This is a genomic window from Patescibacteria group bacterium, from assembly GCA_028716665.1.
GTDB lineage: Bacteria > Patescibacteriota > Patescibacteriia > UBA2591 > JAQUPP01 > JAQUPP01.
The window spans coordinates 519,043-634,385 of sequence record JAQUPP010000001.1 but is presented as its reverse complement, the minus strand read 5'-3'; the positions used below and the strand labels follow the sequence as shown (position 1 = coordinate 634,385).

Here is a 115,343-nt window from a genome sequence, read left to right as displayed (position 1 = left end):
TGATGCCGTCTTCACCACTTTAAGTGTACCGGGCGAAACCACTCCGACTCCGGAAACTACGCCTGAAACTCCTGTCACTCCGGAAACACCGGTTCAACCCGAAAAACCGACTCCAATTCCTGTTACTCCTGTCACCGCCATAGATCAGAACTTTGTTACAGCCATGGAAGCAGCCAGAAAAATATCCACCCAAGTCACCGGACCGGTTCTTGAAACAACCTTCCAGAATTTCTTGAACACATTGAAAGACATCACGCCCGGCTTGGCGCTTGAAGCCGCTCCTGAGATTGAGATCTCAGCCACAGACGCAACCATCAAATGGAAAACAAACAAACGATCAAATTCTCAAATCGCTTTTGCCAAAGTTGTTGATTACGACGACACCAAATCAGAACCATATTCTCAAGTCGTTGGCCAACCTGACGAAAAAGAATTGACGCACAATGTCAGAATCATCAACCTGACTCCTTCCACCGATTACTATTTCCAAATTCGCTCCAAGAGCATTATCGGTTCAGAAGCAAAATCAAAAAGATATACTTTCACCACGGCTTCGCAATTGCCCGAAGTGACTAATTTCTCCATCAAAAATATTTCTGAGAGAGCAGCCACTTTTGTTTGGCAAACAAATATCCCGACTGATTCGCAAGTGAAATTCATCCCTTATCGCAACAATGAACTGGCGGTGGGCGAAGCCCAGACTGTCACCAAATCAGATTTCAATGTCGCTCACGAAATCGCAGTCAAGAATCTTGAACCGGGCACGACTTTCAATGTCTCTCTTGAAGGAAAAGATTTGGAAGGCAACAACTATTCTTTCCTGATTCCTAATTTCACCACGACCAAAGACAAAAATGCGCCAGTCATTTCGCAAATCAGAACCTCGGTTGCTTTGTCATCAAGAGGCGATGAAGTCCAAACCATTATCACTTGGAACACCGACGAACCTTCAACTTCGCAGGTTGAATACCAGGTTGGCTTTGCCAATGACGCGCCGATTGTCCAGATGACCAAAGACATCAGCCTGAGACAAGAGCACTTGGTGGTTATTACTTCGTTCAAACCGGGCGCGATTTACAGATTCAGAGTCATCTCCGATGATTCTTCGGGCAACAAAACTCAATCAACGACCAATACTTTGCTGACCCCTCAAAAAAGATTGACCGTGACCGAGCTCATCTTCAAGAACTTCCAACAGACGTTCGGATGGATGAAGAATGTCGGGGTTAAATTCTAAAATAATTAGTTATCCACATGGAAAATTTATTAAAATAATGTTATTATAATAATATAAGTTCATGAAATTAAATTTATGATTGATTCCAAATATGTTATCCTTGTTATTGAGGATGAACCGGCGATTCGTGACGCAATTATTATTAAATTAAATCGCAAAGGATTTGTCGTGCTTGAAGCAAAAAATGGTCAGGAAGGACTTGATATCGCATTACAAAAACATCCGGATTTAATTTTGCTTGATATTATTATGCCGATAATGGATGGTTTTACCGTAATTGAAAAATTAAAAAAAGATGAATGGGGAAAAAACGCACCTATACTTTTATTGACGAATTTAAGTGATTCGGAAACTATATCTGAATCAATGAAGGTAAATCGTTCTGATTTTCTCATAAAGAGTGACTGGACGCTTGAAGAGGTGGTAAAAAAAATAAATCAAAAATTAAATATTATATAAAATAGGATAATTTTTTAAATAATAAAATATGGAGCCAATTATTGAAGTAGAAAATCTAACGGTTGTCTATAACTTGGGCAAGACGAATGAATTTACTGCTTTAGCCAATAATAGTTTATCTATTTATAAAGGAGAATATATTATAATATTTGGTCCTTCAGGTTGCGGTAAGTCAACTCTTTTATACAGCATGGCCGGCCTTCAAAAACCAACGAATGGAAAAATCAAAGTAGCCAACAGAATACTTTCGGAATTATCTCCCAAAGAATTGGTTAAATTCCATCAGGATATAACCGGAATGATCTTTCAGGCTTATTATTTAATTCCTTCTTTATCCGTTTTAGATAATGTTTGTTTATCTTTGATTTTTAAAAATATTAAAGTAAAAGAAAGATCTCAAAGAGCGAAAGAACTTCTGAAACAATTTGGCATTGAACAATGTACTTATCGTTTGCCTTTAAGCTTATCTGGTGGTCAACAACAAAGAGTGGCCATTGTCAGAGCTTTAATGACTGATCCGCCGATAATTTTTGCTGATGAACCGGTTGGTAATCTTGATTCAAAATCCGCGGAAGTTACCATGGAATTATTGGACGAATTAAATAAAAAATATAATAAAACCATTATTTTGGTTACTCATGATCCAAGTTATCTTTCCAAGGCTGATAGAATTTTTCATATGAGAGACGGGCGTATTGAAAGGGTGGCCGTGAATGAATCAGGCAAAAAAATAGCGCCTATATCGAAAGAGTCACCGGTCTCGGATATTTTATCTTCTTTGGCTCAGAAATATCCGACATCTTCAGAGATTGAATTAAAGAGCAAGGCTTTGGTAAATTGGTTAATTACTTATTTAGATGAACCGAGAATATCCAGAATAGAAGAAATAATTAAGAAAAGAATAAGAGGCGAATATACGGAAGAGTCATTGCATGAGAATTTAAATATGCCGTTTGAAAAAGGCGGAGCCGGACTTTATGCTCAAAGAGCCACTGAATTTACCAAAAAAATAGAATTTATTTTAATGGAAGCGGGTAATTTGCATAAAACAATTAAACCGACCGTTTCTATGACCGAAGACGACATGAAAGCCGTGGAAATAAGAAAAATGTTTTTGGATCGATATCAAGGAGAACTTACATTGGATCAAATTAACAGATTGGACAGATTTATCAGGCTTAGAATAGAAAGTATGATTAACAGAACGCAATTCTTAAAATATCTTGATTTGCCGTTTAAAGCCGGGGGAGTCGGATTAAATCACAGAACCGCTCATAACTTCACAAATTTACTTGAAATTATTTTAATTAATATTTAATAAATTATCCTATGAGATTTGCTGACCTCTTATCTTTATCTTCAAGAAATTATCGGACAAAACTGGGCCGGACATTGATCACTATTGCAGGTATTGGTGTAGGTGTGGGAACAATTGTTTTGCTTGTTTCTTTCGGTTATGGTCTTCAAAATTTATTAATGGCGCAAATTTCAACTTCCGAAAGCTTGCGCACTATTGATATTTATTCTCCTGACGCGGAAAATATTTTTTTGGATAATACATTAATTGATAAAATGTCCAAATTGGAGAATGTCACTGAAGTCAGTCCTATTGCTAATTTTATGGGACAAGCCGCGCTTTCCGATTTGAATGCCAATGTTACAATTTATGGCATTAAACCATTATTTTTCACATTGGAAGGCATTAAACCACCGGTGGGACAATTGCCTCAAAACAGCAAAGAAGTGATTTGTTCTACTGCTTTTGTTAAACTTTTTAATTTAACGCCCGAGCAGATAATTAATAAGACCGTAGATGTAAATATTTTTCAAGAAACAACAGGTGCTGATCAGGAATTACCGGCGGTTGCGGAATATTCGGAAAAAGGTTTTAAAATAGTCGGTGTGATTGAAGATGAAACGGTCCCCACTGTTTATATTTTTTTAGATGATATCAAAGACGTACCTATAGTAAATTATCAGCAATTAAAAGTCATGGTCAGTAAAACAGATTTTGTGGAAACAGTTAGACAGCAAGCGGTTGATTTTGGTTATCTCACTTCTTCTTTAAGCGATACGGTGAGCGAAGCCAATAAGATTTTTAAAACCATTCAAATCATGTTGGCAATTTTCGGTATGGCCGCTTTACTTGTAGCTGCCATTGGTATGTTTAATACAATGACTATCACTTTATTGGAGCGAACCAATGAAATCGGAGTAATGAAAGCTATTGGCGCTTCGAATAAGGAAATTTCCGCTCTTTTCTTGCTTGAAGCGACTATTATGGGTTTTTTGGGAAGTATAGCCGGTTTATTAATGGGTTGGCTGAGCGGAAAAATTTTGAATTTTGTTCTTCATATAATGGCTATGGCTTACAGCGCTCAGAGTGTTAATGTTTTCTATATTCCAGTTTGGTTTATGCTTACAGTAATTATTTCAACTACGATTGTCGGTTTCTCAACCGCCATATATCCGGCCCAAAGAGCAGGAAAATACGATCCTTTAGAAGCCTTAAGATACAAATAAGTTTTTTATACTTTACAGAGTAGCGGGTTTTAATCTACTACTCTGTGGATAACTGTTTTGACAAATTTAATAATTATAGTTATATTTAATATATTGCTGCAGACAGTAGGTGCCCCTTTGGGGCTTAATCAAACCTACCGAGGTAATAATTCGATCCGTTCAAAACGGATAGAGTCAATCTGCAGTAAAATGCAGATTTTTAATTAATTTTATGGCGACCCGCGCTCCAAATCCGAAGGAAGTTTGCAGAAAATAATTAATTTAATTCACGAAAACGCCTTCGGCTTATCCTAGACTTTAGATTAATTTTATCTAGAGATTTGAGGCAGGGTGCTCATAATTGTAGCGAAATTTATTTCGTTACACTCATAAATTTAGACAATTATGGCAAAAACTCGTCAACAAAAAGAATTATCTCTTAAACAACTTCAAGAAGCGATGTCAGAAATGAAATCTTTGATTTTTATCAATTATTGCGGCTTGAAAATTAAAGACATCGTTGAATTAAGAAATTTGTTAAAGAGCAATAAATTCAAATATTTGGTTACTAAAAAAACTCTTTTAAAATTAGCTTTAAAAAAGTTTGGATTGGAAGATATTAACCTTGATCAAGTTCAAGGCGGAACAGGTTTAATTTTTGGTTATGATGATGAAGTAGGTCCTGCCAAAATAATAACCGCTTTCAGCAAGAAGAATAAGCAATTAAGCATTCAGGGCGGAATTTACAATAAAGAGCTTATTAGTATGGATCAGATTAAAATTCTAGCCACATTGCCCTCCAGAAATCAATTACTCTCTCAATTATTGGGCACTATTAAAGCCCCGATATCAAATTTAGTTTATGTATTAAATGGTAATACAAGAAATTTCGTTTATCTTTTAAGCGTTATTAAGAAATAAATAATTAACTTTAATTTTTAAAATTATGACAGAAGAAATTATTGAAGTTCCGGCTAAATTTAAAGATTTAGTTGAGACCATCGAAAAAATGAATTTGGTTGAATTGTCCGAATTAGTAAAAGTTTTAGAAAAGAAATTCGGCGTTTCGTCTCAAGCTCCTGTTGCCGTAGCCGCTGGAGCGGTTGCCGCTGATGCAGGCGAAGAGAAAGAAGAACAAACCACTTTCAATGTTGAAATTACCGATGCAGGTAGCAATAAAATCAGTGTTATCAAAGCTATCCGGGAAATTACTTCACTTGGTTTGAAAGAAGCCAAGGACATGGTTGATGCTGCGCCTAAAGTTATAAAAGAAGGAGTAAATAAGGAAGAAGCCGCAACTATGAAGAAAAAATTGGAAGAAGCCGGAGCAAAGGTAACTTTGAAATAAAGAGTTTTGTTAATAAAAACAATCCGCTAAATAACGGATTGTTTTTATTATTATTACAAAACCTTTACCCCCTCCTTTATCCCAACGATAAACTTTCGATAATTGTCAGGCAAAAGGCGAAGCCGCTTCGCTTACGGAATATCGTAAAACAACGAACTTCTGATGGAGTAAAGGAGGGGGTTCTCTATTTTGTAGCCAAAAAATCTGCGCCTTTCAGGCTTGATTATTTGGACAAAAGAGAAAATTCGTAAATTTTTGTTCCGGAAAGTATAAATGCTTTATCTTCTGTCTTGCTGATAATAAAGTCTTTTAAGTCGTCAAATTTATCGCTTGTAAATTGTTTTACCAGTTTGCCGTCCTTGGAAAGAATAATTAAGCGTTCAGTTGCGCCATCCAAAAGATATAAGTATTTTGTGTCAGCATTGGTGAAAATTTTTGTTCTTTCATTTTCCATGGAAAGCGTGGGTTTGATTTCATCCAGATTGAATTCAACTTGTTTATTTTTATAAAATTTTAATATTTGACCGGTTTTTTTCGCGACATAAATTGAACTGTCAATCGTCATAGCCAGGGCGTCGGAAAGCGCGATATTTTGATCTTGAATCCAAGATTCTTCTTTGGCAAAACCATCAAGAGTTTTGGAATATTTATAAATTTGATTTGATTCCGGATCAAGGGTATACAGTTTATTGTTAAATACTCCCAAGTCTTGAATTTTTGATGAATGATTCATCTCCAATTTTGAGGGAGAAAGTTTTTTATCAATGGTGTTAAACGTGGCTATGGTTTGACTCTTGTCCCAGCCGATCAAAACATCGTTATCCAAAGGAATAAATTTTTTCAAAAGACCCGTGTTTACTGAAGTATTATTGACCAATTGGGTCTCTTTTTTATTATAATCAAACGAATAAATATAATTATTTGAAGAATTAAGAATATAAAAATTATTTCCCAGATTGGTCAGACTGTCGGCTTGAATATCTTTATTTGTTTGAGTTAAATCGGTTAAAAGCAGGGGATTGTCCACAACCGTCAATTGATATAAAGAATTAAGTTTTTCTACATATTTATTGCGATAAGAATTATAAATATCTTTTTGTTCCTGAGTTTTCTGCGGCAATTTTTTTATCAATTCGTTCATTTCATCCAATATTTTACCGATCGTTTCTTTGTTTTTATAAACTTCAGCCACAGCCAAGTCAGATTCTTTTGTTTTTAATGCTTCAATTGTTTGATTTTGCTGTTTAACTTTGCTAACGGTAATTTCTTTTTTGCCGATAGTGAATAAGCTTCCGACAAAAAGTACTGCGAGAATAACCAAAACACCGATTAAAGCTTTTCTCTTGAATGATTCAGGATTAATTTTCCAAGCAATAGTTGGAAATTTTACCCCGCATCTTTTGGTGATGGTATTTTTAAGATGCGAAGCATTATCGTCGAAAGGTGCGGGGTTAATTTGGGTTTTTGCCGGTTTAACTATTGGTTTTGGTTTAATCTCAGCTAAAACTTCTTCTTCATCAATTAAAATTTTTTCTTCTTCTTGAGGAGTAATAATTTCTTCTTCATCTATTTCTTTTTCCGTTTCTATTTCTCCTTCTATATCCGGAGAGGGGATTTCGACAGCAATAATAGGAGTGGACTCTTTAATCACGGGCTCAAGTTTTTTTATTTCTTTCTTTGTTTTTACAATTTTTTCTTTTATTTCTTCTTCTTTAACTTCAACTGTTTCAGTAACAGGTGTCTCTTCGCGGGTGGAAACCATCAAATTTTGCAAACTGACTTTTTTCGATTCCGCGCCAAGCAATTGTTCCAATTTTAAAGAAATTTTTGCCAAGGGATTGCCTTCAATAATTTCTGTAATTTTTTCCAAAGAAAAATAATCAAAAAAAGCAGCACTGGCAAAAAATAAAACATTGTCATTATCCAATGAACCGCTGATTACATTCAAGAATTTTTTTGTCTGATTTCTGTTTTTTTCTCCCACTAATTCTGTTGTTTTTCCGTCTTTAATTAAATAAGTTTTAATGTCTCCAATTTGAGAAAAGTGGACATCTTTGTCTTTAATGATGACAATATCAATATCCATATCGGTTAAATATTCTTCAAAAAGTTTAGGGTTGCGCGCTTTTTCACGGTTTAAAAAATTATTAACCTTTCCTAAAAGGTCTTCAAAATCTTTTTCAACATTAACCGTCAATTTTAGCGGATCATAATAAGTATCACTTAAAAAATCTATGATTTTTTGAGCCCAATTGGAAATTTCGGCCGTTCGAGCGGTTTGTTCTTTTATTGTGTATTCTTTAGATAAAGAAAGATGAAGATTGATCATTGCGCCCAATTGTCCGAATTTATTTAAAAATCTGGCCTCAGGTTCGGCCAAATAAACGCGACTGTAAATATTGGTTTTTTTCGGATTGGAAAGACAAAAATAAGTTGTTTTTGGTTGAATATTCATCATATTTTTAAAATTATTATATAACTACAATATATATTGATATAATTCCATTATTATAACATAAAATAAAAAAAGGGGAAGTTGTAATGTCACAATTTCAGGTTAATAACGTCTTATATTAGTATAGAGCTTATTTTCAAATTATGAACAATTGCCGTCACAACAATTATTTTGATTTAAAAATTTCCGTTCCTTGCGGGACCGTTTTCGCTATGGGCGAAATTTTTTTTCAAGATAAGTTTTGGCAATAATGAAACTGTTTAAAATTAATCATTATCTTTAAAACTCCTTGAAAAAAATCAAGGAGTTTTATTTTTCTGAAATTTATGAATTTAAAATTTAATTTATTAACGAGTGTAAAAGCATGGTACTTTAAAAAGGGGGATGAAATGTCACAAAAAATAATCAATTTTTATTTATTGGTGGAAGTTCTCAGTTCCTTAGGACAAGCGGTAACAAGCGCGACTTACGTAACTTTTCTTTTGTCGCATCATCTTAATCTGCTTCAAGTCAATTTGATTAATACCGCTTTTATGGTAACTCTGGCGATTTTTGAAATACCAACCGGCATCGTGGCTGATATTTTTGGACGAAAGAAAAGTTTTATCATTTCTTGTTTTATCGTCGGTTTTGGATTTTTAGTTTATTTTACGGCCGCTAATTTCTGGAGTTTCATTACGGCTGAAATTATTTTGGCAATCGGAATTACTTTTTCTTCCGGAGCACTGGAAGCTTGGTTGGTTGATTCCTTAAATCACATTGGGTTCACGGGTAAGTTGGAAAAAGTTTTTTCCAAGGTATTCAGTTTCAGGATCGGGGCTAAAATAATCGCGGTTCTTGTCGGCGCTTTAATGGCTAATAAGAATTTAACTTGGCCTTGGTTGGCGGCGGCATTAGTTTATTTAATTTTAGGATTAATAGCCATTGTCTGGATGAAAGAAAATTATTGGATCAAACAGAAAATAACTTTCGAACGATTAAAAAATCAAATTGGCGCGATTTCTGCTTCCGGTTTTAATTGCGTAGTAAAAAGTAAAAATGTTTTATTGGTGATCGTATTGTCGGCAATTTGTTCTTTTGTTTATCAGGGTCCCAATATGCAATGGCAGCCGTACTTTGTCCATTTTTCCGCCAATAAATTATTTTTAGGCTGGATCATGGCGGGTATTTATTTGGCTTCTTTAATTGGCGTGTTATTATCTCCCTGGTTAATTAAATTATTAGGCAATGAACAACGAGTGATTTATTTTTCTTGCGTTGTTATCGGATTGGGATTAATGTTGACGGCGTCAAATGGTTTTCTTTTTTCCGCTCTATTTTTCTTTTTTGTTCATGAATTAGGAAGGGGAACAGAGCAAACAATCCATGCAACATTGCTTAATAAATTGATTGTCAGTAAAGAACGAGCGACTATTCTTTCTTTTAAAGAAATGATTAAGAATTTAGGCAGTGTTTCGGGATTATTAATCAGCGGTTGTTTGGCAATGCGGTTTTCTATTGATCAGGGATGGATAATTTCAGGCTTAATATTGGGGGTTTTAAGCGGATTGATTATTTTATTGTACAAAAAATAAAATAATAAAAGGCTTTGTTTAATTGACAAAGCCTTTTTAAATAAAAATTAATTTAAGCGATAAAGTTATTAACAAATAAGAGTAAAATTATATTGATTTATCGGCATTTTTGCTATATAATTAAAATATAATTGCTTATATATTTGAATAGGCGATGATGAATCTCAAAAAAGAAAATTTGAGACAAATTTTAATTTACCTTTATAAACAGGGGAATATTTTATTATCTAAATTTTTAAAAGAATTTAGATTTTTTTGTTTGATTCATATAAAAAGAGATAAATCTTGCAAAAAAATTTGTTCGGGTTGGTATATAAAATCAATCGCCGAACCTACACTGATAAAAATAAAACCCCGACGCCAAAGAGTCGGGGCTCCGACTGAAGCGTCGGAGAATTTAGATTGGAAAGAAAAATATTTTGATTTGCAAAAACAATTTCGCCGATCGTTGATGAAATTAAATATCAATCGAACAATCGCGATTATTTTTTGCATTGCTTTGATTGTTACAAACAGCGTGCAATATTTTCCTCATTTTTCAAAAGCAGCAACTTATGATTGGACAGTAACTTCTCAATCTGATTGGAACGCGGGTACAAAAACAGATGTTGATATTGCAACAACTCCGGGTGATTTAAAATTAGCTGACTCTGCGTTTAGTAATGCTTTCAGTGGTGATTGGTCGTCTTTAACTGGCGCCTCGGGAGCAATTAATAACGGTGGAGCGGCAGTTCGTGTTGGCAATTATATTTATGCTTTGCGCGGAGGAACCACAACTGATTTTTATCGTTATGATATTTCAGGAAATTCTTGGAGCGCGATGACGGATTCTCCGTCTATTTCTAACTGGGCTCCAATATTAGGAAGCTGGCAATATCAATGGCCATTAACAATCAATAATACGGGCGGAGCTTTGTCTGATTACCAATTTAAAATTGATGATTTAGATACTCAGGCTTTGGTTTTAGCCGGAAAAATGGAAGATGATTGCGCGGATATTAGATTTATAGATTCTGACGGAACCACTGCTCTTAATTATTGGATAGAATCGGGCACTTGCAATACCGCCACCACTGATATTTGGGTTAAGGTTCCTTCAATTTCGGCAAGTTCAACAAAAACAATTTATTTATATTATGGAAATGCCGAAGCGGAAAATGCCGCTAGTGGTGATGATACTTTTGTATTTTTTGATGATTTTGAAGACGGAGTATTAAAATCCGGATGGACATTTACAAATAATGGAAATGGCGCAAATACATATTCCGAAATAACTAATTCGGGAAAAATGACACTTACTACAGCATCAAGTGATATGTACGGGGGCACTTATAATTTTTCTCAGTTACGACTGACAACCATTCCAGACGGGGATTTCGAGGCTATTTTAGAAATTAATGCCGCAGGAGTCGCTAATTATGAAATATGGGGTATGGGAGGTTCCACGGATGGTAACAATTTTTTTAGAGTAGGTAAGGGGTATCATAGTGGTTATGGAAACAAGACGATTCATTTTGGCAAAATGCTTTCAGGTTCACCTACAGAGGCAGGTGTTTCACATTCAGCAGATTTTGCGTATCTAAAAATCAGGCGGGTTGGCACAACATACACATCATACTGGACGGATGATCTGTCGTCATGGACACAAATTGGCAGTTCACAAACTTTTACTCCTGCAACATTTGGACTCTTTGGAATCAAGACCACTGCAGGTTCAATGAGTTAGACTTTTGATAATTTTCGTATTCGCAAATACACTTCCACTGAACCAACGGCCCGTTTCGGTACAGAGATTGACGCTGGTGTCGGAGGATCTTTGACTTATGACGGAACATATATTTATGCTTTGCGCGGAAATAGTACCACGGATTTTTATCGTTACGATATTTCAGGAAATTCTTGGAGCGCGATGACATCCATTACTGCTGCAGTCGGAGCCGGAGGATCTTTGACTTATGACGGAACATATATTTACGCTTTGCGCGGAGGAATCACAACTGATTTTTATCGTTATGATATTTCAGGAAATTCTTGGAGCGCGATGACGGATTTTCCGTCTATTTCCGGTTGGGCTTCCACTTTAGGAAGCTGGCAATATCAATGGCCATTAACAATCAATAATACGGGCGGAGCTTTGTCTGATTACCAATTTAAAATTGATGATTTAGATACTCAGGCTTTGGTTTTAGCCGGAAAAATGGAAGATGATTGCGCGGATATGAGATTCACTGATACCGATGGAACAGTGCTCAATTATTGGATAGAACCCGGGACTTGCAACACGGCCACCACTGATATTTGGGTTAAGGTTCCTTCAATTTCGGCAAGTTCGACAAAAATAATTTATTTATATTATGGAAATTCTTCCGCTGATTTAGTTTCAAGTACGACCAACACATTTATCAGAGAACTCAGTGGAACAGTAGGAACTTGGAATTTTGATGAAGGTGCGGGATTAGTCGCTAATGATACTTCCGGAGGTGGAAATACCGGAACGGTTTCCGCCGGCGCTGCTTGGACATCAAGCGGAAAATTCGGCAATGCCATAGATTTTACCGCCGCGAACAGTTCTGTTAATCTTGGCAAGATCCCCGCAGGACTTACAAAAACAACCAGTCACACGGCTTCATTATGGGTTAAAGGAAATGAAGCAAATTCTCATTTAAAATTTCCTTTATCAATAGGATTAAGCACGCTTGTAGTCGGAACAAGTGATAATAAAATGCTGGTTACAAGATACAGTGCTGATCCGGCTTGTGGAGGAGAGGGTGGACACGATTCAATATCATCAGGCACTTATAATTGGTCAACCTGGCATCATTTGGTATTTACATATAATGGCGATAATACTTATGACAAAATATATGTGGACGGTTCTGATGTTACTGTGCAGACAACAGGTTGGTGTATTAGCAACGCAAATGACACAGTTTTCGGTTATGATTTAGTGTTGGCCAGTTTAAAATGGAATGGCTTGATTGATGATATTGAGATTTATAATACGGCATTAACTGCTCCGGAAATTACAGATTTATACAATAATCATGGTTATGCCACGACAAATTATCCGGGAAAAGTTTTGGTCCGAAAATACACTGCCACTGTACCGACTGTCAGTTATGGCACGGAAATTACAGGAGGCGCTGATGCCGGTGGATCTTTAATTAGAGTAGGCATATATATTTACGCTTTGCGCGGAAATAGTACCACAGATTTTTATCGTTATAATATTTCAGGAAATTCTTGGAGTGCAATGACTTCCATTACCGGTACGGTTGGTATTGGGGGATCTATGGCTAGTGATGGAATAAATATTTACGCTTTGCGCGGAGGGAGTTCAACTGATTCTTATTATTATAATATTTTAGGAAATTCTTGGAGCGCAATGACTTCCATTACCGGTACGGTTGGTGCAGGAGGATCTTTAGTTTATGATGGAGCTTCTATTTACGCTTTGCGAGGAGGAAATACTACTGATTTTTATAAATATCCTTTTATTTTTATTGGCAATATCACTAATCTCAAAAAGGACGCCGGCGGCGACGCAGGTTGGAACACGATTTCTTGGAATTCAACTGTGCCTTCCGGCACTTTGGTTAAATTCAGAACTCGCACTGCTGCCACTGAAGGCGGTTTGTCCGCGGCAACATGGTCTGATTGGTACACTTCTTCTCCGGCTGATATCACTTCGGGAATCAATCGTTGGTGCGAAGTGGAAACATATTTGCAAAGCACGGTTAATGGCACAAGTCCAACAATTAATGATTTTACCGTAAATTATTCAATCAATGGTCCGCCTGAACTTCAAAGTTTGACTGCTTCTCAAGGATCAGACGGTTTGGTAAATATCTCATATCAAGTCCGCGACACTGACACCAATGATGGCGAAGAAGCCCATCAAGGCAAAACAACAATTTCATTTCAATATTGGGACGGTTCGCAATGGCAAGAGGCGACCACTACTGTTGGCGAAGGAGTGAAAAATGTAGCCACTTCTCCGGCCACTGATTGGACGACTTACACCGGCACTTGGGATCCCAAAACAGATTACAACAATCATTACACTGCCAATGGAATGAAAATCAAAGTCACGGCCGATGATCTTGAATTGGTTTACAACACCGCCACTTTGGAATCTTCAACATTTGAATTGGATACCGTGAATCCGGCTTCGCCGTCAATCAAAGTCAATGCTTCAGCGCAGTATGACGCAAATGAAGCCGCTTTAACTTTGTCCGTAACCGACAGCACGATGCAGTCAGGAGTTAAAGGTTATATGATGATTTCTTTGGACAGCGGATTTTCCGGCGCCAGCTACCAGACCTACAATACTGCTTCAACTATTACCTTGGCAGAAGATCCTGATATTGTTTATGTCAAATTCAAAGATGACAAAGGAAATGTTTCCGCCACTGCTTCGGTCACCACGCCTCAAACTCCGGAATGTATTATGAGTCAAGATACTTCAAATGTCAGAATTGTCCCGAATGAATATCGTCTTTTTGTTGCCTGGGAAGTGGTTGAAGTTCCACCTCAAGGAACATTTGATCATTATTCCATTCAACGTTCAACTACCAATGATGATGATGATTTCATCGAAGTCACCACCATTGCTGATCGAGAAACAAATTATTACACAGATACCACTCCGGATTACAATGTTCTTTATTATTACAAAGTTTTTGCTTACGATTCTTTAAATAATATTTCTTATCGTTCCAATGCTGTTACCGGCAAAGCAAACGGCATTCAAGATTCCGGCGAAGGAGGAGGAGGCACTGATGTTACGGCGCCGAGCATTTCCAATGTTACTTCCACTGATGTTTATACTTCTCAAACAACCATAACTTGGACTACTGACGAATTTGCCGATTCAACTGTTGGTTATGGAAATACAACTTCTTCTTTGACTTATATTAATGTACCGACGATGTCCGAGAATCATTCAGTGACTTTGACCAATCTTTTGCCAAATACTGAATATTATTTTTCGGTAAAATCAGAAGATCCGAGCACTAATGAAACCACTGATGATAATTCCGGAAATTATTATACTTTTTCGACTCTCCCAGGCCCGATAATTTCCAATGTTTCGGTTTCTCAGGTCAGCAACAATACAGCCAGAATTACTTGGCTGACAGACACTTCTTCGAATTCTTACGTGGTATATTCAACTCATTCCGATTTATCCGGTTCCGTGACTTATGGTTCCGTGACCAGAATTAGTTCGCCGAATTCACAAAATTATTACGAACACTCAGTTGATTTATCCGGTCTTACTTCCGGCACCCGTTATTATTATTATGTTCAATCTTATGATATTTCCGAAAATGTGGGCGTTGACAACAATGAAGGCGATTATTATTTCTTCAATACCACTTATGATTTTACTCCGCCGGAAATTACTCTTGTTTCTGCGGCCAATACCGCCTATACATCAACTATTACTTGGTTGACTGACGAATTGTCCACCAGCCAAGTTGAATACGGTACGACTATTGCTTACGGAACTTTAAGTCCATCCTCGGTAACCACAACCGATCTTACCATTGATCACGTTGTCCGTCTTTCGGATTTGATTGAGGGTACGACTTATCATTACCGAGTCCGTTCTCAAGATGCCAATGGCAATGAATCAATTTCCAATGATTACAGTTTTATTCCGGCCAGAGAAGGTGACTATACCAAGCCGATCATTTCCAGTGTTCAAGTCCCGGCCGGTTCTCTTTTCACCACTCAAGCGACAATCACTTGGACCACCAATGAGTTAAGCGATTCAACCGTGGAATATTCAGCTACGCAGGGAGTTTATTCTTTAAGCAAAAATTCCACTTCAATGGTTATCAGCCACTCTTTGGTCATCACTGATCTCACTCCGGGCACTATTTATTATTTCCGAGTCAAGTCAACTGATTTTTCAACCAATACTCAAACTGATAATAATGGCGGAGTCGGTTATTCTTTAACTACTAAATTAGGTTCAATTATTTCAAATGTTTATGTGGCCAGTGTGGTTAATGAAACAGCAACCATCAAATGGTCTACTAATTCAAATTCAGATTCCAAAGTTGTTTATTCAAGTTCGGCTAATCTTTCAAATCCTCAAACCAAGACAGACGCGGTTTTAACCACCACTCATTCGGTGGATTTGGTAAGTCTTTATCCTAACGTTATCTATTATTTTTACGTGGAATCAACGGATGCTCTGGACAATGTCAGCCGTTCCGACAACCAAGGCGTCTATTATTATTTCACCACTGCTGATGATCAATCCGCGCCCGTAATCAGCAGCATTTCTTCGGCCGCCACTGCTTACACGGCCACCATTACTTGGAAAACCGACGAATTGGCAACCAGCCAAATGGAATACGGATCTACCACTGATTATGGAACAATCACAGATATTGATTCCGGATTAACAATTCAACATGTTATTCATCTGACTGACTTGACCAATGATCAAACTTATCATTTCAGAGTCAAGTCCAAAGACGCGAACAACAACGAATCAACCTCAATTGATTACAGTTTTGTCACCACTCAAGAAGCAGAGCCGGTAGATGCTACTGCTCCGGTTATTTCAGAGGTTAATTCTTATACCACGGAAACAATCGGCACGATCACTTGGAAAACGGATGACTCTGCCACTTCTCAAATTGAATATGGTTCAACCACTGCTTACGGAACTTCGACCACTTTGAATTCAACTTTAACCGTTGAACATGTGGTTCGTTTGACTGATTTGACCTCTAATCAACTTTATCATTATCGAATCAAATCAAAAAATTTAGCCGACCTTGAAACCATCAGTCAAGATTATACTCTCACACCTCAATATGTTTCTCAGGAGGTCAGAGTGATTAATGCCGGCGGCGGCAGTACAACAATTAAAGATGAGATTCCTCCTATTGTCAGTAATATTAAAGTTTCTGATATTAAAGAAACCAGCGCTGTTATTGCTTGGACAACCGATGAAAAAGCCACCAGTTTGATTGACTATGGTTTAACCGCTGCTTATACCAATACCGCGCATGACGGTTTGTCAACTTTAGCTACGACTCATCAAGTCACTCTTTCTAATTTGACAAAAGGCGCTGTTTATCATTATCAAGTTTTGTCTCAAGATTCTTCTTCTAATTTAAGACGAAGTTCCGATGCTATTTTTACCACTTTGGGTGGAATAATTCCGGTTACTCCGACACCAGAAAATCAAAATCCTTCAACTCCAACTTCTTCGGAAGGAGAGGGAGAATCAACAGTAATAACACCCGTTAATAGCGTGGATCAGAATTTTATTACCGCCATGGAAGAAGCCAAAAGTCTTTCTTCTCAAGTAACCGCTCCGGTTTTGGAAAGCGCTTTTCAAGATATTTTGGATACTTTAAAAGATATTACTCCCGGACCGGTCATTGAAAAAAATCCTGTCATTGAAGTTTCCGCGACCGAAGCCATAATCAGATGGGAAACCAATAAGCGTTCCAATTCAATGATTGCTTTTGTTAAAGCTTCTGATTTTGATAAAAATAAATCAGAACCGTATTCGCAAGTTGTCGGTCAATCAAATGAACATCAATTGACGCATGGCGTTAGAATTATTAATTTGACTCCGTCCACTGAATACTATTTCCAAACTCGTTCCAAAGGATTGATCGGTTCTGAAACAAAATCCAAACAATATAATTTTAAAACAGCTTCGCAAGTGCCGGAGGTAATCACTTTTTCCATTAAAGATGTTTCCGCGCGAGCCGCCACTTTTGATTGGCAAACCAATATTCCTACCAACTCTCAAGTTAAATATATCCCGTATCGCAATAATAAAATATCTTCAGGCGAAGCGCAGACCGTCAATAAATCAGAATTTAACACTACTCACGAAATTATGATTAAAAATTTCGCGCCCGGCACTACTTACAATATTTCACTTGAAGGAAAAGATTCGGAAGGAAATAATTATTCTTTCCTGATCCCGAATTTTACGACTGTTAAAGATAATACTTCGCCAATCATTTTTCAAATCAGAACCTCGGTTGCTTTATCATCAAGGGGCGATGAAGTCCAAACCATTATCACCTGGAATACTGATGAACCCGCAAATTCTCAATTTGAATACCAGGTCGGCTTTGCCAATGACGCTCCAATTATCCAAATGGCCAAAGATATCACTTTAAAACAGGATCATTTAATAGTTGTTACATCTTTTAAACCCGGATCCATCTACAGATTCAGAGTCATTTCTGAAGATTCTTCGGGCAATAGAGCTCAATCAATAACCAATACTTTATTGACCCCTCAAAAGAGAATGACCGTGACCGAGCTCATCTTTAAGAACTTCCAACAGACTTTCGGATGGATGAAAGGTATGGGTAAATAAACTTTAAAATAATGGTTATTATATTGATTTATTAATGTTTTTTCTATATAATATTAAATACAAGGGTATTAATTGAATAAGCGGCAAATGAACCTCAAAAAAGAAAATTTGAGACAAATTTTAATTTACCTTTATAAACAGGGAAGTATTTTATTATCTAAATTTTTAAAAGAATTTAGATTTTTTTATTTAATTCATATAAAAAAAGATAAATCTTGCAAAAAAATTTATTCGGGTTGGTATATAAAATCAATCGTCTCAACCGAGCCGATAAAAATAAAATCCCGACGCCGAAGGGTCGGGGCTCCGACTGAAGCGTCGGAGAATTTAGATTGGAAAGAAAAATATTTTGATTTGCAAAAACAATTTATTGCTTTACAAAAGCGATTTTTTATTTTAGAAAAACAATTCCGCCAATCATTGGTAAAATTGGGCATCAGCCGAATTATTGCCGTAACATTATGTATTGGTTTGATTGTTACAAACAGCGTTCAATATTTTCCTCATTTTTCCAAAGCGGCAACTTATAATTGGACAGTAACTTCCAAGGCTAATTGGGAAGCAGGGACGATAACAAAATTAGACACAACTACTTCAGAGGGCGATATTAAATTATCAGACGCAGCGTTTAGCAGTGTCTGGTCATCTTTAACTGCCATAACCGGTGCAACTGGTGCCGGCGGTTCATCAGTTAGAGTCGGCAATTATATTTACGCTTTGCGCGGCGGAAGCAGCACGGATTTTTATCGTTACGATATTTCCGGAAATTCTTGGAGTGCAATGACTTCTGTTACAGCCGCAATTGGCGCAGGAGGAGCCTTAACTTATGACGGAACATATATTTATGCCTTAAGAGGCGGAAGCACAACAGATTTTTATCGTTACGATATTTCCGGAAATTCTTGGAGTGCAATGACTTCTGTTCTTGGTACAGTTGGAACCGGCGGTTCATTAACTTATGACGGAACATATATTTATGCCTTGCGCGGCGGCGGCACTGCTGATTTTTATAGATATGATATCAGTGAAAATTTTTGGACAGGAAGCGCGGGTTTTTATTACAAAACAACTCTTCAATCAAATCCGGCTCAAAATCTCGCTCCGCTTTTGGACAGTATTGCCATTAATTATAATAGCGGCAGTTCTGTTTCTGATAGTTTTACCGATGAAACCAAAGTGGCCAGTAAATCAAATACTGTTATTGACGCGGGAAATGGCCAAATAAAACTTGATACATCGGCAGTAACTATTGATTATATGGAATATTCTTCCAATTCACTTGCTCAAGCGGCGTATGTAACAAATGCCACTTATGGCAATACCGGTGGAACGATAACTACAAATGGAAATTATACTGTTCATAAATTTACTTCATCAGGAACATTTACTTCTACAAAAGCTGCTAATGTAGCAACTCTTGTAGTTGCCGGCGGTGGTGGAGGTGGTCAAGGAATGTCTGGCGGCGGTGGAGGAGGAGGTTTAATTTATGACGCAAATTTTGCAATTACCGCGCAAGCATATCCTATTACAGTTGGCGCTGGCGGTGTCAAAGGACCTACGGGTGGCAATAGCGCTGGTGGAAATGGCGAAAATTCTGTTTTTAGTACAAAAACTGCAATAGGCGGTGGAGGCGGCGGCGGAGCTAGCACGTGGGGACTTCCTAAAAGTGGTGGTTCAGGTGGAGGCGGACAAGAAGGTAACTATCAATTAGTTCCCGGTGGAGCAGGCACTTCTGGTCAAGGAAATAATGGAGGAGGTTCTTCTGATCTTTATTATGCAAACCCTTTTACCGGCGGCGGTGGCGGCGGAGCTGGAGCTGTAGGAAGCACATCAAGGAGTGAAGGAGGAACATCCGGCGGAGGAGTTGGACTTGCATATGACATAGTATTAAGCGGAACTAATGTTTATTATGCTGGCGGCGGTGGAGGCGGCGGATATGGAACTGCTTATTCAAATAATCCTGGTCTTGGTGGCAATGGCGGAGGTGGAAACGGAACTTGTAATGATACTGTCGCTCAATCAGGAACGCCAAATACCGGCGGCGGTGGTGGAGGCGGTGCTTATAGTGGTGGTGCTGCCGGTGCCGGAGGTTCAGGAATAGTGGTAATAAGATGTTTAACTTCAGATTTTCTTTCTTTACAGTCATCTTCTGAATCTACAATTAAATCTCAGGGAACCTACGCGTTAAAAGGATCAGCGGCGATAACAGGCAGTTTAAATAAAACTCTTACTCGCACAATTTCGCCGACAATAGATTTAACCGATAAATCATTAATTTATTTTGATATTCGTTCTACAAGAACAGGAAGCAATATAAAAATAAGCATGCATGATTCTGGCGGAACGACTACGGAAATTACGCCCAATATTACTTCGGCAAATGTTTTTCAAACAGTTTCTTGGGATATATCAGCCGTGTCTAATGCCAATAAAGACGCGATAGACAGTATGGTGATTACCATAGTTAATGCCGACGCGGATAATACTTTCTATATAGACAACATGTATTCTCCATATTATTATTCTTCCGGCACTTTAACTTCAACTAATCTTTTATCTGGCTTAAAGGGCAGTGTTGATTCTTTTGATTACAACGCTTCTTCAATTCCGGCTGATTCTGTTCTTAAACTTCAATTTTCTCCGGACAATACCAATTGGTATAATTCTTCCGGCACATTAAATGATTATAATACTTTATCTTCTGGTTCAAATTCCATAAGTCTTTCTTCGCTTGGCTGGGAAGTTTTAGCCCAACCTTCTGCCGTGATTGGCGCGGGCGGAGCAATGGTAAGAGCAGGAAATTATATTTACGCTTTGCGCGGCGGAAGCAGCACGGATTTTTATCGTTACGATATTTCCGGAAATTCTTGGAGTGCTATGACTTCCATTACCGGTGCGGTTGGAGCCGGCGGTTCGTTAATTTATGACGGAACAAATATTTATGCTTTGCGCGGAGGAAATACTTCTAATTTTTACAAATATAATATTTCCGGCAATTCTTGGTCAACCTTATCTTCAACAAGCGTGGCAATTAATGACGGCGGTGCTTTAGCTTATGATGGAACAAATATTTATGCTTTACATGGAGGTACAACTGATTTTTATTATTATCCTCTTCTTTATTTCGGCAACATTACTAATCTTAAAAAAGATGCCGGCGGTGATGCCGGTTGGAATACAATTTCTTGGAACGCGACTGTTCCTTCCGGTACTTTGGTTAAATTCAGAACTCGTACTGCTGCCACTGAAGGCGGTTTATCCGGAGCTTCATGGTCAGATTGGTACACTTCTTCTCCGGCCGATATTACTTCAGGAATTAATCGCTGGTGCGAAGCAGAAGCATATTTAGAAAGTACGATTGACGGCACAAGTCCGACAATTAACGATTTTACTGTCAGTTATTCAATAAATGCTTCTCCTGAACTTCAAACTTTAACTGCTTCGCAAGGCGCGGATGGCTTGGTAAATATTTCATATCAAGTCCGCGATACTGATACCAATGATGGTGAAGAAGCCCATCAGGGCAAAGCAACAATTTCTTTTCAATATTGGGATGGAGATGAATGGCAAGAAGCAACGACTACAACCGGTGAAGGAGTAAAAAATGTGGCTACTTCTCCGGCTACTGATTGGACGACTTACACCGGCACTTGGGATCCAAAAACAGATTACAATAATCAATACACTGCCAATGGAATGAAAATTAAAGTTACAGCCAATGATCTTGAATTGGTTTACAACACCGCCACTTTGGAATCTTCAACTTTTGAATTAGACACAATAAATCCGGCCAGCCCAAGTATTAAAGTTAATGCTTCAACACAATACGGTTCTAACGCGGCAACTTTAACCTTGTCTGCCACCGACAGCACGATGCAATCCGGCGTCAAGGGCTCTATGATGATTTCTTTGGACAGCGGATTTTCCGGCGCAAGTTATCAAACATACAACACTGCTTCAACAATCACCTTGGCTGATAATCCGGATACTGTTTATGTTAAATTTAAAGACGCCAAAGGAAATGTTTCCGCCACTGCGTCAGTAATTACTCCGGCAACTCCGGCATGCATTATGACCCAAGACACTTCAAATGTCAGAATTACGCCCAATGAATATCGGCTTTTTATTGCCTGGGAAGTAATAGATGATCCGCCTCAAGGAATATTTGATCATTATTCCATTTTGCGTTCAAATACTACTAATGACGCTGATTTTACGGAAGTCGGCACGGTTAATGTTAAGACAACCAATTATTATACGGACACTACGCCGGATTATAATGTTCTCCATTATTATAAAATTATCGCTTATGATTCTTTAAATAATATTTCTTATCGTTCCAATGCCATTACCGGCAAGGCAAATGGCATTCAAGATTCCGGTGAAGGCGGGGGAGGCACTGATATTACGGCGCCGACTGTTTCCAATGTTACTTCTACTGATGTTTATACTTCTCAAGCAACTATAACTTGGACAACGGATGAATTTTCGGATTCAACGGTCGGTTATTCCACGTCTGAAGTTTTAGAAACTTTTACTTATGTCAATCTTCCGACCATGGGAACATCGCATTCTCTTACCATAAATGGTTTAACGCAAGACACTCCATATTATTTTTTGGTAAAATCAGAAGATCCAAGCAATAATGAAACCGTTGATAATCATTCCAATGCTTATTATACTTTTACGACACTTCCCGGTCCAACTTTGACAAATGTTTCTGTTTCTCAAATTAATAATAGTACGGCAAAAATTACTTGGCTCACGGATACTTCTTCAAATTCTTATGTTGTTTATTCCACCAGCTCAGATTTATCCGGTTCTTTAACGCATGGCACGGAAACCAGAGTTCTTACTCCGAACAGCGAAGATTATTATGAACATTCAGTGGAAATTTCTTCTTTAACGCCCGGCACTCGCTATTATTTTTATGTTAAATCTTATGATATTTCTATCAATCTCGGCATTAATGACAATGCCTCTGATTATTATTTTTTTAATACCACCTATGACTTGACTCCGCCGATTATTAATGAAGTTTCCGCGTCTACCACGGCCTACACTTCCACTATTACTTGGGAAACTGACGAATTGGCCACCAGCCAGGTTGAATACGGTTTGACGGATGGTTACGGAACTTTAAGTCCGTCCTCGGTAACAACAACCGACCTTACCATTGATCACGTTATCAAATTAAGCAGTTTGACTGTCGGTTCCACTTATCATTTCAGAGTTTATTCAAAAGACGCGAATAATAATGAAAGCGTTTCCGCGGATTATACATTTACTCCAACCCGCGAAGGAGATTTAACCGGTCCGACTATTTCAACTCCTGAAGTGCCAAGCGCTTCTATTTTTACAAATCAAGCGACTATTACTTGGACCACTGACGAATTGTCCGATTCCACCGTGGAATATTCGGCCACTCCGGGAGTTTATTCTTTAAGTAAAAATTCCACTTCAATGGTAACAAGTCATTCGGTTGTTCTAACCGGATTATCTAAAAATACTCCTTATTATTTCAGGGTTAAATCAAAAGACGCGGCCGAAAATGAAACAACTAAGTCCAATGATTATTCGTTTATAACTAAAGCCGGATCGATTATTTCCAATGTTATTATTTCTTCCGTCGTAAATGAAAAAGTTACCGTCAGATGGCTTACTGATACAGCTTCTGATTCCAAAGTGGTTTATTCCACTACTTCAAATTTAAGCAATCCTCAGCAAGAAACAGATGAAACTTTAAACACTGTTCATGTTATAAATTTAACCGGTCTTTATCCGAATGTAATTTATTATTTTTATGTTGAGTCAACAGATGTTTCAGAAAATACAGCTAAAGATAATAATCAAGGCAGTTATTATTATTTTACTACCGCCGATGATCAAGTTGATCCGGTAATTTCTTTAGTTAATTCATCCGCCACCGCTTACACTTCCACTATTACTTGGGAAACAGATGAATTATCAACCAGCCAATTGGAATATGGAACTACCACCGATTATGGCACGGAAACCGATCTTGATTCTCAATTAACCATTCAACACGTTATTCACTTAACAGATTTGACCACTGACAGAACTTACCATTTCAGGGTAAAATCTAAAGACGCAAATGATAATGAAAGTGTTTCCGGCGATTATAATTTTATCACCACTCAAGAAGCAGAGCCGGTAGATGCTACCGCTCCGGTTATTTCCGAGGTCAATTCTTACGCCACGGAAACAATCGGCACAATCACCTGGACAACCGATGATTTGGCCACTTCTCAAATTGAATATGGCTCAACCACTGCTTACGGAACTTCAACCACTTTGAACTCAACTTTAACCGTCGAACATGTGGTTCGTTTGACCGACTTGATCAGTGAACAGGTTTATCATTATCGAATCAAATCAAAAAATTCAGCTGATCTTGAAACCGTCAGCCAAGATTATACTCTCACGCCTCAATATGTTTCTCAGGAAGTAAGAGTGATTAATGCCGGAGGAGGAGGCAGTTCTGCAACATTAATAGATAAAACAACCCCTATAATCAGCAATATTTTAACTTCTAATATTACTGAAAATAGTGCCACAATCAGCTGGGTCACTAATGAAAATGCAAATAGTTTAATAGATTATGGTTTAACCTCAACCTATACTGACACTCAGCATGCCGGTTTATCATCTTTTGTAACTTCTCATCAAGCTATTCTTTCTGGTTTAACTAAAGCCACTGTCTATCATTATCAAGTCTTGTCCCAAGACGCTTCCGGCAATCTCGCTCAAGGCGCTGATTTGATTTTTACAACTTTGGGAAGTTCGGTAATTCCTCCTGTTCCGGAAATAACAGAAAATGAAGAAATTACAGAACCGGAAGCGGAAAAAACTCCGGAAGAAAAAGCGCAAGAGATAAAAAAGATTGAAGAACAAACAGTTTCTCAAGAAACATTTACGACGGCAATGGAAATGATTAAAAAAGTTTCCAGTACTATTTCTTTGTCTGTTGCCGAAAATGGTTTTACAGAACTCGCTAATATTTTTAAAGGATTTATTCCCGGTCCGATATTAGAGGGTTCTCCAGGCATTGAAATATCAGCCACTGAAGCAAGAGTTAAATGGACGACTGATAGAAAGGCAAATAGTGTGGTCGCTATCACCAAGGTTGCTGATTTTGATAAAACCAAATCAGAACCGTATTCGCAAGTGGTTGGTCAATCAAGCGAATATGAATTAGCGCATAATGTCAACATTATTAATTTGGTTCCTTCTACTGATTACTATTTCCAAATTCGATCAAAGAGCATTATCGGTTCTGAAACAAGATCTAAACAATATACTTTCACCACTGCTTCGCAATTGCCCGAAGTGACAAATTTCTCAATTAAAAACATCTCTGAACGAGCGGCCACTTTTGTTTGGCAGACAAATATCCCGACTGATTCGCAAGTGAAATACATTCCGTATCGCAACAACAAATTATCTCCAAATGAAGTTCAAGTAGTTAGCAAATCTGATTCCAGTATTACTCATGAGATTACAGTCAAAAATCTTGAACCGGGCACGACCTTTAATGTCTCTCTTGAAGGAAAAGATTTACAAGGCAATAACTATTCTTTCCTGATTCCAAACTTCACCACCACCAAAGACAAAAACGCGCCAATCATTTCGCAAATCAGAACCTCAATCGCTTTGTCATCAAGAGGCGACGAAGTCCAAACTATCATTACCTGGAATACCAATGAAGTATCAACTTCGCAAGTTGAATATCAAGTCGGCTTTGCTAATGACACTCCAATTATCCAAATGGCTAAAGATATCAGTTTAAGACAAGAACATCTAATGGTTATCACTTCCTTTAAACCGGGCTCAATTTACAGGTTCAGAGTCATCTCTGAAGATTCTTCGGGCAACAAAACTCAATCAACGACCAATACTTTACTGACTCCGCAGAGAAGATTGACTGTAACCGAACTTATCTTCAAGAACTTCCAACAGACTTTCGGATGGATGAAAGGATTGGGTAAATAAATTAATTTAATAAAATTTTAATTTATAATTTATGAAGAAAATTTATATTATACTGATTATCATAGTGGCCGCGGCGATGATTTTCAGTGTCTCGTTTTTTAAAGCGCCGGCCAAAAATGATTCTCAAAATAAAAAAGTTGATAACATTAAAATAGACTCTTCTAATCAAACTAATAATTCTAAAATAAAAAATATGAACCACATTGTAACCATTAAAACAAATATGGGCGAAATTCGTTTCGCCACTTATGATGCCGATGCGCCAAGAGCGGTTAGTAATTTTCTTACTCTTGCCAAAAAAGGATTTTATGACAAAGTTATTTTTCATCGGGTTATAGACGGATTTATGATTCAAGGAGGGGATCCTGACGGAACAGGAATGGGCGGACCGGGATATCAATTTGCCGATGAGCTTGATCCTCAAACCGATTCCTATAAACAAGGTTATAAAAAAGGCGTGGTCGCCATGGCCAATGCCGGACCTGACACCAATGGCAGTCAATTTTTTATTATGGTTGCCGATTATCCTTTACCAAACCAATACACTATTTTCGGGAAAGTGATTTCCGGACAAGAAGTGGTTGACGCAATTGCCAAAGTGAAAAAAGATTCAAATGATCGTCCGCTTTCTCCTGTCATAATGGAAACAGTAACAATATCTGAATGAAATACTATGTTTACATCCTTGAATGCGCTGATAAATCCTTATATTCTGGTTCAACCAATAATCTTGAAAAACGCTTAAAACAGCATAATAATTCCAAGTGCGGCGCTCATTATACAAAATTGCGACGTCCGGTAATCTTAAAATATTCGGAAACTTACGAAAATTTGAAAGAGGCAAGAAAACGTGAAGCCGAAATAAAAAGTTGGGATAGAAATAAAAAAATAGCATTAATTAAAGATAATTAAATTTATTTTTTAAGGACGGAAAAATGATTGATTTTAAAAATAAGCGTTAAAAGGGGATAGAAGTGGGTTCTTTCCTCTTTTCTTTTTGTGATATTTTTGATATACTAAAAGTAGATTTATCATACTATAAAGTTAATTTATGAATATTGTTCCGAATAAACTTAAAATAGGGGATACGATCAGAATTGTCGCCCCATCATCATCGCTCGGTTTGATTTCACAGGGCGTTCGCGATATTGCCAATCAAAAATTTAAAGAGCTTGGTTTGAGTCTCAGTTTCAGCAAAAACGTTGAAGAAAAAGATGAATTTATTTCTTCGTCCATCAAATCGCGCGTTGAAGATTTGCACAAAGCCTTTGCCGATAAAAATGTAAAAGGAATTTTCACGGTAATCGGAGGATTCAATTGCAATCAACTTTTACCTTATCTTGATTGGAATTTGATTAAGAAAAATCCAAAAATTTTTATCGGTTTTTCCGACACTACCGCCCTGCAAAATGCTATTTTGACAAAAACCGGTCTTGTCACTTATTACGGTCCGGCCTATTCCACTTTTGGTCAAAAATTACACTTTGATTATACGTTGGATTGTTTTAAAAAATGTCTCATGGATAATCAATCAATTATCCTTAAACCATCGCCAAAATGGACAGATGACGCGTGGTATCTTGATCAAGACAAGCGCGTATTGATAGAAAATAGCGGTTATTGGAATATTTCCAATGGCGAAGCCGAAGGAACAATAATCGGCGGCAATTTATGCACTTTGAATTTATTGCAGGGAACATCTTATTTTCCTTTGAAAAAAAATGTTATTCTTTTTATTGAAGATGACAGCGAATCAGACTATGTTCATTTTGATCGTGATTTTGAATCACTCCTTCAAATGTTCGGGATAAAAAATATTCGCGGTATTATTTTTGGCCGTTTTCAGAATGAAAGCGATATGACTTTGGCTAAAATGCAACGGTTGATTAAAATTCGTCCTCAACTCTTCAAAATACCGATTGTTGCCAATGTTGATTTTGGCCACACCAGTCCGATTATTACTTTTCCTATTGGCGGAACAGCGAGCCTTGCAGTTAAAAATAAATTAATTAAAATCACTATTTTAAAACATTAAAAAAATAAAATTATGGAAAAAACAAACACCGCTTATAACACGCCAAAAGATGTTTTCTTGCATCTTTTTAACATCATTATTTTTTATTTAAGCATTGTGAATTTCATTCTGCTTATAACCGAATATATCAGCGTTATTTTCCCCGACGCTCTCAGTTTTTATTATAACGGCATAACAAGAGCGATTCAAAGTTCCACTTCAATATTGATAATATCCATTCCAGTCTTTATATTAACTTCTTGGATGCTGGGAAAAGACCTCAAAAACAACCCTGAAAAAAGAGAAATGAAATTGAGAAAATGGCTGCTTTATTTCACCCTTTTTATTTCCGCCTTAACTATTATTATAGATCTTATTGTTTTTATCAATAATTTTTTAAGCGGCGAATTAACCATTCAATTCTTTTTGAAAATTTTAACCGTGCTTTTGGTCGCGGTGGCCGTTTTCGGTTATTACATTTGGGATTTAAAAAGAAAAGATCCGGAAACTTCCAAGTTGCCAAAAATACTTGCTTGGGTTATTTCCGGCGTTGTTTTGATCAGTATTATTTGGGGATTTTTTATTCTTGGAACACCGGCTATCCAAAGAGACAGACGACTTGACGAGCAAAGAGTCAGCAATCTTCAGGAAATTCAAGAAAGAATTGTCAATTATTGGACGCAAAAAGAAAAATTACCGCAAAATCTTGGCGAGCTGGAAGACAGTATTTCCGGATTTATCGTTCCTCAAGATCCGGAAACCGTTGTTTCATACGAATATAATGTGACTGGTCCTCTTTCTTTTGAATTATGCGCCACATTTAACGCTTCAAGTAAAAATCCCAAATCAATTTCTCCTGCCAAATTAAGATCTTCTCCTGCATTAAATCAATTTGGTTCTCTTCAACAAAATTGGGATCACGAAACGGGAAAAACTTGTTTTACAAGAACAATTGACCCGGAATTGTATAAAGCTAAATTAAAATAAAATGAATCAAGCTCAAGCGTTTTCAATACTTAAGGCCGGGGCAAACGTGTATTTGACCGGCGAACCCGGATCAGGAAAAACATATTTGGTAAATAAATATGTGGCGTATTTGCGCGAAAATGGCATTGAACCGGCGATTACCGCATCCACTGGCATTGCCGCAACGCATATCGGCGGCATGACAATTCATTCCTGGTGCGGAATTGGAATTAAAACCAAATTGGACAGGCATGATTTGGATAAAATCGCTTCAACCAAATATATTGAAAAACGCATTAATCAAACCAAAGTTCTTATTATTGATGAAGTATCAATGCTTCCGCCCGAAACGATTACCATGATTGATTTGGTTTGCCGCGAAGTCAAGCAAAATTCCGAACCGTTCGGCGGCATAATAGTGATTTTTGTCGGCGATTTTTTCCAGCTCCCGCCGATTATTAAAATAAAAAATGAAAATAATTCCCAAACTTCTCTGCTTGGAAAATCATCCGCTCATTTCGCTTATGATTCTCCGTCATGGGAAAGAGCAAATTTAGCCGTTTGTTATCTTGATGAACAATTTCGCCAGGAAGACGATAATTTTCTTTCCATACTTTCTTCAATCAGGCGCAACTCATTTAAAAATAATCATTTATGCCATCTTGAAGCGCGAAAAATTGAATATCATCTGGCGCCGAACAATATACCCAAACTTTTTACGCACAATATTGAAGTAGATCGCATCAATAATGAAATGTTGGCTAATATTAAAGGCGAATCAAAAGTTTTTAATATGATTTCGCAGGGCCATGATATTTTTACCGCTTCTCTTAAAAAAGGCTGTCTTTCGCCGGAAACGCTTTATTTAAAAATCGGCGCAACGGTAATGTTTACAAAAAATAATCCCAACAAAGGATTTGTAAACGGCACGCTCGGCCTTATTGAAGAATTCAACCAAATCGGCAATCCGATCGTTAAAACGAGAAACGGAATGAAAATTAAGGTTGAACCAATGGATTGGACAATAGATGAAAATGGCAGCGTGCGCGGCCGAATTACGCAAATACCGCTTCGTCTTGCTTGGGCGATTACCGTGCACAAAAGCCAGGGAATGACTTTGGACGAAGCAGTTATGGATCTTTCTGATGTTTTTGAATTTGGACAAGGCTATGTCGCGCTTTCTCGGGTAAGAAAACTTTCCGGACTTTATTTGCTCGGTTGGAATGAACGCGCTTTTCAAGTGCATCCGGAAATTCTTGTTAAAGATGAATTATTCCGGTCATTATCAGAACAGATTGAAAAAGAATTTGCCAAAATTCCACCCGCTGAACTTGAAAAAATATATCAAAATTTCATCACTGTTTGCGGAGGAGAGCCAAAATCCGGCAAAAAGAAAAATTTATACACATACGGTAAAAATAAAAAAAATGGCAATACGCGCGATAAAACTCTCGTCTTATGGAATCAAGGACAAACTATTTCGCAAATTGCCAAAACGCGCGGAGTAAAGGAAGAAACAATTCTGAGCCATATTGAAAAACTTGTTTTAAGTGATAAGATTAATACAGCAGATCTGTCTCGTCTTGTCACGCCTTCTCTTTCTTGCGCTCTTGCTGAAATTTATGCCGCATTTTACGAACTTGATACCAATTCACTTCTGCCTGTTTTTAAAAAATTCAATGGGGCATATTCATATACAGAATTAAGAATAGCCAGAATGATGTTAAAAGAATAATAAAAATACATTTTTTATATTTTAAACAATTTAACAAAAAAAATATGGAAAAATATTTAGTGCCAATTATCAGTACAATCAGCATAATGATTAATTTTATGTTTTATATGAAAGTTCCCTGGTATGTTATATTAACAGTATTGTCATCTATAATAATTTTAACAATAATATTATTTTCTCTGAAAAAATGGGGAATTAAATAATATGAATACTTTTAAAAAACAATACACACAAGCTTGGATTATTGATGTCAGTATGGGTTACGGACATCAAAGAACGGCCAATCCCTTGAAACATCTTGCGCCTGATGGACAAGTGATCAGCGCCAATAATTATCCGGGAATTCCCAATTCCGATAAAAATGTTTGGGAGGCAAGCAGAAAATTTTATGAATTTATTTCCGGTTTTAAAAGAGTCCCTTTAATAGGCGATTTATGTTTTTTTATTTTTGACCAATTTCAAAAAATCGCCGATTTTTATCCCAGAAGAAATCTTTCACAGCCGAATTTATTTCTCAAACAAACTCTCGGTACGATTAAAAAGGGATGGGGAAAACATTTAATTGAAAAATTAAAACAAAATCCGATTCCCATTATTACCACTTTTTTTGTTCCGGCTTACATGGCGGAATTTTATGATTATCCGGGAGACATTTATTGCGTGGTTTGTGACGCCGATATCGCCAGAGCTTGGGCTCCTTTCAATCCTCGAAGAAGCAAAATTAAATATTTCGCGCCTACCAGCCGGGTAGCCAGCCGATTGCAGCTTTACGGAGTCAGAAAAGAAAATATATTTTTAACCGGTTATCCTTTGCCGAATGAAAATATCGGTTCGGAAAAAATGGAAATTTTAAAATCAGACCTTTGTCAAAGAATTGATAATCTTGATCCAAAAGGCCTTTATCACCAACGTTATGAAACATTAATCAGTCAATATTTGGATAATTGTCCGGAAAAATCAGAACATCCTTTAACTCTGATGTTCGCTGTCGGCGGTGCCGGCGCTCAGAAAGAAATAGCCATTAACGTGGTTAAAAGTTTAAAAGAAAAAATCAACAGAGAAGAAATTAAAATTATTTTGGTCGCGGGCATTAAAAATTGGGTTAAAAATTTCTTTATCGGAGAATTAAAAAATTTAGATTTTGAAAATGATCCCGCTAGGAGCGGGATCGAAATTATTTACGCAAAAAACATGAAAGAATACTTTGAAAAATTTAATGCCGCCTTGAGAGTAACGGATATTTTATGGACTAAGCCAAGTGAATTGTCCTTTTATTCCGGACTTGGTTTGCCGATTATCATTGCCCCTTCGGTCGGTTCGCAAGAAAATTTTAATCGCGATTGGCTTATTCAACATCACGCCGCTATTATTCAAAATGACCCAAAATACACCAATGAATGGCTTTTTGACTTTTTAAAAACAGGTTCTTTGGCGGACGCGGCTATGCACGGTTTTGTTGAAGCCAGAAATCTTGGAGTTTTTAATATAGAAAAAGTGCTTAACGGAGAAGAAATGAAATAGTTTTGTCTGAATTTTGGAGTCTGTAAGACGAACAAAATTTAGCAACAAAACTTTCACCCGCCCAGATTTTTCAAAGAAAAACTTGGGCGGGTACTCAAATTTTTAGTAAAATTTTTCGCGTTATAAATAACTTAAAAATTTTAAAAAATTTGGTATGTGGTTAATTATCGTTTTGATCGCTCAATTTCTTAATGCCATAGTTTTTTTATTTGACAAATATCTGCTGGGCAGCGGTCGAATAGACAAACCGGCATTATACGCTTTTTATGTCGGCATGTTGGGTGTAATCGGCGTGGTTCTAATTCCGTTTGGCGGATTAAGTTTTCCGGGGATGAATGGACTGCTGATTGATTTTTTAACCGGTGGTATTTATATTTTGGCCTGTTGGGTTTTTTATCAGGCATTAAAAGTGAATGAAGCATCAAGAGTAGTGCCGGTAGTCGGCAGTTTCAGCGCTGTTTTTGTTTTAATTTTAAGCACGATATTTTTGGGCGAAACTTTAACCCCGAAATTTACATCCGCATTTCTATTATTATTGGCAGGCAGTATTTTGATCAGTCTTCGTTTGACCAAGAAACGAGAAAAATTTGATTGTAAATTTTTACTTGCTATTTTGGCAAGTTTAATTTTTTCAATATTTTATATTTTGACAAAATATATTTATCTCCATCAGCCGTTTATCAGCGGATTTATTTGGTCTCGATTTGGCGGAGTGATTTTTGCTTTATTCTTATTATTTATTCCTTCAGTCGCCAAGTCTGTCTTTAAAAAATCAAAAGAAAAAAATCCTGCCAAGAGCGGGAAATTGACATCAATACTTTTTCTTTCAAATCAATTGATGGGCGGAACAAATTTTATTCTTATTAATTGGGCTATTTCCATGGCCAGTGTCGCGTTGGTGAATGCCATGCAAGGCGTTCAATACGCGTTTATATTTTTAATCAGCTTATTTTTGGTCAGATATCCGCGCATTCTAGTTGAAGAAGTCAATAAATCGGTGATTATTCAAAAAATTATCGCCATTTTATTGATCGGAGCGGGTATTTTCCTGATTAATTTCTAAAATGTCATCCATTAAAAGAAAAATATTATTTATTATTTTGATAATCGCTGTTTTAGTAATAGCTGTTTTTTTAGCAATCAAAATTTGCGATAAGAGAATCAGCCAAATGCCTGAAGGTAAATTCGGCGTAACTTTTTCCATAGGCAGGGCGGAATATTTAGGACTTGATTGGCACAATACTTATTCATCTATTCTTGATGAGTTACAAGTAAAATATTTACGACTGGGCGCTTATTGGCCTGATATAATGCCGAAAAAAGATGTTTATAATTTTTCCGACCTTGATTGGATGGTTGATGAAGCCGGAAATCATCAGGCAAAAATTATTTTAGCCATTGGCTGGCGTTTACCGGGTTGGCCAGAATGCCATACTCCAAATTGGGCGACTGATTTAAGCGAGCAAGAACGACAAGAACAAATTTCAAATTTAATCAAAGAGACAGTTAATCGCTATAAATCAGATCCTCAAATTTCGGCTTGGCAAGTTGAAAATGAACCCTTTTTAAGGACTTTTGGCATTTGCCCGCCGATTGATCGCGATTTTTTCAGACAAGAATTGGCTTTGGTAAAATCTCTTGATAATCGACCGATTATTGTTACCGAGAGCGGAGAACTTTCCACTTGGCTGGGCGGAGGACATTATGGAGATGCTTTAGGCATTACGATGTATCGGGTGGTTTGGAATAAATACGTAAAATATTTTTATTATCCTTTTCCCGAAGCTTCTTATTATTTGAAAGGCGAGATAGTAAAACTTTTAACCGGCGTAAAAAAAATCATTGTCGCGGAATTGCAAGCCGAACCATGGACTCCCAGCGGATCGCTTCTGACAATGTCTCTTGACGAACAACTTAAAATCGTCAACTTGGATTATATGAAAAATGTGGTAATTTATGCCCGCCGTACCGGTTTCAGTGAATATTATCTTTGGGGAGTGGAGTGGTGGTACTGGTTGAAAAATCAAGGCCATCCGGAAATTTTTAATTTTGTTCAAGAATTATTCAAATCACAATTATAACAACCTTGACCCCGCACCTTTCGGCGATATGCTCCGCATTTGAAAAATACCATCGCCGAAAGGTGCGAGGTTGACAAAAATCAAAAATTTGCTATTATTAAAACATATAGAAGTTGTTTAACAAAAAAATAAAAAGGGGGAAAGAAATGACAGTCAAAGAAAGATGGAGGCGAAACACAATAATGACTTATGCAATCATTATTGCAGGGATAATTTGTATATTTTTTATTGCCGGAATTTTTTCCGGATGCTCAAATTCCAATGAAAACAAAACCTTCAATACGGCGCAAGAAATTGCGGTTGTTAATCCGTATACTATAGAAAAAATAGATGAAAATATAATTATTCTGCGCTTGACATCTGAATGGGACGTGAGTATTGAAAATTGGAAAAAGGGCATTAAAGAAGTCGCCACGAAGTATCAAATACTTAGTATGGCACCCATAGCAACAGAAGCAGGATATGTTGAAAGTACATATAGTCCAACAATCGCTATTATAATGGTTGTTAAGCCGAAAAACGAAAAAAATGAATTTTAAAAAACTAAAAAGGGAGAATTTATATTTTCTCCCTTTTTTCTTTTTGTTTAATTGCTTTATAATGAATTATTTGCTATAATCATATCATTAATTATAATTTAATTTTAATATGTCTTTAAGAGTCGGAATAGTCGGACTGCCAAATGTCGGCAAATCAACTTTATTTCAGGCGATTACCAGAAAACAAGTGGATCATTCCAACTATCCTTTCTGCACCATTGATCCAAATATCGGCGTCGTGGCCGTGCCTGATGAAAGAGTGGATAAATTAGCCGAATTAACCAAATCAGCTAAAAAAATTTACACTACCGTAGAGTTTGTTGATATTGCCGGATTGGTTAAGGGAGCGTCAAAGGGTGAAGGTTTGGGAAATAAATTTTTAACCAATATCAGAGAAGTTGATTCAATAGTTTATGTTTTGCGCGGATTTAAAAATGAAAAAATTATCAATACCCAGCAAAATATTGACATTGTCAGAGATAAAGAAGTTCTGGACACGGAATTGGCTCTTAAGGATTTGGAAACTATGGAGAAAAGAAAACAAGCTTTGAATAGAGATGTTAGGGCCGGAAAAAAAGAAGCGATCAAAGAAATGGACGTTGTAAAAAAAGCGTATGATTTGTTGGAAAAAGGGGAGATATTGAGTGAAAAAATTTGGGAAGAAGAAGAGAAAAAAATATTGCAAAATTATCAATTGTTAACCATGAAGCCTCGATTATTTTTATTGAACGGCACAGAAACGGAAATTGATTCGGCAACAATGGAAATCTTCAAAAAAAATAATTGGTCATATTTGATTATTGATATTTTAACCGAGTTTGATGCTGCGGATTTAAAACCGGAAGAAAGAAAAGATTTTGACCTGCCTACGGATTTAAAAATAAACGATTTAGTTAAAGAATCTTATAAACTGCTTGATCTAATCACTTTTTTAACCACCGGGCCTGACGAAACTCGCGCCTGGACGTTAAAAAAAGGAGGAACAGCGCCGCAGGCCGGCGGAGTCATTCATAGCGATTTTGAGACGCATTTTATCAAAGCAGATGTCATTAATTGGCTTGATTTATTGAATGTGGGCGGATTTGGCGAAGCGCTCAAAAAGGGACTAATTCGCACTGAGGGTAAGGATTATATTATTCAAGACGGAGACGTAATTGAAATTAAAAGTAATGCTTAAATTTTATGATTAGGCAGGGACTCAATGAAAATCAAGTTTTAGAATCGCGACAAAAATTCGGTGAAAATATTTTGCCAACCAAGGAAAATAATTCTTGGTTTATTATTTTATTGTCGCAATTCAAAAGCCCTTTGATTTATATTTTGGTTGCCACGGCAATCATTTCTTTAATTTTAAAAGAATATATTAACGCCGGATTAATGGCTTTGGTGGTAACTTTTAATTTGTTAATGGGATTCTTTCAGGAATATAACGCTCAAAAAACTTTAATCGCTTTAAAAAATCTTTTAAAACCAGAGACAATTGTCATCAGAGACGGTATTAATAAAAAAATAGAAGCAAAAGATATCGTTGTCGGCGATTTGGTTGTCTTGGGACCCGGAGATAAAATTCCGGCCGATGGCGAATTAATTGAAGACGTTAATTTTTTGGTCAAAGAGGCGATTTTAACAGGCGAAGAAGAGGCAATTTTAAAATCCAGCATTGATAAAAATAATCTGGTTTTTATGGGTACGGTTGTTATTTATGGCAGAGGAATTATGAAAGTAACTAAAATCGGCACTCAGACAGAAATCGGTAAGATTGGCCAAAGCTTGGCTGAAATTAAAGAAGAAAAAACACCATTGCAAATTAAATTGGAAAAATTCGCCACAAAATTGGTTTATTTAATAATTGTTATTTGTTCTATTATTTTTTTAGTCGGCATTTTGCGCCATCAAAACATATTGCAAATGTTAAAAATGTCGATAATTTTGGCTGTTGCAGCCATTCCAGAGGGATTGCCGGTAGCAATTATGGTCATCTTGTCCCTCGGAATGAAAAAAGTTTTAAAACGGAAAGGATTGGTTAAAAAATTATTAGCCATGGAAACACTCGGCGTAACTTCTGTGATTTGCACTGACAAAACAGGCACTTTGACTGAAGGAGTCATGAAAGTTGTCAAAACCGATTTCATGGATCAGGAAAAAGCTCTTTTGGGGTTAACCCTGGCCAACAATCAAAGATCTAATTTGGAAACGGCGATTTGGGATTATATCAGAAAAAAACACTTTAATCCTCAAGATATTTTTAATTCCATGGCCAGAACTTTTGAAGAACCGTTTGATAATGAAAAAAAATACATGTTAAGCATTAATCAAATAGATGGTAATGAAGCCGCTTCTATTATCGGCGCGCCGGAAATTATTTTACAGATGTGCGACATTGAGGCTGATAAAAAACAAGATATTTTGGAAAAAATAAGCTGCTGGGCGGAAGAAGGATTAAAAGTTTTAGGAGTTATTTCTAAAAATCAAGGAGATTTGAAAGATAAAAATAATTTTACTTGGCTGGGTCTGATAGGAATTCAAGATCCGATCAGAAAAGGAGTTAAAGAAGCAATTAGAGTGGCCATGGAAGCCGGAATTAAAGTCAAAATAGTAACCGGTGATTATCGTAAGACAGCGGAAAAAATCGCTCGCAGTTTAGGATTTAATATTACTGAAAAAAACATCATGGAAGGAAGTACTCTGGAAATTATCAGCGAAGACGAATTAAAAGAAAAAATCGACGATATTATCATATTTAGTCGGGTAACACCCCGTCAAAAACTGAAAATAGTTAAAGTTTTACAGGAAAAAGGAGAAGTGGTGGCAATGACCGGCGACGGAATCAATGACGCCACGGCTCTTAAAAAAGCTGATATCGGCATAGCCGTGAATAATGCGACTGACGTTGCCAAAGAAGCGGCTGATTTAATTTTATTAAATAATAATTTTAAAACCATTATTGCCGCCTGCAAAGAAGGCAGATTAATTTTTTCCAACATTAAAAAAGTAGTAGCTTATGTTCTTTCAAATTCTTTTGCCGAAATAGTTTTAATTTTCGGCGCTATTTTGATGGGATTACCAACCCCTTTGACCATTATTCAAATTTTATGGGCTCATTTGATATGCGACGGGCCGCCTGACATAGTTTTAGGATTTGAAACAAGAAATAAAGCCCTGCACGAAGAAGATCCTAAAATCTTAAGAAGGGAAGAAATTTTGGACAAGCCGATTATCGCCCTGATCATTTTAATCAGTTTAACTGTCGGACTTTCCTCACTTTTTATATTTACGTATTTCTTAAAACAAACCGGCCAGATAAATTTAGCCAGAACCATAACTTTTGCCACCGTAGCAACAGTGGATTTGATTTATATTTTTGCTTTTAAAGATTTAAAAAATTCATTATTCAAAACCAAAAATTTATTTGATAATAAACGCTTAATATGGGCGGTAATTTACGGATTATTATTAGTAGTTGCGGCTATTTATATCCCCGTCTTGAATAAAGTTCTGGAAACAATGCCTTTAAAACCATTTTATTGGTTTATTGTTATCGGCGTGGCCCTAATTACTGTTTTCTGGGTAGAACTGATAAAATATATCAAAAATGGACGTAATTCCAATAATCAAATGCCTGTGGAAAACAATAACTAACAATTATCCAGGGATAAGATATAATTAATTCAGTTATCTAAATTAATTTAAAAAATAATAAATATATGAAAGCATTTAAAATTTATATTCGCGGATTCGGTGTTAAGCAACAATTAATTTGGGTAGGGGCGATTTTATTAATTGCAGGTATTGTTCTGGCGGTTATTGGTTTTAACGGAGTGTACTCTTTAAAACAAGCCATTATCAACATGGATCCATATCTGGAGGCTCAACAAAATATCAATCAAGTTTTCATCGGATGCGGAATAACCGGAATACTTTTGGGAATTATAATGATGCTGGCCGGTGGATTTTCAGCGGATAATATTGAACCGAAAAAATAAATTTTTTATATAATAAAAATACCTTTGATAAAATGTATCAAAGGTATTTTTATTTTTGATGATATTTTACACTAATCACAAAAAGAAGTATAATAATATTATAAATTATTCTAAAAAAATATTGATATGTTAATCAAGGTAAAAGTTTTTCCTAGTTCAAAAAAGGAAAACATTCTTCAAAAAAATAAAGACAGTTTTGAAATTAAAACCAAAGAAAAGCCTGAGCAAGGACGAGCCACTAAGCGCGTAATAACAATGCTGTCCATGCATTTTAATTTACCCGAATCTAAAATCAGATTAATCAGAGGGGCCAAAACAAGAAATAAAATTTTTGATATTATCGACGTAATATGACCGAAAAAATAATTAAAATTGCCTGGTTTGGCAAGCATGTTGGCGAAGAGCCGCCGTTGGTCGGAAATAAAAATCAAGGAGCCGGCGGAATTTTTTTTAGCGGTTGCAACCTACGTTGCGTTTTTTGTCAAAATTTTCAAATTTCTCAGCAAAGATTGATTGAAAAAAAATATTCTATTGAAGAACTGGCTGATATTATGTTAAGTCTGCAGAAACAAAAAGCAGTCAATATTGATCTGGTAACACCAACTATTTGGCTGCCATACATAAAAAAAGCAATCATCGCGGCTAAAAAGAGGGGACTAATCATACCAATTGTATGGAATTCCAACGCCTATGAAAAAGTGGAGACGCTTAAACAAATGGAAAAATTGGTGGATATTTATTTGCCTGATTTTAAATATGGAGATGATGAAATAGCTCTTAAATATTCGGGAATTAAAAATTACACAACCACCGCCACAAACGCCATTAAAGAAATGTTAAGACAGGTCGGTCATTTAAAAACAAAAAATAACATTGCCTATAAAGGAATTATTTTACGACACTTAGTTTTACCAAATAATACCAAAAACAGTTTGCAAGTTCTAGAACAAACAGCCTTAATCGATAAAAACATTCATTTAAGCCTTATGAATCAATATTATCCACTATATAAAGCTGCTGACTTCAAAGAAATCAACCAATGCGTTGATAATGAAGAATTTAATAAGGTCTGCAAATATGCTTTAAATCTGGGCTTTAAGAATGGTTGGGTCCAAGAGAAGGATAGTTCTAGGGTTTTAATCCCTAATTTTGCCCTTAAAAAGCCTTTTTAGGCTCACCGAAACCCCTTGTTTTATCTTTAAAACATGCTATAATTAAGTCATGTTTAAAGAAGGGCTTGAACAAACGCAAGAAGAAAAAAATCTAGAAAAACTTTTATATCAGAGAATAGATCAATTTAATATTGATCCTAATCAACAAAACTCTTTAAAAGAATATTTAAATTGGATTAAAAGAAAAGATACTGCCACATACAATCATTCATTAAGAGTTGGTTTAACCGGCGCCCTGGTGGCCGAATCATTAAAAATAGACCCTAAACCATTTTTCTACGCCGGCTTATTACATGACTTGGGTAAAGTGGCAATAGACGAAGAAATTTTACAAAAAACCGAGAAATTCACCGAGCAGGATATGGAAACGATGAAATCTCATCCTCTTTACGGTTATTTCTTGTTAAAAGATGATTTTCCTTTTTCGGCGGAAATTTTATTGCGTCATCATTATTTTGGCGAAAAAAAATATCCTCAAAATTTACCCGAATTAAATTTTACCGCCAGTCCAGAAACAATAAAAATAATTGAAAAATACGCCAAAATCTTGTCGATTATCGATTTCTATGATGCGGCCTCGACCAGAACAGATAGAAATTCGGACATAACTAAAAAATTAAAACCCGCTGAAATTCATCAACTTTTAATAAAGACTTATTCGGATGAAGATGAAAAAGAGATAATTAATCATCTGTATCAACAAGGGGTTTTTGACGAATAAGGCCCTTTCTAATATCTTATATCTGTGCTATAATATAATCAAATTAATCAATTAAATTTTAAAACTATGCAAGGTTATTGTGTAAAATGTAAAGCCAAAGACAGTGAAATGAAAGACGTTAAAGAAGTTGTCATGAATGGCAAGGGTGACGTAAAGCGCAGAGCTGCCACCGGCACTTGCGCAAAATGCGGAACCAAGATGTATAAAATCTTAGGCAAGGATGCTCCTAAAGTTGTCTAGTTGAACAGAATATCTTAACAAGAAGGTAATTTTAAAAAATTACCTTCTTGTTTTTTTACAAAAATAGGATAAAATTTACTATATTATGTTTACGCGGAAGAAACCAACCAGATACGAAAAAAAACAAAATTTTAGACCTGAGGTCAAAGCTGTACGCGCCTCAAGGAAAGATTTTATAAAGAAAAGAACAACGAAATTAAAATTGATGATTTTAATCATTTCGGCATTTGTTTTAATTTTGGGCGGCGGCTATATTTTATTATTCAGTCCGATTTTTAAAATTAAAAATATTACAATCACCAAAATTAATGACTATAATTTAACCTCTGAAGCGGAATTAAAAGATTTGATTAATTCTGTAGTAAAGAGACCATTTGGTTCCAACTTGATTCTTTTTAACAATAATTGTTTGTCCAAAATACTCAGTGTGGATTCCCGTATCCGTTCATTTAAAATTAACAAAAAAATGACCAATACATTGGAATTAAACATAGAAGAATATCAACCGGTTGCTCGTTTGGAAATTTTAGGCTATGAAGGGGAGTATTATTTCAATTCTAACGGCCAAGTGATCATAATAAAATCAGAATCCACTCAATATTTTACGACACTAAATAATAATGAAGAGAAAAATAATGATTTGATAATTTTTTATGATCAAGGTTCAGCCAACTTCCATAATCAGACCTATATAAACTTCATTAAAGGCATTCTAGACCTAATTAGAGGCAATATTTTAAGGCAAAACAACATAACAGCCACTATTGTTAAAATTAACGAAAAAGGGAGTATTTTGGAGGCAGAAATCACCACATTGGAAGGATGGAAGATATTGGTCAATTCTGAGACGGATTTCAAGAAACAAGAGGAGAGTCTTAATTTAGTTTTAAAAGATCAATTAAAAGATAGGCAAGCGTTAGACCACATTGACCTGCGCTTCAGAGATTTATGGTATTTAAATAAACAAATACCATAGAATATAATAAAAAACCACTTTTGGGGCACTATCTCCAAAAGTGGTTTAAGATAAGGGTAGCGACGTAAAAGGAATATTGTGCGACGTGGTATATAGAGGAAAAACGCTATTCCCTCTCATTTTTGACCACTAACCCACTGATCAATAAAATACTGATAAGTTTGAATTTTTACAATAAATAATCTTCCGGATTGACAGGAATACCATTTTTTCTTATTTCAAAATGCAAATGCGGACCGGTAGAAAAATTTCCTGCGCCGCTGGTTCCCGGTAGTCCCCCGCTTTTTCCTATAACCGTACCCCTTCTGACATATTCGTCTTCTCTTACAAAAATTTGACTTACATGCCCGTAAACAGTGGAAAAGGTGTCATTATTGATAATCATAATATAACTGTAACCCATTCCGCCATTTTTTGCTTTTGCCACATAACCCGAGGCTGCCGCTCTGATATTTATACCCTGAGAGGCGCGAATATCAATAGCCGGATGCTCTCCAATCCATTTTCTATAAGGATAATCAGGATCATGAAAGGAACAAGTTATACCATTATTCGGCACCGGCCAGGAAAAAACAATTGAACCCTCTTGCTCCATGATTTGATCTTTTTTTTCTTTCTCTTCTGCTAATTTTGTCCTGATGCTTGTTTCCAAATTTGAAATTTCATTTTCCGTTCTTCGCTGTTCGGCGACAGCATCGGCCAATAAACTTTGAAATTTCCATTCCGCGCCTTGTGTTTTTTCCAAAATATTTTCATTGGCATTTTTCTCAGTTGTTAACTGAGATTTTTTATCCAATAAATCATTCTGCAGATTGGTTATGTTCTGCAAATTGGTGCGTAAATCTTTTTCTTGCAGTTCCATCCCTTCTTTGATTAATTTGATTTGTTCAAGAGAATGAGACAGGCTTCCTTGAAAAGTGTTTAAATAGCGCACGTGACTCAAAATATCAGAGATGGAATCGCTTAAAACAATAATTGTCAAAAGATTTTTATTGTCATATCGATTAATCAATCTTAAAATTTGCTGTAAATTTTCTTTCTGATCCTGAATTTCTTTTTGCTTTTCCAAAATTTTAAATTGAATATTTTTAATTGATAAATCTGTGGTCGTTATCTCTGTTTCTTTTTCTTCTATCTCCACTTTTGTTTTTGAGACTTGATTTTTTAAAATACTTAATTGATTTTTAAGATTAACCGCCTCTTTTCTCTTGATTTCTATATTTTTTTCATAAACTTTCTTTTGCTCTTCCAACTTTTTAAGATAACTCTGGTGAGAGTCAATCTCTTTCTGAATTTGGTCAATCTCTTGAGTATAATCCTGAGCGGCCGTTATCGGCGTTTTTACAAAATTAAATAAAAAAATAAAACTTGCCAAAATAAAAATAGTCAAAAATTGTTTTATATTTTTTTTCATTGTTTCAATTTTTCAATAGCCTGATTAACCCTGTTTATAGTTTTTTCTTTGCCTAAAACTTCGGCTATCGCTTCGGGCGGAGGTGAAGATTTAAGGCCGCTTAAAGCCGCTCTTAAAGGCCAAAGTGTCTCTCCTACTCCGATTTTCTCCTTTAATGGTAATAAATTGTCCATTATATTTTTAGCAGTAAATTGATCGCTTGAAATTTTTTCCAAAATAACTCCGGTTTGACTTAAACTGTCTTTAATTTGCTGATTATCCATTTTTTTCCATTGCAACAGTTCCGGTTCATATTCCAAAGTATCTAAAAAGAAAAATTTGGTTAAATCTCCTATCTCGTTCAACCGTTTAAGCCGTTCCTGCTCAAGCGCGACAATTTTTTTAATCCAGTCAAAATTTGATGACTTTATCAAGCCTGTTTGCTCCAAATATGGCATGCATTTTTTTGTCAGCTCGTCCGTATCCATTTGCCGTATATAACATCCATTCAGCCAATCCAATTTTTCCACATTAAAAACAGCTCCGGCTTTTTGAATTTTTTCCAAAGAAAACGTTTTAATCAATTCTTCAAGACTGAAAATTTCCTGTTCGGTCCCGGGATTCCAACCCAAGAAAGCGATAAAATTCAAAATAGCTTCTTTTAAATATCCTTTTGATAGATAATCTTCCACTGTAACATCTCCCTGCCGCTTGGATAATTTGGAATGATCCGGATTAAGCAATAATGGCAAATGAGCAAATTGAGGCAATGGCCAATTAAAATATTGATAAAGCAAAATATGTTTTGGCACTGAAGGAATCCATTCTTCTCCCCTAATAATATGAGTGATTTCCATTTTGTAATCATCAATGACCACGGCTAAATGATAAGTCGGGAAACCGTCTGATTTCAATAAAACTTGATCGTCAATATCTTTTAAATCAAATTTTATTTCACCTCTGATCAAATCCGTAAAAGCAATCGTCCCCTCTTCCGGAACTTTTAACCTAATAACATAAGGTTGTCCCGAACTAAGCCGAAGAGCTATTTCATCTTTGGTTAATTTTCTGCATCTTTCGTCATATCTGGGCGGAAGTTTTTGCGCCATTTGGTCTTGTTTCATTTTATCCAATTCTTCCGAAGTGCAAAAACAATAATATGCCTTGTCTTCTTCCACTAATTTTTTCGCCAAATTTTGATAAATTTCCAGCCGTTCAGATTGAATATACGGTCCGCAATTTCCTTTTTGAACTATTTTATTATTTTCAATAAAAGGTCCTTCATCCCAATCCAGACCCATGGTTTGCAGCATTTTTAGTAAATTTTCCACCGCATTTTCCACATATCTTTGACGATCGGTGTCTTCAACGCGCAAAATAAATTTGCCGTTGTTCTTTTTGGCAAAAAGCCAACTATAAAGACAGGTCCGCAAGCCGCCGACATGCAAAAATCCTGTTGGTGATGGAGCAAAACGAGTTCTGATCATATTAAAACATTAATTACTCTACTAATTTAATTCGTCCGCCTCAAGCGGACTTGTCCACTAATCATACAAATAAATAATAGTTTTTAGTTCATAGTTTATTGGTTATAGTTATTCAGTCGTCAGTTAGAAACCGGAAACCAATAAACCAAAACTAAGAACCATTAACTAATAACTATGAATTTTACTTTGTACTTTCTATCCTTTGCCAAATATGAGCAAAGGTTTTTTTTCTTATTTTTATTTGCCAAAAAATGGCCAACCAAAGATAAATTCTCGCCAAATAAAGTAAAATTGTCCAAAAAAATTCTTTTATGGTCTTTGGAAAAATGAAAAATAGTTTAATGCCACTCTGCACTTCTTGCCAAAAATTTCTCATTTTTTTTATTCTAGATTCCAAATTCCAAATTCCAAATTCTTGTACATAGCCGCCGGTTGAACGAACTTTCTGTTTTAACCAATCTTTAAAATTATCAGGATATTTAATATAAACCTTGGCTTGCGGCGCGTAAACTACTTGATAACCCTGATTTCTGGCCATCTGAGTCATAACCGCATCTTCAGCCAGCATATTCTCGGGAATTTGATCAATAATTTTTTTTAAAATGGCAAAAAGATAACCCGAACAAGGAAAATTTCTATTTTTTAATCTCATTTGATGAGCGGCAAAAGTCAGAAAATGAGACCAATAACCGAATAAATTATTGCGAGAACTGGTTGAAATCGGTTGACCGCTGACCGCGCCGACTTTATTATTTTCAAAAGGAGTTATTAAATATTCCAAATCTTCTTTCTTTATTTTAACATCACCGTCGCTTAAAATTAAAATCTCTCCCCTTGCTTGTTGAAAGACCAAATTTAAAGCAGCCGGCTTACCTTTTCCTTTGTCTTTTAAATATTTTATAACAGGAAATCTTATTTGAAATTCTTTTGCTATTTTTTCAGATTCTTCGTCAGGACCGACAATTAAAATTTCGTCATCCGCTTTTAATAAATTGGAATCCAAAAATGACTGAATGGCTTGCGGCAAACTCTTCGGCTCTTTATTGGTGGTGATAATAATAGAAATCATTATATGTATAGTATATCATTATTTAGACTATTTATTAAGTGGATAAATACTGATTTAGTTTAAAAAGAAAAGGCCCAATTTAATAAATTGAGCCTTTTTTGTTTCTATGTATTACGTTTAATGCCACACTCAAGATAGTGAGCATTAACTCGCATTTTTTATCCGGTAATGAATCGTCCAGATGTCGTGTAAGTTTGATTCCTAACTCGTCGGTGTTTTGTGAGGATAGCTTAAGTGATTCTCTGATCGCCTCTATTTGTTTTTTATCTCCACCGTGAATATCTACCGAAATGGCATCCATTTTACTTTCAACTCGCCATTTGAATTCCATTAGAACATAAACCATCAGAGCTGCTCTCTGTTCAAATTCAGTTATGCTGTTAAAAAAATTAATCAGTTTATTCCCCTCTTCTTTTGACAATAAAGCAGAGTTCTGGAATAATCCCCTGATAATCTTCATATCTTCATGATGTTTTTCAACTAAATCATGAGTAGCCATACGAGAAATTCTCTCTTTATCCTCTGTATTTTTGTTATCCATATTACTCACCTCCTTTTTATTTTTTGAATCAAAGAACTTTATATAATAAAAACATAACACAAATTCAGCCTTTTGTCAATACCAATAAAAAAAGGCTTAATTTGATTAAAAAATTAAGCCTTTCTGTTTTAATAAACCGTAACTAATTCTCTTGTGTTTTTATCTATATACTCATTGTCGCCGCAAGAATCGTATTTCTGTTCTTCCCAATTACCACCAAAAAAATCACTTAAAATATTCCTTATTTCTTGATACTCCCTTGGGTCTAATTTTTCCTTATAGGCCGCAACATCCAGGTATTGAAGTTTATGTTCAATATCTGAGGGGTCAGAGAGAGATACTACTAATACGAACGAAATAAAATAGGAACTATGACCAGGTATATGGCCTCGGTTAATATCAAATCTCACAAAGCATCTTTTTTTATTACTACCACTCTCCACCCTAACTGTATATGGTGATTCTGGGGTTGAACCATATTGTTTACTATCATATTCATCCGGACAACGTTCAAATGGTTGACTCATTTCATTGAGTCTTTTTTCCAATACGGGAGCCAATTTCTTGGCCAAATCAAGCGCCAAAAAATTAACTTTTGCCTGTTTATCTTTTTTCCACCACATCTTTACCTCCCTTTTTATTGAAATATTTTATCCCAATTTTAAAATAACTGATTTAATCATAGCGATTTATTAAAATTTGTCAATATTTAAACAATCAAGCTTAATAAATATCCAATAATGGAAAATAAGGCAATGGGCGGAAGAGCGGGAATCGGTTGACGATTTGATTGTCGGTTAAAAATCCAAAAGCTTGTCAAAAGTCCGATTAAAGCAAAGATAGCGACGATCAAAACATCCATAATCCCCCTTCCTGCCAAAGACGCGCACAAAAGCAATGGAAAAATAATATCGCCGCCGCCTAAAATTAAAAAATTTCCACCAGGTTCCACTTTTTTTAAATTTTCCATCCAATCTTTTCCGCCCAAGGCCGATCCGCCTTGGGCGGAAAAATTTGACGGAATAATAAAACCCAAAATAGCTTGACTCCTGATCATTTCTCTGGCCATTTTAACCATATGCTTGGTCTTATAAACAGCAATAAAATCGTAAACGGAAAAAATCAATAACAGCACAATTACTTCCATTGGTTTAAATCCCAAACCCATTATGGCGCCAATACTTGATATTGCCAAAATCACTGACAAATCATGAATTAAAACCGTCGGCTTGATTAACCAAACTAAAATCAAAGCAATTATTAAAATCAAGGCGAAAATACTCGGCATCCATAAATTCAATAAAATAAATCCACCCGAAAATACAGCTAAAATAAAAATAGTTTTAAATATTATGTCTTTTATTTTAGCTGCTTTTGCGCCTAATATTGAAATGATAAAAACAAATAAAGTGACTGAAAAGAATTGTCCCATAAAGTGCCAAATATTAAGCGGTGGAATACCGGCAGCGCCCGGTGTAAAAAATGAACGTAATCTGAAAACAGCCGATATCCCCAATCCTAGGGTCAAAATAAACAAAATGGTCTCCCAAAAATAAATAGATTTTTTGTTGAAATTCATCATTTAAACATCTTAACATAGAATTCAACCCTTGACCATAAGTTATAAATATAATAAAATATAGTATTCTATGTCTTTTATAAAAAAAATTGCTGTTTTATTGATTCTTGTTTTAGTCAGTCTTAATTGGCCGTTAATATGTCGGGCCGAAGTTTTTTTTAATCCAAATTCCATCATTTCCGATTATGACTTAACTAATTATCAAAGCATGACTTTGGAAGAAATTCAAAAATTCTTGGAAAATGCAGGCGGAACGCTCGATACATATCAATGTACGGACATAGATGGCAAAAAAAAATTAGCTTCGGAAATAATTTATCGAGCCGCCCAAGAATACAAAGTTAATCCTCAAATTATCATTACCGTGCTCCAAAAAGAACAAACTCTTGTTTCCCAGCCCCCAAAAAAATCTTCACAATACGATTGGGCGACCGGATTCGGATGTTACGATTATCGCAAACCGGTTCAACGTTTTTCCGGTTTTGCCACGCAAGTTGATCGCGCCACCTGGCGACTGCGTTATTTCATAGAGCATCCATGGGAATTCTTTTATCGCGCCGGACAAACATATAGAATAAGCTATCAAAAAGTAAGTCCGCAAAATTCAGCCACGGCCGCCCTTTATAATTACACGCCTTATGTTACCGGCAATAAATTATTTTGGTCGATTTGGCAAAAATGGTTTGTTAAAAAAACGGAATCTAAATTTGCCGATGGGACACTTTTAAAAGCTGAGGGAGACAATGGTATTTGGCTTATTCAAAACAACCAGCGACGGCCATTTTATTCAAAGACGGTTTTCTTGCTTAATCACAGTTTTAAGAATGTAAGAGAAGTGAGCCTTGAAGAACTTAAAAATTTTGAAATCGGTGAGCCGATGACTTTCCCGAATTACTCGCTTGTCAAAGCTTCCACCGGAGAAATTTTTATGTTAATTGACGGCGTCAAACGTTCCATTTCAGAAAAAATATTCAAAGCTATCGGGTTTAATCCGGAAGAAATTATTAAAGTTGAACCGAATGATTTATTAACTTATAAAGAAGGAAGACCGATACTTACTCCTTATCCTTCAGGCGCCCTGCTTCAAGATAAGGCCTCTAAAAGCGTCTATTATGTCGAAGAAGACATAAAGTACCCTATTGTTGATCAGTCTATTTTAAACGTTAATTTCCCTTATTCTCATATTGTTAAGAGTGAACCAAAATACTTAACCGAATTTAAAAATGGCGAACCGGTTAAATTCAGAGACGGAACCTTGGTGAAAACCGCCAATGAACCGAATGTTTATTTAATAACTCAAGGACAACGCCTGCCTATCCCTTCTGAAGAAATTTTTGACGCCTTGGGTTATCAATGGAGCGCCATCCTGACTGTTCCGGAGACCGTATTATATATGTACACTCTGGGTGAATCGTTAAAAATTTAAAATGTAAAAATCAAAGTGCAAAATGACAGAGCAAAATTCAAAATTAGAAAAACTTCAAAATTTTCAAAAATATTTTAAATTTTTAATTCCTAAAAAGCTAATAAGCTAACTTCCTAAAAAGCTAATACTATGATTTCTTTTGCCGCTATTATTCCTCATCATCCCATTCTCATCCCGTCTATTGGCCAAGAAAAACTTGAAATGGCCAAACAGACCGTTGAAGCAATGGAAAAATTAAAAAATAAATTGGTTAAAATAAAACCGGATATAATTATTGTTATTTCTCCGCACGGTTTGATTTTCGCCGATGCTTTTTGTTTAAACTTGGCTGAAAAATATTCCAGCAGCCTTGAATTATTCGGAGACTTAACCACCAAGATGGAATTCAAGAGCGACTCAAAATTAACATACAGAATCAGAGAACGTTTTGAAACCGCCAATCCCCCGCCCTTTTTAACAATGATCAGCGAACAAAATTTGGATTATGGCGTTACAGTACCGTTATATTATTTAACTCAAAAAACACCCGCGACCAATGATTCTATTTCAAATTTTTCTCTTATTCCAATCAGTGTTTCCGAATTGGATTATCAAAAACATTTTGAATTCGGACAAGGATTGAAAGAAGAAATCATGCAAAGTGATAAAAAAATCGCCGTCATCGCTTCCGGAGATTTATCTCATGCCTTGAGTCAAACGGAGAATCCCGTTGAAAACGAATTTGATAAAAAATTAATCAAGTTTCTCAAACAAAAAAATATTGATAAAATCATAAATTTTGATCCTAATTTAGTTCAAGAAGCTAAAGAATGCGGTCTGCGTCCGATTATCGTTCTTTTGGGAGTTTTGGACAATTTAAATTACAAACCGGAGATACTTTCTTACGAAGCGCCATTTGGCGTCGGCACTCTGGTGGCTCATTTCAAAATTTCTTAAAACGTGTTATAATAATTTAATTAATAATTTTAATTTATAAAAATATGCCTACTTATCTTTGGATTATCGTCGTCATAGTAATTTGGTTTGTTTGGTGGATTATTTCCACTTATAACGGCTTAATTACTTGGCACAATCGCGTAAATGAATCCTGGTCTGATATCGACGTTCAACTTAAACGAAGATACGACCTTATTCCGAATTTGGTTAATGCCGTCAAAGGATACGCGGCTCATGAAAAAGAAACATTTGAAAATGTCACTCAAGCCAGAACTCAAGCCATGGGAGCGCAAACAATGTCGCAAAAAGCGGAAGCGGAAGATGGTTTGACCGGCGCTTTAAAAACTTTATTCGCCGTGGCTGAAAATTATCCTCAGTTAAGAGCTTCGGAAAATTTTCAAAAACTGCAAGATGAACTGACTGATACGGAAAATAAAATTCAAGCTTCCCGTAGATTTTACAATAGCAATGCCAGAGATTTCAATGTCAAATGCGAAGTGTTTCCGTCCAATTTAATTGCCGGAAAACTCGGTTTTAAAACAGTGGAATTTTTTGAACTTAAAGAAGAAGCGGCTCGCACTGCGCCGAAAGTTGAATTCTAAATTATATTCGGATAATTTAAAAAGCCCTCTCGATTATTGAGAGGGCTTTTTTATTTAATCCAAATGGTCTACTACTTTCGCGCCCAATACTTTTTCTATATAAACCAGCGCCCATTTTTGCACTTCATCGCCCGGATGCCAAGGTAAATCGCCGGTTTCCACACAATCCTTTGATACAATAATTTTATTATAACCGTATCTCACAAGGTCAATTATTGTGTGCAAAACACAAACGTCAGTCCAAGCTCCCATAATTACTATTTCCATATTCTCCGGAACCGGAGCGTTAAACGGATGATACGCCTGTAGATGATCCAATAAACCTGTTTCAAAAAGCGCGCTGTGACTTTTTTTAGTATAAACCGAGCTATAACTATTTTCCGCGCACCAACGCAATTCTTGAATAATTTGAGCTTCCTTGCTTCCCTTTTGACAATGAACACCGAATATTTTGTTTTCCAGATCATTCTTACCATGCGCATCTCCGACAAAAATGGTTTCTTGATTATGTCTTCTCTCTTCGGTCCATTCCTTTTTTAAATACTCATCAATGTGCGGAATAATTATTCTGGTTCTCGGACTGAAAAGCGGACCTTCTTCAAGAAAACCAATAATCCCATCCACTATCAAATTTATCCTGATAATCTTTCCTTTCATTTTAATCACCTCCCTTTTTCTTTTTTTGGATTTTTTATTTTTTAAAGACGGAAAAAATTATTAATACACACAGGTTTCGTTAAAGTCGTTGGTATAACTGAGAATACGTTTAACTCTTTCGATTTCTTTGAGATCTCCGGTAGCTTTGGCGATATTATCACTCAATTTAATTACCGGGTGACCGCAAGAATACGTTGGCTTTGAAACCAAGGAAAGCGCCTCAAAACCGCAATCATTTGTCAGATTCGTACCCCAACCGAACAAAACATTGAAGCAATTCCGAAAATATCCTGATAATTTCAACATCATTGTAATGTCCAATCCGTCACTGAAAATAACTGTTTTAGTGGTGGGGTTAATGGTTTTTTTAAGATAAAAATCAAATACTTTCTCGCCCCATCTAAAAGGATCACCTGAATCTTGACGTAATCCATTCCAATTTTGAGCCTGTTCTAATGTAAAATTTTCAAGAAAGAAATCGCTGCCATAAGTATCAGACAAAGCAATTGATAATCCCTTACCGTATGTTTCCCACCATATTTCCATAACCCTGTTATGCGACTCGCGGACAGGATCTTTACTGTCATAGAAAACTCCGTAAAGAATCATGTCTTTTTCATGAGCATAAGTGCCTTTTGAGGCTAAACCGTATTTTTTGGCAAGGTAAACATTTGATACTCCCAAAAACTGTTCCGGCGATAATTCATTTTTTAATTTCCTTGCAGCATAATCATGCCAATCTCTGCTGAATCTGCGCCGAGTGCCGAAATCTATAAATTTAATTTCCGGATGTTTTTGAATAATTCTAATTTTCTCATCCAATCGCCTTTCTCCTTCTCTCCAAACTTCTTCCATGGACATGCCGGATCGTTTTACTAAAACCCGATTATACAACTCTGTAACGATGCATAATTTTATGGTTTCCCAAAAAATTCGTTCACTCCAATTACCTTCCACTTCAATTTCAAATTTCGGTTGAGTGCGAAAAGAAATACCGTCCAACCTTACGCCGTTTAAGAAATTTAAAAAACCTTCTTCGAAAATTTTCAAACCGCGCAGATAATCAATTTCTTCAGGAAGATATTTGAGCGTTTTAACATGGTCAAACTCCGACTTTAAAACTTCAAGGGAAATATAATCGGATAAATTCACACGAGCGGTGCGATTTATAAAACTATACTGTACCGGAACTTCAGGATAATATTTCCAAGATACTTGGGCCATGGTCAATTTGTAATAATCCAGGTCCAACAATGAATTAATAATATGTTCCATCTTTTCCTCCTTTTCCGCTATTTAGCGGATATTGTAAAGAGCTGCAAAATTATTATTATAATATCAAAAAAATTGCTATTTGTCAACCAGGTAGTGAAATTTTGACAGGGCCTTTAATTTTTTATTTAATTTCTTTATTTATATATACTTATCAATTTATTAGCTTAAAAATTTATTAATTACCTCTTACCGCCCTTAAAAAAAATAAGTCAAAATTCTACTACCTGGTCAATCCTTGAATTTTATTAATTTTGTGGTCATTAATGATTTTGAAATAACCACTTTATCGCCTTCATTAAGACGATAGTCTCTCTGTCCGTCGGCCACAACATAAGGCAAATGCTGACCGCTCCGCAAGGTTATCACTTCAAATGAAGCGCTGGTTGGCGCGACAAATGCTCTTGTATTGGGCGAAAAATAATCAGATTCAAAGAACGCGTTGCAGGCAACCACGCTGAAAGAATCATTGAAAAGCACCGGCCCGCCGGCATAAAGATTATAAGCAGTTGAACCTATTTGAGTGGAAAAAATTATACCATCGCCAACGACATTGGCTAATTTCCTTTGATTACCATGAATAATTTTAAGTTTTAACCAAACCACCCGATTGATTCCACCGACCACTATATCGTTAAGCGCGTCTATTTCTTTGATAATTTTATTTTTTCTGGTGATCCGCGCTTTAATTCGCGTATAAGAATCAACGGAAAAATTTCCTTGATGAAGCTCTTCCATTTTTTTTAATAATTGTTCTTTTGAAATGCGGCAGAGATAACCCTTGCAGCCAAAATTAACGCCTACTAAGGGAACTTTCTGAATCGCCACTTTATTAGCCGTATGAAGTATTGATCCGTCTCCGCCAAGAACCATAATCCAGTCTAATCCCTTTTTTAAAACTGATGAATTTATTTTATTAAAAACCTGATAATTCCGTTCTTTGAAATATTTTTCTATTTCTTTTGCCGTTTGACGCACGCCGGGCTTGGTTGTTTTAATGAAAACGCATATTTTTTTCATACTCTTGGTAATAAGGAGTGAGGCAAAATCTATAATTATCGCCTCGTTTAAATTTTTTAATTAATTTTAATTGCTGCGAATTAAGTTTTTTTGCATCTTTTTTATTTAAATAAGCCAAAAGCAAGGCATCACTTGGTTTTAAATTCAATTCAAACTGCTTATTAATTTCATTAACGATTTTTTTCTGAACGGGTTTATATTTTTTAGAAAAATATCGACAATTGAATTTTACCATTATTCTCCGTATAATCAACAGCGATAAAATATTTTTAAACCACTTGTTTCCATATAATGACGGAATGGATATTCGACTGAAAGCAAATCCCAAACGATAGTAAAATAATCCGTACGGTTTACTAAAAGACACAAGAACAGCGATAATGTTCGGATGACTGATATCAAAATGGTGCAAATCGGTCATGCCGAGATAAGTTAAATCATAAATAATTTTATGACCGGCCTGACAGATATTATTTATAAATTCATCGGATAAAATATTGCCGTCGCAGGCCGAAGGATTGGAAATAAACCAATAACCCTTTCTAATTTTTGTCGGATCTGTATTTTTATCAACCTCAATCGTTTTAATGTTGCGCGTCTCGGCTACGGCCTGATAACCTTCATAGTCCCCTTTTAAAACATATATTTGTTTAATCCCCTTACTCTGTAGCATGGTTAAAATCTCGCGTATTCCTTCTTCCGCGCCGCCGATCGGATATTTAAAAGCAAAATCTTTAAGACGCGGTATTGCCTCGGATTGAAATTTTAAAAATTGATCAATAATCGGAAAATGAAAATCGTCCAAACCGGGATCTATGGATTTAAGAAATATCTGATGAGGATAATTTTTGGTTAAATCAGTTATTATTTTTCTGATTTCGGGAAAATAATAACTGTAAACAGTGGTAATGGCGTTAAATTTTTTCATATTTATTAAATTAAGTTAGCCCCCGGATATTGCCAGTCATATCTTAAATGACCGTCCGGAAAAAATATTAATTGTCTAAGTTCCTCTGAAGATGGATCTAAAGTTAGAGCATTGGTTAAACAAATATTTTGACCGTCTAAATCATAAACAGTAGCCCCGTGAACCAGCTTCATCACTTCAACGGCATTATTCTTAAGATAATTTCTAAGTTGGGTTTCATTTATCTGATGTTTGGCAACCCATTGAGAAATTTCCTTATTTTCACTTTTAATCGGTTTTTCCAGCGACCTTGTGGATATTTGTTCCACTTTGTTTTCTTTGGCGAAATTAACTAATTTTTTAACTTCTGTTGGGCTGTCTATAAAATTTTTTAACATCGTACAGGAAAATCTTACTGAAAGTCCTGCTGAATGAATAATTTTTATTAAATCAACCAATTTCATATAAGAACCTTCTGGCTGATAAATTATTTTATTTTTTTCATCTTTATAATGAACTATGGAAATAGCAATAGTTGTTAAACCAAGCTGATACCATTCTTTCAGATATTTTTTGTATAAATTTCTTTTTTGGAAAATGAGGATGCCGTTAGTTTGAAGCTCTATAAAAGGAAATTTGTAAGGTTTAAGGTGTTTCAAAAAAGCTGTAATTTCTTTTGGAAATAAAAGCGGTTCTCCTTTGCCGGTAAGCAAAATGGTGGAAACCTCGTTATTTTGAGCAAATTGACAGCCAATATTGAAATTTCTCCAATTTATTTTTGATTTTTTAGAATCAACTCCTTGCGCCGGCGTCATTTTGGAAACACAATAAGGACAACGAGCATTGCATTTACGATTTCCTATTAAAACGCTGTAAGTTTGAATTCGCATATTTATTTTTTAAATTATTTAGAATTAACAAATAATTTATTTATGGATTGATTGGCCAATTTAAGTCTCTCTTCCCAGTTTCCTTTAATTATAATGTACGGTCTTTTTTGTTTTTTTAATTCTTCTTGCCACCATTTCAAGTATTTCTTGCGTTCGTTTATTTTTGGTATCGGCCTTTGAGGATCCTTTACCCATGGAACATCAATATCGAGCAATAAATAAAGGTCATAAATTCTATTTTCAGCTTCTTTCTTGATCCATTGAGGACATTTTTTAAAATAAAAATTTGACCAAAAAACAGTTGTATTCAAATCCGTGTCGCAAAAAAGTATTTTATTCGCTCTTTTAACTTGAGAATCTTCCGTTGCTATTTGTCCGCGAGCAATATTGAAAATATCTTTATAACGAACCTCCCCTTCTTTATAACCGGCATGCTTGACATATTCATCCAATAATTGACGGGCATATTCATCCACAAAAACAGTTTTATATTTTTTTGCCAATTTTTTAACAAGCGTTGTTTTTCCCGTAGATTCCGGACCAACAATGCATACTTTTTTTACAAAATAAGGTCTTGTTATTTCAGGCAGAAATCTCCAATATTTTATCGGATTTTTTCTTATGGTTGTGCCCGAAATCGGCACCAAATCTCTTTGACGATTTACCGGAATATATTCAATTCCCATTGTCTCGGCCATTTTCCAGCCATAATCTTCTGAACCGAACAAGGCGTCGAATTCCTCTCCCGGGCAATGTTTCTTGATACTTTCTTTCCAAATATTCCAAAAATCAGGATCCTCTTTTGGCTCTTGCGGAATATCGGCATAATGATGAATAACGTTTGCGTTGGGAAATAATTGTTTTACCCATAAAAATCTTATCTCTCCCGGAATAGGTTCGTCTTTTAACGAACAGACAAGTATGGTTAATTTATTGCATGATTTAAGGGCAAAATTCAATAAATAAACATGACCTTCGTGCAGAGGCATGAATTTCCCGAAAACCAGGCCGCTCCCTATTTTTTTACCGGCGATATTATTTTTCATATTTTTCCCTTGATTATTTGATTATGATATTGTTTTTGCCAATCAACCAATCCTTTTATTGCCAGGCAAAGAAATATTAAATATTCCAAAGAAATAAATTTAACGCCTTTGATATAATAAAGGCCAATGCCGATGATATCCACCAATATCCAAAGATACCAACATTCTATTTTTCTTTTTGCCATTAAAAATTGAGCAATAAAACTCATTACGGTTGTAAGTGCATCTAAAAATGGAAATGATGCTTGCACGGGGAAAATCTTGGGAAAATAAAGATGTATGTGTTGCATGAAATAACCAGTTAACGCTGTTCCTAAAATTATTAAACTTATAACAATGATATTATTTTTAAGAACATTATAGCTGATTTGCAGTTGTTTGGATTCGCCTGACTTATTTTTTAACATGATTTTTCGCCATAAAAACCATCCGTAAAAACTTGTAATTAAAAAGTAGATTTGTTCAAAAAAATCAGAATACAGTTGAATTTGATAAAAAAGGAAAAGATAAAGTATGATTCCCGCGATACCGATAGGCCAAGTTAAAATTTTATTTTTAGCCGCCAAATAAACGCACCATAAATTAAAAATAGTGCCGAAAAATTCCAAATAACTCATCTGATAACCGATAAATGTGAAGAATATATTGTTAATGTTTAAAAAATTATGCATATTATAATATTAAATAATTTATTTAAAAATTCAATCCCCGTTTTTCTAAGATCACATTTTGACCGGTTATGAATTTCCAAAGCTTGGGCGGCCGGTAAGAAACATTTTTCTTTAACTGATGCACCGGTTTAATGAGATTTAAGGATAATATTTTTTTCTGAAAATTTCTTTTATCAATTTTCTTGCCTAAAATAATTTCATAGACTTCTCTTAACTCCGAAAGAGTAAAAACTTTCGGTAAAAGATTGCGGCCTATATTGGTGTATTCCAATTTCCAAGATAAACGTTTTAAAGCATAATTAACAATTTTTTTATGGTCAAAGGCCAATGGGGGCAATTTCTTAACACTAAACCAGTCTGTGTCTATAGCGTCCGTGTCAGCCCTCAATCGCGGTTCTTCGCCGATTAAAGCGAAATAAGCCACAGAAATGACCCTGCCTCTCGGATCTCTTTTAGGGTCGCCGAAGGTATAAAGCTGTTCCAAATAAACATCTTTCACTCCGGTTTCTTCTTCTAACTCTCTTTTTGCCGCTTCCTCTAACGGTTCATTTTTATTAACTCGGCCGCCGGGTATGGCCCACATATTTTTAAATGTTTTCGATCCACGTTTGATTAACAGAATTTTTAAATCATTATTAATGATATTAAAAATAACTGTATCCACCGCTATTTGCGGTTTCTCCGGTTTTTCTTGCCAACGGGCAATTTTATTTTTGTTTTTCATATTTTTAACTTAATGTTATTTATACATTAACTTAGTGTTATCTATACACATAGTAACATACCCAAATAAAATTAACAAGTCTTAATCTGTGGATAACTTTTTCACCTTGCCTAATTTTACAAAAGTGATAAAATACTTTTATTATGCCAGGTAGTGAAAATTTGACCGCCCACTAAGGTGGGCTGTAAAAATAGGTATTAATAAATCAAATTCTTACTATTTCGGCGCTTAGCCTAAGTTTAAAAAAATATTTAATATTAATTAGTCAAATTTCTACTACCTGGTATGACTGAACAAAAACTAAAACTGCCTAAAAATAAAAAAATCAAAGTCACCCCTCCGGCGGCTCCTAAAGAAGACAAAGGAACGGCTATTCAAGAAATAGTTAATCATTATTTTTACAGCAAGGGTCTAACGCTTGAACAAATTAAAGACGACGCGAAAAAGAAAAAAATAATTTATTCAAGATTTACCCGTCCAGCAAAACAATTATTGGATTTAGCCGGTTCCGTGGAACAAGCCAAAACAGCCATTAATAAAGTATCCGAATGGGCTAAGTCGCGCCGCCTTGATTATGCTATTGAAACCGTGTTTAAAAAATGGCTGGAACTTGATAAGTTGCAGCCGAAAGAAATTGTTAAAAAACCTTTTTTTCTTGACAATCCCATGGTCTGGAGCCAAACCAAACAAAAATGGTTTGTCGTAGCCGAAGACGGAGAATGGCGCGAATTTGCCGGAGATGACAAAGAAATTGAATGGCGAGTAAGTTAAATATATTAAATTAATTAAATATATAAAAAGAGCTTTTAAAAAAGCTCTTTTTATATTAGGACTATTTATTAATAATTTAAACTTTCATAATTTCTCTGATTTTTTTAATAATCGCCTTGGCGGAAATTTCTTCAAAATCCAATAATTCTTCCGGCCTACCGCTGCGTGGCATTTTTCTCACCGCTAATGAATTAATATTTATACCAATACTGCGCACGGCTTCGCCCATTCCGCCTTCGGCAAAATGATCTTCAACCGTAATAATGGCTTTTGTTTCTTTAGCCGCTTGTTGCAAAGTGGCTGCGTCAATCGGTTTGATACTGTAAAGGTCAATTATTCTGATATTAATCCCCTCTTTTTTTAATATTTCATAAGCTTTTAACGCTTCAAAAAGAGTAATACCGGCCGCGACTACGGTCACCGCATCTTTTTCGCTTTTCTTCAAAACCTTGCTTCCGCCAATGGGAAAATTTTCATTTGGTTTATAAATTATCGGTGTGGCCGAACGCGTGGTGCGAAGATAAGCTATTCCTTTGAATTTTATCATTTCTTCAACCAATTTTTCCGTACTAATCGCGTCAGACGGATATAAAACTACGCTGTTTAAAATCGTTCTAAACATGGCAATATCTTCAAGCGCCATCTGCGACGGTCCGTCTTCACCAATGGAAACGCCGGCGTGCGAACCGATAAATTTAAGATTAGCTTCTGAATATTGCGACATTCTGATTTGATCAAAAGCTCTGATTAAAAAAGCGCCAAAAGTCGGGACAAAAGGAATTTTTCCGCGCTTGTCCAATCCCAGCGCCGTACCAACCATATTTTGTTCGGCAATAAACATCTGAAAAAATCTTTTTGGAAATTTTTTTTCAAAAATTTCCGCGTAAGTTGAATTTCCAACTTCGCCGTCCAAAACAACTATTTCCGGATATTTTTCAGCCAAACGGGTTATGGCATTGCCAAAAGCCTTGCGTGTTGCGACCGGAGTATTTATTGGATACTCTATAATTTTAAATTCTCCGACGCTTCGGTCGGAGCCCCGACCCATTGGCGTCGGGGTTGATTTTTGCCCTTTCTCTGGTTCTTGAATTTCTCCCTTTATTTTTTTATCAATTTCTCCTAATTCTTGCACAGCTTTATTAAACTCTTCTTTTGAAAGCGCTTTCCCGTGCCAACCGTTTTTATTTTCCAAAAAAGAAACTCCTTTACCCTTGATGGTTTTGGCAATTATCATTATCGGTTTATTTTTAATTTGATTGGCTTTTTTAAAAGTTTTTTCAATTTCTTTTAAATTATGTCCGTCAATAACAATTGTCTGCCAACCAAAAGCCGAAATTCGCTTGGCATATTCGTTAACTTTATGACCGAGCATTGTCTCACCTCTTTGTCCCAAGCGATTCACGTCAATAATACCGATTAAATTATCAAGTTTATAATAACTGGCCAATTCAATGGCTTCCCAAACCGAACCCTCGGCCATTTCGCTGTCACCTAAAAGGACATAAGTGCGATAAGGCAATTTATCCAAATATTTAGCATTAATAGCCATACCAACACCGACTGACAAACCTTGACCCAAAGAACCGGTGGCGACTTCACTGTATGGAAAACGCGGCACTGGATGTCCTTCTAAAGGGCTGTCGAATTTACGCAATTTTTTAAGATCAGTTTCGGTCAAAATTCCGGCCGCAGCATAAACAGCGTAAAGCGCCGGCACAGCGTGGCCTTTTGAAAGAATAAATCTGTCATTATTGACAAATTTAGGATCTTGAAGATTTACACGAAAAAATCCGCCAAAAAATAAAACAGCCATCAAATCAGTCGCCGAAAGCGAAGAAGTTGGATGACCGGAACCGGCTTCAGTGGTGGAAAATAAAATATAATAGCGGATTAATTTGGATAATTTTTTTAATTTATCAATCATATTTTGTATGGTAATTTTTTTAAAAAAATGATATAATATTTAATATGAACAGTCAAAATAAAATTATTTTTTGGGGTACGCCTGAATTTGGGGCTATTGTTTTAGATTTACTGAGCCAAACTGAATTTAAACCAATCAAAGTTATCACTGAATCAGATAAACCAGTGGGCAGAAAACAAATTTTAACCGCTCCACCAGTAAAAGAATTAGCTCTCAAATATGACATTCCCGTTCTTCAACCTGACAAAATTCTAGATTCTAAATTCCAAATTCTAAATTCTAAACCGGATCTTTTTATCGTCGCCGCTTATGGAAAATTTTTGCCAAAAGAAATATTGGATATTCCGAAATACGGTTGTCTTAATATTCATCCTTCATTATTGCCTCTTTATCGCGGCGCCACTCCTATTCAAACCGCCATTTTAAACGGTGACAAAACAACCGGAGTCAGTATTATTTTAATGGACGAAAAAATGGATCACGGACCAATTGTCGCGCAACAACAATTGGGATCGCCAATTGCCAATTATCAATTACCAAAATTATCAAAAGAACTGGCGGAACTGGGAGCAAAACTTTTAATAGAAACCTTGCCAAAATGGATGGCAGGAGAAATTAAACCAAACATTCAAGACGAAACCAAAGTAACTTTTACGCGACAAATCAAGAAAGAGGACGGATTGATTGATTGGTCTTCTCCGGCGAAAAAAATTGAAAAAATGTTGCGAGCTTATTATCCTTGGCCTGGAATTTTTACCAATTTTGACAATAAAAAATTAAAAATCATTAAAGCGGATTTTTTGGAAACTCAAGATAATAAAAAATCCGGAACAGTATTTCTAACAACAGACAAACAACTAGCAGTAGTTTGCGGCGAAAATGCTTTAATTTTGAAAGAAATTCAATTAGAAGGGAAAAAGGTTATGAATAGTAAAGAATTCCTTAATGGATACCCGCGGATAATTGATTCTATTTTGAATTAAATTAACCCCGCACCAAATCCCGACAAAATTTATTTTAAAATTATTTTTCTTTCGCTGAATCGCCTACGGCTAATTATTTTTTAACACATTGCTTTTTTTTGAGAATTTGTACGGGGTGCTCGATTTTGTACCTTCACTTCGTTCAGACAAAATCGGCATTTTTTAAACGGTTATCCGAAAATAATCAACGCTATTTTATAACTTTTCTCTTTTTTTCCGTCACCCTGAAACCGATATATTTACCCAGCATTAATCTGGTGATTCCCTCTCCGGCCGGAATAGAACCGAAAATAATCATTGTAATCGGAAAAAGAAGCCATTGAAAAATCATAAAAAAATATTGAGTGATTTTATGTTTTTGAGGCTTTGGAGGCAATAAAATAGTGCTTAAAATAGCAGACAAGAAAATTCCGACTAAAGTAAAAGTCATCAATTTTTCCAAAACGAAAGGAGCGTTATGAACAATCGCTTCTGTTTTATTTTGCAAATGAGCGATGCGCATCGGCAAGTTGCCCAAAATAAAAATTAAAAGCGGCACCGTGGCCCAAGTGCATGAACCTTCAAATTGAACCCAAAATGGGGGTATCTTTTTTTTAAAAGGCATTTTTTTGTTTTTTAAAAAATTACATATCATCCAGGGAACATTTTCAACTCCATAACCCCAACGCATTATTTGCTTATACTGATTAATCAAAGTTTTTTTAATTGAACCGACATAAACCGTATCCATTGAGACAGACATATAAAGCGGAACTGTTTGATAATTGCCGTTATAATAATTGTAACATTGCAGAAAAATTCTGGAGTCCTCGCTGACCACGTCTTTTTGCCAAAAACCAATGTCAGTTAAAGCCTTAAAACTCATGGCATGGCTGGAAAAAGTAAAATAAATATGCGGCTTGGTAAGTTCGGTTAAAAGCCAAAAAGTTGTTCCTCTGGCCACCACTCTCGTAAGCGCCGGCGAGTCCCAAATATTATTATTAAACACCGCTACGGGCTGATAAGAACAATGAGTGGGATCCGGATGAGTGAGATAAACATAAGTTAAATATGGAAGATACAAAGGATGAACACAGGTATCAACATCAAAACTGGAAACTATTATTTTTTCATAAGGCAGACCCAATTCATCGATTATTTTTTGCGCTTCTTGTCCGGAAAAATGCAAATTGGAACCCTTGCCAGGAATTTCATCAGGTAAATTTTTCGGGTGAACGGTTATTAAAAATTTAAAAAATTTATCGGCATATCTATTTCTAATTTCTTCCGCCATTTTTAAGAAATTATCTTTATCTTTTTCTTCCCCCGCCAAAACAACTATCAATTTGTCCAAAGGATAATCTGATTTTATTAAAGCTTCAAAAGTCGGTCCGACAACATCTATTTCTTCTTTATAAGTTGCGAAGAATACCAAATGATGAATATCCGCATAACCGGGCAACTTTTCCGCTCTTTCGCGCCAATTAATTTTTAAATTTTTGCGATATTTGCGCCAAGCGTAAATAAGCAAAATTGACAAATATAAAACCTGGGTCAGCCAATAAAGATCAAAAACAATAATAAAATAAATAACCCAAATGGGTCTTATAAATGACAATAAAAGACTTCCCAATAATATTACCCAAACGATAATTCCGGGAAACATTTCATAAAAACGATATTTTTGGCGATCACTCGGGTGCCACATAATATATTTAACGGATAAATAAATAAGCGATTTCCGAAACCATGCCCAATAAAAGCAAAATTATCAAAAGATAAGTGAAAAACGGTATGCGATATTGAAATCTTTTTTTAACAAAATGCTGATAAATTAGAATGACAATAATTCCTTCCAGCCCCAAAAAAATCCCGCCGGTCAGACCGATAACATCAATGCAATTTTTAAAACCCAATAAATACAAGGCAAGAGGAATAAAACAAGCAAAAGCCCAAGATTTCTTTTTGGATAATTTCAAATCATACCAAAAAATTTTCTTCAAAGTCGTCCCGATGCTGATAAAAGAAGTAAAAGTGGTGATTAATCCCAAAAAGAAACCCAAATAAATCAATCTGGGATCAATAATTTTACTAAATCCCAAAATAGCGTCATTGGTTGTTTCTGCACCGCTGACGCCCAAAATAGTAAAAATAAAAAGCAGATAGCAAATGGCGGCAATAATAACGCCAAAACCGATTACTTTAAAAAGTTTTTTGCGGTTTCGATCCACGATTTCCTTGGCTTCCGGCACCAAAGTAATGCCCCAAAGAGAAAACAATACTACTCCGTAAGGCATTGTTAAAAGACGATAATCAAAGGTGACTAAATTCTTCAAATGAACATAGGGTAGGCCTCTGAAAAAGAAAAATAAAAGTATCAATACAAAAACAACTCCTAAAATCAATTGAATCGGCACCATAGCGCACCGATCGCGATAAATTATAATTGATCCCAAAATAAAATAAGCCAAGACATAATAAATAACAGCGCCCCCGATCAATGGCGATAATAATAAATACAAAAACTCTCCACCCATAATAAGATAAGCCAAGAGCGCTCCGGTTAAACTGAGTAAAGAAACCGTAAAGCTTATTTTTTTTGCTCTTTTGCCGAGATATTCTTCGGCGTAACCGGGAATTCTGGCAACTCTATGGGTGTCGCAAGTCACTTCACCCAAGAGAGAATGAATGACAATAACTATGCCGGACATTAAAATAAAATACGCGACAACGACAAAAAATCCCGCTTGTCGCGCCACATAAGGCAAACAAAAAAATCCGACTCCGATAATGGTTCCGGCAAAACATGCCAATGCTTTAATGAATCTGTATTTTCTTTTCATACCAAAATTATTTGAAAATTTAAGTTGAAAACGCAAAATTTTTAACTATAATTTTGAGTACCGAGCACTCAATTTATTCCTCTAAACTAGATTTGAGACGTTCTTTAAGTCTTCTTTTTAAATCATCAGTATAGCCAATATATATTTTTTTCTTTATCTGATTTTTGATTATATAAACGTAATACATAAAAAAAGAATAAATTGAGTGCTCGGTAAAGGTTTTGTTGCCAAAATTACTGCGTCTCCGACTTGTAATTTTGGACAAAGCCCTTTATGTCTTCGGGTATGGGTATTTCTTTTTTCGGGCTTATGCCCGGATAACGCCAAACGGTAATAATTTTTATTTTCGCGCCTGATTTTTGATACATCAGCCAAATTTCAGTCGGATGTTTTTTGCTGCCCGAAACTTGCATTATGGCCGTAGTTCCCGGCGCAATCCCCTCTTCCTGACGAATTGAATTGCGAAGCAATTTTTTCAAACAATTTTCCGAAAGCCCGTATTGGCGCATTTTTGAAACAGCGTGTCGGGTCCAGATTGTTTTAAAATCATTTTTTGGAGCTTTAAAATACATATAATTTTTAAAAGAGTCTCACTAACTCTTTTATTTTTTTCTTTTCTTGACCAGGATATTTCTTTAAATTTTTCCAGAAATAAGAACCGACAAATAAATAATTTGCGCCTGATTTTTCAAGCAATGACGCTGTTTTTGGATTTACGCCGCCGTCAACGCCTATTTTTACTTTCGGAAACATTTTGTGGAAAGATTTAATTTTTTTCAAAATTGATTTTTCGAATTTTTGCCCGCTAAACCCCGGTTCCACGCCCATAAAAAGCACTTCATCCAACAATTCAGGCGGAATATTTTTTAATTTTTCTAAAGATGTTCTTGGATTAATGGCCAATCCGGCTTGGAAACCTTTTTGCTTGATCAATTTTAAAATTTGTTTTGGATTTTTATCAGCTTCAAGATGAAAGATAATCCTTTTTATTTTTTTGAAAAACCATTTTTTAACAACCAACCTTGGATTTTCAACCATCAAATGAACCTCAAAATTCATTTGAACATTAAAATTTTTAAGATCTGAAGCGTTTTGCCAAGTTTTATTTTTAACAAAAATATTGTCGCCAATATCAATTTGAATCAATTTGAATATTCCTCGGCAAATATTTATTTTTTCTTCAACTTCTTTAAAATCTTTCTCCAAAACAGCGGGAATAATTTGCGCCCTTATTCTCTTTTTATTTTCTTTCATATAACATTTATTACTTATAGCGAAATTCTCGACGCCTTTATTTGATAAAAGGTGGACGAGGCGGAAATTTTTTCTTCATTAAAGTTTTTGGCTCTGCCGGAAAATTAGTTTTTGATAATTTTTTTCTGCCGGTAAAAATAATCAAAATGATTATTAAAACGACAAAAATTAAAATGGGAATATAAACCAAAGGAGCATTTTTTATGCCAAAAATAAAAGTACCTATTATTGTTTTTAAGAATGACCCCATGTCTCCGAGTGATGACATAAAATTATTTGCTTCTTATTTTCAAATCGTACAATATTTCTTCCGCTTTTTTCAAATTTCTCTTGGCATCATCATATTTTGTCCTTAAATAACCGGTTAAATCCAATTTAATCAATTCGCCAACGACTTGAGTGATTAATTCTTTAAGTTCTCGCGCTTTTTCAACTTTATCTTCAGTGGCCAAGAGAACAATTTTTCTAACCAATTCGCCGGTTAAATCGCAAATACCGCCCAAATAGCTTTCAAAACCAAGCTTGATTTCGGAAATTTCTTTCAATTGTCCGAATTTTATGGCTTGCCAAAATAGTTTGGCTTCCGCATATTCTTCCAATGCCGCTTTATAAGCACCTGCATATAAAAGTTGCGGCGACTTGGTTAATGAACCTTGAAGCTTAATAAAAATCTGTTCAACTTCTTTAAGACTTTTTTCAGCTTCACTGATTTGATCACGCTGCAAAGAAAAAATCGCCTGTTTTGATTTGTGCAAAGCGACATTTGATTGCTGATTCACCAAATAAAACATTGAAACGTGATTTTTGTATTCCTTGCTTAATTTCTGCAACATTATTTTATTGATCATAGTAAATTTATTTAAATTATTTAATCCGCCAGCTGGCGGGGCGAAATTTTTAACTATAATTTTGCGTACCCCCTCCTTTACTCCATCGGGGGTCTACCCTTTTACGATACGCCGTAAGCGAAGCGGCTTCGCCTTATTCCTAACGATTATCGAAAGTTTATCGTTGGGATAAAGAAGGTGGTAAAGGTTTTGTAGTAAAAATTTATTCGGCTTCCAACCTCTAAATTTTCAACAAAACTCTTTAGGTTGGCTTATATTTGGCAGTTTCCCATAAAACGGCCTGACTGTTTTTGTTTTCTTGTTTAATTTTTTAATTCCGATTTTAATCAAATTAAATTTCTCTCCATTCTTAAGGCCGACCACGGGAACTTTTAACAACCAAGCCAAAGTATTCGCCACTGACAAGGCCACCCTAATGCCGACAAATGAGCCCGGACCATTAACAACAATAATACCCTTAATATCTTTTAATCTTTTATTTACTTTTGATAAAAGATTGTCCAATCCTTTCAAAATATTATTGTCTTGTCCTCTTTTGTTTTTCAAAGTTAAAAAAAAATATTTTTTCGCGGACTTGTCCATTATTAAAGCCAAATAATTTCTGCTTTCTTCCAAATTATTAATTAATAAATACATTATATTTTTTATTTTAAGATTTATTTACCCAATCCTTTCATCCATCCGAAGGTCTGTTGGAAGTTTTGGAAAATCAATTCGGTTACGGTCAATCTCTTTTGAGGAGTCAGTAAAGTATTGGTTGTTGATTGAGTTTTGTTGCCCGAAGAATCCTCAGAAATGACTCTGAATCTGTAAATGGATCCGGGTTTAAACGAAGTAATAACCATTAAATGTTCTTGTCTCAAACTGATATCTTCGGTCATTTGGACAGTCGGAGCATCCTCACCAAATCCAACCTGGTATTCAACCTGCGAGGTTGAAGGTTCATTGGTATTCCAAGTAATAATGGTCTGGACTTCATCGCCTCTTGATGACAAAGCGATTGAGGTTCTGATTTGCGAAATGATTGGCGCATTTTTGTCTTTGGTGGTGGTGAAGTTTGGAATCAGGAAAGAATAGTTGTTGCCCTGCAAATCTTTTCCTTCAAGCGAAACATTGAAAGTCGTGCCCGGTTCAAGATTCTTGACTGCGATTTCGTGAGCCACATTGAAATCAGATTTGCTGACAGTCTGGGCTTCGCCCACCGCCAGTTCATTGTTGCGATAAGGGATGAATTTCACTTGCGAATCAGTCGGGATATTTGTCTGCCAAACAAAAGTGGCTGCTCTCTCAGAAATATTTTTGATGGAGAAATTAGTCACTTCGGGCAATTGCGAAGCCGTGGTGAAAGTATATCTTTTTGATTTTGCTTCTGAACCGATAATGCTCTTGGAGCGAATTTGGAAATAGTAATCGGTGGAAGGAGTCAGGTTGATAATTTTAACATTGTGATTTAATTCTTTCTCATTTGATTGGCCAACAATTTGCGAATATGGTTCTGATTTGGTGTCGTCGTAATCGGCAACTTTGGCAAAAGCGATTTGAGAGTTGGAACGTTTGTTTGTTTTCCATTTGATAATCGCGTCAGTGGCTGAGATCTCAATCTCAGGAGCTGCTTCAAGCGACAAACCCGGCGTGATGTCTTTCAAAGTGTTCAAGAAATTCTGGAAAGTTGTTTCAAGAACCGGTCCGGTAACTTGAGTGGAGATTTGTCTGGCTGCTTCCATGGCCGTGACAAAAGATTGATCTATGGCGGTAACAGGAGTTGGAGTCGGTTCAATTGGTGTTGTTGGTTCAACCGGTGTTTCCGGAGTAACCGGAGTTTCAGGCGTGGTTTCCTGAGTCGGGGTGGTTCCACCCGATACACTTAAAGTGGTGAAGACGGCGTCAGCGCTTTGAGCAAGATTACCCGAAGCGTCTTGAGATAGGACTTGATAATGATAGACGGTGGACTTGGTCAAATTGGAAAGAGTGATTTGATGCGAAGTGATTAAGCTAGTCATATCACTGAAGACATAATTACTGTAATCAGTGGTTAAACCATAGCTAATTAGACTGGTGGCATTTTCATCAGTAGTCCAAGAAATTTTGGCGCTGTTGTCGCTGATTGAAGACGCAGATATGTTGCTGATAACCGGAGAAGTTGTGTCTTTGGTCGGGACAGCTGCGCTGCCTCCTCCTCCTGCATTAATCACTCTTACTTCCTGAGAAACATATTGAGGAGTAAAAGTATAGTCCTGGCTAACGGTTTCAAGATCGGCCGCATTTTTTGATTTGATTCGATAATGATAAACTTGTTCAGTGGTTAAATCAGTCAAGCGAACCACGTGTTTGGCGGTTAAAGTTGAATCAAGAGTGCTTGAAGTTCCGTAAGCAGTGGTTGAACCATATTCAATTTGAGAATTGGCGGAATCATCAGTGGTCCAAATTATCGTGCAAAGCGTTTCTGTGGGATACGAATTGATTTCAGAAATAACCGGAGCGGTTGTGTCATCCGGACTTGGTTCTGCTTCAGTAGTGAAATTTCTCATGCTTCCCCAAGTGATATGATCGTAAGTATCTTTGGAACGTGTGCAATAGTAATAAGTAGTGTCATAAGGAAGACTTCTTAATAAAACGGTATGCGATTTATTTAAAGTTGTATCTTCCGTGGTATAGCTGCTAAGTTCTCCACAAGTTCCGGTTTGAGTCGAACCATAGTAAACTTGACTGGTGGTATATTTGTCAGTAATCCAAGTAATAGTTACCTCAGTGCCAACAGCCGACGGAGATTGAGCTTGTTCTCCGGAAATAGATGGAATGTCGTCAAGTTCAGGGGGCCAATAAATAAAAGAGTATTCCGGAGAAACCAAAGGATTACCAGAGGCATCTTTGGATCTGATACGATAATAATATGTGGTTAAAGGATTTAATCCATAAACCTGAACTGAATGAGAAACAGTTTGAGTGTCATTACCTTGCATGGAAGTGTAAGTCCCGGAAATAATTCCATATTCCACGTGAGAATCAGAAGGTTCATCAGTCGCCCAAGTGAATAAGGCATAATCTTCGTGCGAAGTAGCAACCGGAGAGCCGCCGGTTAAAGCCGGGGGAATATCGTCTTCCGAAGCCGGTTGATAAGAAACCACACTTGAAGGTAAAGAATAATTATCAGCCGTGTCTTTTGATTTAATGCGATAAAAATAAGTAATATCTTTGGAAAGACCGATATTGGTATAAACAGAAGTGGTGATATCACTTATACTGGCTGCCGGTGAATAAGTTACACCATCAGTTGATCTCTCAATACTGTAAGCTGAAAAATCAGGATTGTCTTCAGTACTAAGAGCGTCCCACATAATAGTCAACGCATAACGTTCTACATATTCATTTGACGCATCGGCAATACTGACATTATCAACTACTCCGGGCAAACCTGTATCGTAATTAATGGTCGCCGAACCGCCGGTATCGGATTGATTGCCATAAATATCTTTACATTTAAACCAAGCTGTTCTTGTGCTGCCGTCAATTGCTTTCATTATCCAACTTTTACCAATACTCTTGGCCTCCCATTCGCCGGAATTAGTTATCACGCCTTCAACATTGGTGACCGTGCCATAAGTTAAATCATCATTGGAAAACTGAACTTTTAAATCACTGTCATCAACACAAGCCGGAGTTAAAGTTACAAACAAAGAGTTGGTAATCGCTGCGCCTGAGTTAATACTTAAAGTCGGAGTAGTCGGTTTTTTCGTATCAATTACAAAAGTAGTAGATTGATCTTCGCCAAGATTTAAATAAGGCGAACTGTCATCAATAATAATTTTAATGCGAGAATTGGCAAGATATTGATTATTATAATCTGTTTTTACATTCCACGTGCCGGTTAATTCTGTCTGCAAACCCGGAGTGACATCATGACTGCCTTCACCCGTAGTGGTATCGCAATCTTCCCAAGAATCACCATCCCAATATTGAAAAGTTGTGCTAATACTATCACTGTCCTCGTCTAAAACTGTATAAGAAATTTGAACCACTCCATTTTCGTTTTCCTGAGCCGAAATTTCTGAGACTGTTGGCGTAACATTGACCGCGTAAAAAAGACTTAAACTTTCCAGAATCGGTGAAACATTATTTTTTCTTGTTTCTATTTGAACTTCAAGCCTGATCCATTTTGTCGGACTGGCCATTTCTCTGATATCTTGGCCGCTGGTAGTTACCCAATCACTCCAAGTATCATCGTCTAATCCTTCTTGAGTATCCGCTTCTTTAGTTCTAACTTTTACAGCCGTGTCTGTGCCGCCGGAATTAACCCAATCAATGTGATACCAACCAACCGGATTAGTTTGACTATAATCATAAGTCGCGGTGGCATAAACCGCTGAGGTTATATCAATATCGCTAAGAATCGGAGTTTCATCAATATCCGAAGTGGCGAATTCAAGACGATATTGGATATAAGGTTGAGTTGAGGAAACAGAAGATAAATCGCCAAGATCGCCTTCGTCTACCGCGTATGGACAATTTGTCCAAGTCGTGGCTGTGGCCATATCGGCAGTCTCGTCAGTACGAACTTTTACTCTTGTAGTTTGTATTTCGTTGTCAGTCCATTCTATGGTTTCCCAAGCAAAATTTGGAGATTTTTGCTCAAAAACCGAAGAAATAAGATAACCGGTATTGCTCATTCCGGTTGAAGCCCAAATTACAACTTGAGAAATAGTTGGAGTTATTGTTGAATCATCAGTGGTCATAACCGCCTTCCATTTTAAATCAGAACCAAAAGCGGTAAAAGTATATTCACTGCCATCAGGCGTAATTGCCTCCCAAGTAGTGCCGTTATCAACACTTAAATAATAAGTAATAGAAGTGCCGGTCGGCTCAGTGTCAGTGGCGGTTAAAGAACCTTTTAAAATCGGAGCAGCCAAAGTATCAAGTCCGGTTGAAACAACGTTTGAATTTTGTGTTTTTAAATTTATAACTTCCACGCCGTGATATTGCGTAGCCAAATATATTTTATTCCTTTTGACAAAAAGTCTGTAAGTTGAGCTTTTGCTGATGTAGTTACCAACATAAGCCGGCGATGAAGGAATTGAAACATCCAAAATTAAAAGTCCGCCGCCATAATCGCTGATATAAGCGTATCCGCCGGAAACTTTTACGTCATAAACATTACCCATGGTATCATAAGTACCAACCAAATAAGGCGCGGCCGGATTGGAAATGTTGTATATTGTTAGACCCGATGTATTGTCGCCGACATAAACATAACTTCCTTCAACAAAGAAGTCATAATGAGCATTGACCGGTAAAGTTGAACCTGTTTCTGAAGGCGAAGTGGGGGTGGTAATATTAATAATATGAAAACCGGTAGTGGCATCAGTCACATAAGCATAATTGCCTTTTACTTGAACTCTCTGGGTTGCGACACCTGTATTAATAACTGTCTTATAAACCGGGCTGGTTTTAGTAGAAATATCAATTACTTTAAATCCGCCGGAATAATCCGCCAAGTATGCATAATTTCCTGAGACCGCCACGTCATAAGTAGAACCGGTTGAATCATAAACGCCGACTCCCTGCGGAGCAGATTTATTTGAAACATCAATAATTAATAATCCCTTGCCAAGATTTGCCACATAAACATAATTACCACTGACCGTTATCCCCAAAGCATCATAAATTTTTATTCGACTCTTTAAAGTGGCCGGATTGGTACTGGTATCAAAAATTGATAAAACAGAAAATGCCGTTGAACCGCTCCCGGCACTGCTATTCGCCAAAACATAAGTATAATCTCCTTGCACTTCTATATCTGTCACATAACCGCCACTGGCAGTATTCACTGCCGGTGTTTCTGATAATTGATCAAGGTCAACAATCCAAAGACCCCTTAAAGTGTCAATCAAATAAGCATAATGTCCGGAGATAGATACAGATATAACTCCGCCAAAATAAGCTCCAGCCCACAATTGATTATCTTTAACTCTGTCAATGCAAGATAAAATATAAGGAGCAGTCGGATCGCTGATATCAATTACTTGCAGACCGCGAGTGTAATCCGCAATATAAACACGCGTACCGCTGACAAAAAGATTTAAAGCACCCCTGTCACTCTGTCCTGATATGTCAGAATCAAGAGTGCCGACAAGCGCGATATTATATGGGTCGGCAATATTAAAAATATATAAATTATATCCTTTGTCAGCCACGTAAGCATAATCGCCGGAAACAGCTATTCTCCACACCAAGCCTTGACCTCCGGTAATATTATAACTGCTTATCCATTGCGGCGAAGTTTTATTGGAAATATTAAAAATATGCATATAAGCACCATAGTCTGTGACATAAGCATAATCACCTTGTATATCAATACCGGCTGCGCTTCCACTTACGCCTGCACTGCCGACTAAAAGTGGATTATATTTATCAGTAATATCAATTATTTTAATACCATAAGTATAATTGGCAAGATACGCATAATTGCCAATTACTTCAATATCATAAACCGAACCGCTGCCCGTCCAAATATAAGATTTGGTTAAAATCGGCGCTGTCGGATCGGAAATGTCAAATATTTCCAAACCTCTATTCTGGCTCGCCACATACGCGTAATCGCCGTCCACTGTAATAGCATATGGATTACCAAAAGATTGAGCTGACCCGACAATGCTTGGTGTACTTGTGCTTGAGACGTCAATAACTATTAATCCCCAATTGTATTCCGCCACATATGCATAATTACCGGAAACCGCCACATCTTGAGCATTACTAATTCCAACTGCCATTGTAGTTGAAACTTGAACCGGCGGTGATAAATCACCTAAGTCAATTATTTTTAAACCAGTAGTATAAGTAGCCAAATAAGCGTAGTCCCCTTCAACAATCAACCCCCAAGTATAATCCGGATAAGTGTTATATTGACTGACCATGCCCGGCCGATACGGATTACTGACATCTATTATATACAAACCTCCTTGTCTGTTAGCCAAATAAGCATAATTACTGATAACTTGTATATCGTAAGCTTCATAATTTACTATACTGTAATTACCGACAAAAAAAGGAACAGCTATATTGGAAATATCATAAATATAAAGATCGCTGCCTTCAAGAGCCAAATAAGCATAATTACCAACAACATCAACTGATCTAAAAGTATTTCCGGAACCGATTGATGAAACTTCAACCGGATTGGCAGGATCGGTTACATTGATAATTCTTAATCCGCCGCCGGAATAATCTGCCACAAAAGCATAAGTTACAGCGCCAATAGTTTTCACTTTCACATCCCAAGCATTACCCGGCGTATCAAAAGAACTGATTATTTCGGGTGTAAACGGTGAAATAGTATTAGCCACTTCCGGATCAACAGAAGAAGACTTACGAGTTCTAATTAAGTTATAATTATATAAAGATGAAACTTCATCGGCAGATAAAGCACGATTATAAACTTTTACTTCATCTAATCTTTCTGATTGATCCACAGGAATATTGTTATCAATCTTCATTACAAGAGCATTGGAATTAACAGGAATAGCATTAGTACAGGTTAAAGTTTCGCCAACAACACCATTAAAATACATATTCATCTGATTGCTGGGTAAATTTTTATCATAAGTGGCCACGACATGAGTCCAGGTATTATAGGCTAAAGTGGGGAGACCTCCTCCACCCCAACTGCCGCCGCAACTTGCGCCTATTGTCCACCTCATTCTTGCATTCCAACCCTCCCAATTAAGACCATAACTGCCTGATTTATAAATAATATTTCCCCAATCCGAATAACGACCCTTTGGATAAATCCAAAATTCCACGCTAATCGCGTCTGTTGGGCTTAATTCAGAACTTGAAGGAACACTGACATTATCAGCTCCATCAAAGTCTAGCGCGTTCCCGAATTTCCCAGATGAAGTCCATGTCGCGCCATTAATAGTGGCTGTATTACTATTAGCAGAAGCATCGTCAGTAGTAGATCCAGAACCTTCTTCCATGTGCCAGCTTCCCACATCAAATGTGTCAGGATTTGTTTCAGTAAAAGTATTAGCGGAATTAGAAGCGGTATCCGCCGTTTCATTTCCATAATACATATAAATATTCGGATTTTCACCGTCTGACAAACTATCTTTAACTTCTACCCAAAAAGTGGCCTGATCAGAAGCAGTATAAGTTTCTCGCCAATAATCCAATTCGGTCGTACCATCATTATCATAAAATCTGATATCGTCAAAATCAGTTTGGCAATGGCTGGAACAACTTAAATTAACTCCATTGGTTGTAGGAGCATAACCAACTTTAATTTCAATTTGATAATTCGTTCCCGCATCACCCTGGCCCAATAAACCAATGGTTTTTTTGTATGGAAAATCTCCGTTACCCGAAGCTTGCTCTGTTAAATCAGAACCGCCGGCATTATAAATATAATTATTTATTTTCGGATCAGCAGAAGAAACCTTACGAATAAAAGCATTATCAATCTCATAAGCAGCATCAGAATTAATAAAACCGATTTTTTCAGTCGCTTCAGTGGAATACGAAGAATCATAATTTAATACCCATGTTCGTCCGCCATCAGTACTGCGCATATATTTTGCTCCGCCACCGGTTTTCAACGGCATTCTGACTTTATAAGTGTTATTGGCGATCCAACCACCGGAAAATTGTCCTCTGTCACCATTGTCTTCGTAAATACGATTTGTATCACTAGTATCATAGAAAGAATAAATTAAATCCGTATAGCTCTTGCCGGAAGTGCTATCTTTCCAACCAAACATTACAGAAGTTCCGCCAGTCGGTTTATAATCAAATAATAATTCCAAATTATCAGCTCTGGCAAAATCACTCACACTGTATAAACTGGTATTTCCCCAACCCGCGCCGCCGGTAACAACAATTTTATCACTTTGACTGATTTTACTGGATGTATCTGTTTCGCTCCATTTTCCGGTATCAATTGTTGTGCCGGTAAAATCATCAAAAAATAACGGGAAAGTATTGGCGCCGCTGGAAGTGGTGCTGGCATCATTGTCGCCATAATACATATATATGGTCGGGTTTTGTCCGCTGGACAAACTATCTTTTACTTCCACCCAAAAAGTGGCTTTATCACCCAAAGTGTATGTTTCTTTAAAATAATCAAGTTCTGTCACACCGTCATTATCATAAAATCTGATATCGTCAAAATCGGCTTGACAATTACCGGAACACGTTAAATTTACTCCTGTTGCGGCGCTGCTATAACCGACCTTAACCATAATTTGATAATTCGTACTGGCGTCGCCGGCTCCGGTCAAAGCAATTGATTTTTTATATGGAAAAGTTTCATTATCAGAAGATTCTTGCGCAGAATCCGAACCATTTGTCCCACCAATAGCAACGATATTTAAACCTCCGGTATCACTGGCCAAATAAGCATAATTATTGTTAAGCTCAACTCCATAAATATTGCTTCCAATATTAACCGAGTTCGCCAATGTAGGACTGGCCGGCGTAGTCGCGTCTACAATCTGAAGTCCGAGTTGATCTGTTCCAACATAAGCGTAAGTTTTGCTGCCCTGAACTTTTGCCTTAACATCATAACTGTTGCCTGTTAAAGAAAGATTGCCGGTTGCCGAAGGCGAAGCCGGATTGGAAACATTGATAATTCTTAAATCACCGCTGTAATCCGCCACATAAGCATAATCGCCCAATTTATCCAAACGATAAGAATTGCCGGGCGTGTCGAGAGAACCTTCCAAAGTTGGCGCTCCCATGGTTTGTGAAATATCCAAAATTTTCAATCCGCCTATGTAATCTGAAAAATAAAGATAATTGCCGGAAATATAACTGCCGCGCACGGTATTGGTGGTATCAAAAGTCCCGACATAAGCAGGAGTGGCCGCCGTAGTTACATCAACCACATGCAAACCCCCGGTGCCGGCTGACAAATAAACTTTATTATTGCTATAAGTAATAAAACTGCTATTGGTTGTTGAATCATTCAAACCCCATTGACCAGTTTTAGAAATAGAAGCCGGATTGGAAATATTATAAACTGCCACTCCGCCGGAAGCAGCACTATAGGCCACGTAAGCATAACTGCCATTAACCTTAATACCATTTAACTGACGATCATTTTGATATAAAGAACCAGCCAGAGTCGGACTGGCCGGATTAGTTACGTTAACTATTGTTAAATTTGGATTTTGATTATAGCTGGTTATATAAACATAATTGCCGACTTTGTCCAAATAATAAGCATAATCGGAACAATTATATGAACCTGTAAGCGTTGGATTTGTCGGATCAGAAATATTAATAATTTGCAAAGTGGTGTAATCAGCCACATAAGCATAACTGCCGTCAACTATTACTTCATAAGCATAACTCGGTGTATTGTAAACGCCTTTATAAACAGGATTGGCCGGATCGGAAACATCAACAATATAAAGACCGGCGTCATAACAGGAAACGTAAGCGTAACTGCCGACAACCTTAACATCATTGCAATAAGTGCCTGCTAAATCTTTATTAGATAAAAATACCGGCGCGGTTTTATCAGTTATGTCAAAAATACTTAAACTGCTATTGGTTTCTTCCGCCATGTAAGCATAGTTGCCGCTGACAAAAACTTCACGACCATAATCACTGGTTGGCGTGGAAGACAATGAAGCCGGCCGAGTAATATTAACTTTTTGAAGTCCGGAAGAACGCGCAGCCATATATGCATTATCTCCGTCAATCATCACATCCATTACATAATCAGGTACGTCTATTTTTTGCTGGCGATTTATTGCGGCCGGATTAGAAATATCAATTACTTCCAATCCTCCTCTTTCATTTGCAAGATAAGCATAATTGCCGGACAGGAATAGTCTTATACCATAACTCGTTTCTGTACTATATAAATAAGTAGCGCGAGAGATAGAACCTAAATTAGTAATATTTAAAACTTGAAAACCATAATTATAAGAAGCTAAAAAGGCGTAAGTTGAAGCGCCAACTGTTTTTACTTTAACATCATAAGCTTGATTGCCATATTCGCTGCCATTATACGAACCGGCTAATGTAGGGCTGGCCGGATTGGTTACGTTTACCGCGGAAAAACTTGGATTTTGACCATAACCGGTTACATAAACATAATTTCCAACTTTATCCAAACCATAAGCATTATCGGGACAGTTATAAGAACCGGTTAAGGTTAATAAAGCTTTATTGCTGATATTTATAATTTGCAAAGTAGTAGCATCAATTACATACGCGTAATCACCATCAACCACGACTTGGTAAGCAGTACCCGGAGTATTATACCAACTGACAAAACTTGGCGCAGAAGGAATAGAAATATTAATAATTTGCAAACCCCAATCACTGTCTGTCACGTAAGCGTAATCGCCGCTGACATAAACATCGCGAGCATAACCGGGTGTATCATAACTGCCGACATAACTTGGCGTATCACCGGTTATATCATAAATATGAAGTCCTTGATAACCTTCAGCCATATACGCGTAATCGCCGGAGACATAAACGCCTTGGCTGTCGGATAAAGTTTTTAAACTTTCGGAAAAATTCGGCGAAAACGGTTCACTCACATCAATAACCACGAGTCCAATATTATTCCCATTTGCCACATACGCGTAATTGCCGGAAACTGCAACTTGATAAGCGGAATTATTAGCATCAGTAAGATATTGAGGGGTATCAACCATTGATATTTTACTTGGATTTGATTTATCGGTAATATCAATAATCTGCACTCCATAAGAATGGCTGGCAAGATAAGCGCGATTGCCGCTGACATCAATTCCTTCAGTGCCATCCAAAGTATCTATAATACTTTTTTCTTTAATATCAGACGGTGTAGAAACATCAAGAATTCTAAAATAATTTCCATCACTGACATAAGCGTAATCACCTGAAACATAAACATCACGGGCATTTTCAGTATCAAGAGTATCAAGAAGAACCGGACTGGCCGGATTGGTTACGTCAAAAATCAATAACCCGGGTGCTCCGTCAGCCACGTAGGCATAAATATTTCCGCCGACTTGACGCACTTTAACATCATAACAAGAACCTGTTGTGTCATAGAAACCTGTTTCTGAAGGATTGCTTCTATCTGTGATATTAACAATTCTTAAACCTTCACCACCATGAGCTATATAAGCATAATTACCTAAAACATCCACTTTTAAAGTATTACTGCCCCATGGATAATATCGTTTAACTAAGGTTGGACTTAAAGGATTTGAAATATCAACGATCCAAAAACCCCAATCATTACCGGCTATATATGCATAATTGCCTGATATAGTAATACCATAAGCATCCATTACGCTGGTTAATTTACTCTTTAAAATCGGAGTACTAGGGGTGGAAATATCAAAAATTTCTAAGCCTTGATTATAATCCACCACATACGCGTAATTGCCGGAAATCGCCACATCATAAGCAGTAGCCGGAGTATCATAAGTACCAACTATCCTTGGCGTAATTGTTTTCTTTAAAGTAAGTTCGTTGGTACCGCTATTCCAATCAGCCGTAGTTTGAGCGGCATCGCGCTTGGTTGTGCTGGAAAAATTTTCCGTAATTGTTTCTTCCGGTTTTGATAAACCAACTTGTCCGGCTTCGGTATAAACAACATTTGAACTTTCTTTAAATTTGGTTGTGTCGGTAAAGTCAGATTGATTTGGACCGCCAACCCAATTGGTTTGCGAAAAAACCGGAGTTAAATCGCCAGGCGAAGCTTTGGTATAAGTTAAACTGACATCATTTACCTGCGGCGTATAACTTAAACTATCAGTGGAAAGAAAAATTTTATATTGAATATATTTTTTATTATCAAGACTGGTATAAACAGCCGTGCTGGTAGCCGATTGATAATAAGTACCCGTATCGCCATCCGGACCAAGCCAGCCGGTGGAAGAAAGCGCGTCTAATGTATCAGCGGCTCTTAATTGAAATTTAGATAATGTACCGCTTGGCTCGGTTACGGTTGAAGAAAAATCCAAATAATTTGTTCCGATTCCGGTTTCATATGCGGAAGAAATCATATCACCCGTATAAGAACCTGTAGGTTTTTCCCTTTCACCTTCAATGGAATAAGTTACATCTTTAGTGGCAAATCCATACACTATCCAATCATCTAGCTCAAAAATTCCATTACTATTGTCGAAACCCAATCTAACGCTATCTTCTACGCTGTAATAACTGTCATAAAGCATTGACCAAGTTTCGCCGTTATCAGTACTGAGATAATAAGTACAACCCTTGGTTCGGCCATAAGCTATTGGATGAACTACCCATTTTAAACGATATTGCTGATTAATCGCCCAGTTGTAAGCCGGCAATTGTGTACCGCCACCACCATCTTGATACCAATAAAAATTGGCATTACTGAAATAATCAGCATAAATCAAATTATTGTAATTACTGGAAGCGGTTTGATCGTGAACACCGATCATAAATTGCTTAGAAGTAGATGTTTTTGGCGTTAATTTAACCTCTGTCACAAAAGGACGACTAAGATTGGTTTTTGAAACAAGCCCGACCTGAGCCCAAGAACCTGAGCCGCCGGAAAGAATAATTTTATCATTTTGGGTTAAATAATTGCCGCCCGTATCGTATTCAGTCCATTTATCCGTATTAATCACTGCGCCATCAAAAGTATCGGCAAAAATAAAGGTATTGGCTAAATCGCTCACGTTAGGAGCACCGGAATAACCGTAATATATATAAATGTCCGGAGTTGTAGAAGCTAAAATTGAAGGCACTTTAACCCAAACTACCGCGGTTTGGCCTGATTGATCGTATGATTCCAACCAGTATTTAAGTTCACTTGTGCCATTAGTGCTGGTAAAACGAATATCCGTACCATCTGACTTGGCTTTGGAAAAATCAAAATTTGAAGAAGTTAATTTAATTCTTACCTGATAATTGGTTAAATCTCGGGTGGAATTTTCAGTAAGGGTGATTTTTCTGCGATATCCCCAACTGTCGTTATACCAAGGCGTGGGTAAATTAATTTTTACCGTTCCTGTTTCTGAAGCATCAATGTTATTGCCGGAATAATATTTTGTTATATCTGACCATGATTGTTGTTCCGAACCGCCGGACCAATCAGTTTGCGTCCAAGTATTGGATGGCGAAGAAATCATCAAGCTGCCGTCTTGCGCAGTCGAATCAATATTGTCCAAAGTGCCGGAAGTCAGTTCGCCGGCAGTTGTCCATTTTTTTTCTTGAACAAAAGCCCAACCTTGCCAAGCCGGCCAAATCAATTGTGAAATTAAAATAAAAATAACCAAGCCGGACATAGCTGCGATTAATTTCGGTTTGCGAATTTGTTTTATTCGTTGAATAAATAAATTTTTACTTGTTTCCTTTTCCGTCCAAAATTTAAAAATATTTTTTAATTTCAAACTTTGAAAAATATTTTTATATTGTATTTGCTGAAATTGTTTTTGCAAACCATCAAATATATTTTTTTTCTGTTTTGATAATATTCTTTTATTTTGCGCGAGATAAAGTTTTTTATTTTTATTTACTGACTCAATAATTATTTTTTCTGATTTTTTTATTTTCCCTAAATTTAATTTTATTGCCAAGTGCGCGAAAAAATTAAATTTAATATTTTTTATTTTATTAAAATATTTTATTAGAAATTCAAAAATTATAATTTTTGAATTTTTAATGACAGAAAAATATTTATCAAATAAATTTATTGTTTGATTTTTTATTTTTATTAAAAAATTATTTAAATTTAAAAACATAAAACTGAAATCTAGTTTTATGTTTTCTTTTTTTATTTTTTTTATTTTCCAACCGGAGTCCGACAAATTTTGAATCGGAATTTCTTTTGCGTACCATCCGGAATAAATTATTCGGAATGATTTGTCGCGCTTGATGCGAGTCAAATAAAAAAATCTAAACTTTTTAGATAGTTTAGATAACAAAATAATCCCCTTTTGATAAGAGTAAATCAAAAATATTCTCAAATTATTTAGTTTGAACCGCGCCATTAATTATTTCAATTAAACTGGGCATTTATACTGTAATTATATAGGAAAAATGACTGAAAATCAAGAGAAAACAAATAAGGCGTGTGGATAACCAAACCCCTTATTTTCCTCTTATACTTCCCTATAATTTACATTCGCCCCAACACATCAATGCCCATTAAATTTAAGCCATTTTTTAACACTTGCGCCACTGCCTGAATCAATATCAAACGCGCCTTGATCAATCTTTTGTTTTCCGCCTTTAAAACCTTGTGTTTATGATAAAATTCGTTAAAAGTTTGGCTTAATTTCAAAAGATAAGTCGCCAAACAGGTTGGATTATACGAGACGGCTGATTCTTTGGTCACGCCCGGGAAGGCCGCTAATAGCTTTAAAATAGCCGCTTCTTCCGGATTGCCCAATATTTTATAGTCAATTAATTTATCCGTAATTTCTTCTGCGGGTCTTTTTTCTAAAATACTTTGAATCCTGGTATAAGTATATTGAATATAAGGACCGGTCGCGCCTTCAAAAGCGATTGATTCTTTGGGTTGAAAATGAACTTCTTGTTCCGGCGTAAATTTAAGCAGGAAAAATTTCAAAGCGGCCAAAGCAATAATTTCCGCTCTTCGCGAAACTTCAACCGGACTGATATTCGGATCACTGGACATTATTTCGCTTTTTGCCAATTGTTCTATTTCAGAAATAATATCATCCGCGTCCACTCTTGTTCCCTCTCTTGATTTTAGTCTTCCTCCCGGGATAGAAATCAAACCGTAAGAAAGATGGCGATAATTTTCCACTCCCTTAAAACCGAATAATTCTAAAACTTTAAACAAAACTTGAAAATGATATTTTTGCTCCGAACCCACCACATAAATTGATTTGTATGGTTTGAAGTCGCGATTTTTTAAAAAAGCCAAACCGATATCTTGCGTAACATAAACACTCGTGCCGTCCGGCCGAATTAAAACTTTTTTATCCAAATTATATTTTGTTAAATCAATTTCTATAGCTTTGTCTTCGCGGCGATAACAAATTTTTTTTCTTAAAGCTTTTAAAATTATTTTCTTGCCCAATTTATAAGTGTCGCTTTCAAAATACCATTTGTCAAAATTGATTCCGATTTTTTCATAAGTTTTATAAAAACCATCAAGCGCCCATTTGTTCATTTTCTGCCAAAGAGCGATTATTTCCGAATCCCCGCTTTCCCACTGTTCCAACATTTTTTGCGCTTCATTTAACAATTCCGGATTTTCTTTAACTTTATCCGCGAATAAAACATAATATTTTCCGACAAAATGATCGCCTTTCATTTTTTCCGATTCCGGAGTTTTCTCTTCGCCCCATAATTTATAAGCCAACATTGATTTGCAAATATGAATACCCCGATCATTGATTAAATTAATTTTAACAACTCTGTAGCCGATGGCGGTCAATAAATTGGCCGTTGTCTGGCCTAAAAAATTATTTCTTAAATGTCCCAAATGTTGCGGCTTATTGGTATTCACTCCCGAATATTCAACCAAAATTTTTTTATTTTTTCCAAAATTTGAAAAACCGAATTTATCTCCTTTGGATAAAATCTCTTCGCAAATCGCTTTAAACCAAATTTTTTTATTAATGAAAAAATTAAGATAAGGTCCGATATTTTTCGCTTGTTCAAAAACCGAAAATTTTGTTTTATTCAAATTAAGTTGCGAAACTAATTCTTGAGCGACAACTGTCGGCGCTTTTTTCAGAACTTTTGCCATTCCAAAACAAGAAATACTGAAATCTCCCATTTCCGGATTTGGCGGAGTTTCCAATTTTAAATCTTCTTTAAACAGAGAAAAATCAAAAGAAAGACTTGTTAAAGCCCTTTTTAAAGCTTCGATAAGATGTTTTTGCAATATTTCAGTAGTCATTACTTATCACTTATTAACTTATCTACTTATTAGCTTATCAGCTTATTTACTTATTTGCTTCCCCACATATTCGGCCATTTCCACATATCGGCAAGAATATCCCCACTCATTATCATACCAAGCCATTACTTTAATTAAGTCGTCCTTAACCATAGTTAAAGGCAAATCAACAATCGCTGAATGAGAATCGCCGCGAAAATCAGAAGACACCAAAAGTTCGTCAGATGTATTTAAAATTCCTTTTAATTTTCCTTTGGCGGCGGCAATAAATTTATTATTAACTTCCGCTATGCTGGTCTGTTTTTCCACTGAACAAATAAAATCAACTACCGAAACAACCGGAGTCGGAACGCGCAATGAAATGCCGTCTAATTTTCCCGCTAAATCCGGAATAACCATTGCCACTGATTTGGTGGCGCCGGTCGTGGTGGGAATCATATTTTCCGCAGCCGCGCGTGTTCGGCGCAAATCTTTATGAGGCAAATCAAGCAAGCGCTGATCATTGGTATAAGAATGAATCGTGGTCATGAATCCGCGTTTAATCTTGAAATTATCATTTAAAATTTTCGCCATTGGGGCCAAACAGTTGGTTGTGCATGAACCGTTGGAAATAATCAAATCTTTTTTTGAATCAAATTTTTCTTCATTGACTCCCAAAACATAAGTTGGGATATCTGAATTTTTCGGCGGCGCGGAAATAATCACTCTTTTTGCTCCGGCTTCAAGATGTTTTTTCGCTCCCTGATAATCGGTAAAAAATCCCGTGCATTCCAAAACCACATCCACACCCAATTTTTTCCAAGGCAATAAAGCCGGATCTTTTTCCGCAAAAACCGGAATTTTTTTTACTAATCCTGAGCCTGTCGAAGGACCGTCAACCCCTCGACTCTGCTCGGGGTAAACAATTAAATTTTTCCCGTCCTCACTCACCTCTTTCTCAAATTTTCCATAAAGAGAATCATATTGCAAAAGATGAGCCAAAGTTTTTGTGTCAGTCAAATCATTGATGGCCACAATCTCTATATTTTTAGATTTGGAAGCGATGCGAAAACTTGGTCGGCCGATTCGGCCAAAACCGTTTATAGCCACTTTTATTTTTTTATCAGTCATAAAATTATTAATTATTATTTATATTTAATTATTGATTTAACAGTTCCACTATTTTTTGTCCGAATTCGGAAGAAGCGGACGGACCATTGGCAGTAATAATTCTGCCGTCAGCAACCACTGCTTGATTTATATATTCGGCGGCATTGGCTCTTAATACGTCAATTGAAGTTTTATCAAATTCATCGGTCCAAACTGTCGCTTTTTTACCGGATAACACTCCGGCTTTGGCTAAAATTTCAGGAGCAATGCAAATGGCGCCTAAAATTTTATTTTCGCTTATTGCTTGCTGAACTAATTGCTGAACATTTTTATTTTCCACATATTCAAGCGCTCCGGGTCCGCCGATAAAAATAAGGGCATCAAAATCTTTAATTTCAATGTCCTCTATTTTTTTATCAACTTTAATTGTATCTCCTGATTTTGAAATAGCCTGATCGCCTTTCAAATCGGCAGTGGTAATAATAATTCCTGCTTTTTCCAATACCGCCCGAGTTTCACTGTATTCAAAATCTTGAAAACCTTCATCAGCAATCACAATAACCGCTTTTTTGTCAGTGGAATTTTCCATATTTTTTTTCTTTTCTATTTTAGTACAGCCTGATAAAAAAAACAGAGTTAAAAAAATAACAAAACAAAGGAAAATTTTTGACCTCATAATTAAAATTTAATTTTGTCCACCCCTACTTCTATTTTTTCATCTTTAACTCTCACCACCACGGTTTGTTTTAAAACATGACGTTCAACCACTTCTCCTACCCCTTCTGCGGTTTTTACTTTAGTGCCAATGGCGGGTAATTTTTGAGCCAGTTCTTTATACATTTCTTCTTCAAAAACCAAACAGCATTTCAATCGTCCGCACATGCCTGTCAAACGATCAGAACCGCGCTGAGTCAATTGCTGCTCTAAAATCAAATTAGTGCTCACATTTCCCAATTTTTTCAAAAAACTCATGCAGCAAAGTCCTCTTCCGCAGGATCCAATATCGCCTATCAATCCTGTTTCTTGTCTGGCGCCGACTTGGTGCATTTTAATTGATTTGTGAAATTCCTGAACCAATTCTTTCACAAGTTCGCGAAAATCAATTCTTGACGGCGAAGTGAAAGCAAAAGTTATTTTTCCTCCGTCAAAAGCGAATAGAACATCAATGATTTTTATCGGCAAATTCGTTTTCTTGATTATTTTTTCGCATCTCTTGATTGTTTTATCTTTTTCATTATTCCTTTCTTCATATTTGGATAAATCTTCCTGACTGGCTTTTCTTAATATAAAATTCTCGCTTGTTTCATTGCGAGCAGCTTCTTCTTCGTTTTCTTTAATCTCATCTATCTTTGTTATTTCGCCCAAATCTCCGCCAATGGAAGTTTTGATAATCACTTTATCACCAACATTAAATTCTCCTTTTTTTATCTGAAAATCACCTCTTTTCTGAATAAATTTATAAGGATTAATCCATGGCGTTACTTGGACTGAAATTACGAACATAATTTTTATAAAGCAAATCTAATAAATCTTTTAACCTTGATATTCTCGCCGAACTTGGCAATTTTTTCTTTAACCAAATCTTCAATGGCAAATTTGTCGTCTTTGATAAACGGTTGTTTCAAAAGACAAAATTCGCTGTAAAATTTTTGCATTTTTCCGTTTAATATTTTTTCAATGACTTCAGCAGGCTTGTCTTTGGGTAAATCCGCGCTGTAAATTTCTTTTTCTTTTTCTAAAATTTCTTGAGGCACTTCTTCCGGAGATATCCATTTTGGATTAAGAGCCGCCACTTGCATGGCCAAATTGTGAGCCAATTCGCTAAACTCTTCATTGCGCGAGACAAAATCTGTTTCACAAACCAATTCCAAAAGCACGGCAATTTTTTTATTGGAATGAACATATGCCTCTATGATGCCTTGATTGGTGGATCTGCTTTGCTTGGTGGCCACTAATTTTTCTCCACTCTTTCTTAAAGCTTCAATGGCTTTTTCTATATTGCCATCGGATTGTTTTAATGCTTTCTGGCATTCAACTATTCCTAATCCCGTTGTTTCTCTTAATTGTTTTACAACATCTAAATCTAAACTCATATATTTATTAATTCAATTAATTTCTTAATTATATTTATAGCGAAATTCGCGTTCCTTTTATTTAGTTTCTTTCTTTTCTTTAACTTCAACTTTATTTTTTTCTTTTTGATTTTTACCTTCTTTAACCGCCTCGGCTATAAATTTGGTTATTAATTCTATTACTCTAACCGCATTATCATTAGTAGGAATGGCCCAGTCAACTTTTTCCGGATTAGCATTGGTGTTAACCATGGCAACAACCGGGATATTGCATCTCTTCGCTTCTTTCAAAGCTGTCTTTTCTTCTTGCGTATCGACAATAAAAAGAACATCCGGTTTTTTGGTTAATGATTTTATTCCGCCAACCATTTTTTCCAAAGAGATTAAAGTTTTTTCCATATTAAGCCGTTCTTTCTTGGTATATTTTTCCCAACCATTCGCCGCTTTCTCTTTTTCCATTTTCTTGAATTTTTCAATCAAGTTAACAATGGTTTCAAAATTGGTTAAAGTGCCCGGCAGCCAGCGCTCATAAACAAACGGCACGGCAACTTCTTCGGCGTATTTTTTTATAATTTTTTTGGCAGCCGGTTTGGTGCCCAAAAATAAAATAACTCCGCCTTGAGCGACTTTGTCAGCGATAAAATTCATCGCTTCCTCCAATTTTACGAGGGTTTTTTCCAGATCAATTAAATGAGAAGTGTTTCTGACTCCGTAAATATACGGAAGCATTTTAGGGGCCAATCTGCTTTTTTTGTGTCCTAAATGAACTCCGGCCTCAACTAATTCATCTAAGCTTGGAAGTTTTACCATAAATTTGTAAGTATAAAAATTATATTAATTAAGTATCATGATAACATATCCTTAAAAATAAGCAAGGCCATTTTTTGAAATTAAATAACATCTAATCAAAAAGCCCCCTTAATTATCTTCGGGGGCTTTTTTTTAAAATAAACTAATAATCAAATTACTTTTGCGAAACGACGAACGCAAAACCATCGCCACGATTCCACTGGTTGTCGGAATTATTTTCGACGGAATGATCTTGGAATGTGTCCAACCAACGACCCCCACTACCGCAATCGACATTAAAAAGATACCAATCGCCAGAATTTTTAATAGGTTCGTGCATAACCAAGATATTAGACAAACCCATAGCCTTAACTTCTCCGTCTGTGAAACTCTCACGAATAAGACAAGCAATTTCAGCATTCGGAGTACCGAGCTTACGACTCTTGGCTTCCTCACGAATTTTTTTGGTGCACCGCTCCTCGTCTTTGAAAAGCATGCTCTTGAACACGGCGATGTGATAAGTGATACTCTTGGTCGACTTGAATTCCGACGAACATAGTAACTGCTCGCCTTGGCTGCTTATACGGAAATCATTCTTCATGAGCCGATTAATCCATTCTGGACCAGTTGTACCGTCAGAAGTGACATCAAAATAGATGACGTCATCCTGCTCGCGCCAAATGCGAGTTGGTTCAACCACTTTTAGATCACCTCGAAGAAAAGCTTCAGCTTTTTCTTCGCCTCCCAGTTTATTAACAATCGCCTCAAACCAATTGTATGGGCGATGTCCATATTTATTAGACATAATTCCTCCTTTCGGCTAATAGCCGATATTATTTTCTCAACCTAAAAGGTTGAGCCGCATCTTGCGGTATTTATCCTCTCGCCCCGAGAGGAACTATGAACTAATTATGACAGTCATAGCCAGAAAACACCAATATTTACTCATAAATTAGAATTTTGTGGCTAAGACCGTCAATTCGTAAGTAATTTTAAAGATCTTTTTATCTCCCTCCTTTCAGTTTCTATATTATATCATATTTTCCAAAAAGTCAAGAGCAAAAATGTAGGGCTGGTTTTGTTGCTAATTAATGCGTGGAATAAATTGACAAAAAATATAGATATGATATCATGTTATAATAACTTTAATAAATTAATCATATTATATGCCAAAGAAAAATATTCACCCTAAATATCATCCTCAAGCAAAAATGACTTGCGCTTGCGGTTCGGAATTTAACGTTGGTTCGACTGTTCCGGAAATACACGTGGAAATATGTTCTGCTTGCCATCCTTTTTATACCGGCAAACAGAAATATATTGATACAGCCGGAAGATTGGAAAGATTCAACAAAATGGTTACCAAGTCAAAAGCGATTAAGGAAACCAAAAAGACCAAAGTTAAAAAAGAATCTGCCAAAGAAAAAAAGGATAAAGAATAATTTCATATCGATTGAATTGTTGCCAAAAATACTATTTGGATAATTTTTTGTTGTAAAATTAAAATATGGATAATAATCTCAGTCAATTGAAAGATCAATTAAAATCATTTGAAGAACAATTGCAGAGTTCTGAGATTTATGCTGATCAGGAAAAATTGAAAGAAATATCCCAAAAATACAATCAATTGAAAGAAACCTATCGCCTGTTTGATCAACTTAGAGAAACAAACGAAAAAATTTTTGAAATTGAAAAATTATCAAATAAAGAAACTCAACCGGAAATGCTAAGTTTGATCAAAGAAGAGCTGGAACAATTAAAAGAAAAAAAAATAAGCCTTGAATCAGAAATCAATAAAAAGGAAAAATCTTCCAATATTCCGGAAAGTCGCGGCGTAATTTTGGAAATCAGAGCCGGCACCGGCGGCGACGAAGCGGCTATTTTCGCCGGAGATTTATTAAGAATGTATTCGCGTTTTGCGGAAAAAAGGGGCTGGAAGGTTGGTTTAATTTCATCGCACAAAACTGAATTGGACGGCTTTAAAGAAGCTATTTTGGAAATAAGAGATTCTGGCGCTTATCAAATTTTAAAAAATGAAAGCGGTGTTCACAGGGTTCAAAGGATTCCCAAGACTGAAAAAAGCGGTCGGCTTCACACTTCTACTGCTTCAGTCGCGGTATTGCCTCAAGCCGAACCCGCGGATCTTAAAATAGATTTAAAAGATTTAAAAATTGACACTTTTTGCGCTTCCGGACATGGAGGCCAAAATGTTCAAAAAACTTCTTCCGCTGTAAGAATTACTCATTTACCGACAAATTTAGTTGTTGCCTGCCAAGACGAACGCAGCCAAGGACAAAATAAAGAAAAAGCTATGATCATTTTAAGATCAAGATTGTTGGCGTTGAATGAAGAAAAAAAACATAAAGATTTGGGAGACAAAAGACGAGAACAAATCGGCACCGCGGAACGTTCGGAAAAAATCAGAACTTATAATTTTCCGCAAGACAGGATTACCGATCATCGCTTGAACAAATCATTTTTCAACATGTTGAATATTTTGGATGGAAATATGGACGCAATCGTTGAATCATTTGAAGAACAAGAAAATGACAATTAAAGAAGCGCTGTTAAAAGCCCGACAAAATTTAAAAAAATATTCTGATGAACCCGGTTTGGATGCCGAGGTTCTTTTAAGTTTCACTGTAAAAAAACTTAAAATCTGGCTTTACGCCCATTCTGAAAAAAAATTAAAAAAAACAGAAGAAATAAAATTTAAAAAATTAATTACTCAAAGAAAAAAAGGTACTCCTGTGGCTTATCTTGTCGGCCATAAAGAATTTTTTAATTTGGATTTTATGGTTGATAAAAATGTTTTAATCCCCTGCCCGGAAACAGAACTTTTAGTCGAAGAAGTCTTGAAATCTGTTCCAAATTCTAAATTCCAAATTCTAAATTCTATCACTATCGCGGATGTTGGCACCGGTTGCGGCAATATTGCCATTACTTTGGCAAAACATTTGCCTTTGGCAAAAATCTACGCCATTGATATTTCAAAAAATGCCCTAAAAGTGGCAAAAAAAAACGCAAAAAAACATAAAACAGATAAACAAATCATTTTTTTAAACAAAAATCTTTTAGAATTGTTACCTAAAAAGGTTGATTTTATTGCGGCTAATTTGCCTTATATTCCTACACAAAAAGCTCGATTGCTTTCTCATAGTCCGCAAATCGCTTTAGACGGCGGAAAAGACGGTTTAAAATTTTATCAATCTCTGCTTGAAAATGCGGCTGATCATTTGCGGCCTGACGGAAAAATATTCTTGGAAATAAATTTTAATCAGGCGAAAAAAATAAAAAAAATAATTAAAAAATATTTTCCTCATTCTGAAATAGAAATAAAAAAAGACCTGGCCGGTCTAAATCGATTGGTTGTTATTTCATGTTGACAAAAAATTAATTTTGTGTTATATTTTTTATTATATAAGTTCTTTAACTTTCTTAAAAAAAATAAAAGGGGGTAGAAATGCCTGATGATGATAATAAGGAAGCAGGTATTAGTTTGTGGACTGATGAACGCGGCAAAAAAGTAAAAATTCTTTCTCATTTTAGTCAAGTTTACATAGATGAGGAAATAAAGAAATTAAATGCCAAATATGACATTTGGCAATATGACGGTGAATCACGTCTCTCAACGCTGGGTAGCGCGGGTTTAGAAGATTTTGTAGCTAAAATTTTAATCTTGGTCAGAGGAGTTGTCGGGGATCATTGTATTTCTCTGTACGGAATAAAAAAGAAAGAATTAGAAATAATGGCTATTAGAAATCATTATTGTTATGATTACATACCGCGACTCATTAATGCGGAATATTTACGAGAAAAGTGGATTGAAGGAGATTTGGTTGTATTTCCTACAGAAGAACTTCTTCAAAACCAAAGAATACCAGTCCGGAAATAAATAAAAAAAGAGGATGTTTGTTAAAAACAACATCCTCTTTTAAATTTAATTTAGTAAACAAGTTTGTGTTTAAGAGAAACAACTTCAATCCAAACCGAACCGGGTAAAAATTCTATTTCTTTGTCAAATGTATCATAAAATTTCGTTAATTCCTGAGAACCGCCTCTTTGCCATTTGCCCTTGGTCAATTTACCTTTTTGAAAAATCATCGCTTCGCCGTCCCCTATGGTCATAATTTCTCGGCGACCGACTTCGTCTAAAATATTTATTTCTGTTTTTTGAATGATTAAATTTTTTGTTTTAATTTGTGTTCCATCCGAATCAACAAAAAGATTCAAAGTGCCTGTTTTTGAATCAATGGAAAATCGCGAATAAAAATCTGTTTTTGAATCAAATTTCCAAGCTACCGGATCAAGATAACCGATTTTAATGAATTCGCTTGTTTCTTGACTGACAAGATTTATATCATTGGAAAACTTCCAGCCGCTGAAATTTGTTTTTATTTTTTCCGGCAAATTTTTATTTTCTATAGCCTTTTTTATAAACTCACCTGAAGTATATAAATTGCTTGGAGCAACTCGATTATGATCGCGCCAAAAATACGCGCCGCCTCCGCTGATTTCATTTAAATCATAAATCTTATTATTATTTTGATCATTCTTGATTGTTTTAAGCGCCTGATCGCTTCCTCCGGCATGAATATACAAAGCGCCATATTCCTCTGCCCAGCTGACAAAATACGGCCTGGCTGAACGAATCGGCCCGATTTTATCCGGCAATGCGTCTTGATTAAAAATAGCCAAAAAACGAGTAATATCGGCTTCGGCCGGTGATTCATAAACTATTGAAGCACTGTTTATTCCGCTAATCGGCCGCGAGTCAATAAAATTATCCATCATTATCGCTATTGGCAATTTTATTCCTTCTGAAATCAATGCAATTTGAGGCTCGGTTGCATTATTATTTTCCGGAGCAACATTATTTTGATTGGAATTATTCGCTTGCTCGGGCGTTGATTTATTGATTGACGGCAAAATTTGTTTTTTTTGACAGCCGCTCAAAGAAATAATCACTAAAACAAAAATTAATCCCCATGAAAAAAATTTCATTTTGGGGATTAATTTTATAAATATGGCTTTTCTTTTTTCAAAAAGTTCTGCCATAAAAAATTCAATAAATTTATTTTTTCTTTTTTTCGTCGACTTCTTCAGCTTCCTTTTTCGGAGCTTTTTCTATTTTGGCAACTTCTTCCACTTTTTCAACCGGTTTTGATTCAAGTTCTTTCAATTCTTCTTCAGAATGAGGTGGTTGAACCATTACTACCATTTCTTCAAGATTATGTTTAACCTTAATACTCGCGGGTATTTCCAAATCTTTAATTCTAATCGCGTCGTCAATTTTGGTTAACTTGGAAATGTCAATTTTAATATCATGAATCAAATCATCAGGTAAACATTCTATTTCCAATTTAGTCATATTGGAAAATAAAATACCGCCCAATTCTTTGACTGCCGGAGATTCGCCCACCAATTTCAATTCCACTTCAACATGAATTTTTTCGCCTTCTTTGATTTGATAAAAATCAACATGTTCTATTTTATCGCTCAAAGGATGATATTGAATTTCGGTAATAAGCACTTTTCTTGGTTTTTCGCCTTCAATCTCCAAATTTAACAAATCGCTTTCACCGACTTGTTTAAAAATTTTTTCAAAAATTAAATAAGGCATCTCAATTGACTCGGATTTTATGCCGTGACCGTAAACTACGGCTGGAATAATTTCTTGTTTTCTTAAGATTTGAACCTTTTTACCTTTTAATTCTCTCTTTTTTACGTTTAAAGTTAACATATTTTAGTAATTAGTATTTTTTAGTAATTAGTAATTAATAATTTGTCATTGAATTATTATACCACCTCCCCTTTTTTTGTAAACCCCCCACCAAACAAAAATGTATTTTTTAATGTGAGCCCCCAAATTAAATTATACTTAATTTACTTATTGCTATATTAAAAAATAATTTTAAAAAAATACTGGGGCGAGCATTATTTTTGTTCTGGTGTGTGGGTAAAGGGCTGATATAAAAGTATACTTTCAATAATTGCCAAAATCAACATACTGACCAATAAAGAACTTCCGCCATAACTGATAAACGGCAGTGGAATACCGACAATCGGAAATAACCCGACATTCATTCCTATATTTATGATCGCTTGGGAGAAAAAATAAATTACCGCTCCCAAAACAAAAATTTGGCTGAAATTATCGTAAGCGCTTTTGGCAATTTTAACAAGACGGGAAATAAGAGCGATATAAAAACCCAAAAGTAAAATAGTACCCATTAATCCGAATTCCTCGGTTAATGCCGCGAAAATAAAATCCGTCTCACTGGCCGGTAAAAATCTTAGCTGACTTTGCGTTCCAAGACCGAATCCTCGGCCGAAAATCTGGCCGGACCCAACCGCAATGGTCGATTGCGTAATTTGATAACCTCGTCCCGCTTGATCGCTTTGCGGATTCAAATAAGTTAAAATACGATCTTGCTGATAATCTTTTAAAAAAAATGACCAGCCCAAGGCGCCAATCAAAATTATTATTAATAATAATCCCAAAATATGCTTTTTGTTTCTATCCATCATTAGAAGAAGCCCAAACCATAAAATTACTATCATCATCGCTGAACCGAAATCCGGCTGACGCATAATTAAAAATAACAACGGAAGAATTATAATAAAACTGACAATAATATGAAGAATTCTTATCGGTTGTCGACTAAAACCCCAAAACTGAGCCAGAGCTAAAAGCGCTGCCAATTTTGCCAACTCAATGGGCTGAAAATTAAAAAAGCCCAAGTTAAACCATCCTTTTACTCCGTGGGAAACTTGTCCGAATATCAAGACGCCCAAAAGCAACAACACGACTAAAATATAAAAAACCAAGTTAATCGCTTTAATAAAACGAAAATCCAGAGAAGCTATGACAAAAAATAAAACAAGCCCGAAAACCGCAAAAATTGATTGTTTGACAAAATTACTGGATTTAAAATTTACTTGTGAAAGCGAAAGGCTGTATTGAACACTTAAACCGATAATAATTAAAAGAACCATTAAAACAAATAAAGTGCTGTCAAAATTTTTGAAACGACTGAACAACATAATTTAAAAACTAGGCGGCATAAAAACACTTAAATCCAAAACATTGACTTCCGGCCTGATATCGACACTGGTTGCTTGCGGCGCAATTTTCCCCCAAGGTAATTCTATAATTTTCTTTTCTTCATTTTTAAAATATTGGAGCGGAATAGTATTGATGCCGACAATTCTTGAATTTTGATAAAGTGCAATTGTAAAATTAATTTCCCAAAAATCATAAACTGATTGATTTTCGGCGGTAAATGAAATTTGAGGGAATTCAACACCCTGAGAAGTCATAACTAAATTTAATTGAGGATCATGAATAATCAGTTTTGATAAAATCTCCAAATTGGCTTCACGAGGATGGCGAATTCTTTGCCAATTGATTTTTGAAATTTGAAAATTAACATCTTCTGAAGAGGCATTTTTTTGACCCAAAATAAAAAGATATTTTTTTTCATCAGGAAGAATAAAACTTTTTTTCACAAGCGTTTGGCCGCCATTAAAAGTAAAATAATATTCAATGGAAGACATCATCCATTTTTCATTTAAATTTTGCGCTTGAACCACAAAATCATATTGCGACTCCTGTCCATTGGCCAAAGTCAAAATAGCGGTTTCATTACTGATCACGATGTCTTGCGGTTTGAAATGCTCATGCATACTGGTCCAATCAATTCTTTCTTTGGTCAATTCCACTAACATTTCTTGATGGCTCTTGGTTAAAGTAAAATATATTATACCCTGCCAAATGGCAATCCCCCAAAAAACCGCGTTCAAAATAATTAGAAAAATCACCTTGGCTTTGCGGATATCTTTTTTGTGCGCCAGCAACCATTGAGCGGCCCTAAGTTGTTTGAAAATAATATTTTCTCCCATACCAAAATTTTTTAAAATTTAGAGACGAAGTTGAATAAATTTTTACTAAAATTTTGAGTACCCCCTCCTTTACTCCATCGAAGGTCTATTGATTTATAATCTTATGTAAGCGAAGCGGCTTCGCCTTTTACCCTAATGATTATCAAAAGTTTATTGTTGGGATAAAGGAGGGGGTAAAGGTTTTGTAGCTCCGACTTAACGTCCGGAGACAAAACTCTTTATAATTATTTTAACAAATATGCTAAAATATGGCAATGGGTATTGCAAAATTTCTATTTAAGGACTAAAATTAAGACAGGTCAAATAATGTTTATTTTAATAAAATAATAATCAAAAAAAATCATATGGCCAGTCAAAATCTTTTCTATATCACCACCAGCGTCGCTGTTATTTTTATAGCTTTTTTTTATATTCTCTTGGGCATTATCGCCGTGGTTATTGCTATAAGAATCGCTAAAGCCGCCGGCCGATTTTTAAATGTTTCCAAAAAAGCCGAAGATACCATGGATAAAATAAAAGAGAAAGTAACCTCCCTCGCTTTTATGGGCTTGGTTACTCAAGGCTTAAAAGAAATATTCTCTTTTGTTAAAGCAAAAAAAGAAGAAAAAGAAAATAACGAAAATAACGAAAATAAAAAATAGTTTTTGGTTTCTCCGACGCCAATGGGTCGGAGCTCCGACCGAAACGTCGGAGTTGGTTTTTAACTAATAACTGAATAACCATAACTATCAACTAAAAACTATATAAACTATAAAAAATATGTTTTCTCATTTGCACATTCATAGCCATTATTCGCTTTTGGACGGTTTGCCGAAAATTGATGATCTGATCGCCGAAGCGAAAAAATATGAGATGACCGCTTTGGCACTAACCGATCACGGCGTAATGTACGGCGTGATTGAATTTTATCAAAAAGCGAAAAAAGCCGGACTTAAACCGATTATCGGTGTAGAAGCTTATGTTGCCCCGCACAGCCGATTGGATAAAAAATCAAGAATAGACGAAAAACCATATCATTTGGTTCTCTTGGCAAAAAATCAGGAAGGATATAAAAATTTAATCAAGCTAACAACCATTGCCCACTTGGAGGGCTTTTATTATAAACCGAGAATTGACCATGAAACACTGATTAAACATTCGTCCGGACTTATTGCCCTGACTGCTTGTCTTCAAGGAGAAATTCCTCAATCAATTCTTAACAATCAGCTGGAAAAAGCTGAGCAAATTATTTTAAAATACAAAGAAATTTTCGCGCCGGGAGATTTTTATTTAGAGGTTCAATGTCATCCCAATAGTCCGGAACAGGAAAAAGTCAATAAAACTCTTTTGAAATTATCGCAAAAATACGACGTCCCATTGGTAGCGACAAATGACGTGCATTATGTGAAATCAGAAGACGCGGAAATTCAAGATATTTTGCTTTGTATTCAAACCAAGAAGAAAAAAACCGACCAAAATCGGATGTCTATGCTTTTCGATGATTTTTCTTTTCGTTCGCCGGAAAAAATGATTGAAGATTTTAAAGATTATCCCGGAGCCGTAGAAAATACCGAAAAAATCGTCCAAGCGTGCAATGTGGAAATTGAACTCGGAAAAGTCCAGCTCCCCCATTTCCCTATTCCTGAAGGACAAACCGCCAATCAATATTTGGAAAAATTATGTCAAGAAAGAATGGATCACCATTATCCGAATCCTGATAAAAGTATTTTGGAAAGATTCAATTACGAACTTTCTGTTATTGAAAAAACCGGCTTTGCTTCTTACTTTTTAATCGTTCAAGATTTCGTCAATTGGGCCAAAGAAAATAAAATAATCGTCGGTCCCGGACGAGGCAGCGCGCCCGGTTCAATTATTTCTTATATTTTAAACATCACTGATATTGATCCCATAAAATATGAACTTATTTTTGAGCGTTTCCTTAATCCTGATCGTATTGTCATGCCTGATATTGATTTGGATTTCGCTGATACGCGACGCGATGAAGTTATTAATTATGTTGAACAAAAATACGGACACGATCATGTTGCCCAAATTATTACTTTTGGAACCATAGCTGCCCGAGCCGGAATCAGAGATGTGGGCCGAGTTTTGGATATTCCCTATTCTTTCTGCGATCAATTGGCAAAAATGATTCCTTTTGGAACCAATCTTAAAGATGCCTTGGATAAAGCCAGTGATTTAAAATCTTTTTACAGCAGCAATGCTGACGCCAAAAAAATTATTGACATTGCCATAAAATTGGAAGGCGTCTGCCGCCATGCTTCAAAACATGCCTGCGGCGTTGTAGTCACACAAAAACCATTAGATCATTATCTTCCAGTTCAATATGATATTTCCGGTGATGAAAAAACGGTTATTTCTCAATATGAAATGCATGCCATTGAAAATCTTGGATTGTTAAAAATTGATTTTTTGGGTCTAAAAAATTTAACTGTCGTTGAAACTGCGCTTAAAATTATCAAAAAAACACAACAAAAAGAAATTGATATTAATAAAATTCCCGTTGATGACAAAAAAACATTTTCTTTATTAAAAAAAGGAGAATGTACCGGCGTCTTTCAATTAGAAAGTGACGGAATGCGACGTTATTTAAAACAATTAAAACCGACTGATTTAAGAGATATTATTGCCATGGTGGCCCTGTACCGCCCCGGACCAATGGAGCTTATCCCAGATTATATTGCCGGAAAACACGGTCTGAAAACCATTTCTTATTTGCATCCGAAACTGGAACCTATTTTGGCAAAAACTTATGGCGTAGCCGTATATCAGGAACAATTATTGCAAATCGCCCGCGACTTAGCCGGTTTTACTTTATCAGAAGCTGATGTTTTAAGAAAAGCGGTTGGTAAAAAAATTCCCGCCTTGCTTAAAGAACAAAAAGAAAAATTTGTCAGCGGATGCGTAAAAAATAAAATTCCCAAAGAAACAGCGGAAAATATTTTCGCTTTTATAGAACCTTTTGCCGGATATGGTTTTAATTTGGCTCACGCTACTTGTTATGCCGTTATTGCTTATCAAACCGCTTATTTAAAAGCCAATTACCCCACTGAATTTATGGCTGCCTTGCTTACCTCTGATCAAAACGACACTGATAGAATTTCCATTCTGGTGGAAGATGCCAAAAAAATGAAAATTGAAATTCTGCCGCCTGATGTCAATGAAAGTTTTGAAAATTTTACGGTTACTGATAAAAATAAAATCAGATTCGGACTTTTGGCGGTTAAAAATATCGGCACCGGAATAGTGAGAACAATTATTGAACAACTTCAAGAAAACGGCGCCTATCAAAACTTGGAAGACTTTCTAAATCGCGTCCAAACAAAAGATCTGAATAAAAAATCCATAGAAAGTTTGATAAAAAGCGGAGCCATGGATTATTTCGGCGAACGCGGACAACTTCTTGGCAATGTGGAAAATATATTGGAATTCGCCAAGCAAAATCAAAAAGACAAAGAAAACGGCCAATCAAATTTATTCGGGGCAACATCAGTCGGACAAACAATGGGTTTAAAACTTCAAACTGTGCCGCCCACCGAACATCAGCAAAAACTTCTTTGGGAAAGAGAATTGTTGGGATTATTCATTTCCGAGCATCCCTTACAGGAATACAGCGAAATTTTAAAAAAATATTCAATTCCGATTGGGAAAATAAGTAATAATTCAAGCGTTAAAATTATCGGTTTGGTTGGTAAAATTAAAAAAATCATTACGGCGAAGAAAGAAATGATGCTTTTCGTAAAGATGGAAGATCATACCGGCGATATAGAAGTTATTGTTTTCCCCAACCTATACAAAGAAAATCCCAACCTATGGCAAGAAAATAAAATAGTTTCCGTTACCGGCCGCGTTTCAGATAAAGACGGAGTGCCTAAATTAATCGCTGAAGAAGTAAAAGAAATAAACAAACATAAATTGGACGAGTTGTTGCTTAAATCGTAAAAAATGGTATAATATGAATAGTTTTGTCTCCGGACGTTAAGTCGGAACAACAAAACATTCACCCGCCCAAGTTTTTGGATTATTAAAAAAATCAAGTTATCTTAAAAAATAATAATTAAATATCCAAAAATCTGGGCGGGTACACAAAATTATAGTTAAAAATTTTGCGTTTTCGCAGAGCTCAAACTTAATTTTTAAATAATTTTAGTATGCCAACAATTTTCATTTCTCCTCATCAAAAAATCAGCTACATATTTTTCATTTTGGTAGCCTTAATGATTATTGGTTTAATTTGGGGATTATTTGTCGCTTCGTATGGAGTCACAATCACCCTTACGCCAGAACCCGAGGAAATTGATCTTGATATGACTTTAAAAGCTCAATCTGCTGTTTCTTCTAATTCAGATTCTATTCAGGCGACCATTCTGGAAAATACCCAGGAATCAGAAGAAAAAGGCCAACCTAAATCTACGGTCTCGGCCGAAGATTTTGCCGAAGGAGAAGTGATTATTACCAATAATACTGCTTCGTCAGTAAATTTTATTGCCACAACCCGCTTCTTGTCTCCTGACGGCCTGGTTTTTAGATTGGAAAAACAAACTTCAATTCCCGCCAAAGGCAAAATGAAAGCCATGGTACGGGCGGATAAAATGGGCGCGGCTTATGAAATCGGGCCATCCACGTTTACTGTCCCTAATTTAAAAAGCGCTGATCTGATAAAAAAAATATCAGTTGTAAGCGAAAAAGCGATGACCGGCGGTCTGAAAAAAGCCGGCATAATAATGGCCTCTGATATTGATGACTTAAAACAAGATTTGAGCGATAAACTTTCCAAGAAAGGAATGATCGAAATAGAGAATCAAGTTCCTCAATCTGATTTTAAAATTGTCACCAAGTCAACTGTTTTGCAAGAATCTTGCGATGCCAAACCCAATGAAGAAAAAACCGAATTTACTGTTTCTGAAAAAATTAAAATAGGCGCAGCGGCTTTTGATGAAAAAAAAGTTTTAGATATTGCTTTAAATGCTTTAAAGAAAAAAATTCCTCAAGGAAAAGAATTTTTATCTTATGAACCGGCCAGTTTGTCTTATCGTTTGCTTAATTACGACACAAATAAACAAACCGCTGATATCCAAATCCAAATGCGCGGATCCATGGTTATTAATTCGGAAAATCAAATCTTGGAAAAAAATCATCTTAGAGGATTAAATTCCACTGAAATTAAAAATTATTTTTCTTCTTTGAAAGACGGCGACATTTTAATCAAAAAAGTCCAAGTAAAATTTTGGCCGCCCTTCTTAAAAAAAGCGCCGACTTCTCTGGATAAAATTAATATAAAAATTATCAAGTAACGGGCTCGGGTCACAATCGCTCAAAAAGACTCCGCCAGCTGGCGGACCGCTTCGGCCTGCGAAACGCTTTTCTCGCGATATAACCCTCGCCTAAAAAAATTAACATTATGACAGAAAATAAAATAGAAATTATCCGTCATTCTACCGCGCATTTAATTGCGGCGGCAATTTTGGAATTATTTCCCAATGCCAAATTCGGCGTTGGACCGACCGTGGAGAACGGCTTTTATTATGACTTTGATTTGCCTCGTTCTCTCACTCCGGAAGATCTTCCGAAAATAGACAAAGTGGCCAGACAAATTCTTAAAAAAAATATAAAGTTTGTCTGTCAGGAAATTGATATTAATGAAGCCATCGCCTTGTTTCAAAAAACTGATCAGCCATATAAGATAGAATTATTAAATGATATTAAAAAATTCGGGACCACTGATGTTAACAAACAAACTGAAATAAAAGAACCTTCCAATAATAAAGTCAGTATTTATACGCTTGGTAATTTTGTTGATTTATGCCGTGGTCCTCATATCAGTTCAACTCAAAGTTTAGGCGCTTTTAAATTAACTAAAATCGCCGGTGCTTATTGGCGTGGCGACGAAAAAAATAAAATGCTTCAGCGCGTTTACGGGGTGGCTTTTGAAAATCAGCAAGAATTAAGCGATTATCTGAAACTTCAAGAAGAAGCGGAAAGAAGAGATCATCGAAAATTAGGCAAAGAATTGGATCTATTTTCAATGCATGATGAAGCGCCTGGCATGCCGTTTTTCCATCCCAAGGGCGCCATTATTTACAACAAATTAAAGAATTTTTGGCTGGAAGCGCAGAAAGAATTTAAGTATGACATCGTCATTTGCCCTTCAATGCTTGATGTTTCCATTTGGAAACAATCCGGTCATTGGGATCATTATAAAGATGATATGTACTTTATTAAGGCTGACGAAAATAAAACTTTCGCTTTGCGGCCAATGGATTGTCCGGGCGCGATTTTAATTTATAACAATTCTTTAAAATCTTATCGCGACTTGCCTATTCGTTACGCCGAACCGGGATTGATTACCCGCAAAGAAAAATCAGGACAATTAGCCGGCTTATTCAGAGTCCAACAATTCGTTCAAGATGACGCGCACATGTTTATCACCGAAGATCAAATTGAATCTGAAATAAAAGATGTGATCAAATTAGTTAAAAAAATATATCAGCCGTTTGGTTTGGAATATAAAGCCTATCTGTCAACCAGACCTGACGATTTTATGGGTGATATTAAAGTTTGGGACAAAGCGGAAAAATCTCTTAAAATAATTTTAAAAGATGTCTACGGCGATGATTACGGACTTAAAGAAAAAGACGGCGCTTTTTACGGACCAAAAATTGATTTTCAATTGAAAGACAGTTTGGGAAGAACTTGGCAATGCGCGACAATTCAATTGGATTTTCAAATGCCTTTGAAATTTAATTGCAAATATATTGATAAAGACGGAAAAGAAAAAACTCCGGTAATGATTCATCGCACGATTATGGGTTCTTTTGAAAGATTTATGGGTATTTTACTGGAACATTTCGCCGGCGCTTTACCCGTCTGGCTTTCCCCTGTTCAAGTTTATATCACTCCTATCGGTAAAAACCATTTTAAAGCGAGCCAAAAAATAGCCAAAGAGCTGGAATCATCCGGCATCAGTGTTTTGTTTGATGATTCAAATGAAACTATCGGCTATAAAGTCCGCAAGGCGGAAAAACAAAAAATTCCTTATATCTTGATTATCGGGGACAAAGAAATAAAAAGCAAAAAACTCAATGTCAGAATGCGCGGCAATGTGGTTAAAAATATGGCAAAAAAGAAATTTATTGATAAAGTGCTGAAAGAAATAAAAGATAAAAAATAATCAAAGCAAAATAATTAACGAGTTTGGCAAGTTAACGAGTAAAAGATTCGTTGACCCCAACGGGGCCCCTTTGGGGCTCGTTAATTTATTATCAACTCATATGAAATACAATCTTATCACTTTCGGTTGCCAAATGAATAAAAGCGATTCAGAAAGAATCGCCGCAGTTTTGGAAAATATCGGATATAAAGAAACCTCAAAAATTAACGAGGCGGATTTGATTATTGTTAATATGTGTTCGGTTCGCCAAAAAGCTGTAGATCGGGTTTACGGAATGATTAAAAATTTTAATCGAATTAAAAAACAGAATCCTAATCTTAAAATTATTTTAACCGGCTGCGTTCTCTTAAAAGATAAAAATAAATTAAAAGAAAAATTTGATTTGATATTTGATATAAAAGATTTGCCAAAATTAACAAAATTTTTAACCAAACAACAGAACAAACAAACCGATGACTATTTATCCATTTTACCCGTTATTTCTTCGCCTATTACCGCTTATGTGCCGATTATGACCGGCTGCAACAACTTCTGCGCTTATTGCGTCGTCCCCTACACCCGAGGCCGAGAAACCTCCAGATCTCCAAAAATCATTATTTCCGAAATTAAAAAATTATTAAAAGACAATTATAAAGAAATAATTTTATTGGGACAAAACGTAAATTCTTATCAAAAAAACGATGTTAATTTTTCCCAACTTTTAAAAATGGTGGATAATTTGCCGGGTAAATTTTGGTTAAGATTTATCACCAATCATCCAAAAGATTTGACTGACGAACTCATTAATACCATCGCTGAATGTAAGAAAGTCGGGCCATATATGCACTTGCCGATACAGGCCGGCAATAACGAAATACTTAAAAAAATGAACCGGCATTATACCGTATCTTATTATAAGAATCTGATTAAAAAGCTTCGTGGAAAAATACAAAATCTCAGCATTTCCACTGACATTATTGTCGGTTTTCCGGGCGAAACAAAAAAACAATTTAACGATACAGCTAAATTGATGCGCTCTCTAAAATTTGACATGGCTTATCTTGCCCAATACTCCCCTCGTCCTCAAACCTTGGCGGCCAAAACTTTTAAAGATAACGTAACCAAGGAAGAAAAAAAACAACGCGAAGAAATTTTAAATGAAATTTTAAAAAAAACGGCTTTGGAAAATAATAAAAAATATATCGGAAAAATTATAGAAGTGTTAATAATCGGTTATGATAAAAAAAATAATCTTTACGGTGTGACTGATACTTTTAAACATATTAAAATATTTTTAAAAAATATCAGCCCAAGGCTGACCGGCCCTGGGCAGGAAAACTCATTAATAAAAATTAACGAGTTTTACAATGTAAAAATTACTCAAGCGGCTTCGTGGGGCCTAGAAGGTTGTTTGTAGTCGCTTTCATTTCGTAAACAATAATAAAATATACAATCCAGAGAATAATCGCCAGAGGTATAAAACCCCACATAAAATTAAATCTGATAATGCTGTTATATAATCCGTGGAGCAGAATGGCTAAAATCAAACCCCTAAACTTAAACATTTTCTGAGTCATTCTTTTACCCTTATAAAATTTAGCCATTGCCAAATGATAACCGATAATTCCTCCTGACAAATAATGCATAAAAGTAGTGGTGAAACCCCTGAATAATAAAATCACAGATCCGTTGGCTAAATCTTTAGAAAAAAGAGCATAAAGAATATTTTCCGTAAATGCCAAACCCAAACTGAGACTCATACCGTAAACAAAACCGTCTTTTATCTCATCAAAATAACGGCAACGATAAAGACTCCAATTTAATAAAACGTATTTAGCCAATTCTTCAATCAGGCCATCAACCAAAAAAGACAAAATAAAAATTATTAAAATTGAATTTAATAACAAATTTTGTTCCACCCAATTCGTTATTGGCCCGGCAATAAAAATTAAAGGGATGGTAATAATCGCCCCCAAACTGAAAAATTTAAAAATCTCGCGTTTTGGTTCCGGCTGCCGGCGATCAAATCTTAAACAAAAGAAGAACCATAATAATGTCGGGCCGGCGCAAAGCAATAAATAAAACAATAAATTAAGAGGATGAGTTTCGCCAAGTAATGTTTTTATAAAAATATTCATAAATTTAACTGATTCTTTAAGTATAAATGAAGTATTTGTTATGTCAAATCGTAAAAAACTCATTGTTATTTTAGGTCCTACCGCTTCAGGCAAAACTGATATAGCTTTAAAATTGGCAAAAAAAATTTCGGCCCAAGGCCGACCAGCCTCGGGCTGGCATGGCGTAGAAATTATTTGCGCCGACAGCCGGACAATTTATAAAGGAATGGATATTGGTACCGCCAAAGCAGTGCCCAAAACCCGGAACAGATATATTATTAATGGAATTCAGCATCACATGATTGATATTATACAGCCGAATCAAGAATTCACCGTAGCGCAATTCAAACAAAAAGCGATAGAAATCATTGATGATATTCAAAAAAGAAATAAAACTCCGTTTTTAGTGGGCGGAACCGGTTTATATATCAGCTCTCTGGTGGATAATTTTGATATTCCGGCAATCGCGCCTGATGAAAAATTAAGAAAAAAACTGGAAAAAATGGCTAATCAATACGGACCTGATTACCTCTGGAAAAAATTAATCAAACTTGACCCTGAAGCAAAAAAATTCATTCAAAAAGAAAATATTCGCCGCGTTATTCGCGCCCTGGAAGTTTGTTTAAAAACCAAAAAACCTTTCTCTCAGGCGCGTCAAAAAGGTGAACCGCTTTTTAAAACTCTTTTAATCGGCATCAATTTGCCTCGTCAGACTTTATATCAAAAAATCAATCAGCGCGTTGATAAAATGATTGATATAGGATTAATAGATGAAGTTAAAAAATTGATAAAAAAATACCTGCCTACCGGAGCCTTGGCAAAGACAGGTCTTGCTCATTCGCGGGCTTTTAGCGGAATCGGTTATAAAGAAATTATTTCTTATCTGCGAAATGAAATAACTCTTCCTGAAGCCACAGATTTGATTAAAAAAAACACTCGGCATTATGCCAAGCGTCAAATTACATGGTTTAAACGCGACAAACGTATAAAGTGGATTAAAAAATTAAACCAAGCTCAAATTTTAATTAAAAAATTTTTAGCTTAATTCTTTCTCAAATAATTCCTGGACCAACTTGGGATTTGCCTGCCCGTTGGTCTTTTTCATTACTTGTCCGATCAGATATTGAACAACCTGGTGTTTCCCCTGTTTATATCTAATAACCGTATCTTGGTTATTTTTAATAACCTCTTTTACAATATCAATTAAATTATCTTCGCTGTCAATTTGTTTAACACTGGGATGATCCATAATTTGGCTCAAATTTTCATCTTTAATAAACATTCTTTCCAGTATCGTCTGCGCCAGAGTGCTTGAAATCTTTTTTTCATAAATCAAAACAATGAATTCAACGAATTTTTCCGATGAAATATCTTTTTCATTTTTTCCCGCCTTTTTAAGTAAGGGTAATAGACGATTAATCAGCCAATTGGCGGTTACTTTTGAAATTTGATGTTTGGATGTTTCCCAAATTTCCTCTTCCGTGCCATCAATTATATCAGTAGAAACAATCCATTCTCTTAATTTAACCAGTGTTTCTTCAATAAAATCAACCAATCCTTTATTTTCAATTAAAATATTCGCATCAATTGAAGAAAAATTATACATTTGAATAAGGCGTTTCTTGCGAATTCCGGGTAATTCAATAATATTTTTTTCCAATAGCTCCAAATCTATATCCTCTTTTTTAAGTTCATTAAAATCAATTGAGGGAAGATCCGGCTCGGGAAAATAACGATAATCTTGGACATCTTCTTTGCTTCTCTGAGGATAAGTATTTTTTTTCTTTTCATTCCAGCCCCGAGTAGACGATATTTTGGGTTGTTTTTTTTCTTGCCAAAGTTTTGTTTGTCTTTCTATTTCATATTCCAAGGCATCTTCCACCGCTTTAAACGAATTTAAATTTTTAATTTCCGTTTTTGGAAAATATTTTTTCTCTCCTTGCGGCCTTAATGAAATATTGGCGTCGCAGCGAAATTGTCCTTTTTCCATATCTGCTTCGGAAATATTCAAATATCTGGCAATGGTGCGAAGTTCTTGTAAAAATATTTTTGCTTCAAATGGAGATTTTAGACACGGTTCTGTCACTATCTCCATCAACGGCACGCCGGCCCGATTAAAATCAAGCAAACTCCATTGATCATCAGAAGAATGTATCAGTTTGGCCGTATCTTCTTCAAGATGAATTCTTTCCAAAGATATTTTTCTGATGCCATCCGCGCTGTCAATTTCAACGCATCCGCCTTTGATAAAAGGCAAACTGTATTGGCTGACTTGATAACCCTTCGGCAAGTCTGGATAAAAATAATTTTTTCTGTCAAACCAAGAAATTAAATTTATTTTTCCTTTTAATGCCAATCCTAAAATCAAAACATTTTTTAAAGCTTCTTTATTAAATACAGGCAATACGCCGGGTTGACCCAGACAAATCGGGCAAATCTGAACATTCGGTTCGGTTAATTTGGTATTATTGGAACAAGAACAAAAAAGCTTGCTCTGAGTTTTGCTTTCCAAATGAATTTCCAAACCGATTATTGTTTCTAATTCTAATTTTTTCATTTTTTTATTAAATTATTATGCGGCATCTCGGGCGCTTAAAACAACAGGTATTGTTTTTAATAAAATTTGCAGATCTAAGCTTAAAGACCAATTTTCAATATAATAAATATCCAGTTCTGCTTCTTCTTCAAAGGATAAAGCGGAACGACCCGAAATTTGCGCCAAACCGGTAATGCCCGGTTTTAAAATCAACAGTTGCTTATAATGTTTTTGATAACTTTCCACTTCTTCCGGTTCATGCGGCCGAGGCCCCACCAAACTCATTTCTCCTTTTAAAACATTGAAAAGTTGAGGCAATTCGTCAATTGAATAACGGCGAATAAATTTACCAACCTTGGTAATGCGCGGATCATTTTTTATTTTAAAAAGCGGTCCGGTACGTTCATTATATTTCATTAAATCTTTTTTAAAAACTTCCGCATTATTAACCATTGAACGAAACTTATAAAGTTTGAATTTTTTTCCGCGCCCTCCCACTCTTTTTAATTTTACAAAAACCGGCCCTTTTGAATTTAATTTAATCAATATTGCGATAATCAAAAAAAACGGCAACAGGATTATCAAACTGAAAATTGATAAAATTATATCAATAGATCTTTTTATCACCCTTCCCCATCCTTCCAACGCGGTTCTTTTAATGGAAATAATCGGCAAACCGCAAAAAGTTTCAGTTCTTATATTACTGAATAATGTCCCAAAAACATTAGGTATATATTTAAGCGTGATTTGATGTTCATTGCAAAAATCAATCAATTTTAATGCTTGATCTTGTTCGAGATTAGGATCTGCCTGAATAATTTGAGTAATATTACTGGCTTGATTTTTCCATTTTATTAAAAGCTCATCAATTGTTAACGGGTTGTCTAAAATTTTATAACCCAAACCTGAATTATTTTTAATATTTTGCATTATTTCTTCGGCAATTTTTCCTTTTCCAAAAATTAAAATCGGCTCCAATCCTTTACCGCGCCGATAAGAAAGTAATTGTATAAGATGAACCGAGATTCTGCCCAAACTGACAAAAACAATCGCCATAATCCAACAGGCCAAAATAATAAAACGGGAAGAAAAATAAATACCATTAAAAAATATAAAAAGAACAATCAACATTATCCCAACCGTGGAAGCCAAAAAAATCTTGCCGAATTCTTGAGAAAAATGCCTTCTTTCTCCCAAAGCATATAATCCGGTTAAAGCAAAAACTCCCAACCAAGTCAAGGCGACAAAAATAATGGTAATAAAAAATCTGCCAAACGGTATTTCGTAAATTACCGGCCGCAACTCGGTTAAAGCGGCAAATCTTAAATAATAAACAAAAATACCCGATAAAATCAACATTAAATAATCAACCGGCAGTAAAATTGTAGAAAATATGAGATCTGATTTTTTCATAAGAATACAGTATTAGTATATCAAAAAAATAAAAAATGGGCAAGAATGCCCATTTTTTTGTTGTAGACCTATAAGCCGAATTCTGTACCCCGAAAGGCGATAATTATTTATCTGGACCCTGATTTACATCAAGGTTCTGGCGACCTACCTTGCCTTGTGCAAAGCACAAAGCCTTTGGTCTTTCACTCAGGTAAGGATTTGGCCGTTTCACTCCCAAAATTACTTTTGGGATTCTTCCGAACAAGTTCGGAAGCCTCAACCCTTTCGGATTGCGGCGTCACTGTTCGCACCTCTCACATTACTGTGGACGGGCGTTACCCGCTACCCTGCTCCCTGACTAAAGCCAGGGAAGTGTTCGGACTTTCCTCCCCGCACCACTTTTAGACTCTATAATAAATAAACATAAATAAGGTCTAAAAGTGGTGGGGGGCAATTATCCAGTCTGCTGTTAAATAATAGCAGAAAATCATGTATTTGTCAATCTTCTAGTTTTTTAAAAATAAAAAAGAGGGGTAGGCGCCTATACCCCTCTTTTACAAAAACCGTGCATCCTAGGATTTAATCTCCTGAATGCGTTCTTCTTCAGATGGAAAACAGAATAATGCGCTATCTTTTATTTGTCTCAAATGTTTATGAGAAAGATTGGCAAATTTTATAATTGCCTCAATTATTGTTTCAAATCTCAAAACATACGGCGGATTCCATAGTTCCCTGTAATATCCTGGTTTTTCTGAGCGTTTTACGTAAACACCTCCAATATCATCTTCTTGCACTTTACCGATAAATATTGGACCTGATGATCCAAGACATACGCACCATGGTTTCTCTATTGACCATTCTTGTTTTTGCATAATTACCTCCTTAAAGAACTATTTGCATTTAATTTTAAATTATTTTTAATTTTTGTCAATATCAAAGAGTATTTTTGTCAATAATTTCATTAACTAGTTTATCCGCTTCCTCATTTTTTTCGCGCGGGATATGATAAAAATTAACTTTTTCAAAAGATTGTGCAAGATTCCAAACCTTAACAAATAAAACGCTTAATTCTTTATTTTTTATTTTCCATTTTTGATTCATCTGTTCAACCACCAATAAACTGTCCAAATAACAATCTACTTCACTTGCGGACAATTTTTTGGCCAATTCCAACCCTAAAACCAGGGCCTGATATTCAGCCTGATTATTGGTTGCTTTGCCTAAAAATTGGGCAAATTTTTTTACGACTTTTTTGTCAGTATCATAAATTACACCCCCCGCGCCGGCCGGACCGGGATTGCCTCTCGCGCCTCCATCTGTATATAATATAAGTTTCATAGTATATAAGCTTAGTTAGCTTTTTTAATATCAACAATTTTCATTTGCAATTCTTGCTGGCCGTTCCACTGATTAATACTTAGTTGAAACACCACATCTATTTTATCACCTATTTTCAATTCAGTCATTTTTTGATTGCCGTTAAAATAAATCATTTTTCTCTTCTCAATGATTAATCTGGAATGCTGACTGGTTTTTCCGACTGATTCAATATTGTCCAATTTAACATTGGAAACCAAAAAATTAGGGCAATTATTATTCTGTCCAAACGGTTCAAGTTTTTTTAAGTCGTCATATAAACTCCAATCAACTTCGGATAAACTAACTTCCGCGTCAATTGAAAGTCTTGGACACAAATCTTCATCCTTTAATTTATCATTTGCCAGTTGAGTCAATTCTTTAATAAAAATTTCCAAATTATTTTTATCTTTCAATGTAAAACCGCAAGCTTTTGCGTGGCCGCCATAATGAGAAAAGTAATGATGAAATTTTTCTAAAACTTTAGCCAAATCAAAACCATGAATGGATCTGCCCGAACCTCGCATAGATATTTCTTCCTTATGAATTGATATAGCTATTGCCGGTCTAAAATATTTATCCATTAAATTTCCGGCAATTATTGCCAGAAGACCGGCTGGCCAATCTTCACCGCAAACCACAATTATTTTATCTTTAACCTCTTCGCCTAGAGATTTTTTAATATCTTTTAAAATTTTATCCACCGCCTTTTGCCGTTTTGTATTCAAAGAATTTAAATGTATAGCTAAATCATTAACCTTCTCCTGGTCTGTCTCTAAAAATAAGTTTAAAACATCATTAGCGTGACTGACTCGGCCCGCGGCATTAATTCTGGGCCCAATTTGAAAATTAACACTCCAAGTATCCAGCGCGCCCAAAGTCAAGCCTGCCTGAGTGATTAAAGCTTTTAAACCTATATTGGAAGTTTTATTCAAAACAACCAATCCATATTTAACTAAAGTTCTATTCTCGCCCAAAAGCGGCATAACGTCAGAAATAGTGCCGATAGCCACCAAATCAAGTATCCATTTTTCAAAAGATTCTTTATTCGGAATTAAGCATCTTTTATCTTTTAATAAAGCTTGAATCAATTTAAAGGCAACTCCCACGCCAGCCAAAGAACGAAATGGATATTTTTCGCGCGGCAATTGAGGATTAATAATAGCATAAGCCGGGGGCAGTTCTTGAGTGGTGGGATGATGATCAGTGATAATAATATCCATCTTTGCCTGATTTATTTGTTCCACTTCTTCTTTATTCGTAGTGCCGCAATCGCAAGTAACAATCAAATTGATTCCCTCTTCAATAAATTTTTCAATCGCTTTTTTATGCAAGCTGTATCCTTCTTTTTCTCGATCTGGTATATACACTTTTAAAAATTCCGTCCCCAATTTTGTGAAAGCATTGAACAGAACAGCTGAAGACGTGACTCCGTCAGCATCATAATCTCCGTAAATTAAAATTTTTTCTTTTTTTTCAATGGCCTGATAAATTCTGTCTACCGCTTTGGCCATATCTTGAAAAATAAAAGGATCGTGCAAGTCTTGCGAATAATCAGGCAAAAGAAATTCATCAATCACTTCTTGGGTTTTAAGTCCGCGACTGTAAAACAATTGCAAAATCACCGGATGAATTTCCGGAAATTTATCTTTAAAATCATTTGGCATTTTTTGGGATAACTCCCATTTTTTATTGTTCACCCCGTTAGAAATTGCCATAAATTTATTACATAAATAACCCGCTAAATAACTTACTAATACAAAAATTTCTAGCGGGGTTCATTTTTCTCTTCCTCGCTAATCGCCTCTTTAAGCTTGCTTATAATATTGCCCAGTTTCACGGTAATAATAACGATAATCAAAGTAATAATAACGGCATAAATAAATTTTCCCAAGAGCATATTTGGTTTTGGAAAAATTGTAGCAAAAAAATCTTGAATTACTTCATTCCAAGCCAAGGCCGCCACTAAACCGAAACCGGCTGTAATTAAAGAAGATAATTTTTCCAAGATTTCCAATTTAAGCGATTTTTGATTTTGTTTAGACATATTTTCTTAAAATTAATGAATTAATCCTGCAAACTACTTCGTAATTGATAGTGCCTATTTTCTTGGCCAAATCATCAACTGTAATTTCGTTTTTATTTTGTTTACCGATTAAAACCACTTCTTCCCCTTCTTTGATGTCAGGTATTTTGCTGACATCAACCATTATTAAATTCATGCAAATTCTTCCGCGAATCGGGCAATATTTACCGCGAATCAAAACTTGGCCGCAGTCTGAAAGATGGCGATCATAACCGTCGAAATAACCGATTGGCAAAATAGCCAATTTTGTCGTTTTATCTGTTTGATAAGTTCTGTCATATCCGACAAAAGTTCCGGCAGGCACATTTTTAATTTGAATAATTCTTGTTTTCCATGATAAGGCCGGTTCAAATTTAACTTTTCGACCCAAGGCCGATCCGCCTCGGGCGGATTTTTTTTTATTTTGAGCATTTACTTTCGTATAATCAGATGGATAAAGGCCGTACATGCCAAGGCCGACTCTGACCAAATTAAAAAATGTTTTTGAATTATTAATTGTTGAAGCCGAACAACCGCTGTGAATCAAGGGTATTTTAATGCCGAAAAATTTTAACAAAGATAATATTTTTTGAAATTTTTCCGTTTGTTGATTGGTATAAGATTGATCTTTTGATTCTGATTCGGCGTAATGAGTAAAAATTCCGACAATATTCAAATTTGGCAGATTCTTAATACTTTTTATAAAATTAACCGCTTCTTCGGTTGAGACGCCTATTCTGGTCGCGCCGGTATCAATTTTAATATGAATATTAACTTTTTTTCTAATGCTTTTAGCGGTTTTTGATAAAAATTCAGCTTGCTCAAAAGTATAAACAGGAAAATCAATATTTTGCTTAATCGCCTCTTTTACTTGGTCAATCATTTCCCAGTAGTCTCTCTCTTGCCCGCAAGTGAGGGGCCAGTAGCTTAAAATAAAAATCGGGGCTTTGATTTTCGCCCGCCTAAGCATCAGCGCTTCGTCTAAATTAACCACCCCCAGCCAATTAGCCCCTGATTTTAAGGCAATTTTGGCTATTTCAACTATTCCGTGGCCGTAAGCATTGCTTTTAACCACAGCCATTAATTTCACCTTCGGCCCGATAATTTTCCTGAATTGGCCAAGATTATGTTTAATCGCTTGTTTTTTAATTTCAATCCAAGTGAGCATGATGTATATTTTATCAGAAATAAACGATTTGACAAGTATAAAATTTTTGATATAATAAATTAAAAAGGAGGAAAAATGATTGTTCTTGAAATTTTTAGATTTCTTCAACCGATTCTTTCTTTAGCTGCTACGATTGCCATAATCATATTTCTATGGCGTTCCAGTAATTGGTTATCAAGTATAAAAAAACCTTTTGATCAACTGGGTGAATCCATGGATCAGTTGGGTAAATTAATTGATGACATGAAGAAAGAGGTAGATGAAATGGATAGAAGATTATGCAAACTGGAGTTAAAATCGAGCTTGGAAGATTATATAAAAAAATATAAACTTTTGAGTAGAAAGGAAGAAGAAAAAATACGTTTCGAAATTCTACGCCAAATGTCTAAGGCTTATCCGGGTGATTTCTTAATGTTAATTACCATCGGATATCCTTTTATAAAGGCTTTGCCGGCTCCAAAAGAACAAAAATAAAAAAGGACTTGATATAAAAAATCAGTCCTTTTTAAATTATAAAAATAACTTGACAAATATAAAATTTTTGCTATAATTTAAATATAAAGATTACTCATTAAAAAAGTGATTTTTTACAAAGGAGGAAAAAATGGAAGTCAAATTGATTTTGGTGTGGGTTGGCTTTGGAATGTTTATTTTTGGTCAACTTACAGCAGCTTCGTCATATTGTAGTAATTCGTATAATGACTATATGACACAGAAATATCCTCAGTATTATAAGCCCATACCAATAAGCAAAACCACAATTATAAGCCATATAGTATCCATTTGTGGTATGGTCGTATTTTACTTAAGTTTGGCTTCATTACCTTAGAGATAAAAAAATAAAGTGCCAGTTCAAATTTTAACTGGCACCTTATTTTTTTATTTAACAAATCTATAAATACAATATTTACTTTTTTTCAATTTTTGAAAAACCGCAATATTTTTGCAAAGCTTCGGGGATCAAGATTGATCCGTCTTTTTGCTGATAATTTTCCAGAACGGCCAAAATCATTCTTCCCAAGGCCACGCCCGTATCATTAACAGTATAACAATATCCTTTTTCATTATTATTTTTTTGATAACGGATATTCAATCTTCTGGCTTGAAAATCAGTCGCATTGGTATCAGTCATTGTTTCCATAAATTCATTAGCCGCTATTCTCCAAGTTTCAACATCATATTGCTTGTGGCTGGCCGCATAACCGGCATCACCGGTGCATTTCTGAATCACCCGATAAGGCATTTTAAGTTGTTGCAACAGCCATTCGTTAATAGACACCAATTCTTCAAAAATTTCATCTGCTTGTTCGGGGAGACAAATAACATCCATTTCCAATTTATCAAATTGATGGACTCTTTTTATTCCGCGAACGTCTTTTCCCCAAGAACCGACTTCGCTTCTGAAACAAGAAGACAAAGAACACATTTTAAAAGGCATATCTTTTTCTGAAAATCTTTTGTCCATTCCATAACCGAAAAGAGAAGGCTCGGAAGAACCGACTAAAAATAATTTATTTTTATCTTCCACGTTTTCATCGCTGATTTTGTAAACCTGATCATATCCTTCCGGAAAATGACTGGTGCCGAAAAGAACTCTTTCTCTGACCATTAAAGGCACAACCATGGGCATAAAATTTCTTCTTAAAAGTTCTTTGAATAACAAATCAATAATCGCGAATTGCAAAATAACCGCTTCTTTTTTCAAGTAACAAAATCTTGAACCTGAAGTCAGGGCGCTTTGTTCCACATCAATAATATCCAAATCCTTGCCCAATTCAATATGATCTTTGCCCGGAAAATCAGATTTTGGCATCTGGGTGGCGACTTCAAATCCCTTTCCCAGTAAAGATTTATCCAAATATCCTTTTTCCGGCGTCCAAACTCTGACATCAATATTATCGTCTTCGCTCTTGCCGATCGGCGTGTCTTCACTCATTAAATTCGGAATCCAAACAGCCAATTTGTCCATTTTAGTTTTAATTTCTTCAAGGGATTCTTCGGTGGTTTTTAATTTTTCTTTCAATTCTTTTCCTTTGGCCCTTATCGCCTCATCCTTGCCTGCAGTTAAATTATTTCTCTCAGCGCGAATATTTTCCACTTCTGTTAATTTTTTT

The 115,343-nt window shown here is 35.8% G+C and carries 88 protein-coding genes, 1 other RNA gene and 1 other annotated feature (2 of these 90 only partly in view); of the genes, 44 read left to right on the top strand and 45 right to left on the bottom strand.

Translation table 11 applies throughout. The features are described 5' to 3' along the window. From PHF10_03030 to rplL, 7 genes are all read left to right on the top strand, one after another. Positions 1 to 3, top strand: the 3' end of a protein-coding gene (locus PHF10_03030; GenBank protein MDD5534704.1) for a DUF2341 domain-containing protein. 5,649 nt of this gene lie to the left of the window's left edge; only the last 3 of its 5,652 coding nucleotides appear in the window; the start codon falls outside the window, past its left edge; the stop codon is at positions 1 to 3. A gap of 160 nt (positions 4 to 163) precedes the next feature. Further along, positions 164 to 1,237 carry a fibronectin type III domain-containing protein gene (locus tag PHF10_03025; GenBank protein MDD5534703.1) on the top strand — a complete coding sequence of 358 codons (1,074 nt, stop codon included), beginning with the start codon at positions 164 to 166 and terminating at the stop codon, positions 1,235 to 1,237. Positions 1,238 to 1,312: 75 nt separating this feature from the next. Then, complete coding sequence (locus PHF10_03020) at positions 1,313 to 1,696, top strand: response regulator (GenBank protein MDD5534702.1); 384 nt, start codon at positions 1,313 to 1,315, stop codon at positions 1,694 to 1,696. Positions 1,697 to 1,724: 28 nt separating this feature from the next. Beyond that, entirely contained in the window at positions 1,725 to 3,014 is a 1,290-nt protein-coding gene (locus tag PHF10_03015; protein MDD5534701.1) for an ABC transporter ATP-binding protein, read from the top strand. 11 nt (positions 3,015 to 3,025) lie between these two features. Next, positions 3,026 to 4,219 (top strand): ABC transporter permease, encoded by a 1,194-nt coding sequence (locus PHF10_03010; protein ID MDD5534700.1) that lies wholly within the window; start codon positions 3,026 to 3,028, stop codon positions 4,217 to 4,219. Between the two features lie 78 nt (positions 4,220 to 4,297). Then, positions 4,298 to 4,430, top strand: a sequence feature (ribosomal protein L10 leader region). Between the two features lie 173 nt (positions 4,431 to 4,603). Beyond that, positions 4,604 to 5,119, top strand: coding sequence for a 50S ribosomal protein L10 (gene rplJ / locus PHF10_03005; protein MDD5534699.1), 516 nt, complete (start codon positions 4,604 to 4,606; stop codon positions 5,117 to 5,119). A gap of 25 nt (positions 5,120 to 5,144) precedes the next feature. Next, positions 5,145 to 5,546: a 50S ribosomal protein L7/L12 gene (gene rplL / locus PHF10_03000; GenBank protein MDD5534698.1), complete on the top strand. Its 402-nt coding sequence runs from the start codon at positions 5,145 to 5,147 to the stop codon at positions 5,544 to 5,546. A gap of 223 nt (positions 5,547 to 5,769) precedes the next feature. On the opposite strand, the gene PHF10_02995 is transcribed toward rplL, so the two are convergent. After that, positions 5,770 to 8,004 carry a hypothetical protein gene (locus PHF10_02995; GenBank protein ID MDD5534697.1) on the bottom strand — a complete coding sequence of 745 codons (2,235 nt, stop codon included), beginning with the start codon at positions 8,002 to 8,004 and terminating at the stop codon, positions 5,770 to 5,772. A gap of 386 nt (positions 8,005 to 8,390) precedes the next feature. On the opposite strand from PHF10_02995, the gene PHF10_02990 reads away from it, so the two are divergent. The 21 genes from PHF10_02990 to PHF10_02890 all read left to right on the top strand — a co-directional run bounded on the left by PHF10_02990 (position 8,391) and on the right by PHF10_02890 (position 41,907). After that, on the top strand, positions 8,391 to 9,575 hold the full coding sequence (locus PHF10_02990; protein MDD5534696.1) for an MFS transporter: 1,185 nt from the start codon (positions 8,391 to 8,393) through the stop codon (positions 9,573 to 9,575). A gap of 154 nt (positions 9,576 to 9,729) precedes the next feature. Then, entirely contained in the window at positions 9,730 to 11,301 is a 1,572-nt protein-coding gene (locus PHF10_02985) for a DUF2341 domain-containing protein (GenBank protein ID MDD5534695.1), read from the top strand. 90 nt (positions 11,302 to 11,391) lie between these two features. Beyond that, a complete protein-coding gene (locus tag PHF10_02980; protein ID MDD5534694.1) occupies positions 11,392 to 17,946 on the top strand; it encodes a DUF2341 domain-containing protein in 6,555 nt (2,184 codons plus the stop codon). A gap of 87 nt (positions 17,947 to 18,033) precedes the next feature. Then, complete coding sequence (locus PHF10_02975) at positions 18,034 to 25,959, top strand: fibronectin type III domain-containing protein (GenBank protein MDD5534693.1); 7,926 nt, start codon at positions 18,034 to 18,036, stop codon at positions 25,957 to 25,959. A gap of 31 nt (positions 25,960 to 25,990) precedes the next feature. Then, positions 25,991 to 26,626: a peptidylprolyl isomerase gene (locus PHF10_02970; protein MDD5534692.1), complete on the top strand. Its 636-nt coding sequence runs from the start codon at positions 25,991 to 25,993 to the stop codon at positions 26,624 to 26,626. Continuing rightward, positions 26,623 to 26,871 (top strand): GIY-YIG nuclease family protein, encoded by a 249-nt coding sequence (locus PHF10_02965; protein ID MDD5534691.1) that lies wholly within the window; start codon positions 26,623 to 26,625, stop codon positions 26,869 to 26,871. The genes PHF10_02970 and PHF10_02965 overlap by 4 nt, the downstream gene beginning before the upstream one ends. A gap of 145 nt (positions 26,872 to 27,016) precedes the next feature. Next, on the top strand, positions 27,017 to 27,994 hold the full coding sequence (locus tag PHF10_02960; protein MDD5534690.1) for an LD-carboxypeptidase: 978 nt from the start codon (positions 27,017 to 27,019) through the stop codon (positions 27,992 to 27,994). 12 nt (positions 27,995 to 28,006) lie between these two features. Continuing rightward, positions 28,007 to 28,960 (top strand): DUF5671 domain-containing protein, encoded by a 954-nt coding sequence (locus tag PHF10_02955; protein ID MDD5534689.1) that lies wholly within the window; start codon positions 28,007 to 28,009, stop codon positions 28,958 to 28,960. 1 nt (position 28,961) lies between these two features. After that, complete coding sequence (locus tag PHF10_02950) at positions 28,962 to 30,674, top strand: helix-turn-helix domain-containing protein (GenBank protein MDD5534688.1); 1,713 nt, start codon at positions 28,962 to 28,964, stop codon at positions 30,672 to 30,674. A 204-nt stretch (positions 30,675 to 30,878) separates the two neighbouring features. Continuing rightward, positions 30,879 to 32,195 carry a hypothetical protein gene (locus PHF10_02945; protein MDD5534687.1) on the top strand — a complete coding sequence of 439 codons (1,317 nt, stop codon included), beginning with the start codon at positions 30,879 to 30,881 and terminating at the stop codon, positions 32,193 to 32,195. Positions 32,196 to 32,349: 154 nt separating this feature from the next. Next, the gene (locus PHF10_02940) at positions 32,350 to 33,258 is read left to right on the top strand and encodes an EamA family transporter (protein ID MDD5534686.1); all 909 of its coding nucleotides are present in this window, start codon (positions 32,350 to 32,352) and stop codon (positions 33,256 to 33,258) included. Position 33,259: 1 nt separating this feature from the next. After that, positions 33,260 to 34,276, top strand: a complete 1,017-nt coding sequence (locus PHF10_02935) for a hypothetical protein (protein MDD5534685.1) — start codon at positions 33,260 to 33,262, stop codon at positions 34,274 to 34,276. A 146-nt stretch (positions 34,277 to 34,422) separates the two neighbouring features. After that, positions 34,423 to 34,815: a hypothetical protein gene (locus PHF10_02930; protein MDD5534684.1), complete on the top strand. Its 393-nt coding sequence runs from the start codon at positions 34,423 to 34,425 to the stop codon at positions 34,813 to 34,815. A 109-nt stretch (positions 34,816 to 34,924) separates the two neighbouring features. After that, positions 34,925 to 35,992, top strand: a complete 1,068-nt coding sequence (ychF, locus tag PHF10_02925) for a redox-regulated ATPase YchF (protein ID MDD5534683.1) — start codon at positions 34,925 to 34,927, stop codon at positions 35,990 to 35,992. Positions 35,993 to 35,997: 5 nt separating this feature from the next. Next, positions 35,998 to 38,454: an HAD-IC family P-type ATPase gene (locus PHF10_02920; GenBank protein MDD5534682.1), complete on the top strand. Its 2,457-nt coding sequence runs from the start codon at positions 35,998 to 36,000 to the stop codon at positions 38,452 to 38,454. A 65-nt stretch (positions 38,455 to 38,519) separates the two neighbouring features. Then, entirely contained in the window at positions 38,520 to 38,798 is a 279-nt protein-coding gene (locus PHF10_02915; GenBank protein MDD5534681.1) for a hypothetical protein, read from the top strand. A gap of 126 nt (positions 38,799 to 38,924) precedes the next feature. Beyond that, a complete protein-coding gene (locus tag PHF10_02910) occupies positions 38,925 to 39,152 on the top strand; it encodes a DUF167 domain-containing protein (protein MDD5534680.1) in 228 nt (75 codons plus the stop codon). Next, complete coding sequence (locus PHF10_02905) at positions 39,149 to 39,970, top strand: radical SAM protein (GenBank protein MDD5534679.1); 822 nt, start codon at positions 39,149 to 39,151, stop codon at positions 39,968 to 39,970. The genes PHF10_02910 and PHF10_02905 overlap by 4 nt, the downstream gene beginning before the upstream one ends. Before the next feature lie 49 nt (positions 39,971 to 40,019). Beyond that, positions 40,020 to 40,691, top strand: coding sequence for an HD domain-containing protein (locus tag PHF10_02900; GenBank protein MDD5534678.1), 672 nt, complete (start codon positions 40,020 to 40,022; stop codon positions 40,689 to 40,691). 66 nt (positions 40,692 to 40,757) lie between these two features. Next, complete coding sequence (locus PHF10_02895) at positions 40,758 to 40,931, top strand: DUF5679 domain-containing protein (GenBank protein ID MDD5534677.1); 174 nt, start codon at positions 40,758 to 40,760, stop codon at positions 40,929 to 40,931. Positions 40,932 to 41,016: 85 nt separating this feature from the next. Next, complete coding sequence (locus PHF10_02890) at positions 41,017 to 41,907, top strand: hypothetical protein (protein MDD5534676.1); 891 nt, start codon at positions 41,017 to 41,019, stop codon at positions 41,905 to 41,907. A gap of 169 nt (positions 41,908 to 42,076) precedes the next feature. Here PHF10_02890 and PHF10_02885 read toward each other — a convergent pair whose 3' ends face one another. From PHF10_02885 to PHF10_02860, 6 genes are all read right to left on the bottom strand, one after another. Then, positions 42,077 to 43,321, bottom strand: a complete 1,245-nt coding sequence (locus PHF10_02885) for a peptidoglycan DD-metalloendopeptidase family protein (GenBank protein MDD5534675.1) — start codon at positions 43,319 to 43,321, stop codon at positions 42,077 to 42,079. Further along, positions 43,318 to 44,787 (bottom strand): glutamate--tRNA ligase, encoded by a 1,470-nt coding sequence (gene gltX / locus PHF10_02880; protein ID MDD5534674.1) that lies wholly within the window; start codon positions 44,785 to 44,787, stop codon positions 43,318 to 43,320. Before gltX ends, PHF10_02885 begins: the two co-directional genes overlap by 4 nt. Positions 44,788 to 44,968: 181 nt before the next feature. Beyond that, entirely contained in the window at positions 44,969 to 45,856 is an 888-nt protein-coding gene (locus PHF10_02875) for a glycosyltransferase family 2 protein (GenBank protein MDD5534673.1), read from the bottom strand. Positions 45,857 to 45,935: 79 nt separating this feature from the next. Further along, complete coding sequence (locus PHF10_02870) at positions 45,936 to 46,397, bottom strand: hypothetical protein (protein ID MDD5534672.1); 462 nt, start codon at positions 46,395 to 46,397, stop codon at positions 45,936 to 45,938. A gap of 128 nt (positions 46,398 to 46,525) precedes the next feature. Continuing rightward, on the bottom strand, positions 46,526 to 47,020 hold the full coding sequence (locus tag PHF10_02865) for a hypothetical protein (protein ID MDD5534671.1): 495 nt from the start codon (positions 47,018 to 47,020) through the stop codon (positions 46,526 to 46,528). Between the two features lie 86 nt (positions 47,021 to 47,106). After that, on the bottom strand, positions 47,107 to 47,976 hold the full coding sequence (locus PHF10_02860) for a presenilin family intramembrane aspartyl protease (protein MDD5534670.1): 870 nt from the start codon (positions 47,974 to 47,976) through the stop codon (positions 47,107 to 47,109). Positions 47,977 to 48,046: 70 nt separating this feature from the next. Here PHF10_02860 and PHF10_02855 point away from each other — a divergent pair, with 70 nt between their 5' ends. The 3 genes from PHF10_02855 (at position 48,047) to PHF10_02845 (ending at position 50,940) form a co-directional block, all read left to right on the top strand. After that, positions 48,047 to 49,402 carry a hypothetical protein gene (locus PHF10_02855; GenBank protein MDD5534669.1) on the top strand — a complete coding sequence of 452 codons (1,356 nt, stop codon included), beginning with the start codon at positions 48,047 to 48,049 and terminating at the stop codon, positions 49,400 to 49,402. A 129-nt stretch (positions 49,403 to 49,531) separates the two neighbouring features. Continuing rightward, positions 49,532 to 50,338 carry an AmmeMemoRadiSam system protein B gene (gene amrB, locus PHF10_02850; GenBank protein MDD5534668.1) on the top strand — a complete coding sequence of 269 codons (807 nt, stop codon included), beginning with the start codon at positions 49,532 to 49,534 and terminating at the stop codon, positions 50,336 to 50,338. Positions 50,339 to 50,382: 44 nt separating this feature from the next. After that, complete coding sequence (locus tag PHF10_02845) at positions 50,383 to 50,940, top strand: LemA family protein (GenBank protein ID MDD5534667.1); 558 nt, start codon at positions 50,383 to 50,385, stop codon at positions 50,938 to 50,940. A gap of 54 nt (positions 50,941 to 50,994) precedes the next feature. Here PHF10_02845 and PHF10_02840 read toward each other — a convergent pair whose 3' ends face one another. From PHF10_02840 to PHF10_02805, 8 genes are all read right to left on the bottom strand, one after another. Beyond that, positions 50,995 to 51,597, bottom strand: a complete 603-nt coding sequence (locus PHF10_02840) for a cysteine hydrolase (protein ID MDD5534666.1) — start codon at positions 51,595 to 51,597, stop codon at positions 50,995 to 50,997. Positions 51,598 to 51,657: 60 nt separating this feature from the next. Next, the gene (gene pncB / locus PHF10_02835) at positions 51,658 to 52,872 is read right to left on the bottom strand and encodes a nicotinate phosphoribosyltransferase (protein ID MDD5534665.1); all 1,215 of its coding nucleotides are present in this window, start codon (positions 52,870 to 52,872) and stop codon (positions 51,658 to 51,660) included. Between the two features lie 228 nt (positions 52,873 to 53,100). After that, a complete protein-coding gene (locus tag PHF10_02830) occupies positions 53,101 to 53,889 on the bottom strand; it encodes an NAD(+)/NADH kinase (GenBank protein ID MDD5534664.1) in 789 nt (262 codons plus the stop codon). Next, positions 53,864 to 54,817: a hypothetical protein gene (locus PHF10_02825; protein MDD5534663.1), complete on the bottom strand. Its 954-nt coding sequence runs from the start codon at positions 54,815 to 54,817 to the stop codon at positions 53,864 to 53,866. The genes PHF10_02830 and PHF10_02825 overlap by 26 nt, the downstream gene beginning before the upstream one ends. A gap of 5 nt (positions 54,818 to 54,822) precedes the next feature. Beyond that, positions 54,823 to 55,686, bottom strand: a complete 864-nt coding sequence (locus PHF10_02820) for a radical SAM protein (protein MDD5534662.1) — start codon at positions 55,684 to 55,686, stop codon at positions 54,823 to 54,825. A 14-nt stretch (positions 55,687 to 55,700) separates the two neighbouring features. Beyond that, positions 55,701 to 56,732 (bottom strand): AAA family ATPase, encoded by a 1,032-nt coding sequence (locus PHF10_02815; GenBank protein ID MDD5534661.1) that lies wholly within the window; start codon positions 56,730 to 56,732, stop codon positions 55,701 to 55,703. Continuing rightward, the gene (gene pnuC, locus PHF10_02810; protein ID MDD5534660.1) at positions 56,729 to 57,403 is read right to left on the bottom strand and encodes a nicotinamide riboside transporter PnuC; all 675 of its coding nucleotides are present in this window, start codon (positions 57,401 to 57,403) and stop codon (positions 56,729 to 56,731) included. The genes PHF10_02815 and pnuC overlap by 4 nt, the downstream gene beginning before the upstream one ends. Before the next feature lie 22 nt (positions 57,404 to 57,425). Further along, positions 57,426 to 58,127, bottom strand: coding sequence for an NUDIX domain-containing protein (locus PHF10_02805; protein ID MDD5534659.1), 702 nt, complete (start codon positions 58,125 to 58,127; stop codon positions 57,426 to 57,428). A 285-nt stretch (positions 58,128 to 58,412) separates the two neighbouring features. On the opposite strand from PHF10_02805, the gene PHF10_02800 reads away from it, so the two are divergent. Continuing rightward, positions 58,413 to 58,898 carry a hypothetical protein gene (locus PHF10_02800; protein MDD5534658.1) on the top strand — a complete coding sequence of 162 codons (486 nt, stop codon included), beginning with the start codon at positions 58,413 to 58,415 and terminating at the stop codon, positions 58,896 to 58,898. A gap of 76 nt (positions 58,899 to 58,974) precedes the next feature. Here PHF10_02800 and PHF10_02795 read toward each other — a convergent pair whose 3' ends face one another. Next, a complete protein-coding gene (locus PHF10_02795) occupies positions 58,975 to 60,837 on the bottom strand; it encodes a transketolase (protein ID MDD5534657.1) in 1,863 nt (620 codons plus the stop codon). Between the two features lie 29 nt (positions 60,838 to 60,866). On the opposite strand from PHF10_02795, the gene fmt reads away from it, so the two are divergent. Further along, positions 60,867 to 61,805 carry a methionyl-tRNA formyltransferase gene (gene fmt, locus PHF10_02790; protein ID MDD5534656.1) on the top strand — a complete coding sequence of 313 codons (939 nt, stop codon included), beginning with the start codon at positions 60,867 to 60,869 and terminating at the stop codon, positions 61,803 to 61,805. Positions 61,806 to 61,995: 190 nt separating this feature from the next. Here the strand turns inward: fmt and PHF10_02785 are convergent, their stop codons facing one another. From PHF10_02785 to PHF10_02715, 15 genes are all read right to left on the bottom strand, one after another. After that, positions 61,996 to 63,492 (bottom strand): hypothetical protein, encoded by a 1,497-nt coding sequence (locus PHF10_02785; protein MDD5534655.1) that lies wholly within the window; start codon positions 63,490 to 63,492, stop codon positions 61,996 to 61,998. Between the two features lie 7 nt (positions 63,493 to 63,499). Then, entirely contained in the window at positions 63,500 to 64,627 is a 1,128-nt protein-coding gene (locus tag PHF10_02780; GenBank protein MDD5534654.1) for an aromatic amino acid transport family protein, read from the bottom strand. Between the two features lie 233 nt (positions 64,628 to 64,860). After that, positions 64,861 to 65,199, bottom strand: a complete 339-nt coding sequence (locus PHF10_02775) for a hypothetical protein (protein ID MDD5534653.1) — start codon at positions 65,197 to 65,199, stop codon at positions 64,861 to 64,863. 7 nt (positions 65,200 to 65,206) lie between these two features. Then, a complete protein-coding gene (locus PHF10_02770) occupies positions 65,207 to 65,881 on the bottom strand; it encodes a ribulose-phosphate 3-epimerase (GenBank protein ID MDD5534652.1) in 675 nt (224 codons plus the stop codon). 37 nt (positions 65,882 to 65,918) lie between these two features. Next, a complete protein-coding gene (locus PHF10_02765) occupies positions 65,919 to 66,149 on the bottom strand; it encodes a hypothetical protein (GenBank protein MDD5534651.1) in 231 nt (76 codons plus the stop codon). 4 nt (positions 66,150 to 66,153) lie between these two features. Beyond that, positions 66,154 to 66,729 carry a hypothetical protein gene (locus PHF10_02760; protein ID MDD5534650.1) on the bottom strand — a complete coding sequence of 192 codons (576 nt, stop codon included), beginning with the start codon at positions 66,727 to 66,729 and terminating at the stop codon, positions 66,154 to 66,156. 228 nt (positions 66,730 to 66,957) lie between these two features. Next, positions 66,958 to 67,344 (bottom strand): hypothetical protein, encoded by a 387-nt coding sequence (locus PHF10_02755; GenBank protein MDD5534649.1) that lies wholly within the window; start codon positions 67,342 to 67,344, stop codon positions 66,958 to 66,960. A 41-nt stretch (positions 67,345 to 67,385) separates the two neighbouring features. Next, the gene (locus tag PHF10_02750; protein ID MDD5534648.1) at positions 67,386 to 81,599 is read right to left on the bottom strand and encodes a DUF2341 domain-containing protein; all 14,214 of its coding nucleotides are present in this window, start codon (positions 81,597 to 81,599) and stop codon (positions 67,386 to 67,388) included. A gap of 233 nt (positions 81,600 to 81,832) precedes the next feature. Next, positions 81,833 to 83,590: an arginine--tRNA ligase gene (gene argS / locus PHF10_02745; protein ID MDD5534647.1), complete on the bottom strand. Its 1,758-nt coding sequence runs from the start codon at positions 83,588 to 83,590 to the stop codon at positions 81,833 to 81,835. Between the two features lie 42 nt (positions 83,591 to 83,632). Continuing rightward, a complete protein-coding gene (gap, locus tag PHF10_02740; protein MDD5534646.1) occupies positions 83,633 to 84,700 on the bottom strand; it encodes a type I glyceraldehyde-3-phosphate dehydrogenase in 1,068 nt (355 codons plus the stop codon). Positions 84,701 to 84,728: 28 nt separating this feature from the next. Next, positions 84,729 to 85,355 (bottom strand): DJ-1/PfpI family protein, encoded by a 627-nt coding sequence (locus tag PHF10_02735; protein ID MDD5534645.1) that lies wholly within the window; start codon positions 85,353 to 85,355, stop codon positions 84,729 to 84,731. Between the two features lie 2 nt (positions 85,356 to 85,357). Continuing rightward, positions 85,358 to 86,182 carry a regulatory iron-sulfur-containing complex subunit RicT gene (gene ricT, locus PHF10_02730; protein ID MDD5534644.1) on the bottom strand — a complete coding sequence of 275 codons (825 nt, stop codon included), beginning with the start codon at positions 86,180 to 86,182 and terminating at the stop codon, positions 85,358 to 85,360. A 5-nt stretch (positions 86,183 to 86,187) separates the two neighbouring features. Continuing rightward, on the bottom strand, positions 86,188 to 86,772 hold the full coding sequence (locus tag PHF10_02725; protein ID MDD5534643.1) for a translation elongation factor Ts: 585 nt from the start codon (positions 86,770 to 86,772) through the stop codon (positions 86,188 to 86,190). Positions 86,773 to 86,829: 57 nt separating this feature from the next. Continuing rightward, complete coding sequence (gene rpsB / locus PHF10_02720) at positions 86,830 to 87,561, bottom strand: 30S ribosomal protein S2 (GenBank protein ID MDD5534642.1); 732 nt, start codon at positions 87,559 to 87,561, stop codon at positions 86,830 to 86,832. A 154-nt stretch (positions 87,562 to 87,715) separates the two neighbouring features. Then, positions 87,716 to 88,345 carry a hypothetical protein gene (locus tag PHF10_02715; GenBank protein ID MDD5534641.1) on the bottom strand — a complete coding sequence of 210 codons (630 nt, stop codon included), beginning with the start codon at positions 88,343 to 88,345 and terminating at the stop codon, positions 87,716 to 87,718. Positions 88,346 to 88,706: 361 nt separating this feature from the next. On the opposite strand from PHF10_02715, the gene rpmE reads away from it, so the two are divergent. From rpmE to PHF10_02695, 4 genes are all read left to right on the top strand, one after another. After that, positions 88,707 to 88,982, top strand: a complete 276-nt coding sequence (rpmE, locus tag PHF10_02710) for a 50S ribosomal protein L31 (protein ID MDD5534640.1) — start codon at positions 88,707 to 88,709, stop codon at positions 88,980 to 88,982. Positions 88,983 to 89,047: 65 nt separating this feature from the next. Next, entirely contained in the window at positions 89,048 to 90,097 is a 1,050-nt protein-coding gene (gene prfA, locus PHF10_02705; GenBank protein ID MDD5534639.1) for a peptide chain release factor 1, read from the top strand. Further along, the gene (gene prmC, locus PHF10_02700) at positions 90,042 to 90,926 is read left to right on the top strand and encodes a peptide chain release factor N(5)-glutamine methyltransferase (GenBank protein MDD5534638.1); all 885 of its coding nucleotides are present in this window, start codon (positions 90,042 to 90,044) and stop codon (positions 90,924 to 90,926) included. The genes prfA and prmC overlap by 56 nt, the downstream gene beginning before the upstream one ends. Positions 90,927 to 91,003: 77 nt before the next feature. Then, positions 91,004 to 91,435 (top strand): hypothetical protein, encoded by a 432-nt coding sequence (locus PHF10_02695; protein ID MDD5534637.1) that lies wholly within the window; start codon positions 91,004 to 91,006, stop codon positions 91,433 to 91,435. Between the two features lie 50 nt (positions 91,436 to 91,485). Here PHF10_02695 and PHF10_02690 read toward each other — a convergent pair whose 3' ends face one another. From PHF10_02690 to PHF10_02675, 4 genes are all read right to left on the bottom strand, one after another. Further along, positions 91,486 to 92,598, bottom strand: a complete 1,113-nt coding sequence (locus PHF10_02690) for a DUF3048 domain-containing protein (protein MDD5534636.1) — start codon at positions 92,596 to 92,598, stop codon at positions 91,486 to 91,488. 16 nt (positions 92,599 to 92,614) lie between these two features. Beyond that, positions 92,615 to 93,283, bottom strand: coding sequence for a 50S ribosomal protein L25 (locus PHF10_02685; GenBank protein ID MDD5534635.1), 669 nt, complete (start codon positions 93,281 to 93,283; stop codon positions 92,615 to 92,617). Between the two features lie 194 nt (positions 93,284 to 93,477). Then, a complete protein-coding gene (rodA, locus tag PHF10_02680) occupies positions 93,478 to 94,587 on the bottom strand; it encodes a rod shape-determining protein RodA (GenBank protein MDD5534634.1) in 1,110 nt (369 codons plus the stop codon). 3 nt (positions 94,588 to 94,590) lie between these two features. Further along, positions 94,591 to 95,445, bottom strand: a complete 855-nt coding sequence (locus PHF10_02675) for a hypothetical protein (GenBank protein ID MDD5534633.1) — start codon at positions 95,443 to 95,445, stop codon at positions 94,591 to 94,593. Between the two features lie 344 nt (positions 95,446 to 95,789). Here PHF10_02675 and PHF10_02670 point away from each other — a divergent pair, with 344 nt between their 5' ends. The 5 genes from PHF10_02670 (at position 95,790) to miaB (ending at position 104,012) form a co-directional block, all read left to right on the top strand. Further along, a complete protein-coding gene (locus PHF10_02670) occupies positions 95,790 to 96,086 on the top strand; it encodes a hypothetical protein (GenBank protein MDD5534632.1) in 297 nt (98 codons plus the stop codon). Between the two features lie 118 nt (positions 96,087 to 96,204). Further along, positions 96,205 to 99,387 carry a DNA polymerase III subunit alpha gene (locus PHF10_02665; GenBank protein ID MDD5534631.1) on the top strand — a complete coding sequence of 1,061 codons (3,183 nt, stop codon included), beginning with the start codon at positions 96,205 to 96,207 and terminating at the stop codon, positions 99,385 to 99,387. A gap of 209 nt (positions 99,388 to 99,596) precedes the next feature. Beyond that, on the top strand, positions 99,597 to 100,739 hold the full coding sequence (locus tag PHF10_02660; GenBank protein ID MDD5534630.1) for a hypothetical protein: 1,143 nt from the start codon (positions 99,597 to 99,599) through the stop codon (positions 100,737 to 100,739). 107 nt (positions 100,740 to 100,846) lie between these two features. Next, the gene (gene thrS / locus PHF10_02655) at positions 100,847 to 102,616 is read left to right on the top strand and encodes a threonine--tRNA ligase (protein MDD5534629.1); all 1,770 of its coding nucleotides are present in this window, start codon (positions 100,847 to 100,849) and stop codon (positions 102,614 to 102,616) included. Between the two features lie 100 nt (positions 102,617 to 102,716). Next, entirely contained in the window at positions 102,717 to 104,012 is a 1,296-nt protein-coding gene (gene miaB / locus PHF10_02650; GenBank protein ID MDD5534628.1) for a tRNA (N6-isopentenyl adenosine(37)-C2)-methylthiotransferase MiaB, read from the top strand. On the opposite strand, the gene PHF10_02645 is transcribed toward miaB, so the two are convergent. Beyond that, on the bottom strand, positions 103,972 to 104,733 hold the full coding sequence (locus PHF10_02645) for a PrsW family intramembrane metalloprotease (protein ID MDD5534627.1): 762 nt from the start codon (positions 104,731 to 104,733) through the stop codon (positions 103,972 to 103,974). The two genes, miaB and PHF10_02645, sit on opposite strands and share 41 nt — an antisense overlap. 40 nt (positions 104,734 to 104,773) lie before the next feature. Between PHF10_02645 and miaA the strand changes: the two genes are divergently transcribed. Then, complete coding sequence (miaA, locus tag PHF10_02640; GenBank protein ID MDD5534626.1) at positions 104,774 to 105,757, top strand: tRNA (adenosine(37)-N6)-dimethylallyltransferase MiaA; 984 nt, start codon at positions 104,774 to 104,776, stop codon at positions 105,755 to 105,757. Here the strand turns inward: miaA and gatB are convergent. The 8 genes from gatB to alr all read right to left on the bottom strand — a co-directional run bounded on the left by gatB (position 105,749) and on the right by alr (position 113,229). After that, positions 105,749 to 107,269 carry an Asp-tRNA(Asn)/Glu-tRNA(Gln) amidotransferase subunit GatB gene (gatB, locus tag PHF10_02635; GenBank protein ID MDD5534625.1) on the bottom strand — a complete coding sequence of 507 codons (1,521 nt, stop codon included), beginning with the start codon at positions 107,267 to 107,269 and terminating at the stop codon, positions 105,749 to 105,751. The genes miaA and gatB overlap by 9 nt on opposite strands. A 15-nt stretch (positions 107,270 to 107,284) precedes the next feature. After that, positions 107,285 to 108,661 (bottom strand): sugar transferase, encoded by a 1,377-nt coding sequence (locus PHF10_02630; protein ID MDD5534624.1) that lies wholly within the window; start codon positions 108,659 to 108,661, stop codon positions 107,285 to 107,287. Between the two features lie 55 nt (positions 108,662 to 108,716). Continuing rightward, an RNA gene (gene rnpB, locus PHF10_02625) (RNase P RNA component class A) lies at positions 108,717 to 109,110 on the bottom strand. A 102-nt stretch (positions 109,111 to 109,212) separates the two neighbouring features. Further along, the gene (locus PHF10_02620; protein MDD5534623.1) at positions 109,213 to 109,512 is read right to left on the bottom strand and encodes a hypothetical protein; all 300 of its coding nucleotides are present in this window, start codon (positions 109,510 to 109,512) and stop codon (positions 109,213 to 109,215) included. Positions 109,513 to 109,573: 61 nt separating this feature from the next. Continuing rightward, positions 109,574 to 109,978 carry a ribonuclease HI family protein gene (locus PHF10_02615; GenBank protein MDD5534622.1) on the bottom strand — a complete coding sequence of 135 codons (405 nt, stop codon included), beginning with the start codon at positions 109,976 to 109,978 and terminating at the stop codon, positions 109,574 to 109,576. A gap of 11 nt (positions 109,979 to 109,989) precedes the next feature. Then, positions 109,990 to 111,663 carry a single-stranded-DNA-specific exonuclease RecJ gene (gene recJ, locus PHF10_02610; GenBank protein MDD5534621.1) on the bottom strand — a complete coding sequence of 558 codons (1,674 nt, stop codon included), beginning with the start codon at positions 111,661 to 111,663 and terminating at the stop codon, positions 109,990 to 109,992. 101 nt (positions 111,664 to 111,764) lie between these two features. Next, positions 111,765 to 112,043, bottom strand: a complete 279-nt coding sequence (locus PHF10_02605; GenBank protein MDD5534620.1) for a DUF5654 family protein — start codon at positions 112,041 to 112,043, stop codon at positions 111,765 to 111,767. Further along, the gene (alr, locus tag PHF10_02600; GenBank protein MDD5534619.1) at positions 112,036 to 113,229 is read right to left on the bottom strand and encodes an alanine racemase; all 1,194 of its coding nucleotides are present in this window, start codon (positions 113,227 to 113,229) and stop codon (positions 112,036 to 112,038) included. Before alr ends, PHF10_02605 begins: the two co-directional genes overlap by 8 nt. Before the next feature lie 75 nt (positions 113,230 to 113,304). Here alr and PHF10_02595 point away from each other — a divergent pair, with 75 nt between their 5' ends. Next, positions 113,305 to 113,703: a hypothetical protein gene (locus tag PHF10_02595; protein MDD5534618.1), complete on the top strand. Its 399-nt coding sequence runs from the start codon at positions 113,305 to 113,307 to the stop codon at positions 113,701 to 113,703. A gap of 433 nt (positions 113,704 to 114,136) precedes the next feature. Here the strand turns inward: PHF10_02595 and serS are convergent, their stop codons facing one another. Continuing rightward, positions 114,137 to 115,343, bottom strand: partial view of a serine--tRNA ligase gene (gene serS / locus PHF10_02590; GenBank protein ID MDD5534617.1) — the 3' portion only. Its footprint extends 122 nt past the window's final position; the window shows 1,207 of its 1,329 coding nt (coding positions 123-1,329); its start codon lies beyond the right edge, outside the window — the gene reads right to left on this strand; it ends in the stop codon at positions 114,137 to 114,139.

Excerpts from the sequence above, each read along its gene's own strand:
- PHF10_03025 (MDD5534703.1), top strand. The coding sequence starts at position 164 with ATGGAAGCAGCCAGAAAAATATCCACCCAAGTCACCGGACCGGTTCTT.
- PHF10_03020 (MDD5534702.1), top strand. The coding sequence starts at position 1,313 with ATGATTGATTCCAAATATGTTATCCTTGTTATTGAGGATGAACCGGCG.
- PHF10_03015 (MDD5534701.1), top strand. The coding sequence starts at position 1,725 with ATGGAGCCAATTATTGAAGTAGAAAATCTAACGGTTGTCTATAACTTG.
- PHF10_03010 (MDD5534700.1), top strand. The coding sequence starts at position 3,026 with ATGAGATTTGCTGACCTCTTATCTTTATCTTCAAGAAATTATCGGACA.
- rplJ (MDD5534699.1), top strand. The coding sequence starts at position 4,604 with ATGGCAAAAACTCGTCAACAAAAAGAATTATCTCTTAAACAACTTCAA.
- rplL (MDD5534698.1), top strand. The coding sequence starts at position 5,145 with ATGACAGAAGAAATTATTGAAGTTCCGGCTAAATTTAAAGATTTAGTT.
- PHF10_02995 (MDD5534697.1), bottom strand. The coding sequence starts at position 8,004 with ATGATGAATATTCAACCAAAAACAACTTATTTTTGTCTTTCCAATCCG.
- PHF10_02990 (MDD5534696.1), top strand. The coding sequence starts at position 8,391 with ATGTCACAAAAAATAATCAATTTTTATTTATTGGTGGAAGTTCTCAGT.
- PHF10_02985 (MDD5534695.1), top strand. The coding sequence starts at position 9,730 with ATGATGAATCTCAAAAAAGAAAATTTGAGACAAATTTTAATTTACCTT.
- PHF10_02975 (MDD5534693.1), top strand. The coding sequence starts at position 18,034 with ATGAACCTCAAAAAAGAAAATTTGAGACAAATTTTAATTTACCTTTAT.
- PHF10_02970 (MDD5534692.1), top strand. The coding sequence starts at position 25,991 with ATGAAGAAAATTTATATTATACTGATTATCATAGTGGCCGCGGCGATG.
- PHF10_02965 (MDD5534691.1), top strand. The coding sequence starts at position 26,623 with ATGAAATACTATGTTTACATCCTTGAATGCGCTGATAAATCCTTATAT.
- PHF10_02955 (MDD5534689.1), top strand. The coding sequence starts at position 28,007 with ATGGAAAAAACAAACACCGCTTATAACACGCCAAAAGATGTTTTCTTG.
- PHF10_02950 (MDD5534688.1), top strand. The coding sequence starts at position 28,962 with ATGAATCAAGCTCAAGCGTTTTCAATACTTAAGGCCGGGGCAAACGTG.
- PHF10_02945 (MDD5534687.1), top strand. The coding sequence starts at position 30,879 with ATGAATACTTTTAAAAAACAATACACACAAGCTTGGATTATTGATGTC.
- PHF10_02940 (MDD5534686.1), top strand. The coding sequence starts at position 32,350 with ATGTGGTTAATTATCGTTTTGATCGCTCAATTTCTTAATGCCATAGTT.
- PHF10_02935 (MDD5534685.1), top strand. The coding sequence starts at position 33,260 with ATGTCATCCATTAAAAGAAAAATATTATTTATTATTTTGATAATCGCT.
- PHF10_02930 (MDD5534684.1), top strand. The coding sequence starts at position 34,423 with ATGACAGTCAAAGAAAGATGGAGGCGAAACACAATAATGACTTATGCA.
- ychF (MDD5534683.1), top strand. The coding sequence starts at position 34,925 with ATGTCTTTAAGAGTCGGAATAGTCGGACTGCCAAATGTCGGCAAATCA.
- PHF10_02920 (MDD5534682.1), top strand. The coding sequence starts at position 35,998 with ATGATTAGGCAGGGACTCAATGAAAATCAAGTTTTAGAATCGCGACAA.
- PHF10_02915 (MDD5534681.1), top strand. The coding sequence starts at position 38,520 with ATGAAAGCATTTAAAATTTATATTCGCGGATTCGGTGTTAAGCAACAA.
- PHF10_02910 (MDD5534680.1), top strand. The coding sequence starts at position 38,925 with ATGTTAATCAAGGTAAAAGTTTTTCCTAGTTCAAAAAAGGAAAACATT.
- PHF10_02905 (MDD5534679.1), top strand. The coding sequence starts at position 39,149 with ATGACCGAAAAAATAATTAAAATTGCCTGGTTTGGCAAGCATGTTGGC.
- PHF10_02900 (MDD5534678.1), top strand. The coding sequence starts at position 40,020 with ATGTTTAAAGAAGGGCTTGAACAAACGCAAGAAGAAAAAAATCTAGAA.
- PHF10_02895 (MDD5534677.1), top strand. The coding sequence starts at position 40,758 with ATGCAAGGTTATTGTGTAAAATGTAAAGCCAAAGACAGTGAAATGAAA.
- PHF10_02890 (MDD5534676.1), top strand. The coding sequence starts at position 41,017 with ATGTTTACGCGGAAGAAACCAACCAGATACGAAAAAAAACAAAATTTT.
- PHF10_02885 (MDD5534675.1), bottom strand. The coding sequence starts at position 43,321 with ATGAAAAAAAATATAAAACAATTTTTGACTATTTTTATTTTGGCAAGT.
- gltX (MDD5534674.1), bottom strand. The coding sequence starts at position 44,787 with ATGATCAGAACTCGTTTTGCTCCATCACCAACAGGATTTTTGCATGTC.
- PHF10_02875 (MDD5534673.1), bottom strand. The coding sequence starts at position 45,856 with ATGATTTCTATTATTATCACCACCAATAAAGAGCCGAAGAGTTTGCCG.
- PHF10_02870 (MDD5534672.1), bottom strand. The coding sequence starts at position 46,397 with ATGGATAACAAAAATACAGAGGATAAAGAGAGAATTTCTCGTATGGCT.
- PHF10_02865 (MDD5534671.1), bottom strand. The coding sequence starts at position 47,020 with ATGTGGTGGAAAAAAGATAAACAGGCAAAAGTTAATTTTTTGGCGCTT.
- PHF10_02860 (MDD5534670.1), bottom strand. The coding sequence starts at position 47,976 with ATGAATTTCAACAAAAAATCTATTTATTTTTGGGAGACCATTTTGTTT.
- PHF10_02855 (MDD5534669.1), top strand. The coding sequence starts at position 48,047 with ATGTCTTTTATAAAAAAAATTGCTGTTTTATTGATTCTTGTTTTAGTC.
- amrB (MDD5534668.1), top strand. The coding sequence starts at position 49,532 with ATGATTTCTTTTGCCGCTATTATTCCTCATCATCCCATTCTCATCCCG.
- PHF10_02845 (MDD5534667.1), top strand. The coding sequence starts at position 50,383 with ATGCCTACTTATCTTTGGATTATCGTCGTCATAGTAATTTGGTTTGTT.
- PHF10_02840 (MDD5534666.1), bottom strand. The coding sequence starts at position 51,597 with ATGAAAGGAAAGATTATCAGGATAAATTTGATAGTGGATGGGATTATT.
- pncB (MDD5534665.1), bottom strand. The coding sequence starts at position 52,872 with ATGGAACATATTATTAATTCATTGTTGGACCTGGATTATTACAAATTG.
- PHF10_02830 (MDD5534664.1), bottom strand. The coding sequence starts at position 53,889 with ATGAAAAAAATATGCGTTTTCATTAAAACAACCAAGCCCGGCGTGCGT.
- PHF10_02825 (MDD5534663.1), bottom strand. The coding sequence starts at position 54,817 with ATGAAAAAATTTAACGCCATTACCACTGTTTACAGTTATTATTTTCCC.
- PHF10_02820 (MDD5534662.1), bottom strand. The coding sequence starts at position 55,686 with ATGCGAATTCAAACTTACAGCGTTTTAATAGGAAATCGTAAATGCAAT.
- PHF10_02815 (MDD5534661.1), bottom strand. The coding sequence starts at position 56,732 with ATGAAAAATAATATCGCCGGTAAAAAAATAGGGAGCGGCCTGGTTTTC.
- pnuC (MDD5534660.1), bottom strand. The coding sequence starts at position 57,403 with ATGCATAATTTTTTAAACATTAACAATATATTCTTCACATTTATCGGT.
- PHF10_02805 (MDD5534659.1), bottom strand. The coding sequence starts at position 58,127 with ATGAAAAACAAAAATAAAATTGCCCGTTGGCAAGAAAAACCGGAGAAA.
- PHF10_02800 (MDD5534658.1), top strand. The coding sequence starts at position 58,413 with ATGACTGAACAAAAACTAAAACTGCCTAAAAATAAAAAAATCAAAGTC.
- fmt (MDD5534656.1), top strand. The coding sequence starts at position 60,867 with ATGAACAGTCAAAATAAAATTATTTTTTGGGGTACGCCTGAATTTGGG.
- PHF10_02785 (MDD5534655.1), bottom strand. The coding sequence starts at position 63,492 with ATGTGGCACCCGAGTGATCGCCAAAAATATCGTTTTTATGAAATGTTT.
- PHF10_02780 (MDD5534654.1), bottom strand. The coding sequence starts at position 64,627 with ATGAAAAGAAAATACAGATTCATTAAAGCATTGGCATGTTTTGCCGGA.
- PHF10_02775 (MDD5534653.1), bottom strand. The coding sequence starts at position 65,199 with ATGTATTTTAAAGCTCCAAAAAATGATTTTAAAACAATCTGGACCCGA.
- PHF10_02770 (MDD5534652.1), bottom strand. The coding sequence starts at position 65,881 with ATGAAAGAAAATAAAAAGAGAATAAGGGCGCAAATTATTCCCGCTGTT.
- PHF10_02765 (MDD5534651.1), bottom strand. The coding sequence starts at position 66,149 with ATGTCATCACTCGGAGACATGGGGTCATTCTTAAAAACAATAATAGGT.
- PHF10_02760 (MDD5534650.1), bottom strand. The coding sequence starts at position 66,729 with ATGATCAATAAAATAATGTTGCAGAAATTAAGCAAGGAATACAAAAAT.
- argS (MDD5534647.1), bottom strand. The coding sequence starts at position 83,590 with ATGACTACTGAAATATTGCAAAAACATCTTATCGAAGCTTTAAAAAGG.
- gap (MDD5534646.1), bottom strand. The coding sequence starts at position 84,700 with ATGACTGATAAAAAAATAAAAGTGGCTATAAACGGTTTTGGCCGAATC.
- PHF10_02735 (MDD5534645.1), bottom strand. The coding sequence starts at position 85,355 with ATGAGGTCAAAAATTTTCCTTTGTTTTGTTATTTTTTTAACTCTGTTT.
- ricT (MDD5534644.1), bottom strand. The coding sequence starts at position 86,182 with ATGTTCGTAATTTCAGTCCAAGTAACGCCATGGATTAATCCTTATAAA.
- PHF10_02725 (MDD5534643.1), bottom strand. The coding sequence starts at position 86,772 with ATGAGTTTAGATTTAGATGTTGTAAAACAATTAAGAGAAACAACGGGA.
- rpsB (MDD5534642.1), bottom strand. The coding sequence starts at position 87,561 with ATGGTAAAACTTCCAAGCTTAGATGAATTAGTTGAGGCCGGAGTTCAT.
- PHF10_02715 (MDD5534641.1), bottom strand. The coding sequence starts at position 88,345 with ATGTCTAATAAATATGGACATCGCCCATACAATTGGTTTGAGGCGATT.
- rpmE (MDD5534640.1), top strand. The coding sequence starts at position 88,707 with ATGCCAAAGAAAAATATTCACCCTAAATATCATCCTCAAGCAAAAATG.
- prfA (MDD5534639.1), top strand. The coding sequence starts at position 89,048 with ATGGATAATAATCTCAGTCAATTGAAAGATCAATTAAAATCATTTGAA.
- prmC (MDD5534638.1), top strand. The coding sequence starts at position 90,042 with ATGGAAATATGGACGCAATCGTTGAATCATTTGAAGAACAAGAAAATG.
- PHF10_02695 (MDD5534637.1), top strand. The coding sequence starts at position 91,004 with ATGCCTGATGATGATAATAAGGAAGCAGGTATTAGTTTGTGGACTGAT.
- PHF10_02690 (MDD5534636.1), bottom strand. The coding sequence starts at position 92,598 with ATGGCAGAACTTTTTGAAAAAAGAAAAGCCATATTTATAAAATTAATC.
- PHF10_02685 (MDD5534635.1), bottom strand. The coding sequence starts at position 93,283 with ATGTTAACTTTAAACGTAAAAAAGAGAGAATTAAAAGGTAAAAAGGTT.
- rodA (MDD5534634.1), bottom strand. The coding sequence starts at position 94,587 with ATGTTGTTCAGTCGTTTCAAAAATTTTGACAGCACTTTATTTGTTTTA.
- PHF10_02675 (MDD5534633.1), bottom strand. The coding sequence starts at position 95,445 with ATGGGAGAAAATATTATTTTCAAACAACTTAGGGCCGCTCAATGGTTG.
- PHF10_02670 (MDD5534632.1), top strand. The coding sequence starts at position 95,790 with ATGGCCAGTCAAAATCTTTTCTATATCACCACCAGCGTCGCTGTTATT.
- PHF10_02665 (MDD5534631.1), top strand. The coding sequence starts at position 96,205 with ATGTTTTCTCATTTGCACATTCATAGCCATTATTCGCTTTTGGACGGT.
- PHF10_02660 (MDD5534630.1), top strand. The coding sequence starts at position 99,597 with ATGCCAACAATTTTCATTTCTCCTCATCAAAAAATCAGCTACATATTT.
- thrS (MDD5534629.1), top strand. The coding sequence starts at position 100,847 with ATGACAGAAAATAAAATAGAAATTATCCGTCATTCTACCGCGCATTTA.
- miaB (MDD5534628.1), top strand. The coding sequence starts at position 102,717 with ATGAAATACAATCTTATCACTTTCGGTTGCCAAATGAATAAAAGCGAT.
- PHF10_02645 (MDD5534627.1), bottom strand. The coding sequence starts at position 104,733 with ATGAATATTTTTATAAAAACATTACTTGGCGAAACTCATCCTCTTAAT.
- miaA (MDD5534626.1), top strand. The coding sequence starts at position 104,774 with ATGTCAAATCGTAAAAAACTCATTGTTATTTTAGGTCCTACCGCTTCA.
- gatB (MDD5534625.1), bottom strand. The coding sequence starts at position 107,269 with ATGAAAAAATTAGAATTAGAAACAATAATCGGTTTGGAAATTCATTTG.
- PHF10_02630 (MDD5534624.1), bottom strand. The coding sequence starts at position 108,661 with ATGAAAAAATCAGATCTCATATTTTCTACAATTTTACTGCCGGTTGAT.
- PHF10_02620 (MDD5534623.1), bottom strand. The coding sequence starts at position 109,512 with ATGCAAAAACAAGAATGGTCAATAGAGAAACCATGGTGCGTATGTCTT.
- PHF10_02615 (MDD5534622.1), bottom strand. The coding sequence starts at position 109,978 with ATGAAACTTATATTATATACAGATGGAGGCGCGAGAGGCAATCCCGGT.
- recJ (MDD5534621.1), bottom strand. The coding sequence starts at position 111,663 with ATGCCAAATGATTTTAAAGATAAATTTCCGGAAATTCATCCGGTGATT.
- PHF10_02605 (MDD5534620.1), bottom strand. The coding sequence starts at position 112,043 with ATGTCTAAACAAAATCAAAAATCGCTTAAATTGGAAATCTTGGAAAAA.
- alr (MDD5534619.1), bottom strand. The coding sequence starts at position 113,229 with ATGCTCACTTGGATTGAAATTAAAAAACAAGCGATTAAACATAATCTT.
- PHF10_02595 (MDD5534618.1), top strand. The coding sequence starts at position 113,305 with ATGATTGTTCTTGAAATTTTTAGATTTCTTCAACCGATTCTTTCTTTA.